This is a genomic window from Streptomyces fuscichromogenes, assembly GCF_014645815.1.
GTDB lineage: Bacteria > Actinomycetota > Actinomycetes > Streptomycetales > Streptomycetaceae > Streptomyces > Streptomyces fuscichromogenes.
The window spans coordinates 1-95,981 of sequence record NZ_BMML01000034.1 but is presented as its reverse complement, the minus strand read 5'-3'; the positions used below and the strand labels follow the sequence as shown (position 1 = coordinate 95,981).

Sequence of the window (95,981 nt, the reverse complement as noted above, 5' to 3'; positions counted from 1 at the left end):
GTTCCCAACACAGTCATGCCGGGCAACCTATCCGACACCCCACGCCCTGACGCCCCGCGCCCCAAAGGGGCGCGGGGAACTGCGCGAGCAACCCACCACGACGGTCAGTCCGCATCGAACCGGACCAGGCAGACGGGACCGCGTCTCAAATGCCCTGCCACTCCGGCTTGTTGACGAACGTGTACCGGAAATAGTCCGCATGCTTCAGCTTGGACGCCGCGGCCTCGTCGACGACCACCGTGGCATGCGGATGCAGCTGCAGCGCAGACGCCGGGCACACCGCGGCGACCGGCCCCTCCACCGTCGCCGCGACCGCGTCGGCCTTCCCCTCGCCCGTGGCCAGCAGCACCAGGTGCCGGGCCTCCAGGATCGTCCCGATCCCCTGGGTGATGACGTGGTGCGGCACCTGCGCGATGTCCCCGTCGAAGAACCGCGCGTTGTCGACCCGGGTCTGCTCGGTCAGCGTCTTGATCCGGGTCCGTGAGGCCAGCGAGGAACACGGCTCGTTGAACCCGATGTGCCCGTCGGTCCCGATCCCGAGCAACTGGAGGTCCACGCCGCCGGCCCGCGCCAGCTCCGCGTCGTAGGCCTGGCAGGCGGCCCGCACGTCCTCGGCCGCGCCGTCCGGGCCGAGGAACGCGTCGATCCCGATCCCGAGCGGCTCCAGCACCTCGCGCCGCAGCACCGACCGGTACGACTCCGGATGCTCGGCCGGCAGCCCCACGTATTCGTCGAGCTGGGCTATCCGGGCCCGCGAGGTGTCCACCGCACCGGCCCGGACCTTGGCGGTGAGCGCCTGGTAGATGGGCAGCGGGGTCGAGCCGGTGGCCACCCCGAGCAGCGCGTCCGGTTTGCGCCGGAGCAGCTGAGCCATGGCCTCGGCGATCAGCTCGCCACCCGCGGCGGCATCCGGAACGATGACAACTTCCACGCTGGGCCTGCCGTTCTGAAGAGAGCTGAAGAGAGCTGAAGGGTCCGGAAGGTCTATGTGGTTTAGACCAATCTGATGGGGATCAATCTAACAGAACCGACCCCTGTCACCACAGGCCGGGCGCAGGGAAAGGGGACCGTCGCGAGGTTACGTGAAAGCATCAGACGGGGTGAAACGAGGAAAACTTCCACGACCCGCCGCGGCGCCCTCGTCGGGCCCCGGAAAATTGCCCCGGTCATCCGCCCCCACGGCCCACCCCGGCGGGCTAGGCTGCGATCGCATCAACTGTGAACAGTCTCCAACGCATGGACACACACCGTGGTCTAGTCCACAATTGCGTACGAGGGCTGAACGAGTACGGCATCGGCCGTACCACACAGTCACACTCCTCCGTCTTCCCCGCACAGGAAGACGGACCGAGGAACCGGAGCTCTCTGCCCTGACTGCCCCGGCTCCTCACCTTCGGCCGACCGGGACCGCACACCCCGCGGCCGTTGCTGCTCCGGGCTGCGGTGCCGGGAGGGTTGAGGGTCCCTCCCAGGCGCCGCGGCCCGCGGGTGTCTCCGGGCCCTCCGTCCTTTCCGGACCCGCTGTTTTTCGGCCATCCACATACCGCCAGGTACGCTCACAGACGTGCCCTCCATGAACGAACTGGTCCGCCAGCACACCGCCCTCGACGACTCCGACCTCGAGTGGCTCCATCTGCTGGTCTCGGAGTGGCAGCTGCTCTCCGACCTCTCCTTCGCCGACCTGGTCCTGTGGGTCCCCACCCGGGACGGCACCCGGTACGTCTCGGTGGCGCAGATGCGCCCCAACACCGGCCCCACCTCCTACCAGGACGACATGGTCGGCCACCTGGTCCCGCGCGGCCGCCGGCCCATGCTGGACATCGCCCTGGACGAGGGCCGGATCGTCCGCGAGGGCGACCCGGAGTGGCGCGAAGAGGTCCCCGTACGGGTGGAGTCCATCCCGGTGCGGCGCGAGGGCCGGATCCTGGGGGTCATCGCCCGCAACACCAACCTGCTGACCGTGCGCACCCCGAGCCGCCTGGAGCTCACCTATCTCCAGAGCGCCTCCGACCTGGCGCAGATGATCGCCGCCGGATCGTTTCCCTTCCCGAACCAGCAGGTCGACATGGACGCCTCACCGCGCGTCGGCGACGGCCTGATCCGGGTGGACGGCGACGGCATCGTCCAGTACGCCTCCCCGAACGCGCTCTCCGCCTACCACCGCCTCGGCCTCGCCGCCGACCTGCTCGGCCACCACCTCGGCCGGACCACCGCCGAACTCGCCCCGACCAAGGGGCCGGTGGACGAGGCGCTCGCCAAACTCGCCAGCGGCTGGGCGCCGCGCGAGTTCGAGATCGAGTCCGAGGACGGTGTCATCCAGTTCCGGGCGATCCCGCTCAAGCCCAAGGGCACCCGCATCGGTTCCCTGGTGCTGCTCCGGGACGTCACCGAACTGCGCCGCCGCGAGCGCGAGTTGATCACCAAGGACGCGACCATCCGGGAGATCCACCACCGGGTGAAGAACAACCTCCAGACGGTCGCCGCCCTGTTGCGCCTCCAGGCCCGGCGCATCGACTCGGAACGCGGCCGGGAGGCGCTGGAGGAGGCCGTCCGGCGGGTCGGCTCCATCGCCATCGTGCACGAGACGCTGTCCCAGAACCTGGACGAGCGGGTGGAGTTCGACGAGATCGCCGACCGGGTGCTCGCCATGGTCGCCGAGATCTCGCCCGGGAAGGTCACCGGCCGGCGCACCGGACGCTTCGGGATACTCGATGCCGAGGTCGCCACCCCGCTGTCGATGGTTCTCACCGAAATCCTCCAGAACGCCCTCGAACACGGCTTCCGCGAGGGCGACACCGGCACCGTCGAGGTCACGGCGGTCCGCGGCGGCACCACCAAGGAGTCCCGGCTCCTCGTCACCGTCCAGGACGACGGCGTCGGCCTGCCCGACGGCTTCGACCCGCACCGCTCCGGCAACCTCGGCCTGCAGATCGTACGGACGCTGGTGGAGGGCGAGTTGGGCGGCACGTTCGACATGGTGCCGGCGCCGGAGCGGGGGACCCGGGTGATCCTCGACGTGCCGGTGCGACCGCAGAAGTAGCGCCTGAGGGGAGTTGCGCACAGCGAAAAGGGAGTTGGGCACAGCAAAGAGCCCCGGACCTGGTGGGTCCGGGGCTGCTCGCTCGTTGCTGCTTCTCTAAGCGCATCGGGGGTACTGCGCGCTGCGGCTCGGGGGCGGGAGATGCGTACTCGCTGTACGCGCCGCCAAGCTCAGGCTGTCACCAGGGGTGGGACTGTCAGGCGGTGGCCTGACGGGCCCGGTTGCGGGCGGCACGGCGCTTCATCGCGCGACGCTCGTCCTCGCTGAGACCACCCCAGACGCCGGAGTCCTGGCCGGACTCAAGCGCCCACTGCAAACACTGATCCATGACGGGGCAGCGCCGGCAGACGGCCTTGGCTTCCTCGATCTGCAGCAGCGCAGGACCGGTGTTGCCGATGGGGAAGAAGAGCTCGGGGTCTTCCTCGCGGCAAACGGCGTTGTGACGCCAGTCCATGGCTGCTACCTCTCCTTGGTATTACATGCACGTTGCTTGTGAATGTGAACGCTTTCACGAATCCCTCAACAAGTGAAGGGCCGACCGCCAGGTTCCCTGGCAGGGGTCCTGTGAGTTGAAGGGGGATTCCGGTGATCAGTGGACGCCGGTGTTGCGGGCTGTCCCGACCGCCACGTAGAGCCTCGCAAACCTCAGCGGCGGATACAACCCCTTCCGGAAAGTTTTTTTTGATTCCTCGGTGTCGACTGGGTCACAGCCGTACTTCCATGGGGTGGATCCTGGCCTAAACGTTCGAGTGAAAGGACTTTAGCCCGTTCCGCTCACACAATCACACGCAGTGCACTGCGTACGCCTGTGAACGTCACGCTCGTACGCAGTCCTAGGTGGTCGCCGTCCATCTGAAGGGGGAGGGGGACCTTCGAATGCAAGGTGAACCGGTCCAGGTCATGCAGCGACACCGCATGCTTGCCATGGGGTCCGCGCTCGGGGGACGAAGTGAGCAACTGTGTGCCATAACGGGCAGCCGCGGCGGTTGACAGGCGGCTGAGACCGAGTACGTCGATGCCTTTATCGAACGAGGCCTTAGGCGACGTGTACATCGGGCGATTGCCGAGATACGTCCAGGGTGAGGTATTGCAGACTATCGCCACGACGAGATCAGTGATCGGGTCGGCGCCGGCCCGCTCCAGGGTGATCGGCCCGTGCCGGCGGTGCTGTTCACCGAGGAACTGCCGGACGACCTGCCGGACGTACAGGGCATGCGTCGATTTCCTGCCGAGCTCGCGCTGCTGCTCGACTCGGCCGACCACGCCGGCGTCGAAGCCGAGCCCCGCGTTGAAGGTGAACCAGCGGGCCGGGACCGCCTCGTCCTCGGTGCCGGGCGTGCCCGCGGTCAGGCCCAGGCCGACGAGGCGCTCGCGCTTCTCGCGCAGGGCGTCCAGCAGGGCGCCGGTGGCCTCGACCGGATCGTTGGGCAGGCCGAGGGCGCGGGCGAAGACGTTGGTGGAGCCGCCGGGGACCACCGCGAGGCCGGGCAGCCGGTCCGGGGCGGGGCCGTTGTGGAGCAGGCCGTTGACCACCTCGTTGACCGTGCCGTCGCCGCCGAGTGCCACGACGAGGTCGATGTCGTCGCTCTCCGCCGCGAGCCGCGCGAGGTCGCGGGCGTGGCCGCGGTACTCGGTGGTGACCGCCTCCAGCTTCACTTCGCTGGCGAGCGCATGGATGAGGACATCGCGCCTACGTGCGCTTGTGGTGGTTGCCGCCGGATTGACCACGAGAAGTGCACGCATGGATTGCAGCGTACCTACTGGAAAGTACCGGGCCCAGACCGAGTTAGGGATCGGGTAAGAGACAGGGGCGTGAGCCTCGACACTCGGGGGCGAGGGCCGCGGGTTCCGCGGCGGGGCCGCGGGCTACCCTTTCCGGCGTGAGCAGTGAGGGTGTGCCTACGGCCGGGACGGCCGACGGAATCGACGGACCGCGTCCGCGACGGCTGACGTACGCCGCCGCGCTGGCCGGGCTGGAAGGGCTCGCGCTGGTCGTCGGCGGGGTGTGGCTGGCCGTGCTCGGAATCACCGGGGATCCGGACGACCGGGGGCAGGCGATCACCGGGGGTATCACCGTGCTGGTGCTCGCGCTGCTGCCGCTGCTGGCCGCGCGGGGGCTGCTGCTGCGGAAGAGCTGGAGCCGGGGGCCGGCGGTGATCACGCAGATCATGGCGCTGCCGGTGGCCTACAACCTGCTGCAGGCCGACAGCCTGGCGATTCCGGTGGGGATCGTGCTGGCCGTGGTGGCGGTTGCCTCGCTGGTGTTGCTGGTGAACTCCGCCACCACCCAGGCCCTTGGGATCAAGGGGCCTGGGCGTAGTGGCTGATCTGCGGGTGGGTGGGGGCTGGACGCGCGGTTCCTCGCGTCCCTGAAGGGGCGCTCCGGTGCGGGGCGTCCTGACGGTCTACTCCTCCACCAGCAGCTTCTCCCGGAGCTGAGCCAGGGTCCTCGCCAGCAGCCGGGAGACGTGCATCTGGCTGATGCCGACCTCCTGGGCGATCTGGGACTGGGTCATGTTGCCGAAGAAGCGGAGCAGAAGGATCCGCTTCTCTCGGGGCGGGAGGTCCTCCAGCAGGGGCTTGAGGGACTCGCGGTACTCGACGCCCTCCAGGGCCTCGTCCTCCGCGCCCAGGGTGTCGGCGACCGCCGGCGACTCGTCGTCGGTGTCGGGGACGTCCAGGGACAGCGTGGAGTAGGCGTTGGCCGACTCCAGGCCCTCCAGGACCTCCTCCTCCGAGATCGCGAGCTTCTCGGCCAGCTCGTGGACCGTGGGTGAGCGGCCGTGCTGCTGGGACAGCTCCGCCGTGGCGGTGGTGAGCGCGAGGCGCAGCTCCTGGAGGCGGCGCGGGACGCGGACCGCCCAGCCCTTGTCGCGGAAGTGGCGCTTGATCTCGCCGACCACCGTCGGGGTGGCGTACGTCGAGAACTCCACGCCCCGGTCCGGGTCGAACCGGTCGACCGACTTGATCAGGCCGATGGTGGCGACCTGGGTGAGGTCGTCCAGCGGCTCGCCGCGATTGCGGAACCGGCGCGCGAGGTGCTCCACGAGCGGCAGATGCATCCGGACCAGCCGATTGCGCAGCTCCGCGTACTCGGCGCTGCCCTCCTTCAGCCCGCGCAGCTCGACGAACAGGGCGCGCGCGCCGCTGCGGTCCTGAGGCTGGCTGCGCTCCTGAGGTTCGTGCTGGGTCGCCTGCACCACCTCTGCGGCCAGCGCCTCGTTCTCGGCGTATCGCTCGTGCTCGCTCATCGTCCCGCCCGTCGCCCTTCCGCGAGCCTTCGCCCCGGCTCGGTGCGGGGCCGCGACCCCGTTCCGACCTTCCGGGGGCGCGCTCTGCGCGGCACCCTCCAGCCCGACCTGCGCGGAGGCGTCCTCCGGGTGCGGCCTGGCCTGCTCCGGGATGCCGTCGATGCCGTCAGCCATGCGGCGGGAGCCGGCCTCGGGGCCTTCGCCCCCGGCCGGCAGCTCCCGTGTGCCGCGTTCTTCGTCCCGCACCGGCCCGTCCCCGTTCCTCACGCCGGCCCGGGTCCCGCGCCGCGCTGTTTGTAGAGGCTGATCGACACGGTCTTGTCCTCGTCGACGGCCGACGAGACCTTGCCCGCCAGGGCCGAGAGCACGGTCCAGGCGAATGTGTCGCGCGAGGGGGCGTGGCCGTCCGTGGTCGGAGCGGAGACCGTGACCTCCAGCGAGTCGTCGACGAGGCGGAAGACACAGCTGAGCACCGAGCCGGGGACGGCCTGCTGGAGCAGGATCGCGCAGGCCTCGTCGACCGCGATGCGCAGATCCTCGATCTCGTCCAGGGTGAAGTCCAAGCGGGCGGCGAGACCGGCCGTGGCCGTGCGCAGCACCGACAGGTAGGCACCCGCAGCCGGCAGCCGGACTTCCACGAAGTCCTGGGTCGCGGGCTCGCCTGCGATCTGGGACACCCTCACCTCCATGGTGGTACAAGCATTTCGGGGCCGAGGGTCGCCCCCCGGGGTAACGCACTACGTGGTTCAGCGGTGACGCTACCGCGCTCCGAACTTTTCTGTCCCCGGGACCCCAACCCCCTGGCGTCACTCACAGTAAACCTGTGAACACGCTCCGTGTCTAGGGGTCTGTCTTGGCCAATTGGGAAGAGCGCGCGCCGGGTTGACGTACCCCGGCGTCGAACCGTCGAACCGTCGGCGCTGTGGTCTTCAGCAGCCGTAGTGCAGTGTCACACGAGCACGTGGTCGACGAAGCACCAGCGCCAGTCCTCGCCGGGCTCGAACGTCCGCATTATCGGGTGACCGGTCGATTCGTGGTGGCTTGTCGCATGTCTTCCCGGCGACGAGTCACAGCAGGCGATGTGGCCACAGGTCAGACAGAGCCGCAGTTGTACCGGGTGCCAGCCCTTGGCGAGACACTCCGGACAGGTCTCGTTCAGCGGCTCGGGTTCCGGGTGCGGCAGCGCGTCGCGGTGCGTGCACTGTTTCATGATTGCCAGATTACGACGGGTGTGCGGGTGGCCGCGCGAAAAACGAGGGCGGGCGAGGACCATGGACGTGATGCCACTGCTGTTGCTGGTGGCGGGGAGCGCCGCGTTCGCGGCGGCGGCCCGGCGCACACCGGTGCCGGCGCCGCTGCTCCTGGTGGCCGTCGGGCTGGTGGTGTCGTACATCCCCGGCATCCCGGACTACACCCTCGATCCCGAGGTCGTCCTGCCGCTGCTGCTGCCGCCGCTCCTGTACACCTCGGCGTCCGACAGCTCCTATCTCGACCTGCGCGCCCAGCTGCGGCCGGTCGCGCTGCTCTCGGTCGGATACGTGTTGTTCGCGACCTTCGTGGTCGGCTGGGCGGTCTACCTGATCGTCCCGGGCATGCCGTTGCCGGCCGCCCTGGTGCTGGGCGCGGTGGTGGCCCCGCCGGACGCGGTGGCGGCGACCGCGGTGGCGCGCCGGGTGGGCCTGCCGTCCCGGATCACCACGATCCTCCAGGGCGAGTCGCTGCTGAACGACGCCACCGCGATCACCGCCTACAAGGTCGCCCTCGCGGCGGCCGTCGGCGAGGGCGCCACCTGGGCCGGCGGCATCGAGGAGTTCCTGCTCGCGGCGGTGGGCGGGGTGGGCGTCGGCCTGATCCTGATGGCGCCGCTGCACTGGCTGCGCACCCACCTGAAGGAACCGCTTCTCCAGAACACCCTGTCCCTGCTGATCCCCTTCGTCGCCTACGGCGTCGCCGAGCAGTTCCACGCCTCCGGGGTACTGGCCGTCGTGGTCGTCGCCCTCTACCTCGGCCACCGCGCGTGGGAGGTCGACTTCGCCACCCGCCTCCAGGAGGAAGCGGTGTGGAAGATGGTCGCCTTCATCCTGGAGTCGGCGGTCTTCGCCCTGATCGGCCTTCAGCTGCCGATCGTCCTCAAGGGACTCGGGCAGTACGAGGGCGTGCAGGCCGCCTGGTACGCGGTGGCCGTCTTCCTGGTGGTGGTCGCGGCCCGCTTCGCCTGGGTCTACCCGGCGGCGTTCCTGCCCCGGATCCTCTCCTCGCGGATCCGCGACCGGGAGGCGAACCCCACCTGGAAGGGCGCGATGGTCACGGCGTGGGCGGGGATGCGCGGGGTGGTCTCCCTGGCCATCGCCTTCTCGATCCCGGTCACCGTGCACGGCGGCGGCGCCTTCCCGCACCGCAACCTGATCCTGTTCCTGACCTTCACCACCGTGATCGGCACGCTGGTCGTGCAGGGCCTGACCCTGCCCCCGCTGATCCACCGGCTGGACTTCCCCGGCCGCGACCCGCAGGCCGAGACCCTCGCGGAGGCCAACGCCCAGGCCCAGGCCTCTCGTTCGGCCGAGGCCCGCCTCGACGAACTCCTCTCCGACGACCGCAACGACCTGCCCCCGCCGCTCGCCGACCGCCTCCGCTCCGTCCTGGAGCGCCGCCGCAACGCCGTCTGGGAACGCCTCGGCCAGACCAACCCGGTCACCGGCGAGTCGGTCGACGACACCTACCGCCGTCTCTCCCGCGAGATGATCAGCGCCGAACGCTCGGTCTTCGTCCGGCTCCGCGATCATCGCTACATCGACGACGAGATGCTGCGGACCCTGCTGCGCCGGCTGGACCTGGAGGAGGCGGCCGCGTACCGGGAGGCCGGGTGAGTCGGCGTATTCACCCCCTCAGGCCGGTCCGACGGGGAATCATGGGGGCGACGCGGCCGGCACGGCGGATCAAGGTGGCCCGGGGGGATCGATGACCGACACCAACGCGCACGCGCAGCGGTTCTTCATCAGTTACGCGGGCCCGGACCGCGCGTGGGCCGAGTGGGTCGGGTGGCACCTGGAACAGGCCGGCCACACGGTGATCCTGGACGTCTGGGACTGGCGCACCGGCGACGACTTCGTCCAGTGCATGGACGAGGCGCTGACCTCGGCGGACGCGGTGGTGGCGGTGCTGTCCCAGGCCTACTTCGCGGAGGGACACCGGTCGCACGAGGAACGGACGGCCGCGCTGGCCCGGCGGGACCGGCTGATCCCGCTCGCGGTCGAGCCGCTGACCGACGCGGACGTCGGACCACTGCTCGCGGCGAAGGTGCGCACCGACCTGTACGGCAGGACGGAGCCGGCCGCCCTGAGCGCCCTGCGCGAGGCGGTGCACGGGGCGGTACGGCCGAGCAGCTCACCGGGCTTCCCGCCGGACGGCACCGCGACGGCGCCCCCGGACCAGGAGAAGCCGCAGCTGCCGGGGCGTGCCGGGCGCCCGCCGGTGTGGAACGTACGGCGGCGCAATCCCGACTTCTCCGGCCGCGAGGCGGCGATCGTCGCCCTGCGGGAGGGACTGCTCGACGGCGGACTGTCCGTGGTGCACGCGCTGCACGGGATGGGCGGCATCGGCAAGACGCAGATCGCGGTGGAGTACGCGCACCGGTTCGCGAGCCAGTACGACGTGGTGTGGTGGATCGACGCCGAGCAGTCCGGCCAGCTGCCGGTCTACTACGCGGAGCTGGCCGAGCGGCTGGGCGTCGCCCTGGCCGAGGCGGGCGCCGAGCGCAATGCCCGGCTCCTCCTGGACGACCTCCGCGGCAGACCGCGGTGGCTGCTCGTCCTCGACAACGTGGAGCACCCGGACCGGATCGGGCGCTGGCTGCCCGAGGGGCCGGGGCATGTGCTGATCACCTCGCGCAACCCCAACTGGCGCCACATCGCCCGCCGGACCGGCCTCGACGTGTTCACCCGGGACGACTCCCTCGCCTACCTCACGACCCGGGTCCAGGGCATCACGCGCGACCAGGCGGAGGCCCTCGCCAAGGACCTGGGCGACCTCCCGCTGGCCCTCGCCCAGGCGGTGGGCGTGATCGGCAACGGCACCACGGTCGAGCGGTACCAGCGGCTCCTGGACGAGAAGACGGTACGGGTGCTGGAGGCGGGCGAGGCCCCGGACTACCCGGCCTCGCTCGCCGGCACCGTCGAGGTCGCCGCGCGGCGCCTCGCCGACCGCCACCCCGACGCGGCCGCACTGCTGCGGGTCGCGGCCTTCCTGGGGCCCGAGCCGATCCCCACCAGGTGGCTGGAGGACGCGCGCCCCCGGATGACCACGATCCCCGGCGATCCGGACGACCTGATGGGACCCGGGCAGACCCTCGGGTACCTGAGCGACTACGGGCTGGCCCGCACCGACTCCCACACCTTCCAGGTGCACCGGCTGACCCAGGCGGTCCTGCGGGACCACGCCGACCCGGCGCGCGGCGAGGCCGTCCGGAGCGACGCGGCGGCCGTGCTCGCCGCCGCCGCGCCGGGCGACGCGCTGGACCCCGGCAACTGGGGCGCCTGGGCGAGTCTGACCGCGCATCTCACCACGGCCCGCTTCGACGTCGCCGACCGGCCCGAACTGCGCCCCACCCTCGTCGAGGCCGTCCACTTCCTGATCCGCAGCGGCCAGCCCAGGCTCGCGGCCGGCCTCGCCGCACGGCTGCGCGAGACCTGGGTGACCCGGCTCGGGCCCGATGACCCCCAGGTCCTGTTCTGCGCCCAGTACCTGGGTCACGCGACCTCGGATCTCGGCGACTTCCGGGGCGCGCGGCCCCTCATCGAGGACACCTACGACCGGCGCCGGCGGCTGCTCGGGGACGACGACCCGGACACGCTCCAGTCGGCCAACGACCTCGGGGCGATCCTCTTCGCCCTCGGCGAGCGCGCGGCCGCGGAGCGCATCAGCCAGGACGCCTTCGACCGGCGGCGCCGCGTCCTCGGCGAGGACCACCCCGACACGCTCCAGTCCGCCAGCCACCGGGGGACCGCGCTCACCCTCTCCGGCCGGTACGCCGAGTCCCGCCGCATCAACGAGGACACCGTGGCCCGCCTGCGCCGGGTGCTCGGCGTCGACCATCCGCACACCCTCCAGGTGGTCGGAGCCCTCGCCACCAACCTGCGGATGCTCGGTGAGTACGCCGAGTCCCGGCGGCTGCTGGAGGAGACGCTCGCGCACAGCCGCCGGATCCTCGGCGACGACCACCTGGACACGCTCAGAGCGATGCACGGCCTCGCCAGCACCCTGGTCCAGCTGGGCAGGTACCGGGAGGCCCGGGACCTGCTCGACGACGCGCACGCCCGCTGCCGGCGGAACCACGGCGACGACCACCCCGACACCCTGGAGAGCGCGCTCGCGCTCGTGCTCGCCCTCTACGGGCTGGGCGAGAGCGACGCGTCCCGCCGCGTGGCCGCGGACACCTACGAGAGACGCCGTGCGGTGCTGGGCGAGGACCATCCCGCCACGCTCGCCACGGCCGTCACGCTGGTCGGCATCCTGCGCGAGTGCGGCGAGCTCACCGAGGCCCGGCGGCTCGACGAGGACACGCTCGCCCGCTCCCGGCGCACGCTGGGCGAGGACCACCCCGACACGCTCGCCGCGGCCACCAGCCTCGCCATGACCCTGCACGCCCAGCGCGACTACCGCGCGGCGGCCCAGTTGCTCGAAGCCACCCTGAACCGGCAGCGGCTGCACCGCGGGGCCGACCAGCCCGACATCCAGAACACGATCCGCGCCCTGGTCGACACCTACTCGGCGATGAACCGGCGACGCCAGGCCCAGAAGCTCCAGAAACTCCTCAGGCCCAGGCCGGCCCGCTGATCAAGCCGCACGCAGGACCGGCCGCACGCCGATCAGGCCGTCAGTACCGCGACCACGTCCGTGCCCCGTTCCAGGGCGCCCTCCCGCGCCAGTTCGACGAGCCCGTACAGCAACTTGGCGACATACAGCCGCTCCACCCGCACGCCGTGCCGGTCCTCGAAGTCCGCCGCGAAGGCGTCGAGTTCCGGTGTCGTACGCCCGTACCCGCCGAAGTGGAACCGCTCGTCGAGCGACCACTGCCCGCGCCGTCCCCCGAACGCCTCCTCCTGCAACCGCCGTATCTCCGCCTCCAGGAACCCGCCCCGCAGCACCGGCACCCCCAACGCCCGCTGTCCCGCGCCCAGTCCGGCCGCCAGTCCGGCCAGCGTGCCCCCGGTCCCGCACGCGATCGCCACCACACCGGCCCGCCCCCGCAGCTCCGCGCCCAGGGCCCGGCAGCCGCGTACCGCGGCCGCGTTGCTGCCGCCCTCCGGCACCACGTAGGCGCCCTCGGCGCCCGCCGCCCGCAGCAGACCCGCCAGCACGTCCGGCTCGGCCTTGCGCCGGTACGCCGGCCGGTCGACGAAGTGCAGCCGCATCCCGTCGGCCGTACACCGCGCAAGGGAGGGATTCAGCGGCCGGCCGGCCAGTTCCTCGCCCCGCACCACGCCCACCGTCGGGAAGCCGAGCAGCCGGCCCGCGGCGGCCGTGGCACGCAGGTGGTTGGAGTACGCCCCGCCGAACGTGAGGAGCGGCCGGCCGGCCGCCGCCTCGATGTTCGGGACCAGCTTGCGCCACTTGTTGCCGATCAGCTCCGGGTGGATCAGGTCGTCCCGCTTGAGGAGGAGCCGGACGCCGTGGCGGGCGAAACGGTCGTCGGTCACCTCCTGGAGCGGCGAGGGGAGCCGGGCGGTGAGTATGTCGGCGCTGGTCACGTCGTCATTGTCGCCCGGGGCGGGCGCGCGGGCTCACTTCAGCCGGTCCCTGACGCGCTCGCGCAACCAGGCCATCGGGAAGCCGCGCGGGTCCACCTTCCCCGGCTGCCACTCCAGATGGCCGATCACCGACCGCTCCGACCAGCCGTGCCGCCGGCACACCGCCGCGGCCACCTTCTCGACGGCCTCCAGCTGGACCTCGGGCCAGGGGTCCTCGCCGTCGCCCAGGTTCTCGCACTCGAAGCCGTAGAAGTGCCGGTTGCCGTCGGTGTTCGCCTCGTTGTCATGGGGCAGCCGCCTCTCGGCGATCACCGCGCGCAGCACGTCGTCGTCGCCCAGCCCCGCGTGGTTGGCGCGGCCGTAGCCGACCAGGTGGACCCTGCCGTCCTTGGTGATGACACCGTGGCACAGCGGCCCGGGGAGGCCGGGATGGCCGTCGCGGCAGATCCGGACCGTGGGTTCGGTGCCTCGGGTCACCGTGTGGTGGATCATCACGCCATGGACGGGCCCCCAGGGACCCTTGTGGTTCCGGTTGTGCTCTCGCCAGTCGCCGACCTCGACGACCGTGACGCCCTCGTCCCGCAACGCGTCGAGGAAAGCACCCGCGGACATGGGTGGGGCCATGCCGCCTCCTTCGCATCTGAGCCGCCTGAACTATCCGTATTTTCCGAACCTTCTGGGCTTTCTACCGAAGTCAGGCTTTCCGGGCCACCCTCGTGTGAACTTGTTCGGATCTTGTGCGATTCGATCCGGACAAGTCGGCATATCGCGGGGTGGCGAGGTGGATGAAGTGTCGGCATGCCCAGGATTCCGGTGATCCATTCCCGCTCTTTCGGGTAATGGCCCCGGCACGCTCCGTGATGACAGGGTGGCCCGTGAGACCGATGCGTGGGCAGTTCGGCACCCACGCAGGTATGGGAGGGCATTTCCTTATGTCGGTAGGCGAAGAGGTCCGCACGGATCAGGGCAAGCCGCAGCAGTCCCTGGACACGGCGGCAGCGCGGAACCTGGCCACCACGACCAAGTCCGCGCCCCAGATGCAGGAGATCAGCTCCCGCTGGCTGCTGCGGACCCTGCCCTGGGTCGACGTCCAGGGCGGCACGTACCGGGTGAACCGACGGCTCACCTACACGGTCGGCGACGGCCGTATCACGTTCCTGAAGACCGGCGACCGCGTCGAGGTCATCCCCGCGGAGCTGGGCGAGCTGCCCGTCCTGCGCTCGTACGAGGACGAGGAGGTGCTCTCGGAGCTCGCCCAACGCTGCCGGCAGCGCGACTTCGCCCCGGGCGAGGTCATCGCCTCGTTCGGCAACGGCACGGACGAGGTCCATCTGCTGGCCCACGGCCGCGTCGAGAAGGTCGGCACCGGCCCCTACGGCGACGACGCGGTGCTCGGAGTCCTCGCCGACGGCGCCTACTTCGGCGAGCAGGGCCTGATCGACCCGGACGCCATCTGGGAGTACACCGCCCGCGCGGACACGGCCTGCACCGTGCTCACCCTGTCCCGGCAGGACTTCGAGCAGGTCGCCGAGCGCGCCGACTCGCTGCGCGAGCACCTGCAGCAGCTGCGGGCGATCCCCGAGCAGCGCACCAACAAGTACGGCGAGAAGGAGGTCGCCCTCGCGGCCGGCCACAGCGGCGAGCCCGACATCCCGCACACCTTCGTCGACTACGAGGCCCGGCCGCGTGAGTACGAGCTGAGCATCGCCCAGACCGTGCTGCGCATCCACACCCGCGTGGCCGACCTCTACAACCAGCCGATGAACCAGACCGAGCACCAGCTGCGGCTCACCGTCGAGGCGTTGAAGGAGCGCCAGGAGCACGAGCTGATCAACAACCGGGAGTTCGGCCTGCTCAGCAACTGCCAGTACGACCAGCGGCTCCAGCCGCACGACGGGGTGCCCAGCCCGGACGACATGGACGAGCTGCTCAGCCGCCGGCGCGGCACCAAGCTCTTCCTCGCCCACCCGCGCGCGATCGCCGCCTTCGGCCGTGAGCTCAACAAGCGCGGACTGGTCCCGGAGACCGTCGAGATCGGCGGCAACCGCATCCCGACCTGGCGCGGCGTCCCGATCTACCCCTGCAACAAGATCCCGGTCACGGAGGCCCGGACCACCTCGATCATCGCCATGCGTACCGGCGAGGACAACCAGGGCGTCATCGGCCTGCGGCAGGCCGGGATCCCCGACGAGATCGAACCGAGCCTCTCGGTCCGCTTCATGGGCATCAACGAGCAGGCGATCATCAGTTACCTGGTCACGGCCTACTACTCGGCGGCCGTGCTGGTCCCGGACGCCCTCGGGGTGCTGGAGAACGTCGAGATCGGCCGGTGGAGGTGACGTTTCCGCACTTGGTGGCCGTGTCCCCGCCCTCCGGGGCGGGTACACCCTCGGGGTACGTGCCGAGCCGTGGCGGAGACGCCACCGTACGCGCACTCCGCGAAGGGGAGGCCATGGCCGAGTTCGTGACGGAGCGGCAGCAGCGTGCCACGCAGCTGCCGCCGGGGAGGCCGGAGTCGCCCGACGGGTCCGAGGCGACGGTGATACTGGAGCGGGTCCGGGCGTCCGTCGACCCCGAACTGCGCTCCGCCGTGGCGTCGTTGCCCGGTTCGATGCGGCGGATCGCGTGCTACCACTTCGGCTGGGAGCACGCGGACGGCTCCCCGGCGGACGGCAACGCGGGCAAGGCCATCCGGCCCGCGCTGGTCCTCGCCGCCGCCGACGCGCTCGGCGGCCCGGCGGCACGCGCGGCCGCCGTACGGGCCGCGGCCGCCGTGGAGCTGGTGCACAACTTCACGCTGCTGCACGACGACGTGATGGACCGGGACACCTCCCGCAGGCACCGGCCCACCGCGTGGACCGTGTTCGGCGACGCCGACGCGATCCTCGCCGGGGACGCCCTCCAGGCGCTGGCCCTCAGGCTGCTCGCCGAGGACCCGCACCCGGCGTCCGGGCCGGCCGCCGCCCGGCTCGCGGACTGCGTCCTCGAACTCTGCGCGGGGCAGCACGCGGACACGGCCATGGAGGACCGGGCGCCCGACGAGGTCACCCTGGACGAGGTGCTCGCCATGGCCGAGGCCAAGACCGGGGCGCTGCTCGGCTGTGCCTGCGCGCTGGGCGCGCTGTACGCGGGCGCGGGCGCGGCGGAGGTGGCGGCGCTCGACGACTTCGGCCGCCAGGCCGGGCTGGCCTTCCAGCTGATCGACGACGTCATCGGGATATGGGGTGATCCCCGGCGCACCGGCAAGCCGGCCGGCGCGGACCTGGCGGCCCGCAAGAAGTCCCTGCCGGTGGTGGCCGCCCTCACCTCCGGCACCCCGGCCGCCGCCGAACTCGCCGAGCTGTACGCCGAGCCGCACGTCGGGGCCGACGCCGACGAGATCGCGCGGACCGCGCTGGCCGTGGAGCGGGCGGGCGGCCGTGACTGGGCGCAGTCCGAGGCGGCCGACCGGATGGCACGGGCGATGCAGGAACTCGCCCGTGCCGTGCCAGGCCCCGAGGAGGCCGGCGGCCTGCTCGCGCTCGCCGAGTTCGTGACCCGGCGCAGCAGGTGAGGACCCCGGGGTCCCCGGGACCGCGCGGCTCCTGACCCCGCACGGTGCTCCGGGGGCTCCGGTCCGACGGGTCCCGCACATCCCCACGGTGTGCGGGGCCCGCCGACAGGCGGCGCGCGTGGCCGCCGGGCCGGGCCTACGCTGGGGACATGGACGTCCAGGACCAGGTCTGTCCGGTCTGCGGAGAGTCCGTCCAGCGGGTGGTGCGGCGGCACAAGACGCTGGGTGCGTGGGTTCCGGTCTGGGGACCCGGTCCCTGCCGCAATCCGCACTGCGGCGAGTCGGCCGGACCGTCGGCCGGACCGTCGGCCGGACCGTCGGCCGGACCGTCGGCCGGACCGTCGGCCGGACCGTCGGCCGGACCGTCGGCCGGACCGCCCGGCCCGCAGGAGGCGGCACCGCCCCGGCCCCCGCCGCCCGAGTCCGCAGGGCGGGGACCGTAGCGTGGGCGCATGACCGCACTCCCGAACATCCTGCACATCACCGAGCGCTCCCTGTGGGACGAGGCCCGCGCCCGGGGCCGCTACGAGCAGTCCACCCGCGGCCGCACCCTCCAGGAGGAGGGCTTCATCCACCTCTCCACCCGCGACCAGCTCCCGCGCGTGGCCGACTTCCTGTACGGCTCCTACGACGGCCCGGACGAGCTGGTGGTCCTGGTCGTGGACCCGGCACGGGTCGGCGCCCCGGTGAAGTGGGAGGCACCGAAGCCGGGCGGCGAGGAGTTCCCGCACGTGTACGGACCGATACCGGTCACGGCCGTGGTCGACGTGGAACCCTGGCCCCAGCAGCCGTAGCCCGCGGTCTCTCCGGCCCCCGCCCCCGGCCCTGGCCTCCGCCCCTGGCCCTCGGCCCTCCCGGCCGCTAGCCCCGGTTCGGGAGGCCGCCGGTCTCCGGGTCGCGGGCGGTCAGGCAGTAGAGGCCGCCCGCCGGGTCGCGCATCACGGTCCAGTGCTGGTGGCGGCCGTCGGCCACGTGCACGGCGCCGAGTTCCTCGTGCCGGGCGCGGGTCGCCGGGATGTCCGCGCAGGCCAGGTCGAGGTGGGCGGCGGCGGGCTGTTCGGTGTCCAGCCGCTGGAGCAGGATCCGGACGGGCAGGCCGGCCGGTGGCCTGAGCACCCGGAACTCCGGCAGCGAGCCGGTCAGCAGCTCCCAGCCGGTCAGCTCCGCCCAGAACGCGGTCTCCGCCTCGTAGGCGGACGGCGGGATGTCGAGGCTGACCTGGTCCAGCCGGCTGTCCGCCACGACCGGCGGCCGTACCGACTCCCCGTGCCAGGGGGCCGCACACCACAACTGTCCGGCGGGCGACCGCAGAACAGCCCATCCGTCGTGTTCGGCGACCGTCTCGGCGCCGAGTTCCCGGGCCCGCTTCAGGAGGCCGGGCACGTCCTCGACGCAGAGGTCCAGGTGGGCTCCGCCGGGGCCGGACCAGACGCCTTGGAGCTTGACGCAGGCGTCGACGCCCGAGGCCGGCAGCAGTGTCACGAACTCGTCGTCCTCGCCGCGGGGTGCGGAGAGGAAGGTACCGGTGACAGCCGTCCAGAACGCCTGGGCGGTGGCGAGGTGCGCGGCGGGGCGGTCGGCGAAGGCGTACGTCCAGCGGATGCTCATGCGGTGATCGTAGATGCGCTGCCCGGCGCTACTCGGCCGCCCGGCGCTCCGTGAAGCGCAGCAGGTTCCCCGCCGGGTCCCGGAACGCACAGTCCCGCACCCCCCAGTGCTGGTCCGTCGGCTCCTGGATCACATCGCCGCCGTGCTCCCGTACCCGCGCGTACAGCGCGTCGCAGTCGGTGGTGGAGAAGATCACCCCGCGCAGCATGCCCTTGGCGAGCAGTTCGGCCATGGCCTGCCGGTCGGCGGGGGAGGCGTCCGGGTTGGCCCCCGGCGGCTCCAGCACGATCTCCACGCCCGGCTGCTTCGGCGACCCGACGGTCACCCACCGCATGCCCTCGAACTCCACGTCGTTGTGGACCTCCAGGCCGAGGACGTCACGGTAGAAGGCCAGCGCCTTGTCGTGGTCGTCGACGGCGATGAAACACTGCGCGAGTTTTACGTCCATGGGGCCAGGCTAGGAGGAATCGCCCGGCCGCGCGTGCGATCGCTTCCGTGCGGTCGCTTCCGTGCGCTCGTTTCCGTGCGCTCGCTTCCGTCCGGTCATTTCCCTGCGGTCAGTACGGCCTGCGGTCAGTACGGCCTGCGGTCAGTACGGCCTGCGGCGCGGGCGGGTGAACGTACGGGCCACGCAGGACGGGATCACCGTGCTCTCCTCGTGGTCCCGCGCCCGGTACGCGCTCGGCGTCTCCCCGACCAGTTCGGTGAACCGCGAGCTGAAGGACCCCAGCGACGTACAGCCGACCGCCATGCACACCTCCGTCACCGTGAGGTCGCCCCGCCGGAGCAGCGCCTTGGCCCGCTCGACCCGCCGGGTCATGAGATAGCTGTAGGGCGTCTCCCCGAAGGCCTTGCGGAAGCTGCGCTGGAAGTGGCCGGAGGACATCAGGGCGGTACGGGCGAGTTCGGCCATGTCCAGCGGCTCGGCGTACTCGCGGTCCATGCGGTCACGGGCCCGGCGCAGCCGCCGCAGGTCCTCCAGGGTCATTCGCCCAGCATGGCACGCACATCGCGGACACGAACGGGAGTTTGTTCTTGGAGGGCCGTTTGCCCCTGGTTCTCGCGTAATTGGCCCAGGCTTGTTTGCATTGAGGAATGGACCACATCACGTTCCTCGTGGCGGTCGTGATCGTCACTGCACTTGCGTTCGACTTCACCAACGGGTTTCACGACACGGCGAACGCGATGGCCACGTCCATCGCGACCGGCGCGCTCAAACCGAAGACGGCCGTTCTGATCAGCGGTGTTCTGAACCTGGCCGGAGCCTTCCTGTCGACGGAGGTCGCCAAGACGATCTCCGGCGGCATTGTGAACGACGCCAAGGTGACGCCTGCGATGATCTTCGCGGGGCTGGTGGGAGCGATCCTGTGGAACCTGGTGACCTGGCTGGTCGGGTTGCCGTCCAGTTCCTCGCACGCGCTGTTCGGCGGGCTGATCGGCGCGGTGTGGGTCGGCGCGGGCTCCGGCGCGGTCAACTTCGACAAGGTGCTGGAGAAGATCATCATCCCGGCGTTCGCCTCGCCGGTGGTGGCGGGCGTCGCCGCGCTGGTCGCGACGTACTGCGCCTACAAGCTCACCGCCCGCGGCCGCGCGGACTCCGTGACCAAGGGCTTCCGGCTCGGGCAGATCGGCTCGGCCTCGCTGGTCTCGCTCGCCCACGGCACCAACGACGCCCAGAAGACGATGGGCATCATCACCCTGACCCTGATCTCCGTCGGCGCGCTCCCGGGCGACGCCGGCCCGCCGGTCTGGGTCATCTTCAGCGCCGGTCTCGCCATCGCCCTCGGCACCTACATCGGCGGCTGGCGGATCATCCGCACCATGGGCAAGGGCCTGACCGAGATCCAGTCCCCGCAGGGCTTCGCGGCGGAGACCGCCTCCACGGCCGTCATCCTGACCTCGGCCCACATGGGCTTCGCCCTGTCCACCACCCAGGTCGCCTCCGGTTCCATCCTCGGCGCGGGCCTCGGCCGGCGGCTCGCGGAGGTCCGCTGGGGCATCGCCGGACGCATGGTGGCCGCCTGGCTGATCACCCTGCCCTGCGCCGCGCTGGTCGGCGGCATCTCCGCGGCCGCGGTCAAGCACGGCGGCAACTTCGGCACGGTCGTGGTCGCGCTGGTCGGCGCCGCGCTCGCGGCGGGCATCGTCCTGCTGTCGCGCCGCAACCCGATCGACGCCAAGAACGTCAACGACGGCCACGAGGTCGCCATCCGCAGCACGCCGCCGTCCCACGTCGGCACCGCCGCCTGAGCGAGGGAGTTCCCATGAGCATCGACTGGACCGCACTCGGCGAGGTCACCGCGGTGAGCATCGGCGTTACATTCGCAGTGGTGGTCGTCTTCTCCCTCGGCGTCCTCGGGCTCGACCGCCGCGAGGGAGCCAGGGAGCGGGGCGGCACCAGCGCCGTCGGCGCCGCCCAGGCGGGGCTGTGCTTCCTCGCCTGCGCCGCGGTGGTGGCGTACGGCATCTACCTGATCGTGCCGCAGTTCCACTGAGACACCGAGCCGCTGAGGAGGACTTGATGACGACGCCGGACCTGCTGTCCGACCTGGCCGACCTGGCCCATCTGCAGGTCGACTACAGCGACCCCGACGACCCCGTGCTCATCCGCCCGGACGGATCCCCGATCGACACCTGGCGGGAGAACTACCCGTACGCGTCCCGTATGGAGCGCAAGGAGTACGAGTGGCACAAGCGGCTCCAGCAGATCGAACTGCTGAAGCTGCAGACCTGGATCAAGGAGACGGGACGCCGGATCGTCATCGTCTTCGAGGGCCGGGACGCGGCCGGCAAGGGCGGCACCATCAAGCGCTTCACGGAGCACCTGAACCCCCGTGGCGCGCGGGTGGTGGCCCTGGAGAAGCCCACGGAACGCGAGAGCGGCCAGTGGTACTTCCAGCGCTATGTCGAACACCTGCCGACCGCCGGTGAGATCGTGATGTTCGACCGCTCCTGGTACAACCGGGCCGGCGTCGAGCGGGTCATGGGCTTCTGCTCGGACGACCAGTACCGGCGCTTCATGCGCCAGGCGCCGCTGTTCGAGCGGATGCTGGTGGACGACGGGGTGGACCTGGTGAAGTTCTGGTTCTCGGTCTCGCAGAGCGAGCAGCGGACCCGCTTCACCATCCGCCAGGTCGACCCGGTACGGCAGTGGAAGCTCAGCCCGATGGACCTGGCCTCGCTGGACCGCTGGGACGACTACACGGCCGCGAAGGTCGCGATGTTCCGCGAGACGGACACCGAGTACGCGCCCTGGACCGTGGTGAAGAGCAACGACAAGAAGCGGGCCCGGGTCGAGGCCATGCGCAGCGTGCTGGCCCGCTTCGACTACGCGGACAAGGACGAGGAGGTCGTCGGCAGCCCGGACCCGCGGGTCGTGGGCGCGGCGGCCGGCCTGCTGGAGGCCGGCGAGGACGACCACGCCGATCACTGACCGCTCCGCTGGAACGGCCGTGCCGCACCGCCCTGCGCCCGCGGCACCGTCGTGGCCGGTCGCGCCCACGTGGCGGAGCCGCAGGTTGACACAGCCCCGCGCCCCTCAGGGGCGCGGGGAAACCGCGCCGAGTTGGCGCGAAATCGGCCCGACACGGCCGACGGGCTCGCCGATGATGGACTCCATGATCCGGATTGCGTCCGTGAACGGTCCGGCCGAGAACCGCGTGACCGGGCGGGCGGCGCGGGTGTGAGCGGTCGCGAGGTCTCCCCGGTCTCGTCCTCCCCCTCCGCCGTCATCGCGAGGGCGGCGCTGCCGCTGTACGTGTCCATCCTCGCCGCGTCGGCGGCCTCGCTCGTCGACACGGCGCTGCTGGGCCGCCACGCCACCGTCGCACTGGCCGCGTTCGCCGTCACGGTGGCCGTCTTCAGCCCGGCCACGGCCGCGGTGGCGGGTGCGCTGCGCGGGGTGATGCCGTTCGTCGCACCGCACCGGGACGACCCCGGGGAGCTGCTGCCTCTGGTGCGCGGCGGGATGTGGCTGGCGTTCGCGTCCGGCGGGGTGTGCGCGGCGGCGGTGGCGGCGGTACCGCTGCTGGGCGGCGCGTTCGGGGTCCGGCCCGAGGTCCTCGACGCGCTCGGCGCGTTCCCTTGGCTGCTGGCGGGCGCGGTGCTGCTGATCGCGGTCGGCTCGTCGGCGACGTCCGTACTGGTCGCCCTCGGCCAGTCGGCCCAGGTGATGCGGTCCGGGCTGGTGGGGACCGCGGTCTCCGTGACGCTGTCGGTGCTGCTCGTCGGCGGGCCGGGACCGCTGCCCAGCCGCGGTCTGACCGGCGCCGGCCTGGCCGTGCTGGCCGCCGCCCTGGTCGGCGCCGTCCTCAACCAGCGCGCGCTGCGCCGCCGTACCGTGCTGGCCGGTCGGAGCATCCGCCCCGGCCGGCCGGATCCGCGGCTGATCCTGCGGCTGGCCCGGGTGGGGATCCCGCTCGGCGCGACCGTGCTGGTGAAGTTCTCGGTGCTCGGGGTGCTGACGCTCGCCGCCGCGCGGCTCGGCACGGACAGCGCCGCCGTGCACGGGGTCTCCGAGGCCCTGGTGAACCTGGTCTTCACCGCGGCGGTCGCGGTCGGCCAGGCCACGGTCCCGCTGGTCGCCGGGTACGCCGTGACCGGGGACGTCGGCCGGGTCCGCGCCGGTGTGTGGGCCGGGATGCGGGTGGCGCTGTCCGCGGTCGGCGCGCTCGGGGCCGTACTGCTGGTGTTCCGGAGCCCGGTGCTGCATCTGTTCACCGGGACCCCGGCCGTGGCGGACCAGGTGAACCGGCTGCTGCCGCTGGTCCTGGCCGTGGTGGTCACCGACGCCCTTCAGGCGGTCGCGGGCTTCGGGCTCGTCGGGCTCAAGCGTGCCGGGCCGAGTCTGGTGTCGACGGCGGTGTGGTTCGGGATCCTGGCCGCGATGTCCGTCCCGGTCGCCGACGCGGCCGGACTGCCCGGCCTGTGGACCGCCCTGGCGGTGGCCAACCTGCTCCAGGCCGTCACCAAGACGATCTCCTTCCACCGTCGTACCGGCCGCCTCACCCCGGCCGCAGCGACCCCGCAGGAAGGGGTGCGACCGGACCGTCGTCGCCCCACCGGGGAAAAGGCCGCGCCCGCCCCTTCGGAGCACCGTGAGCGGTGATTCGTCGGGGCGGGCGCGGTCGAAAAAGGCCTCGGCAACCTGTGCGGGTGCGGGTCAGGCCTTCTTGGTCTCCTAGCAACGGGCTGGGTCGGTGACCTGCGGGGATATCTCCTGTGGGGCGCTGACCCGGCCTTTTGGTGATTGGTGGCGATGGGGTGCGACGGTCTTAAGTGGGTGTCTTGCCGACTGTAGTGGGTGTCTTGCCGACTGTGTGCGGACTGCTCTGGTCACGATCGGCTCATCGCCAGGTGATGGCTGATGGGTGGCGATCCATGACCGGCCGACCCGCGAAGCACTCTTGCCGGTAGAGTCTCGCCCGGCTGCGACTGGCGAGGGTGGACAACCACCGGGGAGCGGCCGTTCTTCCGCGTGAGCGTCGACCGCCTGGGCGCCTCCGTCAGTGATTTTCCGCTGAGGAGGCCATGACGTGGATCTGCGTTACGGAATGAACCCGCAGCAGCAGGCAGCGGATGTCGCGCCGGTGCGACCGGGCCGATGGCCGGTTCGGGTGGTGCAGGGAAGCCCGTCGTACATCAACATGCTGGACGCGCTCAACAGTTGGCAGCTGGTGCGGGAGGTGAGCCGGTCCCTGAACCGACCGGCGGCTGCTTCTTTCAAGCATGTCTCACCTGCCGGCGCTGCCGTGGCCGGGCCTGTCGATGACGTGACGGCGGAGCTCTACGGTGTTCACCAGGACGAAGTCGGCGCCCTGACCAGTGCGTATCTGCGCGCTCGTGATGCCGACCCGAAGTGCGCCTACGGGGACTTCGCCGCTGTCTCGCACCCGGTCGACGCGGAACTCGCCGAGTTGTTGACCCGCGTGGTCTGCGACGGAATCATCGCGCCGGGCTATGCGCCGGGCACCGTTGGGACGCTCGGCAAGAAGAACGGCCGTTTCCTTGTCATGGAAGCGGACCCGGCTTTTGTGCCGCCGGAGCGTGAGACGCGCGACAACTTCGGCCTGCGCTTGGCCCAGCAACGGGACGAGGTGCCGCTTGCGGCCGCGCTGTTGGAGAACGTCGTATGCGGCGCGCTGCCCACGACGGCTGCCGACGATCTCCTGCTTGACCTGGTGGTGCTGCGCTACACCCAATCCAACTCGGTGTGCTGCCTGCGTGACGGGGTGACGCTGGGCATCGGGGCCGGACAGCAGTCTCGCGTCGACTGCACGCGACTCGCCGGTGCGAAGGCCGACACCTGGTGGTTGCGGCGCCATCCGGCAGTTCGCGCGCTGGCCTTCCGGTCGGACGTCCGACGCCAGGACCGGATCAACTGGCAGATTCGCTTCATCGAGGGTGACCTCACGCCGGACGAGAGCACCCGCCTCTCCCGTGCGCTGTCACAGCCGAGTGAAGAGCTGACCGGCGGCTTGCGTGCCGACTGGACGGCCCGTCTGAAGGGCGTCGCGTTCGTCTCTGACGGGGCTTTGCCGTTCCGCGACAACGTCGACCATGCACACCGGCACGGTGTTGGCTACGTCGCCGAGCCGGGCGGATCGATCCGTTCCGCTGAGGTCGAAGACGCCTGCCGTGAGCATCAGATCGTCCTCGCACGCACCGGCCTCAGATTGTTCCACCACTGAGGCACCGCGGCCCGCGACGACTCTCGCAGGGCGCTGCGTCAGGAATGCGCAGTCCACAGGGATTCCGAGCGGGCGACTTCCCCCGGCCCGCAGTCGGCTGGAAGGCACCAGAGCTGCTCGCCGTCCTGGAGCCGCCGGTGTCGCCGATGTCTATTTCCCATTCCTTGCCAGCCCGAGGCTGAAGTCCTCATCGACCAGAAAGCGCAGCCGCATGCTCGCCCTTCACGACCTGTTGTCCGCCAACCCCTACCCTGGCCGCGGCGTCCTGTGTGCCCGCACCCACTTTGGAGCCGTGCTGGGCGGTTACTTCCTCACGGGCCGCAGCCCGGCATCGCGCGACCGTGCTCTGAGCCTGAACGACGGTGAGCTCGTGGTCGGCCCCCTCACCCCTGGGGATCACGATCCACTGCGCCACTATGCCGCCGCCACGGCCACCAGGGACTGGCTGGTTCTGGGCAACGGCGAGCAGGTGTCCCAGGCCGCGGACCGACTCCGCGCGGGAGCCTCGCCCACCGACGCGCTCAGCGGCTTCGAGTACGAACCGGACCCGCCGATCCGGACGTCCCGACTCACCGCGCTGATCAGCCGCGACGGCGGACGCACCATCGTTTTCGGAGCCGCTCGGCCCAGTCGCGCCGCACGCCTGACCAGCAACGTGATGACCCTCGCCGTGCAGGATCTGGAGCCAGGCGAGGCGGTCCTGCTGACCACCTACGACTCCGATGGTGAACAGGTCTCGGTCGCTGCTCCCTTCGCTGAGGCCAGTGTCAGCGCCAGGAGCGGCGAGGACCTGTTGGACGAGATCTGGCGCGCGCTCGGTGATCGGTTCCGGATCGCTGCCGCCGTCGTTGATCCTGCCCAGGGACCGAAGTCCGCGATCCAGCGATCCGCTTGAGCCGTGGCCCTCGCAGCACGCGCCTGGTGCCCGACAAGCTGCCTGGGCACGACGGCGTCACTGTCGTCGATCATGCGCAGGGGTGTGTCGGCATGGAGGGTGGACCCCTTGGGCCTGGTTCCGTGCCGCAAGCTTGTGTCGTGGAGGGGCGGGATGCCTGGAAGACTGGATGCCTGTGACACATTCTGATCTTGCTCGCCGCATCCGTGCCGTCTCTCACCTGGAAGGCCACTTCACGCTTCGGTCCGGGCGTGCCGCCGCGGAGTACTTCGATAAGTACCGGTTCGAAGGCGATCCCGTTCTGCTGGACGAGATTGCCCAGCGGATGGCGCCGCTGGTGCCGTCCGGCACGGAGGTGCTGGCCGGCTTGGAGATGGGCGGCATCCCGGTCGTGACCGCGCTAGGCCGACACACGGGCTTGCCCTGCGCATTCGTGCGTAAGCAAGCCAAGCCGTATGGCACCTGCCGTCTCGCCGAGGGCGCCGAGGTGGAGGGCCGGCGAGTGCTGGTGGTTGAGGACGTGGTCACCAGTGGTGGACAGATCGTGCTGTCGACCGCGGACTTGCGTGGCCTGGGCGCGCAGGTTCACGAGGCTTTGTGTGTGATTGACCGTGAGCAGGGCGGCGCGGATGCCCTCGCGGCCGAGGGTATCCGTCTCGTGTCGTTGCTGACAGCCGGGGATCTGCGGGCTGCTGCTTGATCAACAGAGCTGGTCGTCAGCCCATGGCGTGTGTTGTCGGCGACGGCTGATCCAACAACATCCCCCAAAGTCGCTGACGCTCCCAGGTTCGGTCAGTCACGCAGTGGCTCGTGCCTCGGACCGTGGTCGAGGAGTTCGATCTGGATCGCGAGGGCGCCCAGGGCTTCCTTTTCGGGCGGGTAGATGGTCTGGATGTTGGCCAGCTGCTGATCGCGGGGAGCGGCCGGGTTTACGTTGGCGGGTCCCTCGCCGTCGAGAAGTGACTCGAAGTTGGGGTATTCGGTGACGCGCTTGACCTTGACCTCGCAGGTCTCGTCGGTGCCCTTGATGCGGAAGCGGATGACATCGCCCGCGGTGAGGTCGGCGAGGTGCGGGTACTTCACCCGCACCTCGATGGTCTTGGCGCCCGCGGCGATGAGGTCGAAGTACTGGCGGTAGAGGTTGAGTTCGCGGACGCGGGCGGTGGTGTCGGTCATGGGGTGGGAACGCTCCTGGTGGCTGGCGCGGTCATCAGGCGGCCGATCTCGGCGGCCGAGTACGAGCGGAAGAAGTGGCGGGGGTCGGACAGCAACGTATCGGTCATGGCCAGCAGTTGCTCGGTGTACTCCGCGACGGTGCCGGGCCACCGTCGGGTGTCGAGCATCCAATCGTCTGCACCCTTGGGCAAGGGAGCGTGGCCCTCACGGATCAGCGACTTGGACAGCTTGGCGCCGGTGTCGGTGACGACCTGCGGGCAGAACAGGCGGGCGGGGAGCTGGGCGCGGGTGAGACCGACGGCTTGGAGGGCTTCGTCGACCAGGTGCGAGCCGAAGACCCAGTCGCCGCCCTTGACCATGACGTGGAGCGTGCCGTGAGGGTTGGACAGGGAGAGCTCCTTGACCGCGTTGCGGTACAGGGTGGCCAGGTCCAGGTAGGCGCCTGCGGTTGGGGTGATGGTCGCCTGGTAGGGGCCGTGATGGAGGCATACGGCAGCGACTTGCGCGGTCTCCGGGTCGGTGAGGTGGACGCGGGTGCGTTCGGAGTGTTTCTCGGCCCAGCCGCAACCGGGGTGCGGGCAGGGGATGCGCAAGTGTGGGGTGCCGGTGGAGGGGGCGAGCCACCAGCGGGCGGCGTCGAGGCGGGGCAGAAGGCGGAGCCAGGTATGGCGGAAGTGCTCGCCGGCCTGCTGCTGGCTGTAGGTCTCGACCCGGTGGGGGATGCCCAGGCGCCGGGACAGCGCGGTGAACAGGGGATGGTAGAGGGCGGTGACCAGGTCGGTCAGGGCCTGGTCACCGAGGGCTTGAGCGTAGGCGCGCTGGTAGCGGTGGCCGCTGACCGGGTCGGTGGTCAGCTCGTAGGGAGCGTTGTCGAGGGCGTTGAAGAGGACCTCGGTGGGGATGCCGAAGCGGTCGCGCAGGCGGGCGGCCATGGCGAAGGCGAGGGACTGGACGAGCGAGGTGCCGATGTGTGGGGCGCCGTTGATCTGGGTGCCGACGGTCAGCACGATCCGTTCGGGTGGGGTGGCCAGGATGCGCGGGGTCAGGACGTCCTCGGAGTGGTGGAGGGCGTTGGCCAGGACAGTGTTCGGTGAGACAGGGTGGGGCGTCACGGGATGTCCCCCTGGGGTGGGTTGGGGTTCACTCGGATCGGGTGTGGCCGAAGAGGAGGCGTTGGCGGAGCGTGGCGCGGTCCAGGTAGGCGTCGATCTCTGCTGGTGTGGCACTGCGGGAGAGCGGGTCGAGGCCCAGGACGAGGGCTACCGGGCTTCCTTGGGCGAGTAGCAGGGTCCAGGCGCGGCCTGCGGGGATGCGCTTGCGATACGGGGTGCCGTCGAAGCGCAGGGCCACCTCGGTCGGGCTGAGTAGGCGCAGACGTGGCCCGATGTCCGGCGGGGGAACGGTGGCCCGGCCGAGGCGCAGAGTTTCACCGACTGCACGCATGCGCTGTTCGATGACGGTCGGCGTCTCGTGGACGCTGCGGGGAGGTTGGGGCACCAACAGGAGGCAGCACAACGCAGCGTCGGTTGGGGTGGCGTGGTGGTGGCCAGGGAGGCGATCAGACCGGCGGACGGCATGAAGGAATCGGCGCGGGCGGGCGTCAGCATGCAGGCACCACCCCGTGATGGAAGGCTGCCCAGACGCATTTGCCGGGGCCCTGGCGTTCCTCCACGCCCCAGTGATCGGCGATGGCGGATACGAGCAGCAGGCCGCGGCCGTCGGCGGCTGTCTCCCGGGCCTCCCGCTTTTCCGGTCTGGCGTTGCCGCCGTCGTGCACTTCGATGCGCAGCACGGTGGCGTGCAGTTCGACGCGTACGAGGACCTGACCGCCCGCAGGGGCTCCGTGCAGGACGGCGTTAGCGGCCAGTTCGGAGGTGCACAGCCGGATGTCGTCGAGGCGTTCCGTTCGGCCCCACTGGGTAAGGGTCTCGGCAACGAAGGAGCGGGCGGCGCTTGGGGTAGTCCGGCGCCGGTCGAAGAGCTTCGTTTCGTGCTCGACGGCGCCGTCGAGGGCTTGGTCCGGTGCGAGGGTGTCCGGCTCGTCGGGCAGTGTGCTGGGCATGGCCAACAGCCAACCGCTGTCGCTCGTTTGGGTCGGGAGCCAGCGTGGGGGCCATGCAGGGGGCCACTATGGGTGCCAGAGTTCGCATGCTCCGGGGAGAGGGGATGGGTGACACGGGGATCGGCGCGTTGCTCATTCGGCTGCGCACCGCGCGCGGTTGGACCCAGCAGCGGGTGGCCGACGAGTACAACGCCCTGGAGGGGCGTGCTGCCAAGACCGGTAAGGAGAGCGGGCGTTACGAGCGCGAGGTGCGTATCCCGGTTCCGTACACCCGCATGTACCTGGCGCAGGTGTTCGGCGTCGATGTGGCGGTGCTCGACCGGGCTGTCGCGGTCAGCAAGAGCCTCGTGGGGGAAGAGCACAGCGCGGCAGGGGCCTTGCAGGAGCGGTCACTGAGGCCCGCCGCGCCTTCACGCTCCGGGGTGGGTGCCGTATCGGCCGACGCAGTGATGTCGGCCGACTTCGCCCGGTTCATCGCACAACGCAACGCCGACGAGTTCGTCGTCGAACAGTTGGAGGCCGATGTCGCCCGGCTCGCCCGCGCCTATGTCAGCCATCCGCTGCTGGAGCTGTACGTCGAGATCAAGCGGCTGCGGGACGGGGCGTTCGAGTTGCTGCGCGGGCGCCAGCATCCCCGGCAGACCGCTGACCTGTACGTCGCGGCCTCACGGCTGTGCGGCCTGTCCGCCCACGTCTGCTTGGACCTGGGCGACTACGACTCGGCTGCCACGCACGCCCGTACTGCTCGGGCGGGTGCCGAGGCGGTCGGGCACGAAGGGATGCTGGCCTGGGTGAGAGCCGTCGAGTCCCTGATCGCCTACTGGACCGGGCGGTACGAGCAGGCGGCGCGGCTGGCACAGGCCGGCCGCCATCATCGGGCGCACGGCAGCATCGGAGCCCGGCTGGCCAGTCTGGAGGCGCGGGCGTTGGCCATAGTCGGTGACCGGGCGGGTGCGGTGGCTGCTCTGGCGGACGCTGACCGCTCACGCGAGGCGATGGCCGGCCACGACGACGTACCGGGGATCTTCGCCTTCCCGACCGCCAAGCAGTTCGCCTACGCCGGGACGACCAACCTGGCCGTGGGCGGGCGGGATCACGTCCAGCAGGCCATCGTCAGCGCGGACACCGCGATCCGGCTCTACCGCAGCGCCGATGACGACGACCAGTCGGTCGGGGACTTGTTCGCCGCGCATGTCGATCTCGCCCGTGGCCATCTGCTCCTGGGCGACTTGGACGGCACCGAGGCGATGCTCGGATTCGTTCTCGAATCCCCGCCCGAGCGTATGTCGGCCAGCATCGTGCGCCGGCTCACCGCTCTGGGTCGGGAGCTGAGCGGGCCGCAGTACGGTGGAGCCGTGCAGGCTGCACACCTTCGCGAACGACTCCAGCACACGGCCGTCCTCGCGGCCTCACCCGCCGCCCACCCACCGGAGCTGCCGACGTGACCGAACTGTCCGCCGCACACGACGCCGCCGTCACCGACCGGGACCGCCTTGCTGGGAGTGCCTACAGGAGTGACCGGGACCTGGCCGCCCGCCAGTCGCTCTACCAGTGGCAGACGCCCCGTTACGACCTGCCAGGCATCGTCGCCGAGCAGCTGAGCGGCGTACGCGGGCACGTGGTCGATGTCGGCTGTGGCAATGGCAAGTTCATCCAGCGGCTCCGCGATGACCGGCCCGATCTGGCCCTGCTCGGCCTGGACATCGCTCCAGGCATCCTCGTCGGCGTGCCCGGACCTGTCGCCGTGGCGGACGCCACCCGCCTGCCGCTGGCAACGGCGAGCGTCGACGCCGCCCTGGCGCTGCACATGCTCTACCACGTCCCCGACATCCCTCAGGCCGTGCGGGATCTGTCCCGCGTCCTCGTCCGTGACGGGCTGGTGATCGCCTCCACCAACAGCGACCAGGACAAGGCCGAACTCGACGACCTGTGGCAGCGGGCGGCGGGCGACGTCCTCGGTACCGGACGCGGCCCGGCCCGCATCTCGCTCAGCGCCCGCTTCTCCTTGGAGAAGGCCCCGGCCTTCCTGGGGGAGGAGTTCGGCCGCGTGGAGACGATCGAACTGCCCGGCACCATCACGGTCCACGACCCCGAGCCCGTCATCGCGCACATGGCCTCCTACCGGGCGTGGGCGGACCAGCACGACGTGCCCTTCGAGGCCACGATCGAGCGGGCCCGCGCGATCCTCGTCGATCACATCGCCCGACACGGGGCCTTCGAGGTCACGTGCCTGGGGGGCATCCTCGTCTGCCGTCGTTGAGAGCCGACTTGGCTATCGCCGTCGGCCGCGCTCCGTAGACCGTTCGCCCGCTGACGTGGACGTGGACGTGGACGTGGACGTGGACGTGGACGTGGACGTGGACGTGGGCTGTGGTGCGGGCGTCACGGGTGCGGTGATGCGGGTGCTCCGCGTGCGAGCTGCTTCGGCTCGCCTCTTCGGCTGCACGGTGATGCGCCAGTTGAGGACCTCGGCGGGGCGCTCGGCACTGTCGAGTTCTCGCCGCGAGGTGACTTCAGCCAAGAGGTGTCGGGGGTTGTGGCCGGCAGTCTCGGCACGGGCAAGGGTCGTGGTCAGGGCCGGCCAGGCGGGATCGGCGCGGACGCGGTCGGCGTGGTCGGGGAAGACTGCGCGCAGATCCTGCTCGAAGCGGCCGGCGGTTGTGGCGCGCGGTGCGCGACGGGCGAGATCCGCCAAGATCGGCTGGGCGGCCTGCTGGTAACCGGAGTGCAGGTGGCGGAGGGCTTCCTCGGCCGCAGCGGCCTGCTGCTCGTGGCCGCACTGCTCAGGCCACTTGGCGGCCGTGCGCGCCACGTGAAGCGCGGCGAAGATCAGGGCGATGGCGAGTCCGCCCGGATCGTGCGGGGCGTAGGCGAGTTCCTTGGCGGCTTCCCGCAGGGCGGTGACTGCCTGGTGGTCAGCCCGGATCGCCGAGCGGCGTGCGCGGTTGAACCCCCTTGCTGTTGCTTGCAGTTCGGCCCGGTGCCCGCCCTTGGCGGTGAGGGCCAGGTTGTGGACGGCGTCGCCGAAGGCATCCAGATGCCCCTGGACCACGGCGTCGTCGCCCGAGTCGAGGACTGCCTGGGCGTCGCAGATGGCGGTCTCGGCGCGGTGCCACGGTTCGGCCGGGTCCGCCACCTGCTGAGGGCGATCGGCCAGATCCTGGGTGGGAAGGCGTTCGCAGAGGCGGTTGTAGGACAGGTCGGGGGCGAGCTTCGAGCCGCCGTACCAGACCGGCTCGCCTTGGGCGGAGCCGTCGCATCACCCTCCCGCCCATGCCGGATGAGGAGGTCACCCCGCCCACGGTGGCCCAAGTCGAGGCCACGGACCGTGCGATGCCGCCGTACATCCGCGCGGTCATCGTGACGCTCGCCGGATCAGGCTTGCGAATAGGCGAGTTGCTCGGCCTCAAGGTCTCGGACGTCGACTTCAAGGCGGGCGCCATCCGCGTCGAGCGCCAGCGCCTCCAGTCCGGGACGATCGGCCCGCCGAAGACCGCCAAGTCCCGGCGCACCGTCCCGGTCGGCGAAGTCGTCACCGATGCGCTCCTCACGCACCTCGCCGCACGCCCCTCCAAGGAGTGGCTGTTCACGATGGAGGAGGGCGAGCCGCTCAACTACCGTCGCTGGAAGACGGAGTGGAACTGCGCCCGCAGGACGCTTCAAGCGGCGGAGAACGAGGCGGCCGAGCGCGAGGGCCGTAAGCCCGTCGAACTGCCGCACATGGTGACCCACGACCTGCGCCACTTCTACGCCTCCGCCCTCATCGCCGGCGGAGCCATCGTCAAGCAGGTCCAGCTGGTCCTCGGCCACGCGTCCGCCGTCATCACGCTGCGGATCTACGCGCACCTCTGGCCGGACGAAGAAGACCGCACCCGGACCGTCATGGACGCCGTTCTCGGCGGCCTGCGGACCGGGTGCGGACAGGTAGGCGATGCGACCCGCGTAATCGCAGGTCAGACGGCCTAGCCATAGATCAAGCCTTCTTGGTCTCCCAGAAGATCTTGTCGATCTCGGCGATGAGTTCCAGGGCCTTCTCGCCGGTCTTCGGGTCCGTGGACGCCTTGGCGGCGGACAGGGCCTTCAGGGTGTCGTTCACCAGCACGTGCAGCTGGGGGTACTTCTCGAAGTGCGGGGGCTTGAAGTAGTCGCTCCACAGCACCGAGACGTGGTGCTTGGCGAGCTCGGCACGCTGCTCCTTGATGACGGTGGCGCGCGCCTGGAAGTGCGGGTCGTCGTTGGCGGCCATCTTCTCCTGCACGGCCTTCACCGACTCCGCCTCGATGCGGGCCTGGGCCGGGTCGTACACACCGCAGGGCAGGTCGCAGTGCGCGCTGACCTTGACCTTGGGGGCAAACAGGCGGGAAAGCATGGAGCATTCCTTCCTCGTGATCGTCTTCTCAGGTGGGACATTACTCCCTGGGAAGCGTGATTTCGCGAGTGCCCCCATGGGCTTAGGACAAAAGTCCAGGGTCAGACTGAGACTGGTGGAGGAACGGACCGGGGAGGTGCCGGGGATGCCGGAGCTGTCGCAGGAGACCGAGCGGGGGAGGGGTGCCGCGCTCTTCGGGCTGGCCGAGGTGACCGGCCCGTCCATGGTGCCCACGCTCTATCAGGGGGATCGGCTCCTGGTGCGGTACGGGGCGCGGGTGCGGGCCGGTGACGTCGTCGTCCTGCGCCACCCCTTCCAGCAGGACCTGCTGGTCGTCAAGCGGGCCGTGGAGCCGCGCGAGGGCGGCTGGTGGGTGCTCGGGGACAACGCGTACGCGGGCGGGGACAGTACGGATTACGGGACCGTGCCGGAAGAGCTGATCCTCGGGCGGGCGCTGTTCCGCTGGCGGCCGCGCCGGGCGGATCAGCGTTCGCCGCTGGCGCTGGTGTGCTGGGCGGTCTCGGCCGCCAGGCCGATGCTGCCCTCGGATCGTCCGGGCCGTTCCGCCTCCAGGCGTTTGCGGGCCCGGTAGGCGGCCACGTTGGCGCGGGTCGCGCAGCGGTCCGAGCAGTAGCGCCGGGAGCGGTTGGTCGAGGTGTCGAGGTAGGCGTTGCGGCACGGCGCCGCCTCGCACAGGCCGAGGCGGTCGACGCCGTACTCGGTGAGGTGGAAGGCCAGGCCCATCGCCGCGATCGCCGTGTAGCCGGCGGTGGCGTTGGAGGGGTGGTCGGCCAGGTGCATGTGCCACAGCGGGCGGCCGTCCTCGTCCCGGACGTCGTGCCCGGAGATCTGCGGGCTGACCGGGAACTCCAGGAGGAGCGAGTTCAGCAGGTCCACGGCGAGGGTCTCCTCGCCCTTGTCGGCCGCCTCGAAGACCGCGCGCAGCCGGGCCCGGACCGAGCGGAAGCGGGTGAGGTCGGCGTCGGTGGCTCGCCGGGCGGCCTGTTGGTTGCCGGCGAAGAGATCACGGACGGCCTCGACCGAGGTCAGGGAGTCCTTGCCCCGGGCCGGTTCCTCGCTGTTGACGAGCCGGACGGCATAGTCCGAGTAATAGGCCAGTTCCACTTGTAGTCCTTACGCGGGCGCTCTATGGTCGGTGCTGCGGTCGGGTAACAGCCGGTTGTGCTTCCAGGGTATTACGGGACTTGTGCGGTGGAGGGTAGCGATGACGGACGCGCCGATGACCACGACATCCACGACCGGGGCCGACTGGGGCGCCTGGCAGGAGAGCTGGGACCGGCAGCAGGAGTGGTACATGCCGGACCGCGAGGAACGGTTCCGGATCATGCTCGACATGGTGGAGGCGCTCGCCGGGACGGCACCCCGGGTGCTCGACCTCGCGTGCGGCACCGGCAGCATCACCGCCCGGCTGCTCGCCCGCCTCCCGGACGCGGTGAGCACCGGGGTCGACCTCGACCCGGCCCTGCTCGCCATCGCCGAGGGCACCTTCGCGGCCGACGACCGGGTCACGTTCGTCACCGCCGACCTCAGGGACCCGCAGTGGTCCACCAGGCTGCCGTACGACTCGTACGACGTGGTGCTGACCGCGACTGCCCTGCACTGGTTGCACAGCGAACCCCTCGCGGTCCTCTACGGCCAGGTCGCGGGGCTCGTCCGCGACGGCGGTCTCTTCATGAACGCGGACCACATGATCGACGACAGCACGCCCCGGATCAACGCGGCGGAGCGGGCGCAGCGGCATCTCCGCATGGATCAGGCCAAGGCGGCGGGGGCGCTGGACTGGGCCGAGTGGTGGCAGCTGGCGGCGCAGGACCCGGTGCTCGCCGGGCCGACGGCCCGCCGCTTCGAGATCTACGGCGAGCACGCGGACGGTGACATGCCCTCGGCGGCCTGGCACGCGCGCGTGCTGCGCGAGCAGGGGTTCGGGGAGGCGCGGCCGGTGTGGTGCTCGCCGTCGGACACGCTGCTGCTCGCCGTCAAGTAGGGCGCGGGCAGAGCGAAAGGGGCGGTACGAGGATGCTCGTACCGCCCCTTTCGCGCCGTACCGCTACAGCACCTTCGACAGGAACGACTTCGTCCGGTCGTGCTGGGGGTTGGTCAGGACGTCGCGCGGGTGGCCGGACTCGACCACCACGCCGTCGTCCATGAAGACCAGGCTGTCGCCGACCTCGCGTGCGAAGCCCATCTCGTGCGTGACGACGATCATCGTCATGCCGTCCTCGGCCAGGTCCCGCATCACGTCCAGGACCTCGCCGACCAGCTCGGGGTCGAGCGCGGAGGTCGGCTCGTCGAAGAGCATCAGCTTCGGCTGCATGGCGAGCGCGCGGGCGATCGCCACGCGCTGCTGCTGGCCGCCGGAGAGCTGCGACGGGTAGTGGCCGGCGCGGTCGCCGAGGCCGACCCGGTCCAGCAGGCGCTGCGCCCGCTCACGGGCGGTCGCCCTGGACTCGCGCTTGACCTGGATCGGCGCCTCCATGACGTTCTCCAGAGCCGTCATGTGGGGGAAGAGGTTGAAGCGCTGGAACACCATGCCGATGTCCCGCCGCTGCGCCGCGACCTCCTTCTCCTTCAGCTCGTAGAGCTTGTCGCCGTGCTGGCGGTAGCCGACCAGGTGACCGTCGACGTAGAGACGGCCGGCGCTGATCTTCTCCAGATGGTTGATGCACCTGAGGAACGTGGACTTGCCGGAACCGGACGGGCCGATCAGGCAGAACACCTCGCGCGGCAGCACCTCCAGGTCGATGCCCTTGAGGATGTGCGACAGCCCGAACGACTTGTGCACGCCCTCGGCCTTGACCATCGGGGCACCGCTGCTCGGCGGGGTGATGTCCTTCGCGAGAGAACTCATCGGGCCACCTCCGGGCGACGGAACGAACCCCACCGGGCCAGATTCTTCCGCAGCCGCTGCAGCGGGGTGGGCGGGAGGTTGCGCGAGGAGCCGCGGGCGTAACGGCGTTCGATGTAGTACTGCACGATGCTGAAGATCGTGGTGAGGAACAGGTACCAGATGCAGGCGACGAAGTACATCTCGACGACCGCCAGCGAGGTGCTGGAGATGTCGGTGGCCTTCTTGATCAGCTCGGGCAGCTGGACCGCGTAGGCCAGCGACGAGGTCTTCAGCATGTTGATGAACTCGTTGCCGGTCGGCGGGATGATGACCCGCATGGCCTGCGGGAGGATCACCCGGCGCAGCGTCTGGCCCTGGGTCATGCCCAGCGCGTGCGAGGCCTCGGTCTGCCCCTCGTCGACCGACTGGATGCCGGCGCGGACGATCTCCGACATGTACGCGGCCTCGTTCAGGCCGAGCCCCAGCAGGGCGGTGAGGACCGGCGTCATCACCTGGTTCATCTCGTCCTTGTAGAACCCCAGGTTCAGGATGGGGAAGACGAGCGCGATGTTGTACCAGAGCAGCAGCTGGACCAGGACCGGGGTACCGCGGAAGAACCAGATGTAGAACCAGGACACCGTGCTGGTCACCGGGTTCGACGACAGCCGCATCACGGCGAGGATCACGCCGAGGACGACGCCGAGCACCATGGCCAGCACCGAGATGTAGAGCGTGGTCCAGGCACCGGCGACGATGCCCTGGTCGAAGAGGTAGTCCGGGATGACGCTGTAGTTGATCTTCGCGTTGGAGAAGGCGATCCCGATCAGCACCACGAGGGCGACGACCACGACGCCGGACACCCAGCGCCCGTAGTGGCGCACCGGGATGGCCTTGATCTGCTCCGGCGGCACGGAGGGCGCCGGAGTCTTGTCGACCGTGTCAGTCACAGTGACGGCCCTTCAGTCGTGACCGGGGTGGTCAGGAGCCGCCGTTGATCTTCGACTCGGTCACCGCGCCCTGCGTGACGTTCCACTTCTCCAGGATCTTCTGGTAGTCGCCGCTCTTGATGATGGCGGCCATGGCGGCCTGGAGCGCGTCGCGCAGCTGGGTGTTCTCCTTGCTGACCGCGATGCCGTACGGGCCGGCCTCGATCTGCTCGCCGACGACCTCGAAGTCCTTGCCGCTGCTGGCCGTCTTGGCGTTGTAGGCGGCCACCGGGAAGTCGTTCAGGTCGGCGACGGAGGCGCCCTGCTTCAGACGGAGCAGCGCCTCGGGGTCGGTGTCGAAGGTCTGGAGGTCGATGGCCTTCTTGCCGTCCTTCGTACACTTCGTGCTCTGCGCCTTGGCGATGCCCTCGGAGGTGGTGCCCTTCTGCAGGGCCACGACCTTGCCGCACAGGTCGTCCAGGGACTGGATGCCCTTCGGGTTGCCCTTCTGGACCAGGATCGAGGTGCCGGCGGTGAAGTAGTCGACGAAGTCGACGCCGCTGCCGACCTTCTTGCCGGTGTCGGAGTCGATGCCGTCCTGGCGGGCCTTGGTGTCGTTCATCGCCGACATGATCACGTTGAAGCGGTCGGCCTGCAGGCCCACGATCAGGTTGTCGAACTTGCCGTTCTGGAACTCGAACTTGACGCCCAGCTGCTTGCCCAGGGCGTCCGCGATGTCCGGGTCGACACCGACGGCCTTGCCGTTCTCCATGTACTCGACCGGCGGGTAGGCGATGTCCGAGCCCACCTTGATCACACCGGCCTTGCGGATGTCGGCCGGCAGCTTGCTCGCCAGCGGGGCCGAGGATGTCGACGAGGAGCCGCTGTCGCCGCCCTTGTCGGTCTGGTCACCGCAGCCGGTGAGGATCAGGGTGCCCGCGACCGCGATCGCACCGATCGCGGCAATCCTGGAGCGCGAGGCGGTGGTACGACGGGTGAAGCGTGCGGTCATGGTGGGTTCCTCCGGCGGTGGGTAGGACAAGCCGATATACCGATGTGTCTGACATGTCGATATGCCGATGGGTCGACGGAAACACACACCATCGGGTGTCGCGACCTCGTGGGTTTACGGCATCCTGCCATTGGGATTGCTGCAAGCAGACCTGCCACCATGTCAAAATCGGATAACGGGTGACCCCCGTGACGCGTCAGGCCGGTCAATCTTCGACCCGTCGCCCCGCACATCTGCGGGAATCCGACCTTCTGGCCGGAGGATCTTCGGTTCACCGCCGGTTCATCCCAGGCCCTGCCTCACGGTCGCTCGCCGGTCATTCGGCCGCTCATCTGTCGGCTGTCTACGACATCCGTGATGTGACCTTGCGCCTATTCGACTCGTCGGGAGCGCTCTTCGTCCGGTAAGAAGGTTCTTTACACCCCTCATCCGGGGCTCAGGGCGCGTGTGCGGCGCGCCCGTCGCGCAGGTGCTCGTACGTGCCACTCGTACGTATCAGTGATCGGGCCCTGCGCGGTGCCCGTCCACTCCCTCACCGGGAGCGGCCGACCCTCAAACCATGCATACCTAAGGGGTAAGACAAGTGGCAGCGGAGATCGTCAATCCTCGCAGCGACAGCGCGTCGGACAGTACGGACCAGGACGGCGGGGCCGAGCCCCTCGATTCCTTCGATCCGGCGTTCGCACTGCACCGGGGCGGCAAGATGGCCGTGCAGGCCACGGTGCCGATTCGTGACAAGGACGACCTTTCCCTCGCGTACACGCCCGGAGTCGCGCGCGTGTGCACCGCGATCGCGGAACAGCCCGACCTGGTCAACGACTACACATGGAAGTCGTCCGTCGTGGCCGTCGTCACCGACGGTACGGCCGTGCTCGGCCTCGGGGACATCGGTCCCGAGGCCTCCCTCCCGGTGATGGAGGGCAAGGCGATCCTCTTCAAGCAGTTCGGCGGCGTGGACGCGGTTCCCATCGCCCTCGCCTGCACCGGTGTCGACGAGATCGTGGAGACCGTCGTCCGGCTCGCCCCGTCCTTCGGCGGGGTCAACCTGGAGGACATCTCGGCACCTCGCTGCTTCGAGATCGAGCGCAAGCTCCAGGAGCGGCTCGACATCCCGGTCTTCCACGACGACCAGCACGGTACGGCCGTCGTGACGCTGGCGGCGCTGCGGAACGCGGCGCGGCTCAGCCGCCGGGAGATCGGACAGCTGCGGGCGGTGATCTCGGGCGCCGGCGCGGCCGGTGTCGCCATCGCCAAGATGCTGGTCGAGGCCGGCATCGGGGACGTCGCCCTCGCCGACCGCAAGGGCATCATCTCCGCCGACCGCGACGACCTCACCGCGGTCAAGCGCGAGGTCGCCGGGTTCACCAACAAGGCCGGGCTCAAGGGCACCCTTGAGGACGCGCTGGCCGGCGCCGACGTCTTCATCGGCGTCTCCGGCGGTACGGTCCCGGAGGAGGCCGTCGCCTCGATGGCCGAGGGAGCCTTCGTCTTCGCGATGGCCAACCCGAACCCGGAGGTGCACCCCGACGTCGCCCACAAGTACGCGGCGGTCGTGGCGACCGGGCGGTCGGACTTCCCGAACCAGATCAACAACGTGCTGGCGTTCCCCGGGATCTTCGCGGGCGCGCTCCAGGTGCGGGCCTCCCGGATCACCGAGGGGATGAAGATCGCGGCGGCGGAGGCGCTGGCGTCGGTCGTCGGGGACGATCTCGCCGCCGACTATGTCATTCCCTCTCCGTTCGACGAGCGGGTCGCGCCTGCGGTGACCGCGGCGGTGGCGGCGGCGGCGCGGGCCGAAGGGGTTGCTCGCCGCTGACGTCGCGCTGAGTGGCCTCGTCCTTTGGGGCGGGGCCATTTCTTTTCCCACCCGCCCATCCGTTCGGGTGCTTACGAGGTGGGCGTTGTTCCGGGGGCTGCCGCCCCAGGCCCCCGCGGGTGGGGTGGGCTGCGTTGTTTTCGGGTGTCGGTGGGTGGGGGCTGGGCGCGCAGTTCCCCGCGCCCCTTGCGGGGCGCTGTGTGCGGGGTGCTGTGTGCGGGTGCTGTGCGCAAGAGGGGATGTGTCACAGGGGTCTCCGGTATCGCGCGCGGCGCCGGGAACCTATCGTCGGGCCTATGTTCGCCGTCTACGCCGCCCGAATCGACCGTGACCAGCCGCTCTCCGGCCTTGAGTTGGGGGAGCGTCCCGCCCCCGGGGCACGGCCCGGCTGGAGTACCGTCGATGTCCGGGCCGCCTCCCTCAACCACCACGACCTCTGGTCCCTGCGCGGTGTCGGTCTGCCCGAGGAGCGGCTGCCGATGATCCTCGGCTGTGACGCCGCCGGCGTCGACGAGGACGGCAACGAGGTCGTCCTGCACTCCGTGATCGGGCAGAGCGGCCACGGGGTCGGGCCGAACGAGCCCCGGTCCATCCTCACCGAGCGCTACCAGGGCACCTTCGCCGAACAGGTCGCCGTGCCCACCTGGAACATCCTGCCCAAGCCCAGGGAGCTGTCGTTCGCAGAGGCCGCCTGTCTGCCGACCGCCTGGCTGACGGCCTATCGGATGCTCTTCACCAATGCCGGCGTACGCCCCGGCGACTCGGTCCTCGTGCAGGGCGCGGGCGGCGGTGTCGCCACGGCCGCGATCGTGCTCGGCAAGGCCGCCGGGCTGCGGGTCTTCGCCACCAGCCGCGACGAGGCGAAGCGGAAGCGGGCCCTGGAGCTGGGTGCTGTCGAAGCGGTGGAACCGGGGGCCCGGCTGCCGCAGCGCGTGGACGCCGTCATCGAGACCGTCGGCGCCGCCACCTGGTCCCACTCGGTGAAGTCGCTGCGGCCCGGCGGGACGATCGTCATCTCCGGCGCCACCAGCGGCGACCGTCCCTCGCATGCCGAGCTGACCCGGATCTTCTTCCTTGAGCTGAAGGTCGTGGGCTCGACCATGGGCACCAAGGACGAGCTGGAGGACCTGCTCGCCTTCTGCGCCGCCACCGGCGTACGTCCCGTCATCGACGAGCTGCTTCCCCTCGACCGCGCCCGCGAGGGCTTCGAACGGCTGGAGTCCGGCGACCAGTTCGGGAAGATCGTGCTGACCAGCTCGTGACCGGTTCCTGATCAGCTCCTGATCAGCTCCTGGCCGGGGTCTGATCAGCCCCTGACCGGGGTCTGACCGGGGGGCCGTCCGGTGCGGTCGCTGCTCAGGGCTTCGGGCCGCGCAGCAGCGCTCCTATGTGCGCCGCCGCCGTGGACAGGTGGCGGCGGGCCTCGCGGAGCTGGTCCGTGGTGACTCCGTGGTCGCGGGCCGCGTCGCGGATGTCGTCCCGGAAGCGGTCCAGGAGCCGGTCGAGGTCACGGGCCGGGTCACCGGTCTCGGCCTCGTCGCCGTGCGTCCACGCCGGGGCGTACTGCGCCGGGAAGTCCTCCGGGGTCTGCGTGTACTCGGGGGCCGGGGCGGGGGGCGGCTTGCGCAGGTCCGGGCCGGTGCCGGTGCCGGTGCCGGTGGCGGTGTCGGTGGTGGCGGGGGTCGGCTCGGTGCGGGTGCCGAAGCCGAAGTCCCTGCCGAAGTCCTTGCCGTAGTCCTTTCCGAACTCGCCGAACTCCTTGGCCAGTTCGGTGAGGCCCTCGCGGACTCCGGTCGGCCAGTCGCCGCGTGTGAAGTGGTCCTGGACGTGCTCCTGCACCCGGCGGGCGATGCGCTGCATCTCCTCCTGGGCCTGGGCGCGCGCCCGCGCCTGCGCCTCCTGGGCCTGCCGACGGGCCCGCTGGGCCTCGTCCCTGGCCCGGCGGCTCTCGTCCTTCGCGCGGCGGGCCTGCTCCTTCCACTCCTGCTTGGCCCGGCGCATCTCCTCCTTGGCGGCCCGCCACGACTCCTTGTCACCGAGGTCGCCGAACTCCCCGGTCCCCGTCCCGGCGCCGTGCCGGGCCTCGGAGGCGGCCGCGCGCACCTCGCGGCGCAGGTCACCGGCCGCGCCTCGCACGTCGGCCCTTATCTCGGCGGCCAGCTCGGCGACCGACTCGCGGATCTCCAGCTCCAGGTCGGCCAGCTCGCCGCTGCGGTCGGCCAGTTCGGCCCGGCCGGCGTCCGTGATGGCGTAGACCTTGCGGCCGCCCTCGGTGGTGTGCGTCACCAGGCCCTCGGCCTCCAGCTTGGCGAGCCGGGGGTAGACGGTGCCCGCCGACGGGGCGTACAGGCCCTGGAAGCGCTCCTCCAGCAGCCGGATCACCTCGTAGCCGTGGCGGGGCGCCTCGTCCAGCAGCTTGAGGAGGTAGAGGCGGAGGCGGCCGTGGGCGAAGACGGGAGGCATGTCAGAGCACCTTCTTGTCGGTCGTGCCGCCGGTGGTGGCGTCGGTGGTGGCATCGGTGGTGCCGTCGGCCGGCGCGGCGGGACCGGACTCGGTAGGAGCGGAGTCGGTAGGAGTGGAGTTGGTGGGAGTGGAGTCGGTGGGAGCGGAGTCTGGCGGAACGGAGTCTGCGGGAGTGGAGCCGGTGGGGGGCGTCGAGGGGGCGGTCGGTCCGGTGGGCGGCTCGGCCGTCCACGCCGCCCGCTCGTCGTCGTCCTCCTTGGGCGGGCGGCGCAGCAGGGCGATGGAGCCGGAGACCGTGGTGGCGCGGAGCTTGCCGGTGCCCGTGCCGAGGCGGCCGGTGATCTTGTGGGCGCCCCACTGGCCGTGCACCCGCAGTCCGTCGAAGGCGTTGGAGATCGTGCCGCTCGCGGTGTTGGCCTCCACCTCGGCGTCGGCCGGGTGCGGCAGCCGGATGGCGATCTCACCGGAGACACTGGTCAGCCGGACATCGGTCGGGCCGTCCGGGTCCAGGTCGATGATCATGGAGCCGCTGACCGAGTCGGCGCGCACGGCGGGGCCGGAGCCCTCGACGACGGTCAGGTCGCCGGAGACGGAGTTGAACCGTAGGTTGCCGGTGACGGCCTGGGCCTCCAGGTTCCCGGACACCGTGTCCGCGCGGACCTCGCCGGCGAGGCCGACCAGGGTGGTGTCGCCGGTGACGCCCTTGACCACCGATGTGCCGCTGATCCCGGAGACGACGGCCGCCGCGCCGACCACGCCCACCTCCACCCGGGTGTCCGCCGGGACGGCGAGCGAGACCACCGCGCTGCGCCGCCAGCCCTTGCGGTCGAGCCACTTGAGGAAGCCCTTCCAGGGGAGGTCCTCGTAGGCCACCGTGAGGATGCCGCCCTCCTGCGTGACGATCAGGGGCGGGCCCTCGATCTCGGAGACTTCCAGGCGGGTGGAACCCTCGTCGGTGCCCACGACGTTGACTGTTCCGTTGACGATGCGGACGTGCAGGTCGCTCACGGGGGTGTCGAAGTCGAGCTTCCTGGGCTCGGCGACGGACCACTCGGACTTGGACATGGTGCGGACCTCCTCGGGCCGGACGCGACGGCTGGACGCGAACGCGAGTGCACGGCTCGCGCCATATCGCGTCTCCCGTGAAACACGATATATCGTGGCCGTCGGAAGTCAAGGCACCCGTTCGTGTGGTCAGTTGGTCTGGCGGTTGACCTGGAGGGGGTTCGGAAAGCTCATATATCGGGCGTCAAGCGGGCAAATTACTTACCGTGTGACCATGTCGACGGATGAATACAGGACCGCCTCCCGGCTCCCGGGGGTCGGCACGCTTACGCGGCCGGGCGGGGACGCCGTACCGAGGGCCCACCGGCTGGCTCTGGCCGAGATGGCGGTGGGGCTGCCGGCCGCCGCGTGGGGGGCGCGACGGCGCAGTGTGGGGTGGGCCGTGGTGGGGGCGGTACTGATGGCGCACGGGGCGCTGGAACTGTCGTACGAGGCGGTGTTCCCCCGGGACTGACCGTGGGGCCGGCCCGCGGTTGCCCGCGCCCCTGCGGGGCGCCGGCCTACTCCTCGTCCTCGTCGTCCAGCCGGGCCAGCCACGTAGCCAGGCGTTCCACCGGGACCTCGAAGTCCGGGTTCAGGTCGACGAAGGTGCGGAACTGTTCCGCCAGCCACTCGAAGGTGACCTCTTCCTCGCCGCGCCGCTTCTCCAGTTCCTCGATGCCTCGGTCGGTGAAGTACATGGGTTGCTCTCCTGCTGCCTGCATGTGTGGGTGCCCGGTGGTGGGCGTCTACCAGCCTAGGCGGATGTCAAAGGTGTGCCGTCGGTGAAGGGTAGGGCTCGCCTGGCGGGGGAAGGACTCTTTTCCCGTGGGTGGGGTGGAGGGGAACGGCGGTGCCTGCCCGCGCGGGACACGTGGGACACGCGGGAGACGTGGGACACGGGGGAACGGGGGACGTATGGAAGGGGACGCCACGCGGATCTCGGGGGCCGGGGGGACGGGATGACGGACCGGCACGGCGGGGGCGTGTCCGGCGGCCGGGACCGGGACCGGGACACGGCCCGTTCCGCGCTGCGTGAGCTCGTCATGGCGGCCACCGTGCGCATCCACCGTCCGGGCGCCGGGTACGCCCCGGAGGAGTCCGGGGGGTTCCTCGGCAGTGGTTTCTTCATCGCGCCGAACTGGGTGCTGACCTGTGCGCATGTCGTCCACGGCGGGGAAGGGGACGGGGGCGAGGTGACCGTGATCTGCCGGCCCGGCCCCTTCGCGGAGCCGTACGTCGTACCCGCAGAGGTCGCGGCGACCCTTCCGGAGCAGGCCGAGCGCTCCGTCCAGGGCGACTGGCCCGATCCCGACCTGGCGCTCGTCCGGCTGCGCGAGCCGGTGGAGCACGAGTGCCTGTACGTCTCCGAGCGGCCGTCGCCGCAGTACACCGAGGGGCAGGTGTTCTACGCCGGCTGGGCCCCCGTCCGGGGACGGCCGCAGCCGCTGGACGGCTTCCTGGCCGTGCACGGCACCGTCGGCGGCCGGTCCGCGGGCGCCCGGCTGAGCCTCGGCGGGAGCGTCCTGCCGCCAGGCGTCTCCGGCGGGCCCGTGATCGACCCGGTGCGCGGTGAGGTGGTCGGCGTGCTGAGGCCACGCGCGGACCACGGGCCGGGCGGCACCTCGATCGGCATCGAGCAACTGCGCACCCTCCCCGTGACGCCCCCCACCCGACCGCCCGACCGGTACGGCCACGGCCTCAGCCAACCCGACTGGTACGGCCACGGCCACGGCCTGAGCCAACCCGACTGGTACGGCCACGGCCACGGCCTGAGCCAACCCGACCCGTCCCGGCCCGACTTGCGCCGCCCCGCCCCATACCGGCCCGACCTCTACCAGACCATCTGGCACGCCCACGACCGCTACCACCGCGACCGACAGCTGCCCGGTGAGTCCGGGCGGCGCACGTGGGTCGGGCTGCAGGCGGAGCTGGGGGCCCGGCCGGGGCGGGTGCTCAGTCCGTACGAGCGGGTCGAGCTGCTCGGCCGGCTCGCCGATCTGGAGCCCCCGGAAAGCACCCGCGGTCTGCTCGACATCCTCCAGTCGCTGCCGGATTTCCGGGCCCCCACGCCGTCGCCCGCACCGCGCGGCTGGCGTGACGGCCTCGGCGCGCTCTACGAGAACGCGCGGTACGACGGCGCGCTCCCGCTCGTCGTCGAGTACGCGATGCGGGTCATGACCGCCGAGCGCCCGGTGTCGTCCCCCGTGCTCGATGCCGAAGAGGCCCTGTGGGGGTGGATCAGGCAGGCCGCGACCCGCCTGGGCAGCGGCCGGCACGGTGACCTCGCCCGCAGGCGTGCCCGGCACCTCGGTGACCGGCTGGGCGAGCCGGACGGTCGCCGGGGCACCGGGTATCCGCACGAGAGCGCGCGGGGGCCGTCCGCCGAGCCCCCCCTCCGGCTCCCCGCCCGGCTCTCCGTCCTGCTCCAGGTCGAGCATCTGGCCTGGGACCCCGAGCACTGCGACTGGTCGGTCGCGGTGGTCCGGCGGGACGGCGAGGTGACCCCGCTGGACGAGGGGCGGCGCGTCGGCCTCGACGGCCTCGCCGCCTGTCTCGCCGCCCCGCTCGCAGAGGCGTTCCGGCGCTGTGACGAGCCGGACCGGCCGGTCGCGCTGTACGCGGCCCTGCCGCACCACCTGCTCGACCTGCCGGTGGACGAGTGGCGGCTGCGGCCCGGCGCCGACCCGCTGGGCGGCGAACGTCCGGTCCTGGTCCGCTGTGCGGACCGCGGCCAAATGCCCGGGGAGGACGACCGGGACGACCGGGACGACCGGTACGACGCCGGGCTCCTCGGCGACGACGAGGAGCCCGACCGCCGCGACCGCTGGCGCCGGCTGCACGGACTGCCCGGCCGGGACACGATCAGGGCCGCGATACTGGACTGCGACGACGCGGTGCGCCGGCCCGTACCGGCCGTGTCGGTGCTGCGCGGCCTGCCGCCCGGCACCGTCCCGGTGCTGTGCCGCGAGGGTGACCGGAGCTACGAGGACGACGACACCGCACTGGCCCGGATCGTCCGGGCGGGGTACGGGGTCGTGCTGTGGCGCCGCTGGAGACGCCCGGCCGACCCCCTGTGCGGGGAGTTCCACCGGGAGGCCCGGACGATCGTCGACGGCGCGGCCGGCGCCGCGGAGCTGCCCGCGCTGGTGCACGGTCTGCGCGACCGGATGTGCGAGGGCCTCGCGGAGTCGTTCTGGGCCAGGGGCATCGCGCTCCTGTACGACGATCCGGACCAACCCCTGCCCGGTGGCGACGACTTGCTGGAGGCGCCGTGAGCGCATGCGCCGACATACGGCCCTTACCGGGGCTGCCGGAGGTCTATAACGTGAAGCAGGTTCAGCGGCTGCCCTGGGGACGGGACGGACGAGTGACGACGAGGGCCGGACATGACCGATTCCAGTGAGTGGCTCATCTACCGTGGCGCCGGGGAGCCCCACGACGGCATGAGCCGACTGCCCGCGCCGCCCCCCTGGCGGGACTTCTCCGGCCGGGACGCGGACGCCGGCGGCGATGGCGACGGTGCCGGCGGTGCCGGTGTCGACGTCGGCGGCGACGGTTCCCGGGACCGCAGGCTCGGCGGGCACCGGCATCTGGCCGAGCTGCACCGGCCCGGCGCCGAGGAGCTGGAGATGATCAACGCGGCGCTGTACCTGCGCCGCCCGCTCCTGGTCACCGGCAGCCCCGGCGCCGGCAAGAGCACCCTCGCGCATTCGGTGGCGTACGAACTGGGCCTGGGCGAGGTGCTGCGCTGGTCCGTGGTCAGCCGCTCCACGCTCCAGGACGGCCTGTACCACTACGACGCCATCGCCCGCCTCCAGGACGTCCAGATCGCCGCGCAGGGCGGGTACGGCGCGGCCGGCGGCGGCCCAGGTGCCATGGAGGCGGTCGGCAGCTACATCCGCCTCGGCCCGCTCGGCACCGCGCTGCTCCCCTCCGACACCCCGCGCGTGCTGCTGATCGACGAGCTCGACAAGAGCGACATCGACCTGCCCAACGACCTCCTGAACGTGCTGGAGGAAGGGGAGTTCGAGATCCCCGAGCTCCAGCGGATCGCCGACCGGCTGCCGGACGGCGCGGCCGAGGTGCTCACCGCCGACGGCACCAAGGTCCGGGTCCGCGACGGCCGGGTGCGCTGCCGGGCCTTCCCGTTCGTCGTCCTCACCAGCAACGGCGAGCGGGACTTCCCGGCCCCGCTGATGCGCCGCTGCATCCACCTCGAACTGGGCCGTCCCGACCACAACCGGCTCGCGACCTTCGTCCGCGCCCACCTCGGCGACGAGGCGGCCCGCGCGGGCGACGACCTGATCAGCCGCTTCCTGGAGCGCTCCCGCAGCGAACTCCTCGCCACCGACCAGCTGCTGAACGCCATCTACCTCACGGACGCGGCCGCCCCGCCCAGCCGTGACCGGCTCGCCGACCTGCTCATCCAGCGCCTCGACCGCCCGAGGTGAGCCGCTGATGCCGGACGTACCGTCCCGACCCGGACCCGACCCGGCCGACCCGGACCTGCCCGGTGCGGAGGGCGGCGCCCTGGCCGAGCTCGTCCGCCGACTGCGGGGGGCCGGGTTCGATCCCGACTCCGAGGGGCTGAGCGACGCCCTCTGGCTGGCCCGGTGGACGCGCCCCGCCGCCGGGGCGGAGCCGGACGGTCCGCCGGGTCCGGGTTCCGCCACCCGCGCCGGCCCGCCGAGGGCGGCGGCCGGGGAAGGCGTCGTACCACGGCAGGGCCCGTGGGAGGCCGTCGCGACCCCGGAATCCCCGGGGGACGCGGACCGGTCGGCTCCGGTGCCCGCCGTGGCCGCGGGAGCCGACCGCCGGCTGTCCCTGCACCCCGTGCCGCAGCGGCACGGCGCCGGGCAGGGCGGGGCCGGCGGGCGGATCGCCGGGGTGCCGGTCGGGGTGCCCGCCGCCCCCGCCCTGCCCGCGCCGCTGGAACTCCAGCGTGCCCTGCGGCCGTTGCAGGCCTACCGCAGTGCCGCACCGCCGCTGCGCGTCGCGCTGGACGAGACGTCGACCGCCGAGCAGAGCGCGCGGGCGGGCGGCCTGGTCCTGCCCGTGTACCGCGCGGTGACCCGGGGCGACGCCCGACTGCAACTGATCCTGGAGGCCTCCGCCTCGATGCGGGTCTGGGACCGGATGTTCGACGAACTGGTCCAGGTCTTCGGCCAGTTGGGCGCCTTCAGGGACATCCAGGTGAGCCATCTGCACCTCGGGCACGACGGCTCCGCCGTGGTCAGCCGCAGCGCGGACGTGCACGCGGCCCCGCTGCACACCACCGACCACCTCAGCGATCCGACCGGACGCCGGATCACCGTCCTGGTCAGCGACTGCGTCGGGCCGGTGTGGCACAGCGGCCGCGCCCACCGGCTGCTCCACCACCTGTCCCGGCAGGGCCCGGTCGCCGTGCTCCAGCCACTGCCGCAGCGGATGTGGAACCGCACCCGGCTGCCGGTCCGGTACGGCGAGCTGAGCCGGGGCGAGACACTCGGCGGGGCCGGCCGGCTGCGGGTGCGTACCGCCGCCGGGGCCGTCTCGGGCGGGCCGGGCGCCGTACCGGTACCGGTGCTGCCGCCGGAGCCGATGGCGCTCGGGGCGTGGGCGCGGCTGCTGTCGGGGATCGGCGGCCCGGTCCCGGGCGCGGTGGGCTGGGTGCGCGCGGACCAGCCGGCGGCCGCACCGGTGTCCCCGCGGCGGACCGCACCGCCGCCGGTCGAGCGGGTCCGCAGGTTCCGGTCCGGCGCCTCGCCGCGCGCCTGCCGGCTCGCCGTCTACCTGGCGGCCGCCCCGCTCTGCCTGCCGGTGATGCAACTGGTGCAGCGGGCCATGCTGCCCGACTCCGGCCCCGCCGACCTCGCCGAGGTGCTCCTCAACGGCCTGGTCACCAGCGTCCGCGAGGACCGCGGCGGCCGGGGCTCGGACGCCACCCAGTGGTTCGAGATGGAACCCGGGGTCCAGGACGCCCTGCTCGAATCGCTCGGCCGTGACGAGGCCCTCCTCGTCCTCGAACACTGCTCGAAGTACATCGAGCTGCGCTTCCGCCGGGGCGGCGTCAACTTCCCGGCCCTCGCCCTGGTCCAGCTCGGCGACGGCCGCGTCGACGGAGACATCGGCGGCCACAGCGACGGCGGCCACAGCGACGGCGGCGATGGCGGCGGCAATGGCGGTGACGGCGCTTCGGCCCTGATCCCGCAGCCCTTCGCCGAGGTCGCCGCCCGGGTCCTGGAACGCTTCATGCCGCTGCCCGAGCAGTTCCGGCCCTACGGCCGCGACGCCGCCGCCCACCCCGGTGAACGTCCCGCCGGACAGGTCGTCGGCCGGGCCCGTGCCCTGCTCGTCCGGTTCGACTCCGGCGGCATGGTGCAGGACCTCATCGACGCCGTGCGGCTGCTGCGCGGGGCGACCGGGCAGGACGAGCCCGCGGCGGCGGACCCCGAGCTGTGGGCGGCGTACGCGACCTGCACGCTGCGCCTGTGGGAGGTGCAGCGCGGCGCCGAGCTGCTGCGCGAGGCGGAGGAGGCGGCGAAGCGGGCGGTGGCCCACCGGGCGGTGGCCCACCCGGCCGCCCGGCGCGAAAGGGCCGTCCTGGCCCGGGTGCTGCGGGCCGCCGCCACCGACCGCAGGTCCTGCGGCGACCGGGAGGGCGCCCTGGGCCTGCTGCGCCGCGCCGACCGGGAGTACGCCGTGGCCTGCGGCGCCCCCGGCCTCGACGAGGGGGAGGCGCTGCGGCTGACGCTGGAGCGGGCCGGCGCGCTGGAGGCGCAGTGGGAACTGGGCGGCGGCCGTGCACCGCTCCAGGGCGCGACAGACGTACTGGAGGCGTTCGCCGACGCCTGGCCGGACCACCGGCCCGGCCCGCCCGGCCCGCCCGAACTGGCCCTGGCCCGCGGCCGCCTCCTGCTGCGTCTCGCGGGTGCGACGAGCGACCCCGAAGAGGCCCGAGGCTACGCGGAACAGAGCGCGCGCTCGCTGCGCACCGTCGTGGACGGCGTCGTGGACGGCGGCGTGGACAGCCGGGTGGACAACGGCATGGCCGGCGGCGCGGATCCAGGCACCGGGCCCGCGCCCTCCCCGGAACGCGTGCGGGTCCTGCTGGACCTGGTCGACGCGCTGCTCGCGTCGGACGGTGACCTGGACGAGGCCCGGCAGCGCGTCGAGACGGGCCTGGCCCTCACCCGCGAGCAGGGCACGCGCGCGGATCTGCTGGTGCGGGCGGGGCGCATCGGGAGGGCGCGGTACGCCGGGTCCGGGGAGCCGCGGGAGCTGCGGGCGGCCGCGGACAGCTTCGCGCGGGCGGCGCAGTCGATGCCTCGGGACGCTTCGGCGCGTCCGGACGTCCTCGCGGAGTGGGGCGAGGTCCTGCTCCGGCAGGCGGCGGCGGAGACCGGGCCGGGTTCCTTCGAACCGCTGACCCGGGCGATCCGGGTCCTGCGGGACTGCCGCGCGGAGACGCCGTCGGGCAGTCCCGCTCTCGCCCCACGCCTCTTCCTGCTCGGGCGTGGGCTGATGCTCCGCTACCGTGCCCGGGGCGACCGTGTCGACCTCCGGGAGGCCGAGTACCTGCTCGGGCTGGCGGCGGCGGAGGCCGCCGACCCGTTGCTGTCGGCGCGCTGCCTGCTGGAACTGGGGCAGGCCCAGTTCGAGGCGTACCGGAGCCTGGGGCGGCCCGCCCGCCTGGACGAGGCCGTCGACGCGTTCCGGGCCGCCGCGGAGGCGGCCCGGAACGCCGAGCCGGACGCCGGGTCGGCCCGCGCGCGTCAGGAAGCCGTGGAACTGGGGGCGCAGGCGCACCACTGGCGTGGTATGTCCTACGAGGCGGCCACCCGCCCACGTGCCGCCCGCGAGGCCTACCGGGCCGCCCGCGCGGAGTGGGCCCGGCTGCCCGACGACCGGGTGGGCACGGGTGAGCCCACCGCGCGCCGGACGGCACAGCGACTGGCCGAGCTGGAGCAGGGCTGAGCGACGGCACGATGCGAGAGGAGCCTGGGGTGGATGCACGGGACCAGTCCCTGCCGGAGGACGAGTCGGCCGACTCGCCCGAGCCGGCCGGGTCGACGGAGCCGCTGCCGGACCTGCTGGAGCTGGACCTGGGGGAACTGAGGAAGGTGGACCATCCCGTGCTGCGCGAGGTGCTCGCGGAGCTGGCGGAACGCGCGGTCCGGCCGACCGAGATGCTCTGGGGGTTCAACAACGCGTTCTAGAAGGGGCGGTACCGGCCCGGCGGGCCGGGCAGCCGGCCGGTCCGAGCGCCTCGACGTCCCGTCGGACGGGCGTCGGGGCCGGTGTTTGTGGTCGGCGGCCCGCTGGGAAGGCAGTGTCGTACGTGCCGGACGTGGTGTGCTCGGGCCGGACGGGCCGGGCCGCGGAGGCGGGGGGTGACCGACGTGTCTGGACAGGCCGCGGCCGGGAGCGGACGGGGCCGCGCCGGGCCCTCGCCGTTCCGGCAGTTCATCGTCAAGGTGCACGGCCGCTGCAATCTGGCCTGCCGTTACTGCTACCTGTACGAGGGCCCCGACCACACCTGGCGCGAACGCCCCGTGGCGACATCGGCCGCGGTTCTCGACCGCACGGCGGACCGGATCGCCGAGCACGCGCGCGGCCACGCGCTGACGGCGGTCTCGCTGGTCCTGCACGGCGGTGAACCCCTGCTCGCGGGAGTCGGCACGCTGGCCCGTTTCACCGACCTCGTACGCGACCGCGTTCCCGCCGGCTGTACGGTCCAGGCCACCGTCCAGACCAACGCCACCCTCCTCACCGAGGCACGGATGACGACCCTGGCCCGGCACGGCATACGGGTCGGCATCAGCCTGGACGGCGGGCTCGCCGCGCACAACGCCCGCCGCGTCGACCACGCGGGACGCCCCTCCTGGCCGGCCGCCTCGCGCGGGGCCCGGCTGGTCGCCGAGCGCTTCCCGGACGCGTACGCGGGAGTCCTCACGGTCGTCGACCCGGGCCTGGACCCGGTGGAGACCTACGACTCCCTGCTCGCCCTGCGCCCGCCGGCCCTCGACCTGCTGCTGCCGCACGGCAACTGGTCCGCGCCGCCGCCGGGCCTGGCGGCCACCCGCTACGGCGACTGGCTCTGCGCGGTCTTCGACCGCTGGTGGCGGTCCGGGCAACGGGACGTACGGGTACGGCTGTTCGAGGAGTGCATCGCGCTGCTGCTGGGCCTGCCGGCCGCCACCGAGTCGCTGGGGCTCGCCCCGTTCGACGCGGTCGTCGTGGAGACCGACGGATCCATCGAGCAGGTCGACTCGCTGAAGTCCGCCTACGAGGGCGCCGCCGCGACCGGCCTGGACGTGTTCCGGCACGGCTTCGACGACGCGTTGCGGCATCCCGGGGTGGCGGCCCGGCAGGCCGGTGCCGCGGCGCTCTCGGCGCAGTGCCGGGCCTGTCCGCTGCTCGACGTCTGCGGCGGCGGCCACTACGCCCACCGCTACCGGGCCGGGCACGGCTTCGCGAACCCCTCCGTGTACTGCGCCGACCTCCAGCGCTTCATCCGGCATGTGCACGAGCGGCTCACCACGGCCACACAGCCGACTCCCGCACCTCCGGAAGCCGTCCACGTGCCGTCCGAGGCCGGGGAGCCCATGCATTCCGAAGGGCCCAATGGGTCCGAAGAGCCCATGGGGTCCGAAGAGCCCATGGAGTTCGAAGAGTCCAAGGGGCCCGGGGAGTTCATGGAGCCGGGGGAGCCCAAGGTGCTCATGGCGCCCAAGGCGTCCATGGCGCCCAAGGTGTCCATGGAGCCCAAGGCGCCTATGGAGCCCAAGGAGCCCAAGGAGCCCGAGATGCCCGCGAAGAGGTCCGTGTCCATGTTGTTTCCCGTGTTCCCGGATCGGTCCCTGGCCGTGCTGGGCCGTACCGAAGGCGATGCCGAGACCCTGGCGCTCCTGGTGCGCGACCAGGACACCCGGCGCCTGCTGACGCTGCGCGCCCTGCTCGACGCGGTCGACGGCGTGGACGCGGCGGTCCTCCCGGCCGGTGCCCGGGACCGGCTGCGCGAGCACTGGCACCTGCTGGAGGAGGCCGACCGGGCCCTCCCGCCCGGGGACCGGCGGAACCCGGCACCGCCGCACGCGACGACCCCCGCGCGGGCCCGTCTCCTCCATCCCCTGGTCGGCCCCTGGGCCCGCCAGTGCCTGCGCGGTCTGGCACCGGAAGCCGGACCGCCCACCGAGCGACGCGTCCACGGCCTCGGACGTGACCTCGCCCACCTCGGCGCTCTCGCCGCCGCGGCCGCCGCCCGCGCCGGAATCCCCTTCGCCGTACGGCTGACCGCCCGGGACGGTCTGCTCGTGCTGCCGTCGCTCGGGGCGCTGCGCACGGCCGGGCCCGGGGAGGGCCCGGTCGACGTCGTCTGTGCGGGCGGACGGCTGACACTGCGTCAAAAAGGCGCGACGGATGCCGTGGTGCAGTTGGAGGACGGTATCGGCGCCTGGTCCGTGGCGCCCGGGTGGACGCCCGCGTACGCCCTGCCCGGCCTGCTGCCCGAGGGCCCGCCCATGCCGCTGGACGACCTGGATCCGTACCGCACGGTGCCCGGCGACTCCCGCCACCACGAACTGAGCGGTCCGACCGTGCTCGACGAGGCGGGCCGGAAGCGCTGGCTGCAGGCCTGGTCGGGGACCGCCGACATGCTGCGGCTGGGCGGCGAGCACCGGGTGACCGAAGCCGTCGCCCTGCTGCGCTGCCTGGTACCGCTCGCCGAACCGCCACGGTCCGGCCCGGACGCCGAGGGAGTCGGCAGCTGCAGCGGCACCCGCCGCGAGGCCTTCGGAGCGCTGCTCAGCAGCACTCCGCCCACGCCGGCCACGTTCGCCGCGACCATCGTGCACGAGCTCCAGCACACGAAACTCTCCGCGCTCAGCGACCTGCTGGAGTTGCACCACGCCGGGCCGCGGCCACGCCACTTCGCCCCCTGGCGGCCCGATCCACGACCGTACGACGGCCTGTTGCAGGGCGTGTACTCGCATCTGGCGCTGGCCGACTTCTTCCAGCGCTGCGCGCTCCGGGCCGAGCGCCCGGGACACCGTGAGACGGCCTGGGCGCAGCACGCGCGTTACCGCGCCCAGGTGGCGGCGGCGCTGCCCGCCCTGGTGGGGTCCGAGGATCTCACCGCGCGGGGGCGCCGGTTCGTGGACCAGCTCGTCGCCACCCACGAGCGGATGGCCGAGTTCCCCGCGCCCCGGGGACACACGGCGCGGGCGGAGGCGTCCGTGAAAGAGGCACGCGACCTGTGGACGCGGCGGCACGGCCCCGCGGTCCGGCACCCGGAAGAGTGATGGATCGCCTGCCCGCCGGTTGTCACCGCGTCGGTGACCTACCGGAGAACCGCGCCGAGGCCCTACGCTTTCTGGCGATCCGGGGAAGACCACCGCATGCCCGAAGCCGATGGCCACGCGTGGCGGCCGTGACAGGTCCGGAACGCCCACGCCGGTCAGGCCGACCGAAAGGGGGGCCGTGAGGCAGACGATCACGATCAGCTTCGCCTCGTTCAACCGGGCCTGGGCGGCGTGGATCGGCGACAGGCTGGAGCGGCGCGGCGTCCGGGTCGTCTACCTGCGCTGGGACTCCCCGGCGGAGGAGACCCTGGTGGACCTCCTGCGCGGCCTCGCGCTCGCCGAGGGCCGGGTCCTCATCCTGGTGAGCGAGCAGTACTTCCAGCTCGGTCCGCGCACCTTCGCGGAGTGGAACGAGGCTCTGCGCGAGGTCGTCGCACCGGACCCCGCCAAGTTCGCCGCCGTCTCCGTCACCGGCACGGCCGTCCCCTCCGCCGTCGCCGTACTGGCACCGGTCGACCTGACCAACATGGGCGACGACGAGGCGGAACGGCGGCTGCTGGACCGGCTGGAGCTGCGGGCCGACGGCCGTCCGCCGGACGAGGGCCGCCGCGGCCCCCGCTTCCCCGCCGCGATGCCCGAGGTGTGGGGCGGTGTGCCGCGCCGCAACACCCGCTTCACGGGCCGCGATCCGGTGCTGACCGACGCGTACCGCCTGCTCCGGGACAGCGAACCGGGAGCCGGTGTCGTCACGCTGTTCGGCATGTCGGGGGTGGGCAAGACCCAGCTGGCCGCCGAGTACGTCTACCGCTTCGGTTCCGAGTACGACGTGGTGTGGTGGGTCAACGCGGAGAGCCGGGTCTCCTGCCGCCGCCTGCTGGCCGAACTCGCCCCGAGACTCGGCCTGCCCACCGGCGACGAGTACGGGGAGCGGCTCCGCGCGGTCCGTGACTCCCTGCGCCGGGGCACACCCTTCTCCCGCTGGCTGCTGATCCTGGACGGCGCGGACGAGCCGGACCAGATCTCGGACCTGGTCCCCACCGGACCGGGCCATGTGGTCATCACCTCCCGCAATCTGGAGTGGGGGGCGCACAACAGCGAGCTGCTCGAAGTGCGGGTCTACACCCGTGACGAGTCGATCGCCTTCATCCGGCGCCGCGCGCCCCGGCTCACCGATCACGAGGCCGACCAGCTCGCCGAGGCCCTGGAGGACCTGCCCCTGCTGCTGGACCAGTCGGCCGGCTGGCTGAACGACTCCGGCCTGTCCGTCGAGCACTACATCGAGCTCCTGGAGGGCGGTGTCGACCAGGACGTGGTCCGGGTGTCCGCCGACTTCCCGGTGGCCTTCCAGACGGCGTGGTCGATCCTGCTGAACACCTTGCGGGACATGGTCCCGGAGTCCGTCGCCCTGCTGCGCCTGTGCACGTTCTTCGCGCCGGGTTTCATCCCGGTGCGCCTGCTGCGCGAGATGTCCCACGACGACCTGCCGGAACAGCTGAGAGGGCTGCTGGACGATCCGCTCCTGTGGAACCGGGCGATCAACCAGCTGCGCCAGTACTCCGTGGTCCGGCTGGAGTCCCACGAGGTCGGCGCGGACGCCGAGTCGTCGGCCGGGGAGTCGGTGTACCTGCACCGGATGGTGCACCAGGCCGTCGCCAGGGACATGCCCGGCGAGGAGCGCCGGGACTTCGTCGACGTGGTGCGGCGGGCGCTGGCCGAGGCCGACCCCGGCCGTCCCACCGACACCCGCAGCTGGGCGACGTACGCGGAGCTCGTGCCGCACCTCCCGTACGCCGACGTCCTCGGCAGCACGGACCGCAGGGTGCAGACCCTGGTCCTCAACTGCCTTCGCTACATGTACTTCGCGGGTGAGTACGCCGCCGGCCGCGACCTCGCCCGCCGGGCCCTCGACGCCTGGCACGAACTGCTGGGCGCCTCGCATCCGCGGATCTGGGACCTCACCTACCAGTACGCCAACCTGCTGCGGGCGACCGGGCGGCTGGAGGAGGCGGAGACCATCGAGCGTGCGGCGGCGGAGCAGCTGCGCCAGGAACGCGGCGAACACGATCTCGACTATCTGCGCGTGCTCAGCGGACTCGCGGCCGACGTGGGCCTCCAGGGCCACTACGCCGAAGCCCTCGCACTGAACGAACAGCTGTATCCCGCCTATCGGGAACTCCTCGGCGAGCAGGACGCGCGGACCCTCAACGCGCTGAACAACCTGGGCTTCGCCCTCCGGCTGACGGGCCGCTACCAGGAGGCGCTGGAGATCGACCGGCGGACCCTGGAGCAGCGCCGGCTCGTGCTGACCGGCCGGCACCTGTGGACGCTGTTCTCCGAGGTGTCGTACGCGATCGGTCTCAGGCTGCTGGGCCGCTACGCGGAGGCCGAGTCCATCCAGGTCGCCAACGTACGCGAGTACCGGCTGGTCGCGGGCGAGACCCACCAGGACACCCTGCGCGCCGAGCACAACCTGGCCCTGTGCAGGCTGCGCGGCGGGGACCGGGCGGCGGCCGGCACGCTGCTCGCCAAGGTGCTGGACGGCTTCGAACGCAAACTCGGCGACCGGAATCTGCTCACCCTGTCCGCTGCCGTCAGCCACAGCTGCTTCCACCGCGAGCACGGCGACATCGACCTGGCCCGCGAGACCGGCGAGTCCGTCCTGGCCCGCTACGAGCAACTGCTCCCGCAGGGGCACCCGTTCGTGGTCGGTGCCCGGGTGAACCTGGCGCTGGTCCTGCGCAACGTGGGCGAATGGGACCACGGTCTGGTCCTGATCGAGCGGGCGCTGGCCGAGATGACCGAGGCGGTGGGGGAGAGCCACCCCTACACGCTCGGCTGTGCCGTCAACACCTCCGCGCTGCGCAGTCTCGTCGGCGACATGGAGTCCGCCGCGGAACTGAGCAGGATCACCGTGGTCCGGGCCGCCGAGGCCCTCGGCCGTACCCACCCGCTGACCCTGTCGGCCCGCGTCGCCCACGCGGCCGACCTGCGCGGCCTGCGCTCCCGCCCGGAGGCCGCGAAGGTCGAGCAGGAGGCCCTGGCGGACCTGGAGGCGACGCTGGGCAGCCACCACATCCACACCGTCTCCGCCCGCGTCCGCAACCGCCCGTACTGGGACTTCGAGCCCCAGGCGAGCTGAGGCGGAAGCGAACGCCGAAAGGCCCGGCCCCCGTGACGGGGGCCGGGCCCTTCCTGGTGCCGTGCTGCCGGAGGACTACGCCTCGAAGACCTCACGCACCAGCTGCTCCTGCTCCGCCTGGTGGCGCTTGGCCGAACCCACCGCCGGGGACGAGGAGTGCGGGCGCGAGATGCGGCGCAGCCGCTCGCCGGCCGGGACGTCCGCGCCGACCGCCAGGTCCAGGTGGTCGATCAGGTTGAGCGCGATGAACGGCCAGGCACCCTGGTTCGCCGGCTCCTCCTGCGTCCACAGGTATTTCTCGGCGTTCGGGTACTTGTTGACCTCGGCCTGGAGCTCCGCACCCGGCAGCGGGTACAGCCGCTCCAGCCGGATGATCGCGGTGTCCGTGACGCCGCGCTTCTGCCGCTCGGCCTCCAGGTCGTAGTAGACCTTGCCGGTGCAGAAGACGACCTTGCGGACCGCGTTCGGGTCCACCGACGAGTCGCCGATGACCGGGCGGAACTGACCGCTCGTGAACTCCTCCGCCTTCGAGGCCGCGGCCTTGAGGCGCAGCATCGACTTCGGGGTGAAGACGACCAGCGGCTTGTGGTGCGGGTTGTGCACCTGCCACCGCAGGAGGTGGAAGTAGTTCGACGGGAGGGTCGGCATCGCGACCGTCATGTTGTTCTGCGCGCACAGCTGGAGGAAGCGCTCGATGCGGGCCGAGGAGTGGTCCGGACCCTGTCCCTCGTAGCCGTGCGGGAGGAGGAGCGTGACGCCGGACGTCTGGCCCCACTTCTGCTCCGCCGCCGAGATGTACTCGTCGATGACCGACTGGGCGCCGTTGGTGAAGTCGCCGAACTGCGCCTCCCACATGACCAGCGCGTCCGGGCGGGCCAGCGAGTAGCCGTACTCGAAGCCCATCACCGCGTATTCGGAGAGCAGCGAGTTGTAGACGTTGTAGCGGGCCTGGTCCTCGGACAGGTAGAGGAGCGGGGTGTAGTCCGCGCCCGTCTCCCGGTCGATCAGGACCGCGTGCCGCTGGCCGAAGGTGCCGCGCTGGGAGTCCTGGCCGGAGAGGCGCACCGGGGTGCCCTCCATCAGCAGCGAGCCGATGGCGAGGGTCTCGCCCATGCCCCAGTCGATCGTGCCGTCCTCGATCATCGCCGCCCGGCGCTGCAGCTGCGGCAGCAGACGCGGGTGGACGGTGAAGTAGTCCGGGATGTTGACCTGGGACTCGGCGATGCGCTTGACGGTCTCCGAGGAGATCGCCGTCGGCACGGCCACCGGGAAGCCGTCCTGCGGTTCGTGGACCGCACCGGCGGCCGGCTGCGAGGTGGCCTCACGGACCTCCGTGAAGACCTTCTCCAGCTGGCCCTGGTAGTCCTGGAGGGCCTGCTCGGCCTCTTCCAGGGTGATGTCGCCGCGACCGATCAGGGACTCGGTGTAGAGCTTGCGCACCGAGCGCTTCTTGTCGATCAGGTCGTACATCAGCGGCTGGGTGAAGGCCGGGTTGTCCGACTCGTTGTGACCGCGGCGGCGGTAGCAGATGAGGTCGATCACCACGTCCTTGTTGAACGCCTGGCGGAACTCGAAGGCCAGTCGCGCGACGCGGACGACGGCCTCGGGGTCGTCGCCGTTCACGTGGAAGATCGGGGCCTCGATCATGCGGGCCACGTCCGTCGCGTACATCGAGGAGCGCGAGGACTCGGGGGCCGCGGTGAAGCCGACCTGGTTGTTGATGACGACGTGGACCGTGCCGCCGGTGCGGTAGCCGCGCAGCTGCGACATGTTCAGGGTCTCGGCCACCACGCCCTGGCCCGCGAAGGCCGCGTCGCCATGGATCGCCACCGGCAGCACCGTGAAGTCCGTGCCGCCCTTGTTGATGACGTCCTGCTTGGCGCGGGCGATGCCCTCGATGACCGGGTCGACCGTCTCCAGGTGGGACGGGTTGGCGGCCAGCGAGACCTTGATCTGCTCGCCGTCCAGGCCGGTGAAGGTGCCCTCGGCGCCCAGGTGGTACTTCACGTCGCCGGAGCCGTGCATCGACTTCGGGTCGAGGTTGCCCTCGAACTCGCGGAAGATCTGCGCGTACGACTTGCCGACGATGTTCGCGAGGATGTTCAGGCGGCCGCGGTGGGCCATGCCGATGATGACCTCGTCCAGGCGGGACTCGGCGGCGGAGTCGATCACCGCGTCGAGCAGCGGGATGACGGACTCGCCGCCCTCCAGGGAGAAGCGCTTCTGGCCGACGTACTTCGTCTGCAGGAAGGTCTCGAAGGCCTCCGCCGCGTTCAGGCGGCGCAGGATCCGCAGCTGCTCCTCGCGCTCCATCTTGGAGTGCGGGCGCTCCACGCGGTCCTGGATCCACTTGCGCTGCTTCGGGTCCTGGATGTGCATGAACTCGATGCCGGTGGTGCGGCAGTACGAGTCGCGCAGCACGCCGAGGATGTCGCGCAGCTTCATCATCGACTTGCCGGCGAAGCCGCCGACGGCGAACTCGCGCTCCAGGTCCCACAGGGTGAGGCCGTGCTCGATGATGTCCAGGTCGGGGTGCTTGCGCTGCTTGTACTCCAGCGGGTCGGTGTCGGCCATGACGTGGCCGCGGACCCGGTAGGAGTGGATCAGCTCGAAGACGCGGGCGGCCTTGGTGACGTCGTCGTCGTGCGAGGCGTCGATGTCCCGCAGCCAGCGGACCGGCTCGTAGGGGATGCGCAGGGCCTCGAAGATGTCGTCGTAGAAGCCGCTCTCGCCGAGCAGGAGGTTCGCGACCTGGCGCAGGAACTCGCCGGAGGCGGCGCCCTGGATGACCCGGTGGTCGTAGGTCGACGTGAGCGTCATGACCTTCGAGATGCCGAGCTTGTTCAGGGTGTCCTGGCTGGTGCCCTGGAACTCCGCCGGGTAGTCCATGGAGCCGACGCCCATGATGACCGACTGGCCGGGCATCAGACGCGGGACCGAGTGGACGGTGCCGAGGCCGCCGGGGTTGGTCAGGGAGACCGTGACGCCGGTGAAGTCGTCCATCGTCAGCTTGTTGTCGCGGGCGCGACGGACGATGTCCTCGTAGGCCTGCCAGAACTCGAAGAAGTTCAGCGTCTCGGCCTTCTTGATGCCGGCCACGACGAGCTGGCGGTCGCCGTTGGGCTTCACCAGGTCGATGGCCAGGCCGAAGTTCACGTGCGGCGGCTTGACCAGGGTCGGCTTGCCGTCCTTCTCCGCGAAGGAGTAGTTCATCGACGGCATGGCCTTGAGGGCCTGCACCATCGCGAAGCCGATCAGGTGCGTGAAGGAGATCTTCCCGCCCCGGGCGCGCTTGAGATGGTTGTTGATGACGATGCGGTTGTCGAACAACAGCTTCACCGGGACCGCGCGGACCGAGGTGGCCGTCGGCACGTCCAGCGAGGCGCTCATGTTCTTCGCGACGGCGGCGGCGGGACCACGCAGGGTGACCAGCTCGGGACCGTCGGGCGCCGCGGCGGCGGGCGCGGCCTTCGCGGCGGCCGGGGCCGGCTTCGCCGCGGCCGGGGCGGCGGCGGGCTTCGCGGGCGCCGGAGCGGGGGCCGCGGCCTGGGGAGCGGCCACCGGGGCGGCCGGAGCGGGCGCGGCGGGCGCCTTCGCGGCGGGAGCGGCGGCGGGCGCCGGAGCCGCCGGCTGGGCCGGTGCGGGTGTCGTGGAGGTGGTGCCCGCGGCCCCCGCGGCCGCGGTACCCGCCGGAGCCGAGGCGGCGGGCGCCCCCGGCTTGTAGTCGGCGAAGAAGTCCCACCAGGCACGGTCTACCGAGTTCGGGTCCTGGAGGTACTGCTGATAGATCTCGTCGACGAGCCACTCGTTCGGTCCGAACGCGGCTGCGGGATTCTTGCCCGCTTGGTCTGCGTCGGTGGAGATGCTCGAGTTACTGGGGGACTGTGGCGACACGGCGGCAACCGCCCTCTTCCGCTTCACAAGGTGATGGACAGCGGGAATTAAGGCTACGCCTCCAAGACCGCGAAGGTCAGGTCGGGCCGGTTCATCGTCGCGTAAGTCACATCAAAAACCGGGTTTCAGGGCTTGATATGGCGGGAAACAAGCGTGGTTGCGCTGTGAAAGGGCCGAACCGGGCATGGCTCCGCCCCCGCCGGTGATCACCTCGCTCCGGCGCCTGCCGCGACGTGCGCGGGGGCCGTACCTGACCACACGTGTCCGGCTGCGCGGACGGCGGTGCGGACCGCAGGTGGATCTTGAGGCTCCGGATCGAACTTTACGTCAACTTGGCACGGATGAAAGCCCCGGGAGAGTGACGATAATCCTGCAGCCCCGCTCGGATTCGGCCACGCCGATCCGGCCGCCGTGCAGATCCACCGCCCACCGGGCGATCGCCAGCCCCAGTCCGGTGCCGCCGTCGCTGCCCGGACCGTGCGGCCGCCGTACGGAGCCGCGGTTGAAGCGTTCGAAGACGCGGTGCCACTCCGAGCGCGGAATGCCGGGGCCCTCGTCCAGGACCTCCAGTTCCAGCGACTCCGGCTGCGGTCCGCGCCGCGCCTTCACGGTCACCCGGCCGTGTGCCGGGCTGTGCTTGACCGCGTTGTCGATCAGGTTCACCACGACCTGGTGGATGCGCTCCGGGTCGGCGTGCGTGGTCAGCTCGGGCGGGGAGACGTCGAGGTGCAGATGGACGTCGGTACGGGTGTGGCTCCCGGAGTTCGAGGCGAGCCCGCGCGCCCCGGCGACCATGTTGGCCTCCTTGAGCACGCCCGAGAGGTACGGCCACACCTCGAAGCGGCGCTGCCGCAGCGGTACGACGCCGTTGTCGAGCCGGGACAGGTCGAGGAGGGTCTCGACCAGCCGGCCGAGGCGCTCGGTCTGCTTCAGCGCGGTGCGCATCGTCTCGGTGTCCGGCTCGGCGATGCCGTCGACGACGTTCTCCAGGACGGCCCGCAGGCCCGCGATGGGCGTGCGCAGCTCGTGCGAGACGTTCGCGACCAGCTCCTTGCGCTGGCGGTCCTGGGCCTCCAGCTCGTCGGCCATGACGTTGATCGTCTCGGCGAGGTCGCCCAGCTCGTCCCGGCGGTTCTCGCGCACCCGGCGCGTGTAGTCGCCCTGCGCGATCGACCGGGCCACCAGGTTCATGTCGTCCAGCGGCGCGGTGAGCGAATGCGCCACGAACTGCGTTATCAGGAGTGTGGCGATCATCGAGAAGACCGTGATGAAGCGCAGCTCCGTCTTGGTGTGCACCGCGATCATCGACAGGCCTGTCGTGATCAGTACGGACACGACGACGAGCGCGCCCAGTTTGGTCTTGATCGAGAACGGGCGTACACCGCCCCAGGGCTCCTCCCCGGGGTCTCTCGGTCCGGCCGGGCCGCCGCTCATGGCGTCGGGGTCTCCAGCGCGTAGCCCACACCGTGCACGGTGCGGATCCGCTCGGCGCCGATCTTCCGGCGCAGCGCCTTGATGTGGCTGTCGACCGTGCGGGTGCCGGAGGCGTCCGCCCAGTCCCACACCTCGGCGAGCAGCTGCTCACGGGAGAGCACCGCGCGCGGGGTGTTCGCCAGGCAGACGAGGAGGTCGAACTCGGTGGGGGTGAGGTGGACGTCCTCGCTGCGCACCCGGACCCGGCGCTGCGCGTGGTCGATCTCCAGCTCGCCCAGGCGCAGGATGCCGGAGCGGGGCGTGGAGGCCGCGATGGCCGCCCGCTCCACCCGCCGCAGCAGCACGTGCACGCGCGCCGCCAGCTCCCGCATGGAGAACGGCTTGGTCATGTAGTCGTCGGCGCCGACCCCGAGGCCGACCAGCATGTCGGTCTCGTCGTCGCGCGCGGTGAGCATCAGCACCGGCACCGGGCGCGCGGCCTGCACGCGCCGGCAGACCTCCAGACCGTCGAAGCCGGGCAGCATGATGTCGAGGATCAGCAGGTCGGGCTGCCAGGCCTCGGCGGTGTCCACGGCCGTCGGTCCGTCGCCCGCGGTTTGCACGAGGAATCCCTCGGCGCGCAGGCGGACCGCGATGGCGTCGACGATCGTGGGGTCGTCCTCCACGACCAGAACCCGGCGCTGGGCGCCCGGAGTCGCCGTCGCCGTGCCGTTGTGCGAGGTGTGTGTCTGCTCCATCGCCCGCCCCTGTGTGCTTTCCGGAACCAGTGGGGTGATCCCATGACTGCGATTGACGCTTGAATGATCCGCGTCAGGGATGCACATTACGGTGACAGGAGGCGCACTCGCTATCCAGGGCGGACGGCAAGGTGGACGACGTCCGGAACGCCCCGGGCAACCGGCACCTCTTCGGTACGCACCCGTTGGAACCCGGCATTCCGCAAGGATCCCTCGAATTCCGCGGAGGGCTGCGCCGACCAGACGGCCAGTACCCCGCCCGGCTTCAACACCCTTGCGCAGCCCGCGAGTCCGGCCGGTGAGTAGAGTCCCTCGTTGCCCTGGTCGACGGTCCAGCCGGGGCCGTTGTCGATGTCCAGGCACAGCGCGTCGAACGTGTCCGATGTCTCATGGACGTAAGTGACGAGGTCGCCCTGTACGACGGTCGTGCGCGGATCGGTGAACGCGCGGGCGGAGAACGCCGAGAGCGGACCGTCCCGGTGCCAGTCGACGACCGCCGGCTCCCGTTCCACGACCGTGATCCGTCCCCAGCGGGGGTCCTGTGCGGCATGGGCGAGCGAGAACCCGACGCCCAGCCCGCCGATCAGCACCGCCGGCTCGCTCCGCCCGTCCAGCGCCCGCCGGGCGGCGTCCACGAGCAGCCGTTCCGAACGTCCGTCGGAGGTGTCCATCAGGAAGCACCCGTTGGCGATGATCTGCAGGAGCTCACCGTGCCGGCGCAGCACCACCTCGCCGTACGGTCCGTCACGCCGGTCCAGGACCACGGGGGTTCCGGGCGGACCGGCATGGGCGGAGGTCGCGGGGGCCGAGGACGTCATGGCCGCCATCCTGCCCCAACAGGGCTTTGCGGCCACCCGAATTACGGGTGCCGGGCAGCCGCACGGGTGTCACCCGTTCGAGGGGTTGCCCGGCGCTTCGCGTCCACGGGTGCCCGGATCCGGCTCGTATGGTTCCTCGTGACCCCTCTTGGTTCTTCAGAAAATCCTGTGAATCGTCCGATGGGTGGCGCCGGTCACAGACAGCGGCTCGGCGGACGGCGAAGGGTGGGGTGAAACGGAAGGAGCGCCTCACCGTGGAACGGACCGCGAGGGCCGCATCGACGCCCACGCCCGAGCCCCTTCCCGCCGGGGACGTCGCCGCCCTGCTCGACGGCGTGCCCCGCCAGCGCGGCGTGGTCGCGGTCACCGCCCCGAGCGCACCGGGTCCCGCCCTTCTCCTGAGCCCCTGGCGGCTGCCCGCCGGGCGTCCGCACCGCCTGCGGCTGCGCCCCTGGCTGCTGCTGCCCACTCCCACCGGCACCCCGGTGATCTTCGCCTATACGACGATCCTGGCCCTGACCTCGCTCTTCGCGAGCTACGCGGGACCCGGCCTGCTGCACGCGCTCTACCAGGACTCCAGCACCGACGTCGCGCACCTGCTGCGCACCCCCGTCTTCGTCCTGCTGGCCAGCGCGCTGTGGGTCGCCGGCGGGTTGCTGTCGCCGTTCGCACTGGCCTTCGTGCTGGTGCTGACCGCGCTGGAGCGGCGGATAGGCGGTGCCCGCGCGATCCTCGTCTTCCTGACCGGCCATGTCCTGGCGACGCTCGCGACCGAGGTGCCGGTCGGCCTCGCGGTCCTGGTCGGCCACCTCCCCGACAGCTCCCTGCACCGGCTCGACTACGGCATCAGCTTCGGCACGGCCGCCAGCATCGGCGCGCTCTCCGGCCTGCTCACCCCCTGGCTGCGCTGGCCGCTGCTCGCCCTCGTCGGCTACAGCCTCCTCGCCGACCTCCTCGCCTTCCAGGATCCGATGACCAACTGGGGCCACCTGATCGCGCTGGCCATCGGGACGGCGCTGTGGCCGGCGGTACGACGCTGGCGGCGGGAGCGGGCCCAGGACCCGGCCGTCGCCCTCGCCGCCGCCTGAACGCTCAGGCGCGCCGCGCCGCCGCCAGCCGCTTCGCCGCCTCCGGGACACCGAGGGCCGCCTCCTGCCCGGCCGTGGCGCCGTGCAGGAGGTTGGTGAGCTGGTACGGGTCGGCGGCCAGGTCGTAGAACTCGCGGAAGAGGACCGCGCCGTCGCCCTGCGTGGGCGCGCCCTGCCCGTCCAGGCGGGTGCGGTAGTACTCCGTGTACTGCGTGGACCTGCCGATGTGCGTGGCCCAGGTGTGGATCGGCTCCTGGTCCTGCCGGTTCCACCACCACTCGGCGAGCAGCCGGTCGCGGTCGTTGCGGGTGTCGAGGAGCGAGTGGCCGTCGTGCGGGGTGTCCGGGGTGATGCCGGCCGCGTCGAGGAAGGTCGGGGCGATGTCGACATGGCCGGTGAGCCGGTCGTCGACGGTCCCCTTGCCCAGTCCCCGGGCCGGCCAGGACAGCCAGAACGGCACCTCCAGGCCGGGCCGGTACGGCACCGACTTGCGCAGCCAGCCGTGGTCCGCCCAGCACAGCCCGTGGTCGCTGGTGTACACCACGAGCGTGTTCTCCAGCTGGCCCACCGCACGCAGCTTGTCCTGGAAGTCCCGCACCGCGTCGTCCACCGACAGCAGGGTGCGCAACTGACGGGTGCGCAGCGCCTTCCCCTGGGCGTAGGTGTGGTCCGCCTTCCGCAGGAATGGCGGCTTGTCGCTCTTGTCGCTCTCGTACACGGAGGGCCGGCCCGGCCACTCCGGCACGCGCGTGTGCGCGTACTTCCGCTCCGGGATGTTGAGTTCGTGCGCGCTGCGGGTGGCGACGTACGCGAACCAGGGCCGGGTGTCGGTGCGCGACCCGTCGATGAAGGCGAGGGCGCGGTCCCTGATGACATGGGTGTTGTAGCCGGGGATGTTCCGGACCGTGCCGTTGTCGTTGTAGTGGCCGTTGTAGTACGCCACGGGCTCCTGGAGCAGCCACTCGTCGAAGTGCGGCGGGTTGTCGCCGGTGTGCCAGTAGTTGAGGTACTTGCCGAACAGGCCGGTGCGGTAGCCGGCCTCGTGCAACTGGCGCTGCACGGTGGTGTGCTGGTCGAGGTGGTACGGGTGGCGGGTGTCGAGGACGCCGTGGTGGTGCGCGTACCGCCCGGACATGATCGAGGCCCGGGACGGCGCGCAGAGCGGGGTGTTGGCGTGCGCCCGCGCGAAGGTCACCCCCTGCCCGCCCAGCCAGTCGGCGGTACGGCGGACCGCCCAGTCCGTCTCCTTGGGCTGGTCGTCGGTGAGGACGAAGAGGATGTTGGGCCGCGGGTCGGTGCGGGGGAGGGGCGAGACCGAGGACACCGGGGGACGGCTCGCGACGGGGGCCGCGCGGGCGGTACGGCCGGGTACGGGAGTGCCGGAGCCGTCGTCGTCCACGGCGCGCAGGGCCAACGGGACGGCGGCGCCGGCCGCGACGACCGCGGCGCCGGTGAGCACGGCACGTCGGCCGGGCCCAGGCTGCTTCTCACCCATGTGTCCCCCGAGCCCCCGTCGCGCGCCCCGTCAGCTGTGAATCCCCTGGCAGTTTCGGCTCCTTTCCTGTGAGTTGCGTTGCGGTGGTGTAGCGATGGCCTTGCGGAGTCGTGGCAGTGCCACTGGGCGAGGCCGAAGCGACGGACGTGGTGGTGCGGATCGACCGCCGGCCTTTCTCCTTCCGCCGCAACGGCGCTCAGGCCCGACGGCGTTGACCGTCGGTGCCGGACCCGGCGGTGCCGGACCCGGCGGTGTCCATCGCCGTGGTGGGTGACGGCCGGTTGCCGGGTGCGGCGTCGTCGTGGCTGGTCGCGCGGTTCCCCGCGCCCCGGTCGGGCGCGTCTCGGTGGGCCGGGGTCCAGATGTACGGCGTGGTCGTCGTGACCGCCGTGAAGCCCAGACGCTTCAGGATCGGGGCGCTGTCGGAGGAGGCCTCCACGAGGAGGTAGGGCGCGTTCCGGGCCGCCGCGCGGGCTGCCCGGAGGGCCACCAGGGCGCGGTAGACGCCCTTGCCGCGCCACTCGGCCAGGGTGGAGCCGCCCAGCAGCATGGCGAAGTCCGTGCCGGGCCGGAAGGCTATCCAGGCCGCCGACACGATCTCCCCGGCCGCCTCGGCCACGTAGATCTCGGTGCCGTCCGGGTCCACCGCGAGCCGGCCCCTCAGGTGACCGGCGACCCACGCCAGGTCCACGCCCCACACCTCGGTCTCCAGCGTGGCGATCCGCTCCAGGTCCGCGTCGGCGGTGACCCGGCGCAGCGTCACGCCCGGAGGGAGGGCGGGCGCGGCCACGGCCAGCTCCTCGACCAGGGCGATCACGACCGTCTCCGGCGGCTCGGGCACGAAGCCCGCCGCGCGCAGCCGGTCGGGGAGGTCCGCCGGTTCGTCGTGCCCGCGCGTCTTCCACTCGACCGCCTCGCCGCGCGCCGCGAAGAAGTCCCGCTGCCGGGCGATCAGCGCGTTCAGCTCGGGGCCGCGCACACCGCCCCAGTCGCGGGGCCCGGTCACGAAGCCGCGGTGCTGGCCCACGACCCGGAGGGCGGGACCGTCCTGCTCGTAGGTGATCCCGGGCGCGGGGACGGGCTGGACGGCGCGCATCTGGGCGTCGTAGGCGGCGAGCAGGGCCGCGGTGGTGGCGGTGTCGGTCACCGGCCGACCGTACGGGGAATGCGTCCGTGCGGATCAACTGTTTTTCGGGGCGCGGGACCATGTCCGGCCAGGTCACCTCCGGATCGCTCAGAGCGAACATATGCATGGGAACATTTCTCGGCTCCCAAGCATTGAGTCGGCATAACTCAAGTTGACTGCCGAAGGGGAGATCATGGCTTCGACGTCCGCATCACTCACCCTCCCTGTGCTGCCTCTCGACGGCGAGGTCGTGCTGCCCGGGATGGTGGTCCCGCTGGACCTGAAGGACCCTGATGTACGCGCCGCCGTGGAGGCCGCGCAGGCCGCCGCGCGCAACGAGCCCGGCAAGCCCAGGGTGCTGCTGGTGCCGCGGGTCGACGGCACCTACCCGGGCACCGGTGTGCTCGGCACCGTGGAGCAGGTCGGCCGGCTGGCCGACGGTGACCCGGGCGCGCTGATCCGCGGCCGCCACCGGGTCCGCATCGGCGCCGGCACCACCGGCCCGGGGGCCGCCCTGTGGGTCGAGGGCACCCGCATCGACGAGAACGTCCCGGACCCGGTGCCCGGTCATGTCACCGAACTGGTCAAGGAGTACAAGGCCCTCGCCACCGCCTGGCTGCGCAAGCGCGGCGCCTGGCAGGTGGTGGACCGCGTCCAGGCCATCGACGACGTGTCCCAGCTCGCCGACAACTCCGGCTACTCGCCCTACCTGACCGTCGAGCAGAAGATCGAGCTTCTTGAGACCACCGACGCCGTCGCCCGGCTCAAGCTGGCCACCCAGCAGCTCCGCGACCACCTCGCCGAGCAGGACGTGGCCGAGACCATCGCCAAGGACGTCCAGGAGGGCGTCGACAAGCAGCAGCGCGAGTTCCTGCTCCGCCGTCAGCTCGAAGCCGTCCGCAAGGAGCTGCGCGAGCTGAACGGCGACTTGGCCAAGGACGGCGAGGAGTCCGACGACTACCGCGCCCGGGTGGAGGCCGCCGACCTGCCGGAGAAGGTCCGCGAGGCCGCCCTCAAGGAGGTCGACAAGCTGGAGCGGTCCAGCGACCAGTCGCCCGAGGGCTCGTGGATCCGCACCTGGCTGGACACCGTGCTCGAACTGCCGTGGAACGAGCGGACCGAGGACGCGTACGACATCCAGGGCGCCAAGACGGTCCTGGACGCCGAGCACGCGGGCCTGGAGGACGTGAAGGAGCGGATCACCGAGTACCTGGCGGTGCGCAAGCGCCGTAACGACCGCGGCCTCGGCGTCATCGGCGGGCGGCGCGGCGGTGCCGTGCTGGCGCTGGTCGGCCCGCCCGGTGTCGGCAAGACCTCGCTCGGCGAGTCGGTCGCGCACGCCATGGGCCGCAAGTTCGTCCGGGTCGCCCTCGGCGGCGTCCGGGACGAGGCCGAGATCCGCGGTCACCGCCGGACGTACGTCGGCGCACTGCCCGGCCGGATCGTGCGGGCGATCAAGGAGGCCGGTTCGATGAACCCGGTCGTCCTGCTCGACGAGATCGACAAGGTGGGCTCCGACTTCCGCGGCGACCCGGCCGCGGCCCTGCTCGAAGTCCTCGACCCGGCGCAGAACCACACCTTCCGCGACCACTACCTGGAGGTCGAGCTCGACCTGAGCGATGTGGTGTTCCTCGCCACGGCCAACGTGCTCGAAGCCATCCCGGAGGCCCTGCTCGACCGTATGGAGCTGGTCCGGCTGGACGGCTACACCGAGGACGAGAAGGTCGTCATCGCCCGTGACCACCTGCTCCCGCGCCAGCTGGACCGGGCCGGTCTGGACAAGGACGAGGTGACCCTCGACGAGAGCGCGCTGCGCAAGCTCGCCGGCGAGTACACCCGCGAGGCGGGGGTGCGCACCCTGGAGCGGTCGATCGCCCGGCTGCTCCGCAAGGTGGCCGCCCAGCACGAACTGGGCGACCGGGAGCTGCCGTTCACGATCCGGGACGAGGACCTGCGGGCCCTGATCGGCCGGCCGCACCACGTGCCCGAGTCCGCCCAGGACCCGGCCGAGCGCCGCACGGCGGTCCCCGGAGTGGCGACCGGCCTCGCGGTCACCGGCGCCGGCGGCGACGTCCTGTTCGTCGAGGCGTCCCTCGCCGACCCGGAGACGGGCGCGGCGGGTCTGACCCTCACCGGTCAGCTGGGTGACGTGATGAAGGAGAGCGCGCAGATCGCCCTGTCCTTCCTCCGCTCGCACGGCGCCGAACTGGAGCTTCCGGTCGGCGACCTGAAGGACCGGGGTGTGCACATCCACTTCCCGGCGGGCGCGGTCCCGAAGGACGGCCCGAGCGCCGGCGTCACGATGACGACGGCCCTCGCGTCGCTGCTCTCCGGGCGGCTGGTCCGCACCGACGTGGCGATGACCGGCGAGGTCTCGCTGACCGGCCGGGTGCTGCCGATCGGCGGTGTGAAGCAGAAGCTGCTCGCCGCCCAGCGCGCCGGGGTGACGACCGTCATCATCCCCAAGCGCAACGAGGCCGACCTGGACGACGTCCCGGCCGAGGTGCTGGACAAGCTCGACGTGCACGCCGTGACCGACGTCCGGCAGGTCCTGGAGCTGGCGCTCGCGCCCGCCGTGAACGGCGCGGCGCCGGAGGTTCCGGTAGCGGCGTGACGGACGCTGCCGGATGCCGAAGGCCCGGGTCCCCGCGAGGAGACCCGGGCCTTCGCCCTGTGCGTCCGTCACCTGCCGGCGGCCGGGCGGCGACGGATCAAGCGCTCAGCTGGAAGTGCCGTGCTGCGCCGTCTCTCGTCCGCGGCGCCGTCGTGGCTGGTCGCGCCCACGCGGCGGAGCCGCACATGGAAACAGCCCCGCGCCCCTTCGGGGCGCTCCAGAACCTCCTACCCGTTGGCGAACGCGACGACCTTGTCCAGGGCCCCGTTGAACTTGTCGTGGTCACCGACCGTCGGGCCGGTCGAGGTGTACTGCCACATCGTGTACGTCGACCAGCCGGCCGGCAGCGTGCCCACGTCCGAGGCGTAGCGGGCGACCCACAGCGGGTTGCTGGCGCCGAAACCGCCGTAGTTGCCGGTGCAGTCCGTCCACCAGCTGGTGGCCGTGTAGATGACCGCGGCCCGGCCCGTCCGTGCCTTGTACCGGTTCAGGAAGTCGGTGATCCAGCCGACCATCCCGCTCGCGGACTTGCCGTAGCACGCGGAGCCGTACGGGTTCCACTCGATGTCGAGGACGCCGGGCAGGGTCTGGCCGTCCTTGGACCAGCCGCCGCCGTGGTCGACGAAGTAGTCGGCCTGGGCGGCGCCGCCCGTGGTGTCCGGGGTCGCGAAATGGTAGGCGCCGCGGACCATGCCGACGTCGTAGGAGCCGTCGTACTGCTGGGCGAAGGAGGGGTTCGTGTAGTAAGTGCCTTCCGACGCCTTGGTGTACGCCCATCTGACCCCGCTGCTCAGCAGGCTCGACCAGGAGACGTCGCCCTGGTAGCTGGCGACGTCGACGCCCTCGGTCTGGGTGGCGAGGCCGGTCCTGGGCGTGCCGCTCTGGCCGTCGTGGGCGAGGACGCCCGTGCCCATGTACGCCGATCCGCGGACCGGGACGGCGGGGCCGGCCGGACCGGCCTGGGCGGGAACCGGGGAGAGCGCCGCCAGGAGCAGCGTGAAGAGGGCGGTGAGGAGTGTGGGGGCGGGTCTGTGCACGGGCATGACGTGCCTCCGTGGGGAGAGGTGGGGGTCCCACATATGCCAGAGAAGGAGGCCGGACACGGCGCGACACGACGCGGTGTCACACGTCGCGACGCCAACTATTAGCGTGCGCATGCCATTCAGGGCCTCGGTGCGGGCACCGCGCACGCGGCGGAGCCGGCGCAGCGGCATCCGGCGGCGGCCGTCGGTGTGAGCCTGCGGAATACTTGGCGAGCTGCGGCGACGACGGGGTTTGACGGAAACTCTCAGGACTGCGAAACCGATCAGGGGTGCTGACGTGCACGAGGACGAAAAGGGCGACGGACGGACCGCCGCCATCGGGCTGCCGCCGAGCGGTGCGGACCAGGAGTTCCTGGCCCTGGAACGCGAGTTGACGGTGCTGCTGCGCCGCGCCCGGGCCAGCCAGGGAGAGATGGCCCGGGAGGTCCACCCCGACCTGGAGTCCGCCGCGTACGGACTGCTCGTACGGCTCGACGAGTGCGGCGGCCAGCGCGCCACCGAACTGGCCGCCTACATCGGCGTCGGCAAGGCCACCATGTCCCGCCAGCTGCGCGCCCTGGAGGAACTCGGGCTGATCGCCCGGGAGCCCGACCCGGCCGACGGGCGGGCCTGGCTGGTCGCCCTCACCGACGAGGGCCGGCGCCGGGTCGGCACGGTCCGCGAGGCCCGCCGGGGCCGTTACGTCCGCCAGCTCGCCCACTGGGACCGCAGCGAGGTCGCGGGACTGGCCCGGCTGCTCCACCAGTTGAACGGCGTCATGGAGAAGTAGCCGGCCCGCCGGCGCCGGGGCCTCACAGCTCGGCGTACACCACCGTCGCGTCGTCGTGCGTCTTGCTCCGCCGCAGGAACACCCGGGCCTCCCGGTCGGCCGCCTCCAGCTCCCGCACCCGGTCGACCAGCGCTCGCGCGCCCTCCTTGGCCACGACGTCGAGGAGGGCCGTCCAGTCGCCCGCGCGGAACTTCTCCGTCCAGCGGGTCGCCCCGTCCGTGAGGGCGGCCAGCGCCCGGACCTCGGCGCGGGGCACGGTCCCGGTGACCGCGCGGGCGGCCACCGTGGGGTCGGCGGCGGCCGTGAAGAAGCCGCCCTCCCGGTTGCGGACCGTGGCGTCGGCGATCGCGTCCGAGGCGAGCGAGGCGCGGGGCACACGGTCGAGCCGGTCGTCCAGGACCGGGGTGACCGTGCCGTCGGGGGACCTGAGGAGCAGTGCCGAGTCGGACAGGACCAGGAACTCCACGGCCTCCTCGGACCAGCGGCTCAGCACCACCGTCGCCTGGGGGGTGCGCGGGTGAGAAAGGTCACAGGTGTCTCGGTGGGCGGCGGCTGTGCGGCCGATCGCCTGTTCGAGGATCTCCCGCAGCGTCAGATCTCCCCGCGAAACGGTCAGTTCGGTCAGGGCGCCGCCCAGCCGCGCGGTGAACCAGGGGACGGAATGCAGACACCCGGTGCCGTCCCGCGGCGGGGTGACCCCGTCCAGGACGATCAGGCAACCCCCCTGCCCCGAGGCGGGAAGTCCGACACCGGCGAAGTCCTCGTTGGGGCGGTCGGGGGCGCCGGGTTCCGAAACGACTTCAGTACGCATTCGGCCAGTCTGCACGACCCCTTCACAGGCTTCGCCAAAGGCTGGCAACGACCCCGGAATTGCCGCGGACCCGCAGGTCAGCCGCCTGTTTTGGGCTGGAATGGCGTACTCCGGGAAGGTGCGGTGGCGAATCCTGTCAAAGCCTGCCGTCCGCGTCCAACCGGCCAGCCGGAAAAGGACCCCGCACGGTCCGGCGTAACTTGCCCGCCAACTCCCCTCCGATGTTCACTCCTTCGGGTGGCGGGTGGGTCGATGTGAGTCCACTGCCCACCGGCGCTGGGAGGGTCGGGGACCGTACGAATCGGGTGCACGCACCACTGGGCACCGAAATGCCGGGGATCATGACGGGGTGCCACCCAGCCCCTTGGGTACACGAGTTCAGGAATGCGAGCACCGGTGCAGAAGACGCGGCCTCGGCGCACAGGCAAGAAGACGGCCTCCGAAACGGGCGCCGCGGCCCCCGTCGGCACCGGCCGCCCCAAGCACGTCCGCACCCGGCTGATCCTGGCCGTGGCCGTGGTCGCCGCCGCGATCGCGGGGGCCGGAGCGCCTGCCCTGCTCACCGCCTCCGGGCAGCTGAGCGACTCCCAGGACCTGGTGACCCTGGCCGGCCGCACCCAGGACGCGCTGGCCCTCGCCAGCTCGCTCGCCGACGAGCGCGACGACGTCACCTCGTACATCGCGGCGGGCCGCCCCAAGTCCAAGGCGCCCTCCGAGGACCGCAGCGCCCGGGTCGACCGCCAGGTCGAGGACCTGCGCGCGGACACCGACGCCCCCGGCTGGCTGCGCACCGACCTCGACGGCATCGCCGCCGTCCGACGCTCCGCGCTCACCGGCAAGAGCACGGCCCTCGAAACCCACCAGGCGTACTCGCAGACGATCACCGAACTGCACCGGCTCGCCGAGGAACTGGCCGAACAGACGCCCCCGAGGGTCGGCTCGGGCGCCTACGCGCTCGCCGAGCTGGACTCCGCCGTCCAGCAGTCCGCGGCGGCCCGGGGCCTCCTGCTCGCCGCCCTGAACATCCCGAGCACCACCCGGACCACGATCAGCCCGCTCACCGGTCTGCCCGTCACCAGCACCACCACCTCGGCCGCCGACAGGAAGCAGCGCGACGCGCTCACCACCGCCGCCCAGCAGGCCAGACTCCGCGCCGACGCGGCCCTCGCCGACTTCCACGACACCGCGCCCAAGGCGGCGGTCGACTCGTACGACTCCACGGTCACCGGCAACGACGTCAACGACGCCGACAAGTACCTGGCCGCCCTCACCGACCAGCCGACCCTCTCCGACGACGACCTCGGCACCGGCACCAAGAAGCTGGACGCCGCGCTGTCCGCCCGGGTCGAGCTGATGCGGGGCGTGGAGTCGGCCCTCTACGACCACCGCACCAAGGACCTCGCCCAGCTCCGCGACGACGACGTGACCGCGCTGGAGATCCGGGTCGCGGTCCTCGGCGCCCTGATGCTGGTCGCGGTCGGCATCGCCACGGCCATGGCCCGCACCCTCACCCGGCCGCTCTCCGTGCTCCGCCGGGGCTCGGCCCGCCTCGCCGAGGCCGAGGACCCGCGCACCGCGGAGCCGATCACCTTCACCGGCCGCAACGACGAGTTCGCCCAGGTCGTCCGCTCCGTCAACACCCTGCACGCGCACGCCGTCGAGCTCTACGACCGGATCGCCACCCTGGAGACCGACCGCAAGCACCTGGTCGGCCAGCGGCAGAAGATGGCGGACGCCCGCGAGGAGCTGCGCGCCGAGGTCACCGACGCCGGCGCCCAGCTGGAGCGGCTGCGCACCAGCATCGGCGGCACCTTCGTCAACCTCGCACTGCGCACGCTCGGCCTCGTGGAACGCCAGCTGGCGGTCATCGAGACCCTGGAGGAGCGCGAGCAGGACCCCGACCGGCTGTCGACCCTCTTTAAACTCGACCACTTCGCCACGGTCATGCGCCGCCACAGCGAGAACCTCCTGGTCCTCGCCGGCACCGAACACGTCCAGCAGCACGCGGGCCCGATCCCGCTGGTGGACGTCGTCCGGGCGGCGGTCAGCGAGATCGAGCGCTACGAGCGGGTCCGGATCGCGTCCCTCCCGCCGCACGCCCACGTGGCCGGCTTCGCCGCCGACGACCTCTCCCACCTCCTCGCCGAACTGATGGAGAACGCCACCGCGTCCTCCCCGCCCGACGTCCCCGTGGAGATCTCCGGCTGGCTGCTGGAGAGCGGCGAGGTCATGCTCTCCGTCCAGGACGAGGGCATCGGCATGACCGCCGACCGCATGGTCCGCCTCAACGGCCGCCTCGCCGAGTTCGATCCCGAGTCGCCGTACGACCAGGAGGGCGAGGGCGGTCTCGGTCTCGGCCTCTACGTGGTGGCCCGGCTGGCCCACCGGCACGGCGTCCGCGTCCAGCTGCGCGAGCAGAAGCAGGGCGGGGTGGCGGCGGTCGTGGTGCTGCCCAAGCCGCTGCTGGCCGCGGCCCCGGCGGGCTCGGTCCCGCGGCCCGCGTCGGCCCCCGGCACCGCCCAGGCCTACTCCCTGCCCGGCGCGGCCGCGGAGGTCAACTCCAACGTCCTGTCCGGCCGTTCGACGTCCGGCGACCCGCTGGTGACGCTGGCGGAGAAGGCGGTACGCGAGGCCGGCGAACAGCCCGCCCACGAGCAGGCGCCGACGCCGAGGACCCAGGACCCCGAGCCGACGGCACGACCGAAGGCACCGGCGGAGACGTTCGCCGAGACCACGATGGAACTGCTGGTCCCGCTCACGGACCCGGAGCCCGAGCCGGCCGAGCAGCCCGAGCCGCGAACCCGATCGGCTTCGGCCGACGCCCGGCCCCGATCGGCTTCGGCCGAGGACCGGACACAGGCCGGTGCCGCCGACGACCGGACCCGAGCCGTTCCCGCCGAGGAGCGCGCGCACCCCGCCGACGCCGAGATCCGCCCCCGCCGCCAGCGTGCCGAGGACGACGACTGGCCGCAGCCGCAGGGCGCCGAGGACGAGGACCGGCCGCGGCCGCAGGGTGTCGACGCCGAGGATCGGTCCCGCCGTTCGCGTGCCGGAGATGACGACTGGCCGCAGCCGCAGGGCGCCGACGCCGAGGATTGGTCCCGCCGTTCGCGTGCCGGGGATGACGACTGGCCGCAGCCGCAGGGTGTCGAGGGTGAGGACCGGACGCGCCGTCGGCGGGCCGGGGAGGATGACTGGCCGCGGTCGGAGTCCGCGGTCGCCGAGAGTCACGCGCGTTCGCGGCCCGCGGTCGCCGACGGTGAGCCGGTCTTGCCGGGGCCGGCCGCACCCGGCCTGGACACCCGCGCGGGCGATGCCGCCGGGAACGGCTTCGGCGCAGCCGAGGAACACTCCCGCCCGCTGCCCGCGACCGCCGACGCCGAAGGGGACGACGACGGCGAGGACGAGGTCACCAGCAAGGGCCTCCCCAAGCGCACCCCCAAGATCACCGCCCAGGCCCAACCGCCCCGCCAGCGCGGCACCGGCGTCGACGCGGATGCCCTCCGCCGCAGGCTCGGCGGCTTCCGCCGGGGCGCCGACGCCGGCCGTCGTGACGTCGAGGCGGAGATCGCCGAGCAGACGGGCCAGAACAAGGTGCCGAGCACCGCACGAGCCGTACCCGGAACAGCCGTATCCGAAGAAGCCACGGGGGGCACTGTCGAGGAGGCAAGCAGTTGACCGCGCCCAGTACCTTCGGACTGAGCAGTGAGGCCCGCAACCTGCACTGGCTGCTGAGCAACCTCGTCGAGGAGGTGTCCGGCATCCAGTCGGTCGCCGTGGTCTCCTCCGACGGCCTGCTCCTGCTCTCCTCGGACACCAGCCGGAACGAAGCCGCCCGCGAGGCGCAGGGCGAGAAACGCAAGGGCCCGCGCGGCTCCTCCGCGGACCTCGCCACCATCGTCTCCGGCATCGGGAGCCTGACCATAGGCGCCGCCCGGCTGATGGACTTCGGTCCGGTCAAGCACACGATGGTCGCGATGGACGAGGGCAGCCTCTTCGTGATGTCGATCAGCGACGGTTCGCTGCTCGGCGTGCACGGCAGCGCGGAGTGCGACATGAGCGTGGTGGCCTATCACATGGCCCTGTTCGTCGGCCGGGCCGGCCACGTCCTCACCCCCGAACTCCGCAGCGAGCTACGCAAATCCCTGGAGGAAGACGCCACGAGGAGCGGCCGATGAGCAACGCGCCGAAGAACCGCAGGCAGAACCTCCCGGTACGCGGCGGCGACCGCAAACCCGCCCGCGTCCGCCCCTACTCGCTCACCGGCGGCCGTACCCGCTTCGGCCACGTCCTGCTGGTCGAGACCTTCGTGGCCGCCCTTGAGGCCCCGGAGGAGCGCAAGGAACTGACGAATGGTTCCCTCAGCACCCGGGTGATGCCGGAGATGCGGGCCATCGTCGAACTGTGCCGCCGTATGCGCACGGTGGCCGAGATCGCCGCGCTGCTGAAGATGCCGCTCGGTGTGGTCCGGGTCCTGCTCAGTGACCTCGCGGACCAGGGACAGATCCGTGTGTACGGCACCGGTACCGGACACGGCGCCGGCCGCCCGGACCGCGCTCTGCTGGAAAGGGTGCTGAGTGGACTACGCCGTCTCTGACGCCACCGGCGTCAACCCGCTCCTCGACGGGGAGGAGCAGGAGCGGTCCTGGCAGACGGACCGCAGCCGTGCCCCCGTCGCCACGAAGATCGTCGTGGCCGGCGGCTTCGGCGTCGGCAAGACCACGCTGGTCACCGCCGTCTCGGAGATCACGCCCCTGCAGACCGAGGCGCTGATGACCGAGGCGAGCGAGGAGACCGACGACCTCACCGCCACGCCCGGCAAGACGACCACCACCGTGGCCATGGACTTCGGCCGCATCACGCTCGACGACGACCTGGTGCTCTACCTGTTCGGCACGCCGGGCCAGCAGCGGTTCTGGTTCATGTGGGACGACCTGGTGCGCGGCGCGATCGGCGCCGTCGTCCTCGCGGACACCCGGCGCCTGAAGGACTGCTTCCCGGCGCTGGACTACTTCGAGAGCTGCGGACTGCCGTACGTCGTCGCGGTCAACCACTTCGACGGCACCGAGCGCTTCGAACCCGAGGACGTGCGCGAGGCATTGACGATCCCTCCGCACATACCTGTAATGATCATGGACGCCCGCCGTCGGGTATCGGCCGTCGAGACACTGCTGTCCCTGGTCGCCCACGCGCTGGACGAAACCCCCGAGTAACGCCCCGGGTAGATCTTCTGAACCCTTAGGAGCCACCACCGCATGCGGAAGATACTCGTCGTGGGGGCCGGTCAGTCCGGTCTCCAGCTCGCCCTCGGCCTCCTGTCGCACGGCTACGAGGTCACCCTGATGTCGAACCGGACCGCGGACGAGATCCGCTCCGGCCGGGTCATGTCGACGCAGTGCATGTTCGACACGGCACTCCGGCACGAGCGTGATCTCCAGCTGAACTTCTGGGAGTCCCAGGCCCCGAAGATCGAAGGACTCGGCGTCTCGGTCGCCGCCCCCGGCTCCTGGGCGGAGGGCCCCGCGGCCCGCGCGATCGACTGGGTGGGCAAGCTCGACGGGTACGCGCAGTCGGTGGACCAGCGGGTGAAGATGGCCGGCTGGATGGAGACCTTCGCGCAGCGCGGCGGCCAGCTGGTCATCCACGGCGCGGCCGTCGGCGACCTGGACTACTTCGCCCGCACCTACGACCTGGTGCTGGTCTCGGCCGGCAAGGGCGAGCTGGTCTCCATGTTCGGCCGCGACGCCGCGCGCTCCCCCTACACGGAGCCGCAGCGGGCCCTGGCCGTCTCCTACGTGCACGGCCTCGGCCCCCGCCCCGAGCACCCGGACTACTACGCGGTCCGCTGCAACCTGGTCCCCGGCGTGGGCGAGCTCTTCGTCATGCCGACGCTCACGACCTCCGGCCCCGCCGACATCCTCTTCTGGGAGGGCATACCCGGCGGCCCGCTGGACGTCTTCAACGGCGTCAAGGACCCGGCGGAGCACCTCTCCCTGACCCTGGAACTCATGGAGCGGTACACGCCCTGGGAGCACGTGCGGACCGCCAAGGTCGAACTGACCGACGCCGGCGGCACCCTCGCCGGCCGTTACGCCCCCACCGTCCGCAACCCGATCGGCCGCCTCCCCGGCGGCGGCCTGGTCCTCGGTGTCGCGGACGTCGTCGTGGCCAACGACCCGATCACGGGCCAGGGCTCCAACTCCGCGTCCAAGTGCGCCGCCTCCTACCTCGCCTCGATCCTCGAACGCGGCGAGAAGGAGTTCGACGGGACCTGGATGCAGGAGACGTTCGACCGCTACTGGAACACCGCCCAGCACGTCACCAAGTGGACGAACGCCATGCTGGCGCCCCCGCCGGAGCACATCCTCAACCTGATCGGCGCGGCAGGCCAGCTCCAGCCGGTCGCCGACCGCTTCGCCAACGGCTTCGACGACCCCTCCGACTACGAGAACTTCTTCTACGAGCCGGAGAAGACGGAGGCGTACCTCGCTTCGGTGACCACCGGCGCCTGATCCGTTTTCGGCCGCGGGTGCGTGGTGGTTGCTCGCGCAGTTCCCCGCGCCCCTGCAGGGGCGCGGGGAACTGCGCGGCCGGCCACGATGGTGCCGCACCCGGCCGACGGCCCGTCGCGGCCCCCGACGCGGACCGCATACGCTGATCGCATGACCCCGCAGGCCGCCACCCCCGCCTACCGCAGGCTCTCCGTCGAGGAGCGGCGCAGCCAGCTCCTCGACGCGGCCCTCTCCCTCTTCGCGCACCGCGCGCCCGAGGACGTCTCGCTCGACGACGTGGCGGAGGCGGCCGGGGTCTCCCGCCCCCTGGTGTACCGCTACTTCCCCGGCGGGAAGCAGCAGCTCTACGAGGCCGCCCTCAGGTCCGCCGCCGAGGAGCTGGAGCACTGCTTCGACGAACCCCGTGAGGGCCCCCTGCTGCCCCGGCTCGCCCGCGCCCTGGACCGCTACCTCGCCTTCGTCGACCTGCACGACGCCGGCTTCAGCGCCCTGCTCCAGGGCGGCAGCGTGGTGGAGACCTCGCGGACGACGGCGATCGTGGACGGCGTACGACGGGCCGCGGCGCAGCACATTCTCCGTCACCTGGACGTCGCGGACCCGGGCCCCCGGCTGCGGATGACCGTCCGGATGTGGATCACCGCCGTCGAGGCGGCCTCCCTCATCTGGCTCGACGAGGACAAGCAGCCGCCCCTCGACGAGCTGCGGGACTGGCTGGTGGACCAGTTCGGCGCGGTACTCAGCGTGACCGCGCGCCGCGACCCGCAGACCGCGGCCCTCGTCGACGCCCTCGCGGCGGATGGCTGAAACTGGTGGCGTGAAGACTCAGGACACCCCCTTCGAGGGCGGCCCCATGGACGGGCGGGTGCTCCCCGTGCTGCTCGGCATGACCGGCCACCCCCCGAAGACGTACCGCATCCCGGTCCCGGACCCGGCCGGCGGCCCGCCCGCCGTCCTTGTCTACCGCCGGGTGTCCCGGGGGCAGAGCAGGCGCCTGGGCCTGTCCCAGGGCTGGAAGTACGAGTACGACCCGACGGGCAGGGGCGGCGGCGGAGCAGGCGGGCCGAAGTGGCCGTGGTCGAGGCGGGCGCCGATCCGCAAGCCGGACGACACCGAAGGGTGACAGGGTTACGCCGAACCGCCCACAGGAGCTTCGCGAACCGGGTATACACGTCTGATTATCACGATGTGGTACGGAACGACCGTCCCGCATCGGAGGTGATGACGTGTCAGGAAGGTTCCTGCGGCTGGCCTGTACGGCCGTGGTGGCGGCGGTTCAGGCCGCCGTCACGCCCCTGCCCGCACTCGCCGCACCGGGCCCGGAACGGCCGGTCGCCGAGCTGCTGACGGACCTTCAGCAGGCGTACCGGCAGGCCGAACAGGCCACCGAGACCTACAACGCGGCCGAGGAACGGCTGAACCGGCAGCGCACCGTGGTGACCCGGCTCGACGGCGAACTGGCCGTGGCCCGGCGCTCCCTGCACGGCAGCAGGGACGAGGCGGGCCGGCTGGCCCGGCAGCAGTACCAGAACTCCACCGGCATCTCCCCCTACGTCCGCCTGCTCCTCGCCCGTGACCCGCAGCACGCGCTCGACGAGGGCCATGTCATCGGCGAGCTGGCGCGCGAGCGGGCGAAGACGGTGGGCCGCCTGGCCGACGACGAGCGGCGGCAGGCCGACCTCGCCCGCCGGGCCCGCGCCGCCCTGGACACCCGGCTCGCCCTCGCCGAGGGACAGAAGAAGCAGCGCGACGAGGTCCGTACCCGCCTCTCCGACGTGGAACGCATGCTGGCGTCCCTCACCGCGGCCCAGCTGACGGCGCTCGCCGGCCTGGAGCAGGACCGGACGGCGGACGCCCAGCGCAAGCTCACCACCTCCGGCGCCCTGGGCACCGGCACGCCACCGCCGTCCCCGGCGGGAGACCGGGCGGTGCGCTACGCCGTACGGCAGCTGGGCAAGCCGTACCAGTGGGGCGCGGCGGGCCCGGTGTCGTACGACTGCTCGGGTCTGACCTCGCAGGCCTGGGGCCACGCCGGCCGGCCGATCCCGAGGACCAGCCAGGAACAGTGGGCCGACCTGCCCCGCGTCCCCCTGGACCGGCTGCGCCCCGGCGACCTGGTCGTCTACTTCCCCGAGGCCACCCACGTGGCCCTCTACCTGGGTGACGGCAAGGTGGTCCAGGCCCCCCGCCCCGGCGCGAAGGTCAAGGTCTCCCCGATCGCGGCGAACCCGATCCTGGGCGCGGTCCGCCCCGACTCGACGGCCCGGCCGTTGGCCCGGTACACGCCGCCCGTGATCCCGAAGACGGCGACAGAGGGCCCGGACGAGAGTTTCGGGACCTTGCAGCCGACCCTGCCCGCATGCCCCGGGGGCGCGGGGAACTGCGCGATCAACCCCCACTCGCCGGCACTGTGAACTCAGGCCAGCAGCCCCGAGCTCTTCCACAACCGCCGCCCGACCCCCTGGAGAACCCCGATGTCGTCCAGGAAGTCGGTCAGCCGCTTCGCGCCCGTCTGCATGACCTCCCGCCGGTGCCCGCTCGCCCGTACCTGCGCCACCGCCTCCCGCCGGTCCAGCCCCACGTTCGCGTAGACCTCCGGATTGACGAAGGCGACCGAGAACACCCGCGCGAACTCGCCCGAGGTGACCCGGGTGAACTCCTGCGACCACCGCGGCGCCGTCACCATCTGCCGGCGCAGCTCCTCGCGGGCGTACCGCACATGCCGGGCCTCCTCGACCACATGGATCCGCGTGACCCCCCGCACCAGCGGCTGGACCCGCTCGTCCGGGAAGGTGAGCCGCTGCATCCAGTCGAGGACCTCCTCGCCGAGCAGGGTGGCGGTGAACGACCCGGGGGTGGTGGAGATCGTCTTGAAGAGGCGGCCCAGGTTCCGGTGGGCCCGGCTCACCGGGTACCAGGGCGCGTCCCCGCGCTCTATCAGCCGCGCGAACATCTTCGAGTGCCGGCACTCGTCCTCGATCTCGGTCAGCGCGTAGCGCACATGCGCACTCGTCGCCGCCTTGTCGTAGATGTGCCGGACCAGCAGCTGCATCAGGATCAGTTCGAACCAGATACCCAGCGAGGCCAGCGCGGCGGCCTCGTGCTGGGAGAGCAGGATCCGCTGCTCCTCGGACATCCGCTGCCACATCGGCGTGCCGTACAGCGAGACCAGCTCCGGCGGCCAGAACCACTTGCCGTCCTCGAAGGGCGCGTCCCAGTCCAGCTCCCTGTCCGGGTCGAAGGAGTGCTTCGCGGAGGAGGCGAGCAGCCGTTCGGCCACCTGCTCGCGGTCCTTGAGCAGGCCGAGCGCGTCCCGCAGTCCGTCGACCGCGTCGGCTTCCGTCAGGGTCGTCATGGCTCTCCCACCTCGTTACCCGGGGTACAGCGTCGTCCGCTCTTATGAGACCGCTTGTCAGCAAGCCGGTCAATCCCCTGCGCACAACTTGCTGACTCCGAGTCTCAGAACCCGAGCGCCGCCCGCATCACCGCCCGCGCGATCGGCGCCGCGTCCCCGCCCCCGCTGATGTCCGCACGGTCGGCCGCCGCGTCCTCGACCACCACCGCCACCGCCACCTTCGGCTCCAGGTCGCCGTCCGCCTGCGCCCAGGACACGAACCAGGCGTACGGCACCCCGGCGTTGCCGATGCCGTGCTGAGCGGTGCCGGTCTTGCCGCCGACCGTGGCGCCGCGGATCGCCGCGTTCGTGCCGGTGCCCTCCCGGACCACGTCGACCATGAGCTCCTTCATCCGTACGGCCGTCGAGGGGCTCATCACCTGCCGTACCGGCCCCGCGCCCCCGGTGCCGACCGTCTCGCCGGTCCGCCGCACGGTCCGCTCCACCAGGTACGGCGGATGCGCGAGCCCGCCGTCCGCCACCGCCGCCGCGACCATCGCCATCTGCAGCGGCGTGGCCCGGGTGTTGTACTGCCCGATCGACGACAGGGCCAGCTGCGCCCGGTCCACGCTCGTGTCGAAGGTGCTGGGCGCGGCGGTGAACGGGATGCGCAGCCGCGTGTCGTTGAAGCCGAACGCCTGGGCCGTCGCGGTCATGTCCGCCGCCCCCACGTCCACGCCCAGCTTCGCGAAGACCGTGTTGCAGGACCACTCGAAGGCCGCCCGCAGCGAGGCGTCCGCACAGCCGTCCCCCTCGTTGGTCAGCCGGGTCGTGGTGCCCGGCAGCCGGAAGGGGTCGGGGGAGTCGGTCGGCGCGTCCAGGTCGGTGACGACGCCGGCGTCGAGGGCGGCGGCCGCCGTCACCACCTTGAAGGTGGAGCCCGGCGGATACGTCTGCCGTACCGCCCGGTTGAGCATCGGCTTCTCCGGGTCGCCGTTCAGCCGTGCCCAGGCCGAGGTCACCGCCGCACCGTTGCCGGACAGTTCGGCGGGGTCGTACGACGGGGTGGAGACCAGGGCGAGGATCCGGCCGGTCGCCGGCTCGATCGCGGCCACCGCGCCCTTGCGCGAGCCGAGCCCCCGGTAGGCGGCCTCCTGGGCGTACCGGTTCAGGGTGGTGACGACGTTCCCGCCCGGGTTCTGCGTCCGGCGGGTGTCGTTCCACAGCGGGAACGGCGCGAGCATCGGGTCGGTCCCGGCGAGCACCCCGTCCTCGGCGTGCTCCAGGAACGTCGTGCCGTACAGCTGGGAGGCGAAGCCGGTGACCGGGGCGTACAACGGGCCCTGGGGATAGGTGCGTTCGTAGCGCAGCTGCTCCCGGCTGTCCCGGGAGCCGGTGACCGGCACGCCGCCGACCAGGATGTCGCCGCGGGGGAGGCTGTAACGGGCGATCGAGTTACGGCGGTTGGCGGGGTTGTCGTCGTAACCCCGCGCCAGTACCACCTGGATGCGGGCGGCGTTGACGAGGAGCGCGAACAGCAGCAGGGCGCACAGGGCGCGGGCCCGCCGGACGTAGCCGGCCATCCCGCCGCGCCGACGGCCGTACCCGGTGCTCATGGGGCCACCTGTCCGTCGTAGTGGCGGCGGGCCGAGTCGCTCACCCGGATCAACAGGGCCACGATCGCCCAGTTGGTGACGACCGAGGAGCCGCCCTGGGCGAGGAACGGCATCGCCATGCCGGTCAGCGGGATCAGCCCGGTGACCCCGCCCGCGATCACGAACACCTGGAGGGCGACGATCGAGGCGAGCCCGACCGCGAGCAGCCGGCCGAAGGGGTCGCGCAGGGCGAGTCCGGCCCGGTAGCCGCGCTCGACGAGCAGGCCGTAGAGGAGGAAGACCGCGCAGAGCCCGGCGAGGCCGAGTTCCTCGCCCGCCGTGGCCAGGATGAAGTCCGACTTGACGGCGAAGCCGATGAGGATCGAGTGCCCGAGCCCGAGCCCGGTGCCGAGGACCCCGCCGGCCGCGAACGCGAAGAGGGACTGGGCGAGTTGGTTCGGTCCCTGGCCCGCGTCGATCGAGGCGAACGGATGCAGCCAGTCCTCGATCCGGCCGTGCACATGCGGTTCCAGACGGCCGGCGGCGACCGCGCCGAGCACGGCGAGCAGCAGGCCCACGGCGATCCAGCCGGTGCGCCCGGTGGCGACGTACAGCATCACGACGAAGAGGCCGAAGAAGAGGAGCGAGGTGCCGAGGTCGCGTTCGAGGATCAGGACACCGACGCTCACCAGCCAGATGGTGACGATCGGACCGAGCACCCGGCCCGTCGGGAACTGCATGAACCACACCCGGCGGCCGGCGTACGCGAGCGCGTTGCGGTTGGCGGCCAGGTACGCGGCGAAGAACACCGCGAGCAGCACCTTCGCGAACTCGCTGGGCTGGATGGAGAATCCGGCGAGCCGGATCCAGATCCGGGCCCCGTTGACGGCCGGGAAGAGGATCGGCAGGAGCAGCAGCGCGAGCGCGGCGGCGACACAGACGTACGCGTAGCGCTGCAGCACGCGGTGGTCGCGGAGCATCAGCACGACCAGGATGAAGAGGCCGACCCCCAGGGTGGACCAGACGAGTTGGGCGGGGGCCGCCCGGTCGCCGGGGGTCTGGAGGTCCAGCCGGTAGATCAGGACCAGGCCGAGTCCGTTGAGCAGCACGCCGATCGGGAGCGGCAGCGGGTCCGCGTACGGGGCGCGCACCCGCACGGCGAGATGGGCGACGAGCGCGAGCACCCCGAGGCCGGCGCCGTAACCGGCGGCGCCGGGCGGCACGGTGCCGGTCTTCGCCAGGCCGACCGCGCAGTAGCCGTACACGCAGAGCAGGACGGCCAGCACGATCAGGGCGAGTTCGATGCCACGGCGCCGGGGGAGGCGTACGGCGGAGGTGGGGGTCGCGGTCGCCGCCAGGGTGGTTCCGGCCTTGGTCATGTCCGGAACTTACCCAAATAGTGTGAGTTGCGGGCCTTGTCGGTCAGCACCAGCGTGGCGTGCGCCCCAGGGTGTCGATGTCGTGGGCGGGGCCCCAGGCCCAGGTGCCGTCGGTGAGCAGGTACCAGACGCGGTTGCCGTCGACGGGGTCGCCGATGGCCCGGCAGTAGAGGGAGACCTCCTCGCCGTTCCCGACGAACCGGATCCGCCGGCTGCCGCGCTCCGGCTGGTCCCGTAGCCAGATGCCGTCCCGCGCGGTGACGACGCCCCGGTAGCGGGCGGGATCGTGGCCGGGTTCGTCGCTACCGCCGGGGCCGAGGAAGTCGTCGGTACCGCCGGGGCCGAGGACATCGTCCGCGCCGCCGGTGTTGCCGACGCCGGCGAGGTGGTCGGGGTCGCCGGAATCGTCGTACCGGCCGTTCCCCGGGTCGACACTGTTCCAGCCGTCGTCGGCGAGGGCGGGTGTGCTGCCGCAGAGGGCGACGAGCGCGGCTATCGCGAAGCCGCGGGCGAGCGTGGAGCGCAGGGGCATGGAGGTCTCCGAACGGGTCGGGTGGAGCGGACGGGGGGAATCCGGCTATCCGTCACGCTAGGAGGGGTGGGCGGGGGGCGCCCTTTGCACTGGGCTGAAAGGAGTCTGCGGGCCGGTGGGGGCTGGTCGCGCAGTTCCCCGCGCCCCCAAAAGAAAGGGGCACTGCACGAGCGCCCCTTTAGGGGCGCGGGGAACTGCGCGGGCAACCCCCACCCACCCGCAGCCGCGCAACAAACCCCTCGCCCCCTACGGGAGCGTCAGCCTCGCCACCGCCCCACCGTCGATCGCGTTGGCGAACGACAGCCGCGCCCCCAGCACCTCCGCCTGCCCCACCGCGATCGTCAGCCCCAGCCCGTGCCCCCTCGCCCCGCCCTCCGTCCGGAACCGCTGCGGGCCGTGTGCCACCAGGTACTCGGGATAGCCGTCCCCGTGGTCGCGCACGGTGACCTCCTTCCCCTCCACCGTCAGCACCACGGGCCCCCGCCCGTGCCGGTGCGCGTTGGCCACCAGGTTCCCCAGCACCCGTTCCAGCCGCCGCCGGTCGGTCTCCACCCACACGTCCCGTACGACCTTCACCTCGGTCTCCGTCCCGGACCCCCGCACCACCCGCTCGGCCAGCGTGCCCAGCGCCTCCGCGTCGGTCTCCAGCCGCTCCCGGCCCGCGTCGAGGCGGGAGATCTCCAGCAGGTCCTCGGTGAGCGTGCGCAGCGCTGCCACCCGGTCCCGCACCAGCTCCGTCGGCCGCCCCGGAGGCAGGAGTTCCGCCGCCGCGTGCAGCCCCGTCAGCGGCGTCCGCAGCTCATGCGCCACGTCGGCGGTGAACCGCTGCTCGCTCAGCAGCTTGCTCTGCAGCGACGCGGCCATCCCGTCCAGCGCGGCGGCGACCGCGGCCACCTCGTCCTGCGGGCGGGTCGGATCCTTGGTGCGGGGGTCGTGCACGCGGGCGTCCAGGTCCCCGGCGCTGATCCGCCGGGCCACCTGGGCGGTGCCGTGCAGCCGCCGGGTCACCCGGGTCACCGCGAACGCGCCGACCAGCAGCGTCGCCCCGATGGCGAGCGCCGACGACCAGAGGATGGAGCTGTCCAGCCCGGCGATGGTGCGGGCCTGCTGGGAGTAGTCGACGCCCACCGCGAGCGACCGGTTCCGGTCGGCCGGGCCCGCCGCCCACATCACGGGGTGACCGTCGCCCTCGTCCCTGGCGACCATCGTGCCGCGCTCCCCGGCCAGCGCCAGCGCCCGCAGCCGCGGCGGCAGCCCCCGCGGGTCGACGCGGGCGCCCCGCGGCAGCGCGTCGCCCGCCTGGTAGGCGGCCGTCGCCTCCGTGAGCCGGGCCAGCGCCTGGTCGCGGGCCTGTGCGACGGTCTGGTCGGTGACCGACACGTGCACCAGGACGCCGAGCAGCGCGGCCAGCGCACAGCACATCACCGTGATGAACGCGGCCGACTTCGCCGCGAGCGTCCCGGCCCAGTGCGGGAGCCTCATCGCGCGTCCGCCGAAGCGCCGGTCGAAGCGCCGGTCGAAGCGCCGGTCCAAGCAGTGGCCGAAGCGCCGGCCGAAGTACCCGCCGAAGCGGCCGCCGAGGGCATCCGGGCGCGGGTGTGCCGGCCCTTGCCGGTGCGCAGGAACTCGTCCCGGGTGAACACCATCGCCTTCCGCCCCGGGTCCCACGCCCAGGTCGTCCGGTACTCGTACCCGCTGATCCCGGCCGGCGACCGCACGATCACCGTCCGCCCCGCCAGCTCCACGCCGATGATCGCGTCGTTGTCGTCGAGGACCTGCACCAGCCGGTGCTTCTCGACGGTGTACACGCGCAGCGCCGTCTGGTTCGTCGGATACAGCCGGAAGCCGAGCGTCAGCTCGTCCCGCCCGTCCCCGGTGAGGTCCCGGTAGTACGGCTTCAGCAGCGGACACCGCGCCCCGCCGCCGCCCGCCGTGCACTCCTTCATCCGGTCCGCGGTCGGGCGGTACGCCCCCTTGGCCCCGTAGTCCGCCGGGTCCGAGGCGATCTCCGCCCGTACGACGGCCACCGGATCCACCGCGCGGATGTCGTCGCCGGGCACCGTGATCCCCTTGACGGTCTCCGCGCCGCCCTCGTCGTAGGGCCAGGCCGGACTGGACGCCGGCCGCAGGTCGGGCCAGAGCTTCGCCGGGCTGATCGCGGTCGGGGCCGCCCCGGCCGCCCGCAGCCCGCCGGAGTCGCCGCAGCCCGCCGCGGTCACCGCCAGCAGGGCGACGGCCGCCGCGGTCACGGCGATGCGGACGGGACGACGGGCTGGCACACTGCTCCTGGCTCGGCGGGGTCGGGCGGTGCAGGGGGCCGCTGCGGGGCCCGGTGCGGAGCCCGTGCACGGGAGAGAGGCTACTCGGCGAGCTCCTCCAGCAGACGGGCGGTGGACAGACCGGCCCGCAGATACGCCACGAACAGCTCGTTGTGCAGCGCCCAGGGCGAGCGCCGGGCCCGGACCAGCCGGATCGCCTCCTCGGCCGTACACCCCTGGTGCACCAGCGTCTGCGCGACCACGAGCCCGGACCGGTTGTACCCGCTGTAACAGCGCACCAGCACCGACCGCCCCGCGCCCAGGGCGTCACTGGCCGCGCGGGCGAGCCGTATCACCCCCGCCAGCTGGGTACCGTCCAGCGGCCCGTCCGGTATCGGCCACACATGGTGCTCGACCCCGGCGTCCGGACCGTGTCCGGGCAGCCGCAGCAGACTCTGCACGAGGTCGAACTCGTCCCGCACCACGGCGGGCTCCAGCCGCCCCGAACGTCCCCGGAACTCGTGGCCGCCCATCCACAGGTCGGGCAGCACCTCGCTCCAGGGACTGTCCGGAGCCGGCACGTCGTACTGCTCCCCACGGATCCGCACCCGGCGCCTCCCCGCTGCCCGCGCCAACCCCTGTCAAAGGTAACCGGGTTCTTGCCCCTGGAGCACCCCGCCTGTTCCCATGGACGAGGGGTGATGACGCAATGAGCGGACTGCGCGTCGTGCCGACCTGGAGGCACGGCCAGGAGCGACTGTACGTATGCCTCACGGACGGCAGGAACGTCGCCTGGTACGACCGTGAGGCGGGCCGGGTCAACCTGCTCAGCGAGGAGCGGCGGGACGACGTACTGGAAACCCTCAGGCCCTTCCTGACCGGCCCGGTCACCATCGGGCCGCCGCCCGTGCCGACCCCCGCGGAACTGGCGCGGCTGAGCCTGCATCCCGACGACGACCTGGCGCCCAACCGGCCCGGCGAGGCGCTGCTGGTCGCCCTGGACCGGGACCCCGGTCCGGCCCACCGCCTCCGTCCCGACCCGCGCCGCCGCGCCCTGACCGCGGAGCAGACCGTCGGCGACGCCCTGGACCGCCTGGACGGCGCCGGCTGGCACGCCCTGCACTCCGTCCCGCTGCCCGGCGGCGACCGCCTGCACCACCTGCTGATCGGGCCCGGCGGCCTGTTCTGCGTGTACTCCCTCTACGCCCGCAAGCAGAAGGTCCTGGTCGCCGACCCGATGATCACACTGGGCCGGCGTGACCCGCAGCCGCTCCTGCGCCGCCTGCGGGCGGCCGCCGACCGGGCCTCGTACGCCCTCACGGCGGAGGTCCGGCCGGTGCTGGCCCTGACCGAGCCGGCGGACGTCACGCTGACGGCCCCGCCGCGCGAGGTCACCATCCTGCGCGACCGGGACCTGGACGCCCTGTCCCGGCTGGGCGGCGTCCTCAAGCCGGCGGACGTGGAGGCCCTGCACGCGATGGCGCGGGACCGCAACACCTGGGGAAGGGTGTAGCACCGCACAGGTGGCTCACGCGAGGGAGGCCGCGGCGCTGCTCACGGTGGCAGCGCGGCGGCGCTCACGGTGGCAGCGCGGCGGCGCGCGTCGCGTCCAGCAGGGGAGCCAGCAGGTCCCCGTGGTCCTGGACGCGCGGCGCGATGTCCCCCGCCCGGAACGCCAGCTGCCCCGCCGTCCGGCACTCCGCGACCTCCTCCCAGGTCACCGGCGTCGACACCGTCGGCTCCCGGCGCGCCCGGACCGTGTACGGCGTGGCCGTCGTCTTGCGCCCCGAGTTCTGGCTCCAGTCCACGAACACCTTCCCCGGCCGCAGACTCCGCGTCATCCGGTGCACCACCAGCCGCGGCATCGCCTGCTCGGCCTGCACCGCCAGTCCCTTCGCGTACGCGCTCACCCGCTCGCCGGGGGCCCCGCGCACCGCCGCCAGCAGATGCAGCCCCTTCGACCCGGCGGTCTTGGCGTACGCCTCGATGCCGTCCGCCGCCAGCCGCTCCCGGAGCCACAGCGCGACCTCGCAGCACTGCACCACCGTCGCAGGCGCCCCGGGGTCCAGGTCGAAGACGATCCGGTCGGCCTCGTCCGGCGTCCCCACCAGCCACTGGTACGTGTGGAACTCGGTGACCAGGTTCGCCGCCCACATCAGGCTCGCGAGATCCTGTACCAGCACCATCCGGGCCGCCCCCTCCGACCGGCGCACCTCGGCGGTCGTGACCCACTCGGGCGTACCCGGCGGCACGTTCTTGGTGAAGAAGACCTGGCCGTCCGGCCCGTCCGGGTAGCGCAGGAAGGACACCGGCCGGTCCCGCAGATGGGGCAGCAGGACCCCGGACGTGCTCGCGTAGTAGTGCAGCAGCTCGCCCTTGGTGAACCCGGTCGCCGGATACAGCACCTTCTCCAGATTGCTGAGCGCGACCCTCCGCCCGTCCACCTCCGTGATCGGCGTCATAGGATGACAATCTCATAAAATTGCGTATGAATCGGACGGAGGATAGCCGCACGTGCGATCCATCTGGAACGGCGCGATCTCCTTCGGCCTCGTCAGCATCCCGATCAAGCTGGTGAACGCCACGGAGAGCCACTCGATCTCCTTCCGTCAGGTCCACACCGAGGACAACGGCCGCATCCGCTACCGCAAGTTCTGCGAGCTGGAGGACCGCGAGGTCACCCAGTCGGAGATCGGCAAGGGGTACGAGGACGCCGACGGCACGATCGTCCCGATCACCGACGAGGACCTGTCCCACCTGCCCATCCCGACGGCCCGCACGATCGAGATCGTCGCGTTCGTCCCGGCCGACCGGATCGACCCGCTCCAGATGGACGCGGCGTACTACCTGGCGGCCTCCGGCGCCCCCGCGGCGAAGCCGTACACCCTCCTGCGCGAGGCCCTGAAGCGCAGCCACAAGGTGGCCATCGCGAAGTACGCGCTGCGCGGCCGGGAACGCCTCGGCATGCTCCGGGTGGTCGGCGACGCCATCGCGATGCACGGCCTGCTCTGGCCGGACGAGGTCCGCGCGCCCGAGGGGGTCGCCCCGGACACCGACGTCACCGTCCGGGACAAGGAACTCGACCTCGCGGACGCCCTGATGGCCACCCTCGGCGAGGTCGACCTCCAGGACCTGCACGACGAGTACCGGGAGGCCCTGGAGGAGGTCATCGCCGCGAAGGCGACCGGCGAGACCCTGCCACAGACCCCGGAACCGGCCCCGGGCGGCAAGGTCCTCGACCTGATGGCGGCCCTGGAGAAGAGCGTGCGGGCGGCGAAGGAGTCGAGGGGCGAGGGCGCGGAGATCACACCACTGCCGGACAGGAGACCGCCGCCGACGACGGAGAGGACCCCGCCGAAGAAGGAGACGACCGCGAAGACGTCATCGACCGCGAAGACGTCGTCGGCCGGGAAGACGTCCGCGGCCGGGAAGGTGTCGTCGACCGCGAAGCCGTCGGCGACAAAGACGTCGGCGACAAAGCCGTCGGGCGCGAAGGCGTCAGCCGTGAAGTCGTCGTCGGCCAAGGCGTCGGACGCGAAGGCGTCGGACGCGAAGGCCACGGCCAAGAGGGCCGTGGCCAAGAAGTCGGCGGCGAAGCAGACGCCGGCCAAGAAAGCGGCTTCGTCCCGCAAGCGCTCCGCGTGAGAGTGACCCGGCGGGTGCCACGGCGCCGGCTGCCGCCGTGTTATCACCGTGGGCGATAGTGCATATTTCAACATGACGGTGGATATGGGGCGACGATGGCGCAATGCTGGGTGACAGGGGAGGACCCGCCGCACGGCGGGTGCGCCAGGCCGCACTCGAACCCGTCCCCACCTGCGAAGGCATCGTCATGCGTGCACTGCATTTCCACCCCTTCGGCAGAACTCGTGCCCTGTCCCTGACCCGGCCCCCGGTACGCACCCCCGTGGCGGCGGACCGCGTGCCCGCCGATCCGGCGGCAGGAGGCGCCTCGGGCCCGCCGGGCCGGACACGTCCCGCCGCTACGGTCCCGCGGCTGTCCGCCGCCGAGTGCGGACTGCTGCTGATCAGACTGACCTTCGGACTGCTGGTGGCCGGCCACGGCGCGCAGAAGCTGTTCGGCGTCTTCGGCGGACCGGGCCTGACGGCCACCGGCAGAAGCTTCGACGCCCTCGGCTACCACCCGGGCAAGGTCTTCGCCGTGATCGGCGGCCTCTCCGAGCTCGCCGGTGGCCTCGGTCTGGCGCTGGGACTCCTCACCCCGCTGGCGGCCGCCGCCGTCATCGGCGTGATGATCAACGCGATGGCGACCGTGAGCGGTGCCCACGGCCTGTGGGTGCAGAACGGCGGAGTCGAGTACAGCGTCGCCATCTGCGTCGTCGCCTTCGCCCTCGCCGCCATCGGTCCGGGCCGGCTGTCCGTCGACCGGTTCTTCCCCTGGCGCTCGGGCGGCTGGCCCGCGGCCGCCGTCGCGCTCGGGCTGGGCGGTATCGGTGCCGCGATCGCGCTGAGCATCTGAAGCATCTGAGCGGCGGGGCTGCCGCCATCCGTGTGGAAGCCCTGCCGCCCGGAGAGGTTGCCGCCGCTTCGTGCGCGTGGCACGCCGGACAGCGGGGCCCCGCCCTCCTACATTCCTCCTGCATTCCGGCTGACGGACCCCTCCTGACAGACCCGTCGTCGGACCCGTCGGCGCGCCGTCGGCCGACCACCAACCGCCGACCACCAACCGCTGACCGCTGACCACCGACCGCTCACCACCGACCGTCGGCCATGACCTTCGGCCGCCCCTGCCGTCCCACCCGGTCTCCCTGGGAGAGATGTGACCCGGTCCCGCATCCGTTCCGCGCTGACCCTGCCGGTCGCCGGCCTGCTCCTCGCCACCGGCTGGCTGGCCGGCTGCGGGGACCGGACCCCGGTCGGTGACGCGTCCGGCACCCGCCGGCCCGCGCCGGAGGCCGCCCGCGACCCCGCGGCCGGACCGCGGCTCCAGGACCCGCCGGAGCTGGTCAGCCACGACGGCGTCCTGAAGGCCGCCATCGTGGTCGAACGCCGGAAGGTGCGGGTCGGCGACCGTCGGCTGTACGCCACCGTCTACAACGGGGCGTACATGCCGCCCACGCTGCGGGTACGGCCCGGTGACCGCATCGACCTCACCATGACCAACCGGGTCGACGACGACACCAACGTGCACACGCACGGCCTGCACGTCTCCCCGCGCAGCCCCTCCGACGACGTCTTCGTCGCCCTCAAGCACAACCAGTCGTACCGCTACACGTACCGGCTGCCGTTCAACCATCCGACCGGTACGTTCTGGTACCACTCGCACGCGGACATGAAGTCCGCGCCGCAGGTCGCAGGCGGCGAGTCGGGTGTCGTCATCGTCGAAGGGCTCCAGCAGCACCTGCCCCCGGCCCTGCGGGGCATCACCGAGCACACGATCGCGCTCAAGGACTTCCAGGTCGAGGGCGACTCGGTCAGGACGCACCCCCTCAAGATCGGGGCGCCCACGAACCGTACGGTCAACGGTCAGCAGAACCCGGTGATCACCATCAGGCCGGGGGAGACCCAGCTCTGGCGGCTCGCCAACATCGGGGCCAACATCTACTACAAGCTGCACCTCCCGGGCTCCCGCTTCCGCGTGATCGCCCAGGACGGCATCCCCGTCCGCACGGCGTACGACCAGGACACGCTGGTCATCGCGGCCGGAGCGCGTTTCGACGTCCTGGTCCGCGGCGGCCGCCCCGGCACCTCACGGCTGGAGACCCTCGCGTACGACACCGGCCCGGCCGGAAACCGGTTCCCCCGCGCCGACCTCGCCACCGTCGTCACCGGCGGCACACCCGTGCACCCGGCCACCCTGCCGACCGGCATCGCCCGGCACGAGGACCTGAGCGACGCGACGATCGCGGCGCGCCGGACCGTCGTCCTCACGGAGAACAAGGCGGGCACGGAGTTCTACCTCAACGGCCGCCAGTACGACCCGCGCCGCACCGACTTCACCGGCACCCTCGGCACGGTCGAGGAGTGGACCATCCGCAACGACTCGGACGAGACCCACTCCTTCCACATCCACACCAACGACTTCCAGCTGATGAGCATCGACGGGAAGCCGCACGACCCCGCCCACGCCTGGTACGACACCATCGACGTGCCCGTGCGGGGCAAGGCGGTCATCCGCATCCACTACACCGACTTCACCGGGAAGACCGTGGTGCACTGCCACATCCTCAACCACGAGGACATGGGCATGATGGGCGTCCTGGACATCGTCGCGCCCCGCGGGGACAAGCCCGGCAAGTGATCGGTCACCCAGGGGCCGCGACGGCGCTGCGCCCGGCCGAAGAACTCACTTCGGCCGGGCGCAGCGCGGCGATCAGTACTGCTCGGTCTCCACGAAGCCCGCGTCCGCGTCGTCGGCGCCGAAGGTGTCGGCGGCGGCGGTCGGGTTGAATCCGGGCGGGCTGTCCTTGAGGCCGAGGCCCATGGCGGCGAGCTTCTCCTTGACCTCGTCGATGGACTTCGCACCGAAGTTGCGGATGTCCAGGAGGTCCGCCTCGGAGCGTGCCAGGAGCTCGCCCACGGAGTGGACGCCTTCGCGCTTGAGGCAGTTGTAGGAGCGGACCGTGAGCTCCAGCTCCTCGATCGGCAGCGCGAGGTCGGC

The 95,981-nt window shown here is 71.8% G+C and carries 81 protein-coding genes, 4 pseudogenes and 1 riboswitch; of the genes and pseudogenes, 44 read left to right on the top strand and 41 right to left on the bottom strand.

Annotated features, from left to right (window positions below; translation table 11 throughout):
- Nucleotides 1-145: 145 nt before the first annotated feature.
- Entirely contained in the window at nucleotides 146-931 is a 786-nt protein-coding gene (gene nagB, locus IEZ11_RS44430; protein WP_189268775.1) for a glucosamine-6-phosphate deaminase, read from the bottom strand.
- A gap of 642 nt (nucleotides 932-1,573) precedes the next feature.
- On the opposite strand from nagB, the gene IEZ11_RS44425 reads away from it, so the two are divergent.
- On the top strand, nucleotides 1,574-3,040 hold the full coding sequence (locus IEZ11_RS44425; protein ID WP_189268784.1) for a sensor histidine kinase: 1,467 nt from the start codon (nucleotides 1,574-1,576) through the stop codon (nucleotides 3,038-3,040).
- Nucleotides 3,041-3,236: 196 nt separating this feature from the next.
- Here the strand turns inward: IEZ11_RS44425 and IEZ11_RS44420 are convergent, their stop codons facing one another.
- Nucleotides 3,237-3,494: a WhiB family transcriptional regulator gene (locus IEZ11_RS44420; protein ID WP_010353616.1), complete on the bottom strand. Its 258-nt coding sequence runs from the start codon at nucleotides 3,492-3,494 to the stop codon at nucleotides 3,237-3,239.
- A 320-nt stretch (nucleotides 3,495-3,814) separates the two neighbouring features.
- Entirely contained in the window at nucleotides 3,815-4,783 is a 969-nt protein-coding gene (locus IEZ11_RS44415; protein WP_189268774.1) for a diacylglycerol/lipid kinase family protein, read from the bottom strand.
- 137 nt (nucleotides 4,784-4,920) lie between these two features.
- Here IEZ11_RS44415 and IEZ11_RS44410 point away from each other — a divergent pair, with 137 nt between their 5' ends.
- Complete coding sequence (locus tag IEZ11_RS44410; protein ID WP_189268773.1) at nucleotides 4,921-5,367, top strand: hypothetical protein; 447 nt, start codon at nucleotides 4,921-4,923, stop codon at nucleotides 5,365-5,367.
- Between the two features lie 78 nt (nucleotides 5,368-5,445).
- Here the strand turns inward: IEZ11_RS44410 and IEZ11_RS44405 are convergent, their stop codons facing one another.
- From IEZ11_RS44405 to IEZ11_RS44395, 3 genes are all read right to left on the bottom strand, one after another.
- A complete protein-coding gene (locus IEZ11_RS44405) occupies nucleotides 5,446-6,558 on the bottom strand; it encodes an RNA polymerase sigma factor SigF (RefSeq protein WP_189268772.1) in 1,113 nt (370 codons plus the stop codon).
- Nucleotides 6,555-6,968 carry an ATP-binding protein gene (locus IEZ11_RS44400; protein WP_004925829.1) on the bottom strand — a complete coding sequence of 138 codons (414 nt, stop codon included), beginning with the start codon at nucleotides 6,966-6,968 and terminating at the stop codon, nucleotides 6,555-6,557. The genes IEZ11_RS44405 and IEZ11_RS44400 overlap by 4 nt, the downstream gene beginning before the upstream one ends.
- Before the next feature lie 272 nt (nucleotides 6,969-7,240).
- Nucleotides 7,241-7,501 carry a UBP-type zinc finger domain-containing protein gene (locus IEZ11_RS44395; RefSeq protein ID WP_189268783.1) on the bottom strand — a complete coding sequence of 87 codons (261 nt, stop codon included), beginning with the start codon at nucleotides 7,499-7,501 and terminating at the stop codon, nucleotides 7,241-7,243.
- Nucleotides 7,502-7,562: 61 nt separating this feature from the next.
- Between IEZ11_RS44395 and IEZ11_RS44390 the strand changes: the two genes are divergently transcribed.
- Nucleotides 7,563-9,158 (top strand): Na+/H+ antiporter, encoded by a 1,596-nt coding sequence (locus IEZ11_RS44390; protein WP_189268771.1) that lies wholly within the window; start codon nucleotides 7,563-7,565, stop codon nucleotides 9,156-9,158.
- Between the two features lie 91 nt (nucleotides 9,159-9,249).
- Nucleotides 9,250-12,123 carry an FxSxx-COOH system tetratricopeptide repeat protein gene (gene fxsT, locus IEZ11_RS44385; protein ID WP_189268770.1) on the top strand — a complete coding sequence of 958 codons (2,874 nt, stop codon included), beginning with the start codon at nucleotides 9,250-9,252 and terminating at the stop codon, nucleotides 12,121-12,123.
- A 32-nt stretch (nucleotides 12,124-12,155) separates the two neighbouring features.
- Here the strand turns inward: fxsT (IEZ11_RS44385) and IEZ11_RS44380 are convergent, their stop codons facing one another.
- Both IEZ11_RS44380 and IEZ11_RS44375 read right to left on the bottom strand, forming a co-directional pair.
- Nucleotides 12,156-13,037, bottom strand: a complete 882-nt coding sequence (locus IEZ11_RS44380) for a 1-aminocyclopropane-1-carboxylate deaminase/D-cysteine desulfhydrase (protein WP_189268769.1) — start codon at nucleotides 13,035-13,037, stop codon at nucleotides 12,156-12,158.
- 33 nt (nucleotides 13,038-13,070) lie between these two features.
- Nucleotides 13,071-13,661: an N-acetylmuramoyl-L-alanine amidase gene (locus IEZ11_RS44375; protein WP_189268768.1), complete on the bottom strand. Its 591-nt coding sequence runs from the start codon at nucleotides 13,659-13,661 to the stop codon at nucleotides 13,071-13,073.
- A 308-nt stretch (nucleotides 13,662-13,969) separates the two neighbouring features.
- Here IEZ11_RS44375 and IEZ11_RS44370 point away from each other — a divergent pair, with 308 nt between their 5' ends.
- The 3 genes from IEZ11_RS44370 to IEZ11_RS44355 all read left to right on the top strand — a co-directional run bounded on the left by IEZ11_RS44370 (nucleotide 13,970) and on the right by IEZ11_RS44355 (nucleotide 17,384).
- Entirely contained in the window at nucleotides 13,970-15,376 is a 1,407-nt protein-coding gene (locus tag IEZ11_RS44370; protein WP_189268767.1) for a family 2B encapsulin nanocompartment shell protein, read from the top strand.
- A gap of 113 nt (nucleotides 15,377-15,489) precedes the next feature.
- Complete coding sequence (locus IEZ11_RS44365; RefSeq protein ID WP_189268766.1) at nucleotides 15,490-16,590, top strand: family 2 encapsulin nanocompartment cargo protein polyprenyl transferase; 1,101 nt, start codon at nucleotides 15,490-15,492, stop codon at nucleotides 16,588-16,590.
- 452 nt (nucleotides 16,591-17,042) lie between these two features.
- Nucleotides 17,043-17,384: a DUF952 domain-containing protein gene (locus IEZ11_RS44355; RefSeq protein WP_189268765.1), complete on the top strand. Its 342-nt coding sequence runs from the start codon at nucleotides 17,043-17,045 to the stop codon at nucleotides 17,382-17,384.
- A gap of 67 nt (nucleotides 17,385-17,451) precedes the next feature.
- On the opposite strand, the gene IEZ11_RS44350 is transcribed toward IEZ11_RS44355, so the two are convergent.
- From IEZ11_RS44350 to IEZ11_RS44340, 3 genes are all read right to left on the bottom strand, one after another.
- Nucleotides 17,452-18,198, bottom strand: a complete 747-nt coding sequence (locus IEZ11_RS44350) for a VOC family protein (RefSeq protein WP_189268764.1) — start codon at nucleotides 18,196-18,198, stop codon at nucleotides 17,452-17,454.
- A gap of 28 nt (nucleotides 18,199-18,226) precedes the next feature.
- The gene (locus tag IEZ11_RS44345; protein WP_189268763.1) at nucleotides 18,227-18,646 is read right to left on the bottom strand and encodes a VOC family protein; all 420 of its coding nucleotides are present in this window, start codon (nucleotides 18,644-18,646) and stop codon (nucleotides 18,227-18,229) included.
- A 141-nt stretch (nucleotides 18,647-18,787) separates the two neighbouring features.
- Entirely contained in the window at nucleotides 18,788-19,186 is a 399-nt protein-coding gene (locus IEZ11_RS44340) for a helix-turn-helix transcriptional regulator (protein WP_189268762.1), read from the bottom strand.
- Between the two features lie 107 nt (nucleotides 19,187-19,293).
- Here IEZ11_RS44340 and IEZ11_RS44335 point away from each other — a divergent pair, with 107 nt between their 5' ends.
- The 7 genes from IEZ11_RS44335 to pyrE all read left to right on the top strand — a co-directional run bounded on the left by IEZ11_RS44335 (nucleotide 19,294) and on the right by pyrE (nucleotide 26,482).
- A complete protein-coding gene (locus IEZ11_RS44335) occupies nucleotides 19,294-20,448 on the top strand; it encodes an inorganic phosphate transporter (RefSeq protein ID WP_189268761.1) in 1,155 nt (384 codons plus the stop codon).
- Between the two features lie 14 nt (nucleotides 20,449-20,462).
- On the top strand, nucleotides 20,463-20,693 hold the full coding sequence (locus tag IEZ11_RS44330) for a hypothetical protein (protein ID WP_189268760.1): 231 nt from the start codon (nucleotides 20,463-20,465) through the stop codon (nucleotides 20,691-20,693).
- 26 nt (nucleotides 20,694-20,719) lie between these two features.
- Nucleotides 20,720-21,631, top strand: coding sequence for a polyphosphate kinase 2 (ppk2, locus tag IEZ11_RS44325; RefSeq protein WP_189268759.1), 912 nt, complete (start codon nucleotides 20,720-20,722; stop codon nucleotides 21,629-21,631).
- 249 nt (nucleotides 21,632-21,880) lie between these two features.
- Nucleotides 21,881-23,305: an MATE family efflux transporter gene (locus IEZ11_RS44320; RefSeq protein WP_229713748.1), complete on the top strand. Its 1,425-nt coding sequence runs from the start codon at nucleotides 21,881-21,883 to the stop codon at nucleotides 23,303-23,305.
- A 312-nt stretch (nucleotides 23,306-23,617) separates the two neighbouring features.
- Nucleotides 23,618-23,702, top strand: a riboswitch (ZMP/ZTP riboswitch).
- Between the two features lie 30 nt (nucleotides 23,703-23,732).
- On the top strand, nucleotides 23,733-24,887 hold the full coding sequence (locus IEZ11_RS44315) for a phosphoribosylaminoimidazolecarboxamide formyltransferase (RefSeq protein WP_189268758.1): 1,155 nt from the start codon (nucleotides 23,733-23,735) through the stop codon (nucleotides 24,885-24,887).
- A gap of 211 nt (nucleotides 24,888-25,098) precedes the next feature.
- A complete protein-coding gene (locus IEZ11_RS44310; RefSeq protein WP_189268757.1) occupies nucleotides 25,099-25,782 on the top strand; it encodes an IMP cyclohydrolase in 684 nt (227 codons plus the stop codon).
- 169 nt (nucleotides 25,783-25,951) lie between these two features.
- Entirely contained in the window at nucleotides 25,952-26,482 is a 531-nt protein-coding gene (pyrE, locus tag IEZ11_RS44305) for an orotate phosphoribosyltransferase (protein WP_229713747.1), read from the top strand.
- Between the two features lie 92 nt (nucleotides 26,483-26,574).
- Here the strand turns inward: pyrE and IEZ11_RS44300 are convergent, their stop codons facing one another.
- The 4 genes from IEZ11_RS44300 to IEZ11_RS44285 all read right to left on the bottom strand — a co-directional run bounded on the left by IEZ11_RS44300 (nucleotide 26,575) and on the right by IEZ11_RS44285 (nucleotide 29,020).
- Nucleotides 26,575-26,958 (bottom strand): ASCH domain-containing protein, encoded by a 384-nt coding sequence (locus IEZ11_RS44300; protein WP_189268756.1) that lies wholly within the window; start codon nucleotides 26,956-26,958, stop codon nucleotides 26,575-26,577.
- Nucleotides 26,955-28,070 carry a hypothetical protein gene (locus IEZ11_RS44295; protein WP_189268755.1) on the bottom strand — a complete coding sequence of 372 codons (1,116 nt, stop codon included), beginning with the start codon at nucleotides 28,068-28,070 and terminating at the stop codon, nucleotides 26,955-26,957. Before IEZ11_RS44295 ends, IEZ11_RS44300 begins: the two co-directional genes overlap by 4 nt.
- A gap of 28 nt (nucleotides 28,071-28,098) precedes the next feature.
- Entirely contained in the window at nucleotides 28,099-28,401 is a 303-nt protein-coding gene (locus IEZ11_RS51550; protein WP_229713746.1) for a hypothetical protein, read from the bottom strand.
- A 157-nt stretch (nucleotides 28,402-28,558) separates the two neighbouring features.
- On the bottom strand, nucleotides 28,559-29,020 hold the full coding sequence (locus tag IEZ11_RS44285) for an ATP-binding protein (RefSeq protein ID WP_189268754.1): 462 nt from the start codon (nucleotides 29,018-29,020) through the stop codon (nucleotides 28,559-28,561).
- A gap of 104 nt (nucleotides 29,021-29,124) precedes the next feature.
- Between IEZ11_RS44285 and IEZ11_RS44280 the strand changes: the two genes are divergently transcribed.
- Together IEZ11_RS44280 and IEZ11_RS44275 are read left to right on the top strand one after the other, a co-directional pair.
- A complete protein-coding gene (locus IEZ11_RS44280) occupies nucleotides 29,125-30,465 on the top strand; it encodes an NsdA family TPR-like regulatory protein (RefSeq protein WP_189268753.1) in 1,341 nt (446 codons plus the stop codon).
- Nucleotides 30,462-31,280, top strand: coding sequence for a class I SAM-dependent methyltransferase (locus tag IEZ11_RS44275; protein WP_189268752.1), 819 nt, complete (start codon nucleotides 30,462-30,464; stop codon nucleotides 31,278-31,280). The genes IEZ11_RS44280 and IEZ11_RS44275 overlap by 4 nt, the downstream gene beginning before the upstream one ends.
- A 12-nt stretch (nucleotides 31,281-31,292) precedes the next feature.
- Here the strand turns inward: IEZ11_RS44275 and IEZ11_RS44270 are convergent.
- A pseudogene (locus IEZ11_RS44270) lies at nucleotides 31,293-32,276 on the bottom strand (relaxase/mobilization nuclease domain-containing protein); the annotation flags it as partial.
- Here IEZ11_RS44270 and IEZ11_RS44265 point away from each other — a divergent pair.
- Nucleotides 32,273-32,986: pseudogene (locus IEZ11_RS44265) on the top strand (site-specific integrase); the annotation flags it as partial. The pseudogenes IEZ11_RS44270 and IEZ11_RS44265 overlap by 4 nt on opposite strands.
- A 7-nt stretch (nucleotides 32,987-32,993) precedes the next feature.
- Here IEZ11_RS44265 and sodN read toward each other — a convergent pair.
- Nucleotides 32,994-33,389, bottom strand: coding sequence for a superoxide dismutase, Ni (gene sodN / locus IEZ11_RS44260; protein WP_055634112.1), 396 nt, complete (start codon nucleotides 33,387-33,389; stop codon nucleotides 32,994-32,996).
- Between the two features lie 145 nt (nucleotides 33,390-33,534).
- On the opposite strand from sodN, the gene sodX reads away from it, so the two are divergent.
- The gene (sodX, locus tag IEZ11_RS44255; protein WP_189268780.1) at nucleotides 33,535-33,981 is read left to right on the top strand and encodes a nickel-type superoxide dismutase maturation protease; all 447 of its coding nucleotides are present in this window, start codon (nucleotides 33,535-33,537) and stop codon (nucleotides 33,979-33,981) included.
- On the opposite strand, the gene IEZ11_RS44250 is transcribed toward sodX, so the two are convergent.
- Nucleotides 33,873-34,514, bottom strand: coding sequence for a CGNR zinc finger domain-containing protein (locus IEZ11_RS44250; protein ID WP_189268751.1), 642 nt, complete (start codon nucleotides 34,512-34,514; stop codon nucleotides 33,873-33,875). The genes sodX and IEZ11_RS44250 overlap by 109 nt on opposite strands.
- 115 nt (nucleotides 34,515-34,629) lie before the next feature.
- Here IEZ11_RS44250 and IEZ11_RS44245 point away from each other — a divergent pair, with 115 nt between their 5' ends.
- Nucleotides 34,630-35,394, top strand: coding sequence for a class I SAM-dependent methyltransferase (locus IEZ11_RS44245; protein WP_229713744.1), 765 nt, complete (start codon nucleotides 34,630-34,632; stop codon nucleotides 35,392-35,394).
- Between the two features lie 63 nt (nucleotides 35,395-35,457).
- Here the strand turns inward: IEZ11_RS44245 and IEZ11_RS44240 are convergent, their stop codons facing one another.
- Genes IEZ11_RS44240 through IEZ11_RS44230 form a run of 3 tightly spaced genes read right to left on the bottom strand, consistent with a single transcriptional unit; the run spans nucleotide 35,458 to nucleotide 38,175 of the window.
- A complete protein-coding gene (locus IEZ11_RS44240) occupies nucleotides 35,458-36,258 on the bottom strand; it encodes an amino acid ABC transporter ATP-binding protein (protein ID WP_308426593.1) in 801 nt (266 codons plus the stop codon).
- Complete coding sequence (locus IEZ11_RS44235) at nucleotides 36,255-37,184, bottom strand: amino acid ABC transporter permease (RefSeq protein WP_189268749.1); 930 nt, start codon at nucleotides 37,182-37,184, stop codon at nucleotides 36,255-36,257. Before IEZ11_RS44235 ends, IEZ11_RS44240 begins: the two co-directional genes overlap by 4 nt.
- A gap of 31 nt (nucleotides 37,185-37,215) precedes the next feature.
- Nucleotides 37,216-38,175 (bottom strand): ABC transporter substrate-binding protein, encoded by a 960-nt coding sequence (locus tag IEZ11_RS44230; RefSeq protein ID WP_189268748.1) that lies wholly within the window; start codon nucleotides 38,173-38,175, stop codon nucleotides 37,216-37,218.
- Nucleotides 38,176-38,758: 583 nt separating this feature from the next.
- On the opposite strand from IEZ11_RS44230, the gene IEZ11_RS44225 reads away from it, so the two are divergent.
- Both IEZ11_RS44225 and IEZ11_RS44220 read left to right on the top strand, forming a co-directional pair.
- The gene (locus IEZ11_RS44225) at nucleotides 38,759-39,991 is read left to right on the top strand and encodes an NAD(P)-dependent malic enzyme (RefSeq protein WP_189268747.1); all 1,233 of its coding nucleotides are present in this window, start codon (nucleotides 38,759-38,761) and stop codon (nucleotides 39,989-39,991) included.
- Nucleotides 39,992-40,287: 296 nt separating this feature from the next.
- Complete coding sequence (locus IEZ11_RS44220; RefSeq protein WP_189268746.1) at nucleotides 40,288-41,253, top strand: zinc-binding dehydrogenase; 966 nt, start codon at nucleotides 40,288-40,290, stop codon at nucleotides 41,251-41,253.
- A 94-nt stretch (nucleotides 41,254-41,347) separates the two neighbouring features.
- Here IEZ11_RS44220 and IEZ11_RS44215 read toward each other — a convergent pair whose 3' ends face one another.
- Nucleotides 41,348-42,454: a PadR family transcriptional regulator gene (locus IEZ11_RS44215; RefSeq protein WP_189268745.1), complete on the bottom strand. Its 1,107-nt coding sequence runs from the start codon at nucleotides 42,452-42,454 to the stop codon at nucleotides 41,348-41,350.
- Between the two features lies 1 nt (nucleotide 42,455).
- On the bottom strand, nucleotides 42,456-43,520 hold the full coding sequence (locus IEZ11_RS44210) for a DUF4097 family beta strand repeat-containing protein (RefSeq protein ID WP_189268744.1): 1,065 nt from the start codon (nucleotides 43,518-43,520) through the stop codon (nucleotides 42,456-42,458).
- Nucleotides 43,521-43,734: 214 nt separating this feature from the next.
- On the opposite strand from IEZ11_RS44210, the gene IEZ11_RS44205 reads away from it, so the two are divergent.
- Nucleotides 43,735-43,974: a hypothetical protein gene (locus tag IEZ11_RS44205; RefSeq protein WP_189268743.1), complete on the top strand. Its 240-nt coding sequence runs from the start codon at nucleotides 43,735-43,737 to the stop codon at nucleotides 43,972-43,974.
- A 46-nt stretch (nucleotides 43,975-44,020) separates the two neighbouring features.
- On the opposite strand, the gene IEZ11_RS44200 is transcribed toward IEZ11_RS44205, so the two are convergent.
- Entirely contained in the window at nucleotides 44,021-44,200 is a 180-nt protein-coding gene (locus IEZ11_RS44200; protein WP_189268742.1) for a DUF6104 family protein, read from the bottom strand.
- A 261-nt stretch (nucleotides 44,201-44,461) separates the two neighbouring features.
- On the opposite strand from IEZ11_RS44200, the gene IEZ11_RS51545 reads away from it, so the two are divergent.
- From IEZ11_RS51545 to fxsT (IEZ11_RS44165), 7 genes and pseudogenes are all read left to right on the top strand, one after another.
- Complete coding sequence (locus IEZ11_RS51545; RefSeq protein WP_229713743.1) at nucleotides 44,462-46,777, top strand: VMAP-C domain-containing protein; 2,316 nt, start codon at nucleotides 44,462-44,464, stop codon at nucleotides 46,775-46,777.
- Nucleotides 46,778-46,888: 111 nt separating this feature from the next.
- Entirely contained in the window at nucleotides 46,889-47,953 is a 1,065-nt protein-coding gene (locus IEZ11_RS44190) for an AAA family ATPase (RefSeq protein ID WP_189268741.1), read from the top strand.
- A gap of 7 nt (nucleotides 47,954-47,960) precedes the next feature.
- Nucleotides 47,961-51,458, top strand: a complete 3,498-nt coding sequence (locus tag IEZ11_RS44185; RefSeq protein WP_229713742.1) for an SAV_2336 N-terminal domain-related protein — start codon at nucleotides 47,961-47,963, stop codon at nucleotides 51,456-51,458.
- Nucleotides 51,459-51,487: 29 nt separating this feature from the next.
- Nucleotides 51,488-51,700, top strand: coding sequence for an FxSxx-COOH cyclophane-containing RiPP peptide (fxsA, locus tag IEZ11_RS44180; RefSeq protein WP_229713741.1), 213 nt, complete (start codon nucleotides 51,488-51,490; stop codon nucleotides 51,698-51,700).
- Nucleotides 51,701-51,883: 183 nt separating this feature from the next.
- A pseudogene (locus IEZ11_RS44175) lies at nucleotides 51,884-53,044 on the top strand (FxsB family cyclophane-forming radical SAM/SPASM peptide maturase); the annotation flags it as partial.
- Nucleotides 53,045-53,314: 270 nt separating this feature from the next.
- Nucleotides 53,315-54,784 carry an aKG-HExxH-type peptide beta-hydroxylase gene (locus tag IEZ11_RS44170; RefSeq protein ID WP_189268777.1) on the top strand — a complete coding sequence of 490 codons (1,470 nt, stop codon included), beginning with the start codon at nucleotides 53,315-53,317 and terminating at the stop codon, nucleotides 54,782-54,784.
- Nucleotides 54,785-54,893: 109 nt separating this feature from the next.
- Nucleotides 54,894-57,923: an FxSxx-COOH system tetratricopeptide repeat protein gene (gene fxsT, locus IEZ11_RS44165; protein ID WP_189268739.1), complete on the top strand. Its 3,030-nt coding sequence runs from the start codon at nucleotides 54,894-54,896 to the stop codon at nucleotides 57,921-57,923.
- A 75-nt stretch (nucleotides 57,924-57,998) separates the two neighbouring features.
- Here fxsT (IEZ11_RS44165) and IEZ11_RS44160 read toward each other — a convergent pair whose 3' ends face one another.
- The 4 genes from IEZ11_RS44160 to IEZ11_RS44145 form a co-directional block, all read right to left on the bottom strand.
- The gene (locus IEZ11_RS44160) at nucleotides 57,999-61,817 is read right to left on the bottom strand and encodes a multifunctional oxoglutarate decarboxylase/oxoglutarate dehydrogenase thiamine pyrophosphate-binding subunit/dihydrolipoyllysine-residue succinyltransferase subunit (RefSeq protein WP_189268738.1); all 3,819 of its coding nucleotides are present in this window, start codon (nucleotides 61,815-61,817) and stop codon (nucleotides 57,999-58,001) included.
- A gap of 327 nt (nucleotides 61,818-62,144) precedes the next feature.
- Complete coding sequence (locus IEZ11_RS44155) at nucleotides 62,145-63,251, bottom strand: sensor histidine kinase (RefSeq protein ID WP_189268737.1); 1,107 nt, start codon at nucleotides 63,249-63,251, stop codon at nucleotides 62,145-62,147.
- Nucleotides 63,248-63,988, bottom strand: a complete 741-nt coding sequence (locus tag IEZ11_RS44150) for a response regulator transcription factor (protein WP_189268736.1) — start codon at nucleotides 63,986-63,988, stop codon at nucleotides 63,248-63,250. The genes IEZ11_RS44155 and IEZ11_RS44150 overlap by 4 nt, the downstream gene beginning before the upstream one ends.
- Nucleotides 63,989-64,098: 110 nt before the next feature.
- Nucleotides 64,099-64,806, bottom strand: coding sequence for a spermine/spermidine synthase domain-containing protein (locus IEZ11_RS44145; protein WP_189268735.1), 708 nt, complete (start codon nucleotides 64,804-64,806; stop codon nucleotides 64,099-64,101).
- A gap of 254 nt (nucleotides 64,807-65,060) precedes the next feature.
- Here IEZ11_RS44145 and IEZ11_RS44140 point away from each other — a divergent pair, with 254 nt between their 5' ends.
- The gene (locus IEZ11_RS44140) at nucleotides 65,061-65,894 is read left to right on the top strand and encodes a rhomboid-like protein (protein ID WP_189268734.1); all 834 of its coding nucleotides are present in this window, start codon (nucleotides 65,061-65,063) and stop codon (nucleotides 65,892-65,894) included.
- A 4-nt stretch (nucleotides 65,895-65,898) separates the two neighbouring features.
- On the opposite strand, the gene IEZ11_RS44135 is transcribed toward IEZ11_RS44140, so the two are convergent.
- Entirely contained in the window at nucleotides 65,899-67,389 is a 1,491-nt protein-coding gene (locus IEZ11_RS44135; protein ID WP_189268733.1) for a sulfatase family protein, read from the bottom strand.
- A 352-nt stretch (nucleotides 67,390-67,741) separates the two neighbouring features.
- Nucleotides 67,742-68,485 (bottom strand): annotated as a pseudogene (locus tag IEZ11_RS44130) (GNAT family N-acetyltransferase); the annotation flags it as partial.
- Nucleotides 68,486-68,708: 223 nt separating this feature from the next.
- Between IEZ11_RS44130 and lon the strand changes: the two are divergent.
- Nucleotides 68,709-71,129, top strand: a complete 2,421-nt coding sequence (gene lon, locus IEZ11_RS44125; RefSeq protein WP_189268732.1) for an endopeptidase La — start codon at nucleotides 68,709-68,711, stop codon at nucleotides 71,127-71,129.
- Nucleotides 71,130-71,356: 227 nt separating this feature from the next.
- On the opposite strand, the gene IEZ11_RS44120 is transcribed toward lon, so the two are convergent.
- Nucleotides 71,357-72,172, bottom strand: coding sequence for a lysozyme (locus tag IEZ11_RS44120; protein ID WP_189268731.1), 816 nt, complete (start codon nucleotides 72,170-72,172; stop codon nucleotides 71,357-71,359).
- Between the two features lie 277 nt (nucleotides 72,173-72,449).
- Here IEZ11_RS44120 and IEZ11_RS44115 point away from each other — a divergent pair, with 277 nt between their 5' ends.
- Nucleotides 72,450-72,941 (top strand): MarR family winged helix-turn-helix transcriptional regulator, encoded by a 492-nt coding sequence (locus IEZ11_RS44115; RefSeq protein ID WP_189268730.1) that lies wholly within the window; start codon nucleotides 72,450-72,452, stop codon nucleotides 72,939-72,941.
- 22 nt (nucleotides 72,942-72,963) lie between these two features.
- Here IEZ11_RS44115 and IEZ11_RS44110 read toward each other — a convergent pair whose 3' ends face one another.
- The gene (locus IEZ11_RS44110) at nucleotides 72,964-73,752 is read right to left on the bottom strand and encodes a protein phosphatase 2C domain-containing protein (RefSeq protein ID WP_189268729.1); all 789 of its coding nucleotides are present in this window, start codon (nucleotides 73,750-73,752) and stop codon (nucleotides 72,964-72,966) included.
- A 396-nt stretch (nucleotides 73,753-74,148) separates the two neighbouring features.
- Here IEZ11_RS44110 and IEZ11_RS44105 point away from each other — a divergent pair, with 396 nt between their 5' ends.
- The 8 genes from IEZ11_RS44105 (at nucleotide 74,149) to IEZ11_RS44070 (ending at nucleotide 82,675) form a co-directional block, all read left to right on the top strand.
- Complete coding sequence (locus IEZ11_RS44105) at nucleotides 74,149-77,430, top strand: sensor histidine kinase (protein WP_189268728.1); 3,282 nt, start codon at nucleotides 74,149-74,151, stop codon at nucleotides 77,428-77,430.
- On the top strand, nucleotides 77,427-77,930 hold the full coding sequence (locus tag IEZ11_RS44100; RefSeq protein ID WP_189268727.1) for a roadblock/LC7 domain-containing protein: 504 nt from the start codon (nucleotides 77,427-77,429) through the stop codon (nucleotides 77,928-77,930). Before IEZ11_RS44105 ends, IEZ11_RS44100 begins: the two co-directional genes overlap by 4 nt.
- Nucleotides 77,927-78,349 (top strand): DUF742 domain-containing protein, encoded by a 423-nt coding sequence (locus IEZ11_RS44095; protein WP_189268726.1) that lies wholly within the window; start codon nucleotides 77,927-77,929, stop codon nucleotides 78,347-78,349. Before IEZ11_RS44100 ends, IEZ11_RS44095 begins: the two co-directional genes overlap by 4 nt.
- Nucleotides 78,330-78,965 carry a GTP-binding protein gene (locus IEZ11_RS44090; RefSeq protein ID WP_189268725.1) on the top strand — a complete coding sequence of 212 codons (636 nt, stop codon included), beginning with the start codon at nucleotides 78,330-78,332 and terminating at the stop codon, nucleotides 78,963-78,965. Before IEZ11_RS44095 ends, IEZ11_RS44090 begins: the two co-directional genes overlap by 20 nt.
- A gap of 42 nt (nucleotides 78,966-79,007) precedes the next feature.
- Entirely contained in the window at nucleotides 79,008-80,264 is a 1,257-nt protein-coding gene (locus IEZ11_RS44085; protein WP_189268724.1) for a styrene monooxygenase/indole monooxygenase family protein, read from the top strand.
- A gap of 150 nt (nucleotides 80,265-80,414) precedes the next feature.
- Entirely contained in the window at nucleotides 80,415-81,068 is a 654-nt protein-coding gene (locus IEZ11_RS44080; protein ID WP_189268723.1) for a TetR/AcrR family transcriptional regulator, read from the top strand.
- A gap of 10 nt (nucleotides 81,069-81,078) precedes the next feature.
- The gene (locus tag IEZ11_RS44075; RefSeq protein WP_189268722.1) at nucleotides 81,079-81,384 is read left to right on the top strand and encodes a DUF8847 domain-containing protein; all 306 of its coding nucleotides are present in this window, start codon (nucleotides 81,079-81,081) and stop codon (nucleotides 81,382-81,384) included.
- Between the two features lie 103 nt (nucleotides 81,385-81,487).
- Nucleotides 81,488-82,675, top strand: a complete 1,188-nt coding sequence (locus IEZ11_RS44070; protein WP_189268721.1) for a C40 family peptidase — start codon at nucleotides 81,488-81,490, stop codon at nucleotides 82,673-82,675.
- Between the two features lie 2 nt (nucleotides 82,676-82,677).
- Here IEZ11_RS44070 and IEZ11_RS44065 read toward each other — a convergent pair whose 3' ends face one another.
- From IEZ11_RS44065 to IEZ11_RS44035, 7 genes are all read right to left on the bottom strand, one after another.
- Nucleotides 82,678-83,616 (bottom strand): AurF N-oxygenase family protein, encoded by a 939-nt coding sequence (locus IEZ11_RS44065; RefSeq protein ID WP_189268720.1) that lies wholly within the window; start codon nucleotides 83,614-83,616, stop codon nucleotides 82,678-82,680.
- A 104-nt stretch (nucleotides 83,617-83,720) separates the two neighbouring features.
- Nucleotides 83,721-85,211, bottom strand: a complete 1,491-nt coding sequence (locus IEZ11_RS44060; RefSeq protein WP_373295057.1) for a penicillin-binding transpeptidase domain-containing protein — start codon at nucleotides 85,209-85,211, stop codon at nucleotides 83,721-83,723.
- Nucleotides 85,208-86,569 (bottom strand): FtsW/RodA/SpoVE family cell cycle protein, encoded by a 1,362-nt coding sequence (locus tag IEZ11_RS44055; RefSeq protein ID WP_189268719.1) that lies wholly within the window; start codon nucleotides 86,567-86,569, stop codon nucleotides 85,208-85,210. Before IEZ11_RS44055 ends, IEZ11_RS44060 begins: the two co-directional genes overlap by 4 nt.
- A gap of 43 nt (nucleotides 86,570-86,612) precedes the next feature.
- Nucleotides 86,613-87,101, bottom strand: coding sequence for an SH3 domain-containing protein (locus IEZ11_RS44050; RefSeq protein WP_189268718.1), 489 nt, complete (start codon nucleotides 87,099-87,101; stop codon nucleotides 86,613-86,615).
- Nucleotides 87,102-87,347: 246 nt separating this feature from the next.
- Nucleotides 87,348-88,583, bottom strand: a complete 1,236-nt coding sequence (locus IEZ11_RS44045; protein WP_189268717.1) for an ATP-binding protein — start codon at nucleotides 88,581-88,583, stop codon at nucleotides 87,348-87,350.
- A complete protein-coding gene (locus IEZ11_RS44040) occupies nucleotides 88,580-89,380 on the bottom strand; it encodes a hypothetical protein (protein WP_189268716.1) in 801 nt (266 codons plus the stop codon). Before IEZ11_RS44040 ends, IEZ11_RS44045 begins: the two co-directional genes overlap by 4 nt.
- An 80-nt stretch (nucleotides 89,381-89,460) precedes the next feature.
- Nucleotides 89,461-89,967: a protein-tyrosine phosphatase family protein gene (locus tag IEZ11_RS44035; protein WP_189268715.1), complete on the bottom strand. Its 507-nt coding sequence runs from the start codon at nucleotides 89,965-89,967 to the stop codon at nucleotides 89,461-89,463.
- Nucleotides 89,968-90,068: 101 nt separating this feature from the next.
- Here IEZ11_RS44035 and IEZ11_RS44030 point away from each other — a divergent pair, with 101 nt between their 5' ends.
- On the top strand, nucleotides 90,069-90,872 hold the full coding sequence (locus tag IEZ11_RS44030) for a nuclease-related domain-containing protein (RefSeq protein WP_189268714.1): 804 nt from the start codon (nucleotides 90,069-90,071) through the stop codon (nucleotides 90,870-90,872).
- A gap of 64 nt (nucleotides 90,873-90,936) precedes the next feature.
- Here IEZ11_RS44030 and ligD read toward each other — a convergent pair whose 3' ends face one another.
- Nucleotides 90,937-91,821: a non-homologous end-joining DNA ligase gene (gene ligD, locus IEZ11_RS44025; protein WP_189268713.1), complete on the bottom strand. Its 885-nt coding sequence runs from the start codon at nucleotides 91,819-91,821 to the stop codon at nucleotides 90,937-90,939.
- 52 nt (nucleotides 91,822-91,873) lie between these two features.
- Here ligD and ku point away from each other — a divergent pair, with 52 nt between their 5' ends.
- The 3 genes from ku to IEZ11_RS44010 all read left to right on the top strand — a co-directional run bounded on the left by ku (nucleotide 91,874) and on the right by IEZ11_RS44010 (nucleotide 95,621).
- A complete protein-coding gene (ku, locus tag IEZ11_RS44020) occupies nucleotides 91,874-93,004 on the top strand; it encodes a non-homologous end joining protein Ku (RefSeq protein WP_189268712.1) in 1,131 nt (376 codons plus the stop codon).
- Between the two features lie 187 nt (nucleotides 93,005-93,191).
- Nucleotides 93,192-93,839: a DoxX family protein gene (locus tag IEZ11_RS44015; protein ID WP_189268711.1), complete on the top strand. Its 648-nt coding sequence runs from the start codon at nucleotides 93,192-93,194 to the stop codon at nucleotides 93,837-93,839.
- 300 nt (nucleotides 93,840-94,139) lie between these two features.
- Nucleotides 94,140-95,621 (top strand): multicopper oxidase family protein, encoded by a 1,482-nt coding sequence (locus IEZ11_RS44010; protein ID WP_189268710.1) that lies wholly within the window; start codon nucleotides 94,140-94,142, stop codon nucleotides 95,619-95,621.
- A gap of 72 nt (nucleotides 95,622-95,693) precedes the next feature.
- Here IEZ11_RS44010 and IEZ11_RS44005 read toward each other — a convergent pair.
- Nucleotides 95,694-95,981, bottom strand: a 288-nt coding sequence (locus IEZ11_RS44005) for a DNA-directed RNA polymerase subunit alpha C-terminal domain-containing protein (RefSeq protein WP_308426592.1), incomplete at its 5' end; no start/stop codon positions are given.

Excerpts from the sequence above, each read along its gene's own strand:
- IEZ11_RS44425 (WP_189268784.1), top strand. The coding sequence starts at position 1,574 with ATGAACGAACTGGTCCGCCAGCACACCGCCCTCGACGACTCCGACCTC.
- IEZ11_RS44420 (WP_010353616.1), bottom strand. The coding sequence starts at position 3,494 with ATGGACTGGCGTCACAACGCCGTTTGCCGCGAGGAAGACCCCGAGCTC.
- IEZ11_RS44415 (WP_189268774.1), bottom strand. The coding sequence starts at position 4,783 with ATGCGTGCACTTCTCGTGGTCAATCCGGCGGCAACCACCACAAGCGCA.
- IEZ11_RS44395 (WP_189268783.1), bottom strand. The coding sequence starts at position 7,501 with ATGAAACAGTGCACGCACCGCGACGCGCTGCCGCACCCGGAACCCGAG.
- IEZ11_RS44390 (WP_189268771.1), top strand. The coding sequence starts at position 7,563 with ATGGACGTGATGCCACTGCTGTTGCTGGTGGCGGGGAGCGCCGCGTTC.
- fxsT (WP_189268770.1), top strand. The coding sequence starts at position 9,250 with ATGACCGACACCAACGCGCACGCGCAGCGGTTCTTCATCAGTTACGCG.
- IEZ11_RS44375 (WP_189268768.1), bottom strand. The coding sequence starts at position 13,661 with ATGGCCCCACCCATGTCCGCGGGTGCTTTCCTCGACGCGTTGCGGGAC.
- IEZ11_RS44370 (WP_189268767.1), top strand. The coding sequence starts at position 13,970 with ATGTCGGTAGGCGAAGAGGTCCGCACGGATCAGGGCAAGCCGCAGCAG.
- IEZ11_RS44365 (WP_189268766.1), top strand. The coding sequence starts at position 15,490 with ATGGCCGAGTTCGTGACGGAGCGGCAGCAGCGTGCCACGCAGCTGCCG.
- IEZ11_RS44355 (WP_189268765.1), top strand. The coding sequence starts at position 17,043 with ATGACCGCACTCCCGAACATCCTGCACATCACCGAGCGCTCCCTGTGG.
- IEZ11_RS44350 (WP_189268764.1), bottom strand. The coding sequence starts at position 18,198 with ATGAGCATCCGCTGGACGTACGCCTTCGCCGACCGCCCCGCCGCGCAC.
- IEZ11_RS44345 (WP_189268763.1), bottom strand. The coding sequence starts at position 18,646 with ATGGACGTAAAACTCGCGCAGTGTTTCATCGCCGTCGACGACCACGAC.
- IEZ11_RS44340 (WP_189268762.1), bottom strand. The coding sequence starts at position 19,186 with ATGACCCTGGAGGACCTGCGGCGGCTGCGCCGGGCCCGTGACCGCATG.
- IEZ11_RS44335 (WP_189268761.1), top strand. The coding sequence starts at position 19,294 with ATGGACCACATCACGTTCCTCGTGGCGGTCGTGATCGTCACTGCACTT.
- IEZ11_RS44330 (WP_189268760.1), top strand. The coding sequence starts at position 20,463 with ATGAGCATCGACTGGACCGCACTCGGCGAGGTCACCGCGGTGAGCATC.
- ppk2 (WP_189268759.1), top strand. The coding sequence starts at position 20,720 with ATGACGACGCCGGACCTGCTGTCCGACCTGGCCGACCTGGCCCATCTG.
- IEZ11_RS44310 (WP_189268757.1), top strand. The coding sequence starts at position 25,099 with ATGCTCGCCCTTCACGACCTGTTGTCCGCCAACCCCTACCCTGGCCGC.
- pyrE (WP_229713747.1), top strand. The coding sequence starts at position 25,952 with ATGCCTGTGACACATTCTGATCTTGCTCGCCGCATCCGTGCCGTCTCT.
- IEZ11_RS44300 (WP_189268756.1), bottom strand. The coding sequence starts at position 26,958 with ATGACCGACACCACCGCCCGCGTCCGCGAACTCAACCTCTACCGCCAG.
- IEZ11_RS51550 (WP_229713746.1), bottom strand. The coding sequence starts at position 28,401 with ATGCGTGCAGTCGGTGAAACTCTGCGCCTCGGCCGGGCCACCGTTCCC.
- IEZ11_RS44285 (WP_189268754.1), bottom strand. The coding sequence starts at position 29,020 with ATGCCCAGCACACTGCCCGACGAGCCGGACACCCTCGCACCGGACCAA.
- IEZ11_RS44280 (WP_189268753.1), top strand. The coding sequence starts at position 29,125 with ATGGGTGACACGGGGATCGGCGCGTTGCTCATTCGGCTGCGCACCGCG.
- sodN (WP_055634112.1), bottom strand. The coding sequence starts at position 33,389 with ATGCTTTCCCGCCTGTTTGCCCCCAAGGTCAAGGTCAGCGCGCACTGC.
- sodX (WP_189268780.1), top strand. The coding sequence starts at position 33,535 with ATGCCGGAGCTGTCGCAGGAGACCGAGCGGGGGAGGGGTGCCGCGCTC.
- IEZ11_RS44245 (WP_229713744.1), top strand. The coding sequence starts at position 34,630 with ATGACCACGACATCCACGACCGGGGCCGACTGGGGCGCCTGGCAGGAG.
- IEZ11_RS44240 (WP_308426593.1), bottom strand. The coding sequence starts at position 36,258 with ATGAGTTCTCTCGCGAAGGACATCACCCCGCCGAGCAGCGGTGCCCCG.
- IEZ11_RS44230 (WP_189268748.1), bottom strand. The coding sequence starts at position 38,175 with ATGACCGCACGCTTCACCCGTCGTACCACCGCCTCGCGCTCCAGGATT.
- IEZ11_RS44220 (WP_189268746.1), top strand. The coding sequence starts at position 40,288 with ATGTTCGCCGTCTACGCCGCCCGAATCGACCGTGACCAGCCGCTCTCC.
- IEZ11_RS44215 (WP_189268745.1), bottom strand. The coding sequence starts at position 42,454 with ATGCCTCCCGTCTTCGCCCACGGCCGCCTCCGCCTCTACCTCCTCAAG.
- IEZ11_RS44210 (WP_189268744.1), bottom strand. The coding sequence starts at position 43,520 with ATGTCCAAGTCCGAGTGGTCCGTCGCCGAGCCCAGGAAGCTCGACTTC.
- IEZ11_RS44205 (WP_189268743.1), top strand. The coding sequence starts at position 43,735 with ATGTCGACGGATGAATACAGGACCGCCTCCCGGCTCCCGGGGGTCGGC.
- IEZ11_RS44200 (WP_189268742.1), bottom strand. The coding sequence starts at position 44,200 with ATGTACTTCACCGACCGAGGCATCGAGGAACTGGAGAAGCGGCGCGGC.
- IEZ11_RS51545 (WP_229713743.1), top strand. The coding sequence starts at position 44,462 with ATGACGGACCGGCACGGCGGGGGCGTGTCCGGCGGCCGGGACCGGGAC.
- IEZ11_RS44190 (WP_189268741.1), top strand. The coding sequence starts at position 46,889 with ATGACCGATTCCAGTGAGTGGCTCATCTACCGTGGCGCCGGGGAGCCC.
- IEZ11_RS44185 (WP_229713742.1), top strand. The coding sequence starts at position 47,961 with ATGCCGGACGTACCGTCCCGACCCGGACCCGACCCGGCCGACCCGGAC.
- IEZ11_RS44170 (WP_189268777.1), top strand. The coding sequence starts at position 53,315 with ATGTTGTTTCCCGTGTTCCCGGATCGGTCCCTGGCCGTGCTGGGCCGT.
- fxsT (WP_189268739.1), top strand. The coding sequence starts at position 54,894 with ATGGCCACGCGTGGCGGCCGTGACAGGTCCGGAACGCCCACGCCGGTC.
- IEZ11_RS44155 (WP_189268737.1), bottom strand. The coding sequence starts at position 63,251 with ATGAGCGGCGGCCCGGCCGGACCGAGAGACCCCGGGGAGGAGCCCTGG.
- IEZ11_RS44150 (WP_189268736.1), bottom strand. The coding sequence starts at position 63,988 with ATGGAGCAGACACACACCTCGCACAACGGCACGGCGACGGCGACTCCG.
- IEZ11_RS44145 (WP_189268735.1), bottom strand. The coding sequence starts at position 64,806 with ATGACGTCCTCGGCCCCCGCGACCTCCGCCCATGCCGGTCCGCCCGGA.
- IEZ11_RS44135 (WP_189268733.1), bottom strand. The coding sequence starts at position 67,389 with ATGGGTGAGAAGCAGCCTGGGCCCGGCCGACGTGCCGTGCTCACCGGC.
- lon (WP_189268732.1), top strand. The coding sequence starts at position 68,709 with ATGGCTTCGACGTCCGCATCACTCACCCTCCCTGTGCTGCCTCTCGAC.
- IEZ11_RS44120 (WP_189268731.1), bottom strand. The coding sequence starts at position 72,172 with ATGCCCGTGCACAGACCCGCCCCCACACTCCTCACCGCCCTCTTCACG.
- IEZ11_RS44110 (WP_189268729.1), bottom strand. The coding sequence starts at position 73,752 with ATGCGTACTGAAGTCGTTTCGGAACCCGGCGCCCCCGACCGCCCCAAC.
- IEZ11_RS44095 (WP_189268726.1), top strand. The coding sequence starts at position 77,927 with ATGAGCAACGCGCCGAAGAACCGCAGGCAGAACCTCCCGGTACGCGGC.
- IEZ11_RS44085 (WP_189268724.1), top strand. The coding sequence starts at position 79,008 with ATGCGGAAGATACTCGTCGTGGGGGCCGGTCAGTCCGGTCTCCAGCTC.
- IEZ11_RS44080 (WP_189268723.1), top strand. The coding sequence starts at position 80,415 with ATGACCCCGCAGGCCGCCACCCCCGCCTACCGCAGGCTCTCCGTCGAG.
- IEZ11_RS44065 (WP_189268720.1), bottom strand. The coding sequence starts at position 83,616 with ATGACGACCCTGACGGAAGCCGACGCGGTCGACGGACTGCGGGACGCG.
- IEZ11_RS44060 (WP_373295057.1), bottom strand. The coding sequence starts at position 85,211 with ATGAGCACCGGGTACGGCCGTCGGCGCGGCGGGATGGCCGGCTACGTC.
- IEZ11_RS44055 (WP_189268719.1), bottom strand. The coding sequence starts at position 86,569 with ATGACCAAGGCCGGAACCACCCTGGCGGCGACCGCGACCCCCACCTCC.
- IEZ11_RS44050 (WP_189268718.1), bottom strand. The coding sequence starts at position 87,101 with ATGCCCCTGCGCTCCACGCTCGCCCGCGGCTTCGCGATAGCCGCGCTC.
- IEZ11_RS44045 (WP_189268717.1), bottom strand. The coding sequence starts at position 88,583 with ATGAGGCTCCCGCACTGGGCCGGGACGCTCGCGGCGAAGTCGGCCGCG.
- IEZ11_RS44030 (WP_189268714.1), top strand. The coding sequence starts at position 90,069 with ATGAGCGGACTGCGCGTCGTGCCGACCTGGAGGCACGGCCAGGAGCGA.
- ligD (WP_189268713.1), bottom strand. The coding sequence starts at position 91,821 with ATGACGCCGATCACGGAGGTGGACGGGCGGAGGGTCGCGCTCAGCAAT.
- IEZ11_RS44015 (WP_189268711.1), top strand. The coding sequence starts at position 93,192 with ATGCGTGCACTGCATTTCCACCCCTTCGGCAGAACTCGTGCCCTGTCC.